The 113,802-nt window shown below is 63.6% G+C and carries 103 protein-coding genes and 1 tRNA gene (1 of these 104 only partly in view); 72 read left to right on the forward strand and 32 right to left on the reverse strand.

What is annotated here, in order from left to right; all coding sequences use genetic code 11:
• Positions 1–156: 156 nt before the first annotated feature.
• Positions 157–1,548, reverse strand: coding sequence for an adenylosuccinate lyase (gene purB, locus HGB41_RS18975; RefSeq protein ID WP_171087382.1), 1,392 nt, complete (start codon positions 1,546–1,548; stop codon positions 157–159).
• A gap of 168 nt (positions 1,549–1,716) precedes the next feature.
• Between purB and HGB41_RS18980 the strand changes: the two genes are divergently transcribed.
• Together HGB41_RS18980 and HGB41_RS18985 are read left to right on the forward strand one after the other, a co-directional pair.
• The gene (locus HGB41_RS18980) at positions 1,717–2,331 is read left to right on the forward strand and encodes a glutathione S-transferase C-terminal domain-containing protein (protein WP_171087385.1); all 615 of its coding nucleotides are present in this window, start codon (positions 1,717–1,719) and stop codon (positions 2,329–2,331) included.
• Positions 2,328–3,266, forward strand: coding sequence for a PfkB family carbohydrate kinase (locus HGB41_RS18985; RefSeq protein ID WP_171087386.1), 939 nt, complete (start codon positions 2,328–2,330; stop codon positions 3,264–3,266). Before HGB41_RS18980 ends, HGB41_RS18985 begins: the two co-directional genes overlap by 4 nt.
• Positions 3,267–3,347: 81 nt before the next feature.
• Here HGB41_RS18985 and bfr read toward each other — a convergent pair whose 3' ends face one another.
• Entirely contained in the window at positions 3,348–3,818 is a 471-nt protein-coding gene (bfr, locus tag HGB41_RS18990; protein ID WP_171087388.1) for a bacterioferritin, read from the reverse strand.
• Between the two features lie 270 nt (positions 3,819–4,088).
• Complete coding sequence (locus HGB41_RS18995; protein WP_171087390.1) at positions 4,089–4,298, reverse strand: (2Fe-2S)-binding protein; 210 nt, start codon at positions 4,296–4,298, stop codon at positions 4,089–4,091.
• A 254-nt stretch (positions 4,299–4,552) separates the two neighbouring features.
• Between HGB41_RS18995 and HGB41_RS19000 the strand changes: the two genes are divergently transcribed.
• From HGB41_RS19000 to HGB41_RS19010, 3 genes are read left to right on the forward strand one after another with little or no spacing between them, the layout of a single operon-like run.
• A complete protein-coding gene (locus HGB41_RS19000; RefSeq protein WP_171087391.1) occupies positions 4,553–4,810 on the forward strand; it encodes a FeoA family protein in 258 nt (85 codons plus the stop codon).
• A 4-nt stretch (positions 4,811–4,814) separates the two neighbouring features.
• A complete protein-coding gene (feoB, locus tag HGB41_RS19005) occupies positions 4,815–6,695 on the forward strand; it encodes a ferrous iron transporter B (RefSeq protein WP_171087392.1) in 1,881 nt (626 codons plus the stop codon).
• A 3-nt stretch (positions 6,696–6,698) separates the two neighbouring features.
• The gene (locus HGB41_RS19010) at positions 6,699–6,962 is read left to right on the forward strand and encodes a DUF6587 family protein (RefSeq protein WP_171087394.1); all 264 of its coding nucleotides are present in this window, start codon (positions 6,699–6,701) and stop codon (positions 6,960–6,962) included.
• Between the two features lie 15 nt (positions 6,963–6,977).
• Here HGB41_RS19010 and HGB41_RS19015 read toward each other — a convergent pair whose 3' ends face one another.
• Positions 6,978–7,373 (reverse strand): COG4315 family predicted lipoprotein, encoded by a 396-nt coding sequence (locus HGB41_RS19015; RefSeq protein ID WP_171087396.1) that lies wholly within the window; start codon positions 7,371–7,373, stop codon positions 6,978–6,980.
• Between the two features lie 41 nt (positions 7,374–7,414).
• Positions 7,415–8,302, reverse strand: coding sequence for a DUF72 domain-containing protein (locus HGB41_RS19020; protein WP_171087399.1), 888 nt, complete (start codon positions 8,300–8,302; stop codon positions 7,415–7,417).
• Positions 8,303–8,397: 95 nt separating this feature from the next.
• On the opposite strand from HGB41_RS19020, the gene HGB41_RS19025 reads away from it, so the two are divergent.
• From HGB41_RS19025 to HGB41_RS19035, 3 genes are all read left to right on the forward strand, one after another.
• Positions 8,398–9,069 carry a glutathione S-transferase gene (locus HGB41_RS19025; protein ID WP_171087402.1) on the forward strand — a complete coding sequence of 224 codons (672 nt, stop codon included), beginning with the start codon at positions 8,398–8,400 and terminating at the stop codon, positions 9,067–9,069.
• A 90-nt stretch (positions 9,070–9,159) separates the two neighbouring features.
• Entirely contained in the window at positions 9,160–9,945 is a 786-nt protein-coding gene (locus HGB41_RS19030) for a 5'-3' exonuclease (RefSeq protein WP_171087403.1), read from the forward strand.
• 20 nt (positions 9,946–9,965) lie between these two features.
• Positions 9,966–10,364 (forward strand): ANTAR domain-containing response regulator, encoded by a 399-nt coding sequence (locus HGB41_RS19035; protein ID WP_171087404.1) that lies wholly within the window; start codon positions 9,966–9,968, stop codon positions 10,362–10,364.
• A 33-nt stretch (positions 10,365–10,397) separates the two neighbouring features.
• Here the strand turns inward: HGB41_RS19035 and HGB41_RS19040 are convergent, their stop codons facing one another.
• Positions 10,398–11,114: a GAF domain-containing protein gene (locus tag HGB41_RS19040; protein WP_171087410.1), complete on the reverse strand. Its 717-nt coding sequence runs from the start codon at positions 11,112–11,114 to the stop codon at positions 10,398–10,400.
• Positions 11,115–11,285: 171 nt separating this feature from the next.
• Between HGB41_RS19040 and HGB41_RS19045 the strand changes: the two genes are divergently transcribed.
• Entirely contained in the window at positions 11,286–13,052 is a 1,767-nt protein-coding gene (locus HGB41_RS19045) for a putative bifunctional diguanylate cyclase/phosphodiesterase (RefSeq protein ID WP_171087412.1), read from the forward strand.
• Positions 13,053–13,237: 185 nt separating this feature from the next.
• On the opposite strand, the gene mnmA is transcribed toward HGB41_RS19045, so the two are convergent.
• Positions 13,238–14,353, reverse strand: coding sequence for a tRNA 2-thiouridine(34) synthase MnmA (gene mnmA / locus HGB41_RS19050; protein WP_171087414.1), 1,116 nt, complete (start codon positions 14,351–14,353; stop codon positions 13,238–13,240).
• A gap of 16 nt (positions 14,354–14,369) precedes the next feature.
• Positions 14,370–14,852, reverse strand: a complete 483-nt coding sequence (locus HGB41_RS19055) for an NUDIX hydrolase (protein WP_171087416.1) — start codon at positions 14,850–14,852, stop codon at positions 14,370–14,372.
• A gap of 250 nt (positions 14,853–15,102) precedes the next feature.
• Between HGB41_RS19055 and HGB41_RS19060 the strand changes: the two genes are divergently transcribed.
• From HGB41_RS19060 to HGB41_RS19075, 4 genes are all read left to right on the forward strand, one after another.
• A complete protein-coding gene (locus HGB41_RS19060) occupies positions 15,103–16,215 on the forward strand; it encodes a Re/Si-specific NAD(P)(+) transhydrogenase subunit alpha (protein WP_171087418.1) in 1,113 nt (370 codons plus the stop codon).
• 29 nt (positions 16,216–16,244) lie between these two features.
• Complete coding sequence (locus HGB41_RS19065; RefSeq protein ID WP_171087419.1) at positions 16,245–16,574, forward strand: NAD(P) transhydrogenase subunit alpha part 2; 330 nt, start codon at positions 16,245–16,247, stop codon at positions 16,572–16,574.
• A complete protein-coding gene (locus tag HGB41_RS19070; protein WP_171087421.1) occupies positions 16,571–18,028 on the forward strand; it encodes an NAD(P)(+) transhydrogenase (Re/Si-specific) subunit beta in 1,458 nt (485 codons plus the stop codon). The genes HGB41_RS19065 and HGB41_RS19070 overlap by 4 nt, the downstream gene beginning before the upstream one ends.
• 168 nt (positions 18,029–18,196) lie before the next feature.
• Positions 18,197–18,421, forward strand: coding sequence for a DUF7661 family protein (locus tag HGB41_RS19075; RefSeq protein WP_171087423.1), 225 nt, complete (start codon positions 18,197–18,199; stop codon positions 18,419–18,421).
• A gap of 270 nt (positions 18,422–18,691) precedes the next feature.
• Here HGB41_RS19075 and HGB41_RS19080 read toward each other — a convergent pair whose 3' ends face one another.
• The 4 genes from HGB41_RS19080 to HGB41_RS19095 are packed head-to-tail and all read right to left on the reverse strand — an operon-like array spanning position 18,692 to position 22,968.
• Entirely contained in the window at positions 18,692–19,837 is a 1,146-nt protein-coding gene (locus HGB41_RS19080; RefSeq protein ID WP_171087425.1) for an FAD-dependent monooxygenase, read from the reverse strand.
• Positions 19,834–21,180: a Xaa-Pro aminopeptidase gene (gene pepP, locus HGB41_RS19085; RefSeq protein WP_171087427.1), complete on the reverse strand. Its 1,347-nt coding sequence runs from the start codon at positions 21,178–21,180 to the stop codon at positions 19,834–19,836. The genes HGB41_RS19080 and pepP overlap by 4 nt, the downstream gene beginning before the upstream one ends.
• Complete coding sequence (gene murU / locus HGB41_RS19090) at positions 21,177–21,899, reverse strand: N-acetylmuramate alpha-1-phosphate uridylyltransferase MurU (RefSeq protein WP_171087429.1); 723 nt, start codon at positions 21,897–21,899, stop codon at positions 21,177–21,179. Before murU ends, pepP begins: the two co-directional genes overlap by 4 nt.
• A 10-nt stretch (positions 21,900–21,909) precedes the next feature.
• Positions 21,910–22,968, reverse strand: coding sequence for an aminoglycoside phosphotransferase family protein (locus HGB41_RS19095; protein ID WP_171087431.1), 1,059 nt, complete (start codon positions 22,966–22,968; stop codon positions 21,910–21,912).
• Positions 22,969–23,064: 96 nt separating this feature from the next.
• On the opposite strand from HGB41_RS19095, the gene HGB41_RS19100 reads away from it, so the two are divergent.
• The 5 genes from HGB41_RS19100 (at position 23,065) to HGB41_RS19120 (ending at position 29,206) form a co-directional block, all read left to right on the forward strand.
• Positions 23,065–25,353, forward strand: coding sequence for an LPS-assembly protein LptD (locus HGB41_RS19100; protein ID WP_171087433.1), 2,289 nt, complete (start codon positions 23,065–23,067; stop codon positions 25,351–25,353).
• A gap of 76 nt (positions 25,354–25,429) precedes the next feature.
• Positions 25,430–26,830 (forward strand): peptidylprolyl isomerase, encoded by a 1,401-nt coding sequence (locus HGB41_RS19105; RefSeq protein ID WP_171087435.1) that lies wholly within the window; start codon positions 25,430–25,432, stop codon positions 26,828–26,830.
• 4 nt (positions 26,831–26,834) lie between these two features.
• A complete protein-coding gene (pdxA, locus tag HGB41_RS19110) occupies positions 26,835–27,896 on the forward strand; it encodes a 4-hydroxythreonine-4-phosphate dehydrogenase PdxA (RefSeq protein WP_171087437.1) in 1,062 nt (353 codons plus the stop codon).
• Between the two features lie 25 nt (positions 27,897–27,921).
• Complete coding sequence (gene rsmA, locus HGB41_RS19115) at positions 27,922–28,689, forward strand: 16S rRNA (adenine(1518)-N(6)/adenine(1519)-N(6))-dimethyltransferase RsmA (RefSeq protein WP_171087439.1); 768 nt, start codon at positions 27,922–27,924, stop codon at positions 28,687–28,689.
• Positions 28,690–29,032: 343 nt separating this feature from the next.
• Positions 29,033–29,206: a hypothetical protein gene (locus HGB41_RS19120; RefSeq protein ID WP_171087441.1), complete on the forward strand. Its 174-nt coding sequence runs from the start codon at positions 29,033–29,035 to the stop codon at positions 29,204–29,206.
• Between the two features lie 186 nt (positions 29,207–29,392).
• Here the strand turns inward: HGB41_RS19120 and HGB41_RS19125 are convergent, their stop codons facing one another.
• Positions 29,393–30,031, reverse strand: coding sequence for a hypothetical protein (locus tag HGB41_RS19125; protein WP_171087443.1), 639 nt, complete (start codon positions 30,029–30,031; stop codon positions 29,393–29,395).
• A 19-nt stretch (positions 30,032–30,050) separates the two neighbouring features.
• Complete coding sequence (locus HGB41_RS19130) at positions 30,051–30,641, reverse strand: hypothetical protein (protein ID WP_171087444.1); 591 nt, start codon at positions 30,639–30,641, stop codon at positions 30,051–30,053.
• A gap of 203 nt (positions 30,642–30,844) precedes the next feature.
• Here HGB41_RS19130 and HGB41_RS19135 point away from each other — a divergent pair, with 203 nt between their 5' ends.
• Positions 30,845–31,558 (forward strand): HAD family hydrolase, encoded by a 714-nt coding sequence (locus tag HGB41_RS19135; RefSeq protein WP_171087447.1) that lies wholly within the window; start codon positions 30,845–30,847, stop codon positions 31,556–31,558.
• Between the two features lie 61 nt (positions 31,559–31,619).
• Positions 31,620–32,636: a heat-inducible transcriptional repressor HrcA gene (gene hrcA / locus HGB41_RS19140; RefSeq protein WP_171087449.1), complete on the forward strand. Its 1,017-nt coding sequence runs from the start codon at positions 31,620–31,622 to the stop codon at positions 32,634–32,636.
• 156 nt (positions 32,637–32,792) lie between these two features.
• On the opposite strand, the gene fur is transcribed toward hrcA, so the two are convergent.
• Positions 32,793–33,221, reverse strand: a complete 429-nt coding sequence (gene fur / locus HGB41_RS19145) for a ferric iron uptake transcriptional regulator (protein WP_171087451.1) — start codon at positions 33,219–33,221, stop codon at positions 32,793–32,795.
• Positions 33,222–33,362: 141 nt separating this feature from the next.
• Here fur and HGB41_RS19150 point away from each other — a divergent pair, with 141 nt between their 5' ends.
• From HGB41_RS19150 to HGB41_RS19260, 23 genes are all read left to right on the forward strand, one after another.
• Complete coding sequence (locus HGB41_RS19150) at positions 33,363–33,908, forward strand: outer membrane protein assembly factor BamE (RefSeq protein ID WP_371868552.1); 546 nt, start codon at positions 33,363–33,365, stop codon at positions 33,906–33,908.
• Positions 33,909–33,920: 12 nt separating this feature from the next.
• Entirely contained in the window at positions 33,921–34,730 is an 810-nt protein-coding gene (dapB, locus tag HGB41_RS19155) for a 4-hydroxy-tetrahydrodipicolinate reductase (protein ID WP_171087453.1), read from the forward strand.
• A gap of 2 nt (positions 34,731–34,732) precedes the next feature.
• Positions 34,733–35,059, forward strand: a complete 327-nt coding sequence (locus tag HGB41_RS19160) for a barstar family protein (RefSeq protein ID WP_171087455.1) — start codon at positions 34,733–34,735, stop codon at positions 35,057–35,059.
• Between the two features lie 269 nt (positions 35,060–35,328).
• A complete protein-coding gene (gene leuS / locus HGB41_RS19165; protein ID WP_171087457.1) occupies positions 35,329–37,971 on the forward strand; it encodes a leucine--tRNA ligase in 2,643 nt (880 codons plus the stop codon).
• 3 nt (positions 37,972–37,974) lie between these two features.
• A complete protein-coding gene (locus tag HGB41_RS19170) occupies positions 37,975–38,481 on the forward strand; it encodes an LPS-assembly lipoprotein LptE (protein ID WP_171087458.1) in 507 nt (168 codons plus the stop codon).
• A gap of 9 nt (positions 38,482–38,490) precedes the next feature.
• Positions 38,491–39,504, forward strand: a complete 1,014-nt coding sequence (gene holA, locus HGB41_RS19175; RefSeq protein WP_171087461.1) for a DNA polymerase III subunit delta — start codon at positions 38,491–38,493, stop codon at positions 39,502–39,504.
• Positions 39,505–39,744: 240 nt separating this feature from the next.
• The gene (locus tag HGB41_RS19180) at positions 39,745–41,010 is read left to right on the forward strand and encodes a glutamate-5-semialdehyde dehydrogenase (RefSeq protein ID WP_171087742.1); all 1,266 of its coding nucleotides are present in this window, start codon (positions 39,745–39,747) and stop codon (positions 41,008–41,010) included.
• A 15-nt stretch (positions 41,011–41,025) separates the two neighbouring features.
• Positions 41,026–42,426, forward strand: a complete 1,401-nt coding sequence (locus tag HGB41_RS19185) for an AAA family ATPase (protein WP_171087463.1) — start codon at positions 41,026–41,028, stop codon at positions 42,424–42,426.
• Positions 42,427–42,430: 4 nt separating this feature from the next.
• A complete protein-coding gene (locus HGB41_RS19190) occupies positions 42,431–43,057 on the forward strand; it encodes a hypothetical protein (protein ID WP_171087465.1) in 627 nt (208 codons plus the stop codon).
• Positions 43,044–43,454, forward strand: a complete 411-nt coding sequence (locus HGB41_RS19195) for a CopD family protein (protein ID WP_171087467.1) — start codon at positions 43,044–43,046, stop codon at positions 43,452–43,454. The genes HGB41_RS19190 and HGB41_RS19195 overlap by 14 nt, the downstream gene beginning before the upstream one ends.
• Before the next feature lie 354 nt (positions 43,455–43,808).
• Positions 43,809–45,020 carry a THUMP domain-containing class I SAM-dependent RNA methyltransferase gene (locus HGB41_RS19200; RefSeq protein ID WP_371868553.1) on the forward strand — a complete coding sequence of 404 codons (1,212 nt, stop codon included), beginning with the start codon at positions 43,809–43,811 and terminating at the stop codon, positions 45,018–45,020.
• 11 nt (positions 45,021–45,031) lie between these two features.
• The gene (locus HGB41_RS19205; protein ID WP_171087469.1) at positions 45,032–46,321 is read left to right on the forward strand and encodes a multidrug effflux MFS transporter; all 1,290 of its coding nucleotides are present in this window, start codon (positions 45,032–45,034) and stop codon (positions 46,319–46,321) included.
• A 327-nt stretch (positions 46,322–46,648) separates the two neighbouring features.
• Complete coding sequence (locus tag HGB41_RS19210) at positions 46,649–48,811, forward strand: HDOD domain-containing protein (protein ID WP_171087471.1); 2,163 nt, start codon at positions 46,649–46,651, stop codon at positions 48,809–48,811.
• A 7-nt stretch (positions 48,812–48,818) separates the two neighbouring features.
• Positions 48,819–51,032: a putative bifunctional diguanylate cyclase/phosphodiesterase gene (locus tag HGB41_RS19215; RefSeq protein WP_229423130.1), complete on the forward strand. Its 2,214-nt coding sequence runs from the start codon at positions 48,819–48,821 to the stop codon at positions 51,030–51,032.
• A gap of 9 nt (positions 51,033–51,041) precedes the next feature.
• Positions 51,042–52,586 (forward strand): SEL1-like repeat protein, encoded by a 1,545-nt coding sequence (locus tag HGB41_RS19220; RefSeq protein WP_171087473.1) that lies wholly within the window; start codon positions 51,042–51,044, stop codon positions 52,584–52,586.
• 182 nt (positions 52,587–52,768) lie between these two features.
• Positions 52,769–55,528, forward strand: coding sequence for a M16 family metallopeptidase (locus HGB41_RS19225; RefSeq protein WP_171087474.1), 2,760 nt, complete (start codon positions 52,769–52,771; stop codon positions 55,526–55,528).
• A gap of 312 nt (positions 55,529–55,840) precedes the next feature.
• On the forward strand, positions 55,841–57,070 hold the full coding sequence (locus HGB41_RS19230) for a putative DNA modification/repair radical SAM protein (protein WP_171087476.1): 1,230 nt from the start codon (positions 55,841–55,843) through the stop codon (positions 57,068–57,070).
• On the forward strand, positions 57,067–58,587 hold the full coding sequence (locus HGB41_RS19235; protein WP_171087479.1) for a UdgX family uracil-DNA binding protein: 1,521 nt from the start codon (positions 57,067–57,069) through the stop codon (positions 58,585–58,587). The genes HGB41_RS19230 and HGB41_RS19235 overlap by 4 nt, the downstream gene beginning before the upstream one ends.
• A gap of 182 nt (positions 58,588–58,769) precedes the next feature.
• Positions 58,770–59,555: a TorF family putative porin gene (locus HGB41_RS19240; protein ID WP_171087481.1), complete on the forward strand. Its 786-nt coding sequence runs from the start codon at positions 58,770–58,772 to the stop codon at positions 59,553–59,555.
• Between the two features lie 13 nt (positions 59,556–59,568).
• Positions 59,569–61,587, forward strand: coding sequence for a methyl-accepting chemotaxis protein (locus tag HGB41_RS19245; RefSeq protein WP_171087483.1), 2,019 nt, complete (start codon positions 59,569–59,571; stop codon positions 61,585–61,587).
• 83 nt (positions 61,588–61,670) lie between these two features.
• The gene (locus HGB41_RS19250) at positions 61,671–62,699 is read left to right on the forward strand and encodes a TraB/GumN family protein (RefSeq protein WP_171087485.1); all 1,029 of its coding nucleotides are present in this window, start codon (positions 61,671–61,673) and stop codon (positions 62,697–62,699) included.
• A 165-nt stretch (positions 62,700–62,864) separates the two neighbouring features.
• Complete coding sequence (locus HGB41_RS23260) at positions 62,865–63,557, forward strand: PEP-CTERM sorting domain-containing protein (RefSeq protein ID WP_229423121.1); 693 nt, start codon at positions 62,865–62,867, stop codon at positions 63,555–63,557.
• A gap of 117 nt (positions 63,558–63,674) precedes the next feature.
• A tRNA-Gly gene (locus HGB41_RS19260) sits at positions 63,675–63,748 on the forward strand.
• On the opposite strand, the gene HGB41_RS19265 is transcribed toward HGB41_RS19260, so the two are convergent.
• Together HGB41_RS19265 and HGB41_RS19270 are read right to left on the reverse strand one after the other, a co-directional pair.
• Positions 63,737–64,198, reverse strand: a complete 462-nt coding sequence (locus HGB41_RS19265; protein ID WP_171087487.1) for a hypothetical protein — start codon at positions 64,196–64,198, stop codon at positions 63,737–63,739. The two genes, HGB41_RS19260 and HGB41_RS19265, sit on opposite strands and share 12 nt — an antisense overlap.
• A 741-nt stretch (positions 64,199–64,939) precedes the next feature.
• On the reverse strand, positions 64,940–66,214 hold the full coding sequence (locus HGB41_RS19270; protein WP_171087488.1) for a sialidase family protein: 1,275 nt from the start codon (positions 66,212–66,214) through the stop codon (positions 64,940–64,942).
• A 357-nt stretch (positions 66,215–66,571) separates the two neighbouring features.
• Between HGB41_RS19270 and HGB41_RS19275 the strand changes: the two genes are divergently transcribed.
• Positions 66,572–67,735 (forward strand): GNAT family N-acetyltransferase, encoded by a 1,164-nt coding sequence (locus HGB41_RS19275; protein ID WP_171087489.1) that lies wholly within the window; start codon positions 66,572–66,574, stop codon positions 67,733–67,735.
• Positions 67,736–67,834: 99 nt separating this feature from the next.
• Here the strand turns inward: HGB41_RS19275 and HGB41_RS19280 are convergent, their stop codons facing one another.
• Positions 67,835–69,277, reverse strand: a complete 1,443-nt coding sequence (locus tag HGB41_RS19280; RefSeq protein WP_212761033.1) for a tyrosinase family protein — start codon at positions 69,275–69,277, stop codon at positions 67,835–67,837.
• 596 nt (positions 69,278–69,873) lie between these two features.
• Between HGB41_RS19280 and HGB41_RS19285 the strand changes: the two genes are divergently transcribed.
• The gene (locus HGB41_RS19285; RefSeq protein WP_171087490.1) at positions 69,874–70,785 is read left to right on the forward strand and encodes an aldo/keto reductase; all 912 of its coding nucleotides are present in this window, start codon (positions 69,874–69,876) and stop codon (positions 70,783–70,785) included.
• Positions 70,782–71,444 carry a DUF6064 family protein gene (locus tag HGB41_RS19290; RefSeq protein WP_171087491.1) on the forward strand — a complete coding sequence of 221 codons (663 nt, stop codon included), beginning with the start codon at positions 70,782–70,784 and terminating at the stop codon, positions 71,442–71,444. The genes HGB41_RS19285 and HGB41_RS19290 overlap by 4 nt, the downstream gene beginning before the upstream one ends.
• On the opposite strand, the gene HGB41_RS19295 is transcribed toward HGB41_RS19290, so the two are convergent.
• On the reverse strand, positions 71,434–72,549 hold the full coding sequence (locus tag HGB41_RS19295) for a succinylglutamate desuccinylase/aspartoacylase family protein (protein ID WP_171087492.1): 1,116 nt from the start codon (positions 72,547–72,549) through the stop codon (positions 71,434–71,436). The genes HGB41_RS19290 and HGB41_RS19295 overlap by 11 nt on opposite strands.
• A gap of 182 nt (positions 72,550–72,731) precedes the next feature.
• Here HGB41_RS19295 and trmB point away from each other — a divergent pair, with 182 nt between their 5' ends.
• Positions 72,732–73,412 (forward strand): tRNA (guanosine(46)-N7)-methyltransferase TrmB, encoded by a 681-nt coding sequence (trmB, locus tag HGB41_RS19300; RefSeq protein ID WP_171087494.1) that lies wholly within the window; start codon positions 72,732–72,734, stop codon positions 73,410–73,412.
• Between the two features lie 165 nt (positions 73,413–73,577).
• Here the strand turns inward: trmB and HGB41_RS19305 are convergent, their stop codons facing one another.
• The 3 genes from HGB41_RS19305 to HGB41_RS19315 form a co-directional block, all read right to left on the reverse strand.
• Positions 73,578–74,879: a sugar MFS transporter gene (locus HGB41_RS19305; RefSeq protein WP_171087496.1), complete on the reverse strand. Its 1,302-nt coding sequence runs from the start codon at positions 74,877–74,879 to the stop codon at positions 73,578–73,580.
• Positions 74,880–75,018: 139 nt separating this feature from the next.
• Positions 75,019–76,842, reverse strand: a complete 1,824-nt coding sequence (recQ, locus tag HGB41_RS19310) for a DNA helicase RecQ (protein ID WP_171087497.1) — start codon at positions 76,840–76,842, stop codon at positions 75,019–75,021.
• Positions 76,843–76,846: 4 nt separating this feature from the next.
• The gene (locus tag HGB41_RS19315; protein WP_171087499.1) at positions 76,847–77,680 is read right to left on the reverse strand and encodes an undecaprenyl-diphosphate phosphatase; all 834 of its coding nucleotides are present in this window, start codon (positions 77,678–77,680) and stop codon (positions 76,847–76,849) included.
• A gap of 229 nt (positions 77,681–77,909) precedes the next feature.
• Here HGB41_RS19315 and HGB41_RS19320 point away from each other — a divergent pair, with 229 nt between their 5' ends.
• Both HGB41_RS19320 and HGB41_RS19325 read left to right on the forward strand, forming a co-directional pair.
• Positions 77,910–78,320, forward strand: a complete 411-nt coding sequence (locus tag HGB41_RS19320; protein WP_171087501.1) for a hypothetical protein — start codon at positions 77,910–77,912, stop codon at positions 78,318–78,320.
• 81 nt (positions 78,321–78,401) lie between these two features.
• Complete coding sequence (locus HGB41_RS19325; RefSeq protein WP_171087504.1) at positions 78,402–78,602, forward strand: hypothetical protein; 201 nt, start codon at positions 78,402–78,404, stop codon at positions 78,600–78,602.
• A gap of 195 nt (positions 78,603–78,797) precedes the next feature.
• On the opposite strand, the gene HGB41_RS19330 is transcribed toward HGB41_RS19325, so the two are convergent.
• The gene (locus HGB41_RS19330; RefSeq protein WP_171087506.1) at positions 78,798–79,085 is read right to left on the reverse strand and encodes a YkgJ family cysteine cluster protein; all 288 of its coding nucleotides are present in this window, start codon (positions 79,083–79,085) and stop codon (positions 78,798–78,800) included.
• Positions 79,086–79,336: 251 nt separating this feature from the next.
• On the opposite strand from HGB41_RS19330, the gene HGB41_RS19335 reads away from it, so the two are divergent.
• The 5 genes from HGB41_RS19335 to glf all read left to right on the forward strand — a co-directional run bounded on the left by HGB41_RS19335 (position 79,337) and on the right by glf (position 83,954).
• The gene (locus HGB41_RS19335) at positions 79,337–79,984 is read left to right on the forward strand and encodes a TetR/AcrR family transcriptional regulator (protein WP_171087508.1); all 648 of its coding nucleotides are present in this window, start codon (positions 79,337–79,339) and stop codon (positions 79,982–79,984) included.
• Between the two features lie 170 nt (positions 79,985–80,154).
• The gene (locus tag HGB41_RS19340; protein ID WP_171087509.1) at positions 80,155–80,808 is read left to right on the forward strand and encodes a protein-L-isoaspartate O-methyltransferase family protein; all 654 of its coding nucleotides are present in this window, start codon (positions 80,155–80,157) and stop codon (positions 80,806–80,808) included.
• Positions 80,809–80,815: 7 nt separating this feature from the next.
• A complete protein-coding gene (locus HGB41_RS19345; protein ID WP_171087511.1) occupies positions 80,816–81,139 on the forward strand; it encodes a rhodanese-like domain-containing protein in 324 nt (107 codons plus the stop codon).
• Positions 81,140–81,178: 39 nt separating this feature from the next.
• Positions 81,179–82,540, forward strand: coding sequence for a TolC family outer membrane protein (locus HGB41_RS19350; RefSeq protein ID WP_171087513.1), 1,362 nt, complete (start codon positions 81,179–81,181; stop codon positions 82,538–82,540).
• A gap of 199 nt (positions 82,541–82,739) precedes the next feature.
• Positions 82,740–83,954, forward strand: a complete 1,215-nt coding sequence (glf, locus tag HGB41_RS19355; RefSeq protein WP_267874213.1) for a UDP-galactopyranose mutase — start codon at positions 82,740–82,742, stop codon at positions 83,952–83,954.
• A 199-nt stretch (positions 83,955–84,153) separates the two neighbouring features.
• Here glf and gloA read toward each other — a convergent pair whose 3' ends face one another.
• Positions 84,154–84,567 carry a lactoylglutathione lyase gene (gene gloA / locus HGB41_RS19360; RefSeq protein ID WP_171087517.1) on the reverse strand — a complete coding sequence of 138 codons (414 nt, stop codon included), beginning with the start codon at positions 84,565–84,567 and terminating at the stop codon, positions 84,154–84,156.
• A gap of 322 nt (positions 84,568–84,889) precedes the next feature.
• Between gloA and HGB41_RS19365 the strand changes: the two genes are divergently transcribed.
• Positions 84,890–85,501, forward strand: a complete 612-nt coding sequence (locus tag HGB41_RS19365) for a PEP-CTERM sorting domain-containing protein (protein WP_171087519.1) — start codon at positions 84,890–84,892, stop codon at positions 85,499–85,501.
• Positions 85,502–85,517: 16 nt separating this feature from the next.
• Here the strand turns inward: HGB41_RS19365 and HGB41_RS19370 are convergent, their stop codons facing one another.
• Together HGB41_RS19370 and HGB41_RS19375 are read right to left on the reverse strand one after the other, a co-directional pair.
• The gene (locus HGB41_RS19370; protein ID WP_171087521.1) at positions 85,518–85,952 is read right to left on the reverse strand and encodes an OsmC family protein; all 435 of its coding nucleotides are present in this window, start codon (positions 85,950–85,952) and stop codon (positions 85,518–85,520) included.
• A gap of 10 nt (positions 85,953–85,962) precedes the next feature.
• Complete coding sequence (locus HGB41_RS19375) at positions 85,963–86,283, reverse strand: hypothetical protein (protein ID WP_171087523.1); 321 nt, start codon at positions 86,281–86,283, stop codon at positions 85,963–85,965.
• Positions 86,284–86,433: 150 nt separating this feature from the next.
• On the opposite strand from HGB41_RS19375, the gene HGB41_RS19380 reads away from it, so the two are divergent.
• The 10 genes from HGB41_RS19380 to HGB41_RS19425 all read left to right on the forward strand — a co-directional run bounded on the left by HGB41_RS19380 (position 86,434) and on the right by HGB41_RS19425 (position 97,798).
• Complete coding sequence (locus HGB41_RS19380) at positions 86,434–87,348, forward strand: DUF3667 domain-containing protein (protein WP_171087525.1); 915 nt, start codon at positions 86,434–86,436, stop codon at positions 87,346–87,348.
• A 153-nt stretch (positions 87,349–87,501) separates the two neighbouring features.
• Entirely contained in the window at positions 87,502–88,404 is a 903-nt protein-coding gene (locus HGB41_RS19385) for an NAD kinase (protein WP_171087526.1), read from the forward strand.
• Between the two features lie 53 nt (positions 88,405–88,457).
• Positions 88,458–90,122 (forward strand): DNA repair protein RecN, encoded by a 1,665-nt coding sequence (gene recN / locus HGB41_RS19390; RefSeq protein WP_171087528.1) that lies wholly within the window; start codon positions 88,458–88,460, stop codon positions 90,120–90,122.
• A gap of 322 nt (positions 90,123–90,444) precedes the next feature.
• Positions 90,445–90,873 (forward strand): organic hydroperoxide resistance protein, encoded by a 429-nt coding sequence (locus HGB41_RS19395; RefSeq protein ID WP_171087530.1) that lies wholly within the window; start codon positions 90,445–90,447, stop codon positions 90,871–90,873.
• A gap of 81 nt (positions 90,874–90,954) precedes the next feature.
• Positions 90,955–92,085, forward strand: coding sequence for a ferrochelatase (gene hemH / locus HGB41_RS19400; RefSeq protein ID WP_171087532.1), 1,131 nt, complete (start codon positions 90,955–90,957; stop codon positions 92,083–92,085).
• 513 nt (positions 92,086–92,598) lie between these two features.
• Positions 92,599–93,195 (forward strand): nucleotide exchange factor GrpE, encoded by a 597-nt coding sequence (gene grpE / locus HGB41_RS19405; protein WP_171087534.1) that lies wholly within the window; start codon positions 92,599–92,601, stop codon positions 93,193–93,195.
• A 120-nt stretch (positions 93,196–93,315) separates the two neighbouring features.
• Positions 93,316–95,262: a molecular chaperone DnaK gene (gene dnaK, locus HGB41_RS19410; RefSeq protein WP_171087537.1), complete on the forward strand. Its 1,947-nt coding sequence runs from the start codon at positions 93,316–93,318 to the stop codon at positions 95,260–95,262.
• A gap of 133 nt (positions 95,263–95,395) precedes the next feature.
• Positions 95,396–96,529 carry a molecular chaperone DnaJ gene (gene dnaJ, locus HGB41_RS19415; RefSeq protein WP_171087539.1) on the forward strand — a complete coding sequence of 378 codons (1,134 nt, stop codon included), beginning with the start codon at positions 95,396–95,398 and terminating at the stop codon, positions 96,527–96,529.
• A 230-nt stretch (positions 96,530–96,759) separates the two neighbouring features.
• A complete protein-coding gene (gene can, locus HGB41_RS19420) occupies positions 96,760–97,452 on the forward strand; it encodes a carbonate dehydratase (protein WP_171087540.1) in 693 nt (230 codons plus the stop codon).
• The gene (locus HGB41_RS19425; RefSeq protein WP_371868554.1) at positions 97,430–97,798 is read left to right on the forward strand and encodes a nucleotide pyrophosphohydrolase; all 369 of its coding nucleotides are present in this window, start codon (positions 97,430–97,432) and stop codon (positions 97,796–97,798) included. Before can ends, HGB41_RS19425 begins: the two co-directional genes overlap by 23 nt.
• A gap of 48 nt (positions 97,799–97,846) precedes the next feature.
• Here the strand turns inward: HGB41_RS19425 and HGB41_RS19430 are convergent, their stop codons facing one another.
• Both HGB41_RS19430 and HGB41_RS19435 read right to left on the reverse strand, forming a co-directional pair.
• Positions 97,847–99,301, reverse strand: a complete 1,455-nt coding sequence (locus tag HGB41_RS19430) for an NAD-dependent succinate-semialdehyde dehydrogenase (protein WP_171087544.1) — start codon at positions 99,299–99,301, stop codon at positions 97,847–97,849.
• Between the two features lie 128 nt (positions 99,302–99,429).
• Complete coding sequence (locus HGB41_RS19435) at positions 99,430–99,978, reverse strand: PEP-CTERM sorting domain-containing protein (protein ID WP_171087546.1); 549 nt, start codon at positions 99,976–99,978, stop codon at positions 99,430–99,432.
• A gap of 455 nt (positions 99,979–100,433) precedes the next feature.
• Here HGB41_RS19435 and HGB41_RS19440 point away from each other — a divergent pair, with 455 nt between their 5' ends.
• From HGB41_RS19440 to HGB41_RS19450, 3 genes are all read left to right on the forward strand, one after another.
• On the forward strand, positions 100,434–101,216 hold the full coding sequence (locus HGB41_RS19440; protein ID WP_171087548.1) for a gamma-glutamyl-gamma-aminobutyrate hydrolase family protein: 783 nt from the start codon (positions 100,434–100,436) through the stop codon (positions 101,214–101,216).
• Positions 101,217–101,367: 151 nt separating this feature from the next.
• Positions 101,368–102,738 carry a glutamine synthetase family protein gene (locus tag HGB41_RS19445; RefSeq protein WP_171087747.1) on the forward strand — a complete coding sequence of 457 codons (1,371 nt, stop codon included), beginning with the start codon at positions 101,368–101,370 and terminating at the stop codon, positions 102,736–102,738.
• 31 nt (positions 102,739–102,769) lie between these two features.
• On the forward strand, positions 102,770–104,218 hold the full coding sequence (locus HGB41_RS19450) for an aspartate aminotransferase family protein (protein WP_171087550.1): 1,449 nt from the start codon (positions 102,770–102,772) through the stop codon (positions 104,216–104,218).
• 157 nt (positions 104,219–104,375) lie between these two features.
• Here HGB41_RS19450 and HGB41_RS19455 read toward each other — a convergent pair whose 3' ends face one another.
• Positions 104,376–105,839 carry a high affinity choline transporter 1 gene (locus tag HGB41_RS19455; protein ID WP_171087552.1) on the reverse strand — a complete coding sequence of 488 codons (1,464 nt, stop codon included), beginning with the start codon at positions 105,837–105,839 and terminating at the stop codon, positions 104,376–104,378.
• Positions 105,840–105,967: 128 nt separating this feature from the next.
• On the opposite strand from HGB41_RS19455, the gene HGB41_RS19460 reads away from it, so the two are divergent.
• Entirely contained in the window at positions 105,968–107,470 is a 1,503-nt protein-coding gene (locus HGB41_RS19460; protein WP_171087554.1) for an aldehyde dehydrogenase, read from the forward strand.
• A gap of 20 nt (positions 107,471–107,490) precedes the next feature.
• Here the strand turns inward: HGB41_RS19460 and HGB41_RS19465 are convergent, their stop codons facing one another.
• Positions 107,491–108,129: a Vat family streptogramin A O-acetyltransferase gene (locus tag HGB41_RS19465; protein WP_171087556.1), complete on the reverse strand. Its 639-nt coding sequence runs from the start codon at positions 108,127–108,129 to the stop codon at positions 107,491–107,493.
• Between the two features lie 221 nt (positions 108,130–108,350).
• On the opposite strand from HGB41_RS19465, the gene HGB41_RS19470 reads away from it, so the two are divergent.
• The gene (locus HGB41_RS19470) at positions 108,351–109,919 is read left to right on the forward strand and encodes a S8 family serine peptidase (protein ID WP_171087558.1); all 1,569 of its coding nucleotides are present in this window, start codon (positions 108,351–108,353) and stop codon (positions 109,917–109,919) included.
• A gap of 75 nt (positions 109,920–109,994) precedes the next feature.
• On the opposite strand, the gene HGB41_RS19475 is transcribed toward HGB41_RS19470, so the two are convergent.
• A complete protein-coding gene (locus tag HGB41_RS19475) occupies positions 109,995–110,744 on the reverse strand; it encodes a LytR/AlgR family response regulator transcription factor (protein ID WP_171087560.1) in 750 nt (249 codons plus the stop codon).
• Positions 110,741–111,817, reverse strand: coding sequence for a sensor histidine kinase (locus HGB41_RS19480; RefSeq protein WP_229423122.1), 1,077 nt, complete (start codon positions 111,815–111,817; stop codon positions 110,741–110,743). Before HGB41_RS19480 ends, HGB41_RS19475 begins: the two co-directional genes overlap by 4 nt.
• 266 nt (positions 111,818–112,083) lie before the next feature.
• Between HGB41_RS19480 and HGB41_RS19485 the strand changes: the two genes are divergently transcribed.
• Together HGB41_RS19485 and HGB41_RS19490 are read left to right on the forward strand one after the other, a co-directional pair.
• Complete coding sequence (locus HGB41_RS19485; RefSeq protein ID WP_171087562.1) at positions 112,084–113,229, forward strand: MFS transporter; 1,146 nt, start codon at positions 112,084–112,086, stop codon at positions 113,227–113,229.
• Between the two features lie 326 nt (positions 113,230–113,555).
• Positions 113,556–113,802 carry the 5' end (the start) of a hypothetical protein gene (locus HGB41_RS19490; RefSeq protein WP_171087564.1) on the forward strand. 290 nt of this gene lie beyond the right edge of the window, so the window shows 247 of its 537 coding nt (coding positions 1–247); the start codon lies at positions 113,556–113,558; the stop codon falls past the right edge of the window.

Consider the following 113,802-nt stretch of genomic DNA (forward strand, 5'->3'; position numbering starts at 1 on the left):
GCCGCCATCATCACGCAGGGCACCACGGCAGCGAAGAAAGCATCCGCTCAAAAGCGAGTGTGACTTTTGGAAAACGGACATTTTAACTTTGCTAAAAGCGGACATTTCTACTTTGCTGTTACACACCCTACGATGTGCGGCTATTCCAGCCTTACCTTAAATGGCTTTCGCCAGTTCCGCAGCCAAGCCGATATAGTTCGCCGGCGTCATCTGCAGCAGCAAGTCCTTCGCCTCCTGCGGAATCGCCAGCTTCCCAATGAACTCCTGCAGCGCGTCACGCGTAATGCCCTTGCCGCGCGTGAGTTCCTTCAGTTGCTCGTACGGGTTCTCGATGCCGTAGCGGCGCATCACGGTCTGCACCGGCTCGGCCAGCACTTCCCAGTTCGCATCCAGGTCGGCTTCCAGGCGCGCCGCGTTCACTTCCAGCTTGTTCAGGCCGCGCAGGCAGCTGTCGTAGGCCAGCAGCGTGTAGCCGAAACCCACGCCGATATTGCGCAGCACCGTCGAATCGGTGAGATCGCGCTGCATGCGCGAGACCGGCAGCTTCTCGGCCATGTGGCGCAGCACCGCATTGGCCAGGCCCAGGTTGCCCTCCGAATTTTCGAAGTCGATCGGGTTGACCTTGTGCGGCATGGTCGACGAACCGATTTCGCCGGCGCGCAGCTTCTGCTTGAAATAGCCCAGCGAGACGTAGGTCCAGATGTCGCGGTTCAGGTCGAGCAGGATGGTGTTGGCGCGCGCGATGGCGTCGAACATCTCGGCCATGTAGTCGTGCGGCTCGATCTGGATGGTGTACGGATTGAACACCAGCCCCAAACGCTGCTCGATCACTTCCTTCGAAAACGCCGCCCAGTCGAAGCCGGGATAGGCCGCTAGGCTCGCATTGTAGTTACCCACTGCGCCGTTCATCTTGCCGAGAATTTCCACGCTTTCGATGCGCTTGATGGCACGCTGCAGGCGCGCGACCACGTTGGCGAATTCCTTGCCGAGGGTCGTCGGGCTGGCGGTCTGGCCGTGGGTGCGAGACAGCATCGGCAGCGATGCATTGGTGTGCGCGATCTCGGTCAGCTTGGCGATGATCGCCTGCAGCGACGGCAGCAGCACGCCATCGCGCGCGGCCTTGAGCATCATGCCATGCGAGGTATTGTTGATGTCTTCCGAGGTGCAGCCGAAGTGGATGAATTCGCTCGCCGCCACCAGTTCCGGCACATCCTTGACCTGCTCCTTGAGCCAGTATTCCACCGCCTTGACGTCGTGGTTGGTGACCGCCTCGATCTCCTTGATGCGGGCGGCCTGGGCATCGCCAAAGCTGGCTGCCATGCGCTCGAGGTGGGCGTTCGCTTCAGGCGAGAACGGCTTGATCTCGGCGAAGCCCGCCTGCGACAGCGCCTGCAGCCATGCGATCTCGACCTTCACGCGGTGGTGCATGAAGCCCGCTTCGGACAGGATCGGGCGCAGCTTGTCGGTTTTCGACGCGTAGCGGCCATCCAGCGGGGACAGGGCCGACAGGGTAGCCGACTGGGCAGATGAGGGGACGGTAAAGGTCATGGCGGGCGGTCCGTGCAAAAACGCGGATTTTACCACCGGCCGCGCCCCGGAGCCGCGCCGCCGGCCCGATCGCGGCCTGCGGATGGGCGCCATGGAAGGCGGCCGGGCACCGTTTCGGCACAACATGGCGATGCTATACTTGCATCTATTCTCCTACCCCGGGCATTTATGAAACTCATCGGTTCAACCACCAGTCCCTATGTGCGCAAGGTCCGCGTCGTGCTGGCGGAGAAGAAGCTCGATTTCAGCTTCGAGCAGGAAAACGTCTGGGTCCCGGAGACCACGATCCAGCAGGTCAACCCGCTCGGCAAGATCCCCTGCCTGGTGATGGAAGACGGCAGCACGCTCTACGATTCGCGCGTGATCGCCGAATACCTCGACACCGTTTCGCCCGTGTGCAAGCTGCTGCCGCCAAGCGGCCGCGAACGCACCGAGGTCAAGGTGTGGGAAGCGCTGGCCGATGGCGTGCTCGATGCCGCCATCCTGGTTTTCCTGGAGCGGCGCGAACGCCCGCCGGAACAGCAGAGCGCCAAGTGGATCGAACGCCAGCTGGGCAAGGTGCATGCCGGCCTGCGCGAGATGTCCGCCCGGCTGGGCGATTCAAGTTACTGCGTGGGCACGCATTACACGCTGGCCGACGTCGCGGCCGGCTGCGCGCTGGGCTGGCTCGCCTTCCGCTTCCCCGACATCGCCTGGCGCACCGACTACCCCAACCTGGCGCGCTTGTCCGATAAACTGTCCGAACGCGCGTCGTTCCGCGACACCGTTCCCTTCGTCGCGTGAGCGCGCCCGCCACCACCGTCGTCTTCGGCGAAGCGCTGGTCGACGATTTCACCACCGAGCAGGTCGTCGGCGGCGCGCCTTTCAACGTGGCGCGCCATCTGGCCGCCTTCATGGCGCCGCAGCTGATGGTCACCCGCATCGGCAACGACAGCCCGGGCCAGGCCGTGCGCGCGGAGTTCGAACGCTTCGCCATGAGCGAGGCCGGGCTGCAGCTCGACGCCATCGAAGAAACCGGCCGCGTTCTGGTCGAGCGTGGCCCGCGTGGCCACCGCTTCACGATCCTGCCCAGCCAGGCTTACGATTTCATCGACCGCGAGCAGGCGCTGGCGGCAGTGCAAAGCGTCGAAGGCAGCGAGCGCGGCATCATCTACTTCGGCACGCTGGCCCAGCGCAACGAGCGTTCGCGCACCACCCTGCATGCGCTGCTCGAGGCGACCGGCGCGCTGCGCTACCTCGACCTGAACCTGCGCGAGGGCCAGTACGACGAACGCTGCGTCACGCGCTCGCTGCAGGCGGCCAACATCGTCAAGGTCAACGAGGAAGAGCTGCAGTCGCTGTTCGGCTGGTATTTCCAGATGGAGGCGGATGCCCCTGCGCTGTCGGCGGAAGAAGTGCACGCCTCCTGCGGCGCGCTGCTGAAGATATTCTCGCTCGACGGCCTGATCGTCACGCTCGGACACCGCGGCTCGGTGTATTTCGGTGCGGACGGCAGCGTGGTCATGAACCGCGATAATCCGGCGCCGCCCTTCGTGATCGACACGGTCGGGGCAGGGGATGCGTTCTCGGCGATTTTCTTGCTGGGGAGGATGCGGGAATGGCCGCTGGAGCTCGCGCTGGCGCGGGCCAACGAGTTCGCGGGCGCGATCTGCGCGGTTCCGGGCGCGGTGCCGCGGGACCTGGGGTTTTATGACCAGTGGATGATGAAGTGGCGCTAGCTAGCTGCTAGCAAACTTGGGCGGAACAATGCCAGTGGCATTGTTCACTCCAAGTTCTTCAGTAGTACCGATACGGTTTGCTTATTCGCCAATCTGGCTCTGCAAATAATTCTGAATCCCCACCTTCACGATCAGGTCGAGCTGGGTCTCCAGCCACTCGATATGCTCTTCGGTGTCCTCGAGGATCATCAGGAACAAATCGCGGGTAACGTAATCGGCCGCCGCTTCGGCAGCCGCGATGCCTTCCTTGACTGTCACATGGGCCGCGCGCTCGAGCTTCAGGTCGCATTCGAGCATTTCCTGGGTCGACTCACCGATCAGCAGCTTGTGCAGCGCCTGCAGGTTCGGCAGGCCGTCGAGCATCAGGATGCGGTCGATCAGCTTGTCGGCATGCTTCATCTCGCCGATCGATTCGTCGTATTCCTTCTTCGCCAGGCGGCTGAAACCCCAGTGGCGGTACATGCGGGCATGCAGGAAGTACTGGTTGATCGCAGTAAGTTCGTTGGTCAGCTGCGCATTGAGCAGACGGAGAACGTTCGGGTCGCCTTTCATGTGGTGCCTTTGCTAATGTTGTATGTGGATGCGCTCCATGATATCAAACAAGCCAGCCAGACATGGGACCAGTTGCGCGTAAAAAGCTGAAAAAAGCCCGGTAGATGCTGGAAAAAGGCCGGAAATCGGCCGGAATAAAAACCGTTCTCACTCCACTTCCAGAATGCTTCTCACTACCTGCAAGGAGGGCAGCCGTCCTGCCGCTCCGGTCTCGCAGGGACGAAAAAAAGCCCCGCTGCATGGCGGGGCCCGGAGGAACAGGTGCTCGACTCAGGCCGCTTGCGGCACGCGGCGAACTTCGGTGATCGTGGTCTTGCTGTCCAGGTGCTCGTTCAGCACTTCGCGCGCATAGCTGACGCAGGTGCCGCACACCGTGCCCACGCCCAGTTCGCGGTACAGCTCGGCCACTGACGAGATGCCGAGGTCGATGGCCTGGCGGATTTCACGGTCGGAGATGTTGTTGCAGACACAGACGATCATCGTTTCGTTTCCTTGGAACTAGCGTGGTAGCTATTTGGTGCTCAGTTGGCGATTTGCTATTTAAATGAGAATCAATCTCATTCGTGTTCTATTCTCTCGAAACTCGGCCGCGTTTGCAACTGATTTTTGTGGGTTCGCTGAGGTATTTAAAAGCTGTGATCAAACCGCAAATAGAAATAATTCGCATTTAGGTTTATGATGCACATAGTTGTCTCATCAGCGCTACATGTTGTACCCATACCTCGGACGCGACCATGACTCTTGCATCTTCCCTCACCACGCTCGACGCCCTCCCGGCCGGCCAGAGCGCCACCGTGATCCACCTGGCGCCGACCAGGCAGGAGGACGGCAGCGACGTCCAGCGCCGCCTGATGGAACTCGGTTTTGTTCCCGGCGAGCGTATCCGCGTGCTCAAGCGCGTCATGGGGGGCCCGCTGGCCGTCAAGGTCGGCGAGTCGACCTTCGCGCTGCGCCGTTTCGAAGCCGCCCTCGTGTCGATCAAGCCGGAATAAACGCATGGGTGTCATGGAACAGCAGGTGGCGTCGCGTACGCCCCTGATCGCGCTGCTCGGCAATCCGAACTGCGGCAAAACTGCGCTCTTCAACCGTCTTACCGGCTCGCGCCAGAAGGTCGCGAACTACGCCGGCGTCACCATCGAACGCAAGGAAGGCAGCTTCACCTCGCCCGCGGGCCGGGCTTTCCGCGTGCTCGACCTGCCGGGCGCCTACAGCCTGAACGCCCAGACCCCGGACGAAGGCATCACGCGCGACGTCGTGGCCGGCCTGCGCGCCGGCGAAGCCCCTCTGGATGCCATCCTGTGCGTGGTCAACGCCACCAACCTGCGCCTGAACCTGCGCCTGGTGCTCGAATTGCGCCGCCTCGGCCTGCCGATGGTGCTGGCCCTGAACATGGTCGATGTCGCCAAAAAGCGCGGCATCGTTATCGATACCGCGACCCTGTCCTCTGCACTTGGCATGCCGGTGGTCGAAACCGTCGCCATCCACGCCGGCGGCGAGCAGGCCTTGCTGGCTGAACTCGACCGCATGCAGTTCGGCGACACCGTCAAGGCCAAGCCGCTGTCGGCGATCGACGAAGTGCCGGTCGAGGAAACCCAGCGCGAAGTGCGCCGCATCCTGGACCTGGCCGTGTCTACCTCCGGCGACAGCGGCAACCTGACCGAGAAGATCGACAACGTGGTGCTGCACCCGGTGTTTGGGCCCGTGATCCTGGCCGCGCTGATGTTCCTGATCTTCCAGGCAGTGTTCAGCTGGGCCGGCATGCCGATGGACCTGATCGAGGCGGGCGTCGGCGGCCTGGGCGAACTGGTCGGCTCCTGGCTGGGCGAGGGGCCGCTGCGCAGCCTGATCGTCGACGGCATCATCGCCGGCGTCGGCAGCGTGCTGGTGTTCCTGCCGCAGATCCTGATCCTGTTCTTCTTCATCCTCCTGCTCGAAGACGTCGGCTACCTGCCGCGCGCGGCTTTCCTGTTAGATCGCATCATGGGCAGCGTGGGCCTGTCCGGCCGCGCCTTCCTGCCGCTGCTGTCGTCCTTCGCCTGCGCGATCCCCGGCGTGATGGCCGCGCGCACGATCCAGAACCCGCGCGACCGCCTGGTGACGATCATGATCGCGCCGCTGATGACCTGCTCGGCGCGCCTGCCGGTGTATGCGCTGCTGATCGCGGCCTTCATCCCGGACCGCACCGTGGCCGGCTCCCTCAACCTGCAGGGCGTGGTGCTGTTCGTGCTGTACATGGCCGGCATCCTGAGTGCGATGGCGGTGGCCTGGTTCATGAAGCGCAGGAGCAGCTATAAACAGCAGGCGCTGATGCTCGAACTGCCGGCCTACCACTGGCCGCAGCCGGGCGCGCTGGCTTCCGGACTGTGGGAGCGTGCCAAGATCTTCCTGAAGCGGGTCGGCACCCTGATCCTGACCATGATGATCCTGCTCTGGCTGCTGTCGAGCTTCCCGGGCGCACCGGAAGGCGCGACCCATCCGGCCATCTACTACAGCGTGGCCGGCATGATCGGCCGCGCGCTGGCCGTGGTGCTGGCCCCGATCGGCTTCGGCTGGGAGATCGCCATCGCCCTGGTGCCGGGCATGGCCGCGCGCGAAGTGGCGGTCGGCGCGCTGGGCACCGTGTATGCGCTGTCGGGCGGCGACGAAGTCGGCAACACCCTCGCGCCGATGATCGCGCAATCGTGGTCGCTGGCCACCGGCCTGTCGCTGCTGGCCTGGTATGTGTATGCGCCGCATTGCCTGCCGACCCTGGCGACCGTGGCGCGCGAGACCGGCAGCCGCCGCTACGCCTGGATCATGGCCGGCTACATGTTCGGCCTGGCCTATGTGGCGGCCTTCATCGTCTACCGCACCACGCTGTACTTCACGGGAGCGTAAGCCATGTGGCAGGAGCTGGTCGTCGGGATCATCGTTGCGCTGGCAGCCCTGTACGCCGGCGCCAAATACCTGCCCGAGAGCTGGCGCCGCGCGCTGGTGCACCGCCTGTCGAAAGGCGGGCGCGAGTCGAAACTGGTGGCCTGGCTGGACACCTCGGCCAGCTGCGGCAGCGGCTGCGGCAGCTGTGGCAGCTGCGAGACGCCCGAGCCGGCCCCCGACACCGAGACGGGCAGGGACCGGGTCATCAAGATCCACGAGCGCCGCTAGCGCGCCCCGAGTTCCTTAGCGCGCGGGGTCGGTAACCACGTGCCAGGCGCCGCCGACACCGTCGCCGGTCTTGTCGCCTTCTTTCTTATCCTTGATGAACGTATACAGCGGCTTGCCCTTGTGGGCGAGCTGCTTGCTGCCGTCTTCGCGCGTGACGACCGACCACGGTTCGGCCAGCGCGGCGCTGCCGGCCGTCACCGGCGGCCAGTTGCGGGCGCAGGTCTCGACGCAGCTGCTCTTGCCGCTGCCGGCGGCATCCTTGTCATAGGTGTAGACGGTCATGCCCGAAGAATTCACCAGGACCCCATGCGCCGATTTCAACGGGGAGCTGGCGGGCGGGGCATCGGCGGCAAGAACGGTGGTGGAAAGTAGCAGGGCGGTAAGAGCGGTACTGACGCGAAGCAATTGCATAACAGCCTCCTGGTCGGTTACTGCATGGGTGGACTACCATTCTATTCCTGCTCGTCCAGTGCGTCGACCGCCGCGATGAGCCGGCGTGCGTCGAAGGGCGCATGCACCTTGATGTCGTTATCGAAGTAGCAGTAGACATCGCGTCCCTGCCTGCGCGGCGGCGCCTTGCCGGAGACCAGGCGCGCGTCGATCGGCTGCCCGCCGCGGCGCCAGGCATGCATGCGCCTGGCCCAGGCATCGATCGACGCGTCTTCGTAGCCGCTGGCATACAGCTCCTTGTCGCCATGCAGGCGGATGTAAACAAAGTCCGCGGTCAGGTCTTCGCACAGCGGCCACTTGCCCGCGGTGTCGGCCACCACCATCGCCACCTTGTACTTGCGCAGCAGGGCGATGAAGGCCGGGTCCATGAAGCTCTCGTGGCGGATTTCCACCGCATGCCGCATCGGGCGCTTGGGTCCCGCATCGAGCGAGACCTTGCCCTCCATGCGGGGCTGATGGAGAAGGGCGCGTTCGAGCGCGGCATTGGTATCCTGCGGCAGGATCGACAGGAAATGCTCGAAACGCTCCGGGTCGAATTTCACCATCGGCGGGAACTGCCACAGGAAGGGACCGAGCTTCTCGCGCAGTTCGAACACGCCCGAGGCCAGCACATTGGCCAGTGGGGCGTCGATCTCCTTGAGCTTGAGCATGTGGGTCAGGAAGCGGTTGCCCTTCACGGCAAACACGAAGCCGGGCGGTGTGGCGGCATACCATGCCGCATAGCTTTCGGGTCGCTGCAGCGAATAGAACGAGCCGTTGATCTCGATGGTCGGCAACTGGTTTGCCGCGTATTCCAGCTCGCGGTGCTGGACCAGCCCCGGTGGATAGAACACGCCGCGCCAGGGCACGTAACGCCAGCCGGAGATGCCGATGTAAGCCGATCCGCTCATGCGCCGACGATACACCGGCTCGCCTGTTGGCAGGCGCACAACCCGGCAGGCTGCGTGATAAGCTGCAGGCCTGTCGAACCTTATCGAAAGTGCCCATGATCGTCGTCCATCACCTGAACAATTCGCGCTCGCAGCGCATCCTGTGGCTGCTCGAAGAGCTTGGGCTGGAATACGAGATCAAGCGCTACCAGCGCGACCCGAAGACCATGCTGGCGCCGGCCGAACTGAAAGCCGTCCACCCGCTCGGCAAGTCGCCGGTGATCACCGATGGCGAGGCCACCGTGGCCGAATCGGGCGCCATCATCGAATACCTGCTGGAGCGCTACGGCAACGGGCGCCTGCTGCCGGCCGCCGGCTCGCCGGAGCGCCTGCGCTACACCTATTTCCTGCACTTCGCCGAAGGCACGGCCATGTCGCCGCTGCTCATGAAACTGGTGTTCGACCGCATCGAAAGCGGCCCGATGCCTTTCTTCGCCAAACCGATCGCGCGCGGCATCGCCCGCAAGGTCAAGGACAGCTTCATCATGCCGAACATCCGCAGCCAGCTCGATTACCTCGAGAGTGAACTGGGCAAATCGCCGTGGTTCGCCGGCAGCGAATTCAGCGCCGCCGACATCCAGATGAGTTTTCCGCTGGAGGCGGCCGCCTCGCGCGGTGGCCTCGGCAGCCAGTACCCGAAGCTGGAGGCTTTCCTGCAGAAGATCCACGCCCGTCCCGCCTATGCCCAGGCGATCGAACGCGGCGGCAAATACGACCTGGTCAAGTAGGCCGGGCATCGGCCCGCTTTCCGAAGCGGGCCGCGGGGTTTATCATGGCGGCGCGCGCACTACCCCGAACCTACCGTCCCCATTCCACCCATGAGCACACAGGGAAAGCTGCTGGCGATCGATGGCCTGAACATCGTCCGCCGCGTCTACGAAGCCAGTCCCGAGCCGGACTCCGACCTGAAGGCCAGCATCGCGCTGCGCCACGCGTTTTCGTCCTTCCGCATCCTGCTCGAGACGCATGCGCCGACCCACGTACTGGCCGCCTTCGACCACGGCGGCACTACCTGGCGCCATGCGCTGTACCCGCGCTACCGCGAGAACCGCGCGCCGATGCCGGGCTACCTGCGCGAGGCACTGCCGGAATTCCACGAGCGCCTGCGCCAGGCCGGGCTGCATGTCCTGATGCTGCCCGAGGTCGAGGCCGACGACGTGATCGCCACCGGCGTGATGCGCTGGCTGCAGGAAGGCCGCGGCGAAGCCATCGTCGCCACCACCGATAAAGACCTGCATGTGCTGGTTGCGCACGGCGCCCTGGTGTGGGACCACTTCAAGAACGAATGGCATGACGACGCCTGGGTGCGCCAGCGCTTTGGCGTGGCGCCGGAACTGCTGCACGACCTGCTGGCGCTGATGGGCGACCCGACCGACGGCGTGCCGGGCGTCTCCAAGATCGGCATGAAGACCGCGGCGCGCCTGCTCAATGCCTACGGCAGCCTGGAAGCGGTGGTGGCCGGCGCCGGCATCCTCAAGACGCCACTGGGCGAAAGGCTGCGCGCCGAGCGTGAGATACTCCAGGTCTCGCGCCAGCTGGTCGAGCTCAAGCGAGATGTGCGCCTGGGCGTGACCTGGAACATGCTGGCCTATGAGTCACACTGAAAGATAAAAGGGAAGATGCGATGCTCAAGGCATTGATCGTGGACGGCAGCGCAATCTCGCGCGGGCTGCTCAATACCGTGCTGACGGACGGCGGCTACGAGGTGGTCGCGCAGACGCATACCGGCCTGCTCGGCTATACGCTGGCAATGAAGCACCGCCCGCAGATCGTCTGCATCGCGCGCGAACAGGTCGAAGACGGCAGCCAGGTGGTCGAGGAATTGCGGGTCCACCTGCCGAAGGCGATGATCTTCATGGTGTCGGGGACCCTCGACGCGCCTGCCATCCAGGGCGCGGCCGCACGCGGCGTGCATGGCTTCGTGGTCAAGCCCTTCAAGGCCGACACCGTGCTCAAGACGATCCGCAATACCGTGATCGCGCTCGTGAAGAAGCAGCAGGGCGCGCCGGGAAATGGAAACTGAGCGGAGTCTGAACGAGGGCTTGCGCGGCGGCCGCTAGGCCCGGCTGCGGCGCGCGATTTCCTCGGACGCGATCGCGGCCAGTTCGTGCAGCGCGCGCAGTTCGCGCTCGCGCAGGCGGCGCGGTTCGCGGTCGAACACGCACAGGGTGCCGAGCTGGCGACCTGCGGCATCGGCCAGCGGCACCCCGGCATAGAAGCGCACATGCGGTTCGCCCGTCACCAGCGGATTGCCGGCAAAGCGTGGATCGTTCGCCGCATCGCCCACCACGAAGCTGCCACCTGCCGCCAGCGCATGGCTGCAAAAGGCCCAGTCGCGTGGCGTTTCGGTCAGGTCGATCCCGACGCGGGCCTTGAACCACTGGCGCTGCGCACCCAGCAGGGTCACGAGCGCGATCGGGCAACCCGTGAGCTGCGCCGCCAGCCGCGCCAGGCGGTCGAAGACTTCCTCGGGCGGCGTGTCCATCAGTCCTGAACCAGCCAGCGCCGCCAGCCGTTCCGCTTCGTCCGGCCGCTCCGGATCCGACGGGCTGCCATAGGGCGTGAATTCCGATGCGCGGGCGCTCCCCCCATCGCCTTGCCGGCTGAGCAAATGCCGTACGCTGCTCAGGCGCACGCGCCGATGGCCGCCGGGCGTTTTCCAGGTGGGCAGGGCGCCGCTCTCCATCCAGAGCTGGGTCGTACTAACCGCGATGCCAAGCAGCTTCGCCGCTGCGCGTGTCGTGAGGATCGGGTCGTCGTTAGGCGTGATCATGGGCGGCATCAATGTGAGTGGAATGATTCTACCTGATTTGCAACATAATTTGACGAAAATGCGTATTTGACCCGCTGTTTGCTGGAGGGTCTGCAGTACGGCACGCCGGGAGCCTGCGTATAATCGTCACTTTCGTCAAATCATTGCACCTTGGTGCGCATCCAGGCCCTCATGAATTCATTGCACGACCCGGAATCACGCGAAGCGAGCCGACTCGATGCCTTGCACCAGCTGGAGCTGCTCGATACCGCGCCCAGCGAAGCCTTCGACCGCATCACCCGCATGGCGGCGCAGCTGTTCCAGCTGCCGATCGCCGCCGTGTCGCTGACCGACGTCGACCGCCAGTGGTTCAAGTCCAAGGTGGGAGTGGAGCACAATGCGATCCCGCGCCTGAAGGCGCCCTGCGCCGCGGTCGCGGAAAGCGGCACCTTGCTGGCCGTGCCCGACCTGCTCGAAGACGCCTGCTTCCGCGACAGCCCGCTGGCCGAAAGCGGCATTCGCTTCTATCTTGGCGCGCCCCTGACGACCAAGGCCGGCCACTGCCTGGGCGCGATGTGCGTGCTTGGGACCGAGCCGCGCGCGGTGACCGAGGCTGAGCGCACCACCCTCACCGATCTGGCCGCGATGGTGATGGCGCAGGTCGAGCTGCAGCATGCGCTGGGACGGATCGATCCGCTCAGCGGCCTGCCTAACCGGAACCAGTTCGCCAGCGACATGCTCGACCTGCGCATCGTGGCGGCCGAGGGCGAGCCCCAGCTGGCTGCGCTGGTGAGCCTGGCCAGCCCGGAGCAGCTCAGCGACGCCATGCGCGTGATGGGCAGCGCCTGGCTCGACGAGGTCGTGCGCACGGCGGTGCCGGCCTTGCGCCGCCTCGCCGGCGAGGGCAAGGTCTACCACGTAGGCACGACCCAGTTCGCTTTCTTCGCGCCGCTCGGAGCGTCCCTGGTGCGCTTCAGCGGCACGCTGCTGGCCTGGCTGGGCGAGCGCGCGCCCAACGGCCAGGCCGGCTTCCTGACCAGCGCCACGGTGGGCCTGGTGCGTTTCGCCGTCGGCCAGGACGCGCCGCTCGACGTGCTGCGCAACCTGCACAGCGCCGCCCACGACGCGCGCGAGTCCGAATCCGGGCTGCGCGTGTATTCGGCCGAGCAGGATGCCCTGTATCGCCGCCGCTTCTGGCTGATCGGTGAACTTGGCCGCGCGCTCGAACGCCCGGACGAACTGCACCTGGCGTTCCAGCCGAAGATGTCATTGAAGGACGGCAGCTGCACCGGCGTCGAAGCCCTGCTGCGCTGGAACCATCCCGAGGCCGGGATGATCCCGCCGGGCGAATTCGTGCCCATCATCGAAAGCACCTCGCTGGCGCGCGCCACCACCGAATGGGTGCTGGAAGCGGCGATGCGCCAGCTCGTCGCCTGGCATGCGGCCGGGGTGGCGTTGCAGGTGGCGGTCAACGTGTCGGCGGTGAACCTGGAAGAACCGGATTTTTGCGAGCGCGTGCTGGAGGGCCTGGCGCGCCATGCGCTGCCGGCGGCCTGCCTGGCGCTGGAGCTGACCGAAAGTGCGCTGATGCGCAAACCGAAGGCGGCGCACGACACCATGGAGCGGCTGGCGCAGGCCGGCGTGAACATCGCCATCGACGATTTCGGCACCGGCTACAGCAGCCTGGCCTACCTGCAGGACATGCCGGCCGACGTGGTCAAGATCGACCAGTCTTTTGTGCGCGGCATGGAGAACGACGAGCGCACGCGGGCGCTGGTGACGACGATGATCAAGCTGTCGCACGACCTCGGCCACCGGGTAGTGGCGGAAGGCGTGGAAACCTCAGGGGTGGCGCAGTTGCTGCGCGAGGCGGGCTGTGACGAGGCGCAGGGGTATTACTATGCGCGGCCGATGGTGCCGGCCTTGTTGGCGGAGTGGCTGGCGCAGTGCGCAGCGTAATCATGTGCGGATACGGTTGTGGCTTTCGTAGCGTGGGCGGCTTGTAACCCGGGCATTTAGCCCGAGTTACCCCGCGCGTTCAACCGGCGCATGAAAACCGGCGCGTCAGTTCGTTAGTGATTTGAACGCGTGGGCGTTCGTAATTCCGGGCATTGCCCGAAATTACCCCGCCCACCCTACGGTAATCAGGTGCTCTTGGCGCCGATGAAACTGGCATCGATGATCCCACCACCCAAACACACGTCGCCGTCATACAGCACGGCCGACTGCCCCGGCGTCACCGCCCACTGCGGCTCCGTGAAATCCAGCGCAAAGCGATCCAGCCCATCAGCCAGCACCGTGCAGGCCACGTCCGCCTGCCGATAGCGCGTCTTGGCCGACAGCGCGCGCGGGGGCGGTGCTTCGCCTGCGATCCAGCTGGCCTGGCCGGCTTCGAGCCTGCCGGACAGCAGCCATGGATGGTCATGCCCCTGCACGATGTAAAGCGTATTGGTCGCGATGTCCTTGCGCGCCACAAACCACGGCTCGCCCGTGCCATCCGCGTTCTTGTGCGACTTCAGGCCGCCGATGCCGATACCCTTGCGCTGGCCGAGCGTGTAGAAGGACAGGCCGATATGCTCGCCCACGACGGTGCCGTCATCGAGCTTCATCGGGCCCGGCTTGTGCGAAAGGTAGCGGTTCAGGAATTCCCGGAACGGACGCTCGCCGATGAAGCAGATGCCGGTCGAATCCTTCTTCTGCGCGTTCGGCAGCTGCAGGCGCTCGGCGATCTTGCGCACCTCGGTCTTCGGGATTTCGCCCAGCGGGAACAGCGATTTCGAGAGCTGCGCCTGGTTCAGGCGGTGCAAGAAGTAGCTCTGGTCCTTGGTGTGGTCGAATGCTTTGAGTAACTCGAAGCGGCCGTCGTTCTCGCGCACGCGCGCATAGTGGCCGGTCGCGATCAGGTCGGCGCCCAGCTTCATCGCATGGTCGAGGAAGGCCTTGAACTTGATCTCGGCGTTGCACAGCACGTCCGGGTTCGGCGTGCGGCCGGCCTGGTATTCGCGCAGGAAGTCGGCGAACACGCGGTCCTTGTACTCGGCCGCGAAATTTACCGCTTCGATGTCGACGCCGACCACGTCGGCCACGCTGGCCGCGTCGATCCAGTCCTGGCGCGTCGAGCAGTATTCCGAATCGTCGTCGTCTTCCCAGTTCTTCATGAACAGGCCGATGACCTCGTAGCCCTGCTCCTTCAGCATCCACGCCGCGACCGAGGAGTCGACGCCGCCCGACATCCCGATGACGACCTTTTTCTTGCTCATCTTGTTTCCGTCTTGATTAGATTCCACCCTCGAACACCGAAGGATGGGTATACAGCAGGGCCAGCGGTATGCGGCGGCCGGCCAGGTAGTCGTCCACGCACTGCAGCACGATCGGGCTGCGGTGCTGTTCGACCGTGGCGGCGATTTCGTCGCGCGTCATCCACAGGGTGCGCAGGATGCCGTCGTCCAGCGGCTGGTTGAATTCTCGGCCCGCGTCGCCGCAGAAGGTGAAGCGCAGGTAGGTGATGTCGGTACCGCGCGACTTCGAATGGTAGCGCGACATGTACATGCCGACCAGGCCGGTCGGGATGAACTCATGCGCGGTTTCTTCCAGTGCTTCGCGCACCACCGCCTGCTCGAGCGACTCGTTCGGATCGAGGTGGCCTGCCGGCTGGTTCAGCTTCACGCCTTCGCTCGTTTCTTCCTCGATCAGGAGAAAACGGCCATCGCGCTCGATGATGGCGGCGACGGTCACGGATGGTTTGAAGATATCGGTCATGCGCGTCCTCGAAAAATGAGCCGACATTTTACCTTGACACAAGCTCCCTCTGCTCAACCATGCTACCTACGGTGCGCTTGCCTGTCGTTAAATGGCCTTGATCTTCTGCAAACATCGGATGGGTCGTCTGGCCGGGGGCCGCCATCTCCGACACAATCGACGATTAGCTTTTTTGGTATTTGTTATTAAGCAATTCTCGTCATTACATGATAGATTGTTGGAAAGAATGGTCCACTGAACGGAGGGATTCATGAGAATTGGCATACCGGCCGAGATACGGCCGGGCGAGACCCGCGTCGCTGCAACTCCCGAAACCGTCAAGAAGCTGGCCGCGCGCCACCAGGTACTGGTGGGGGCGGGGGCCGGCATCAAGGCATCGATACCCGATGCGGCCTATGAAGCCGCCGGGGCCACCATCGTCGACGCAGCCACCGCGCTGGGCGCCGACATGGTGCTCAAGGTGCGTAGCCCGGACAGCGCGGAACGCGCACAGATGCGGGCCGGGACCGTCCTGGTCGGCATGCTCAATCCCTTCGATACCGAGAATCTCGCGGCCATGGCCAGTTCCGGCCTGACCGCCTTCGCGCTGGAAGCCGCGCCGCGCATCTCGCGCGCGCAGTCGATGGACGTGCTGTCCTCGCAAGCCAACATCGCCGGCTACAAGGCCGTGATGCTGGCCGCGAACACCTACGGACGCTTCATGCCGATGCTGATGACCGCGGCCGGCACGGTCAAGGCCGCGCGCGTCCTGATCATGGGCGTTGGCGTGGCGGGCCTGCAGGCGATCGCCACCGCCAAGCGCCTGGGCGCCGTGATCGAAGCGTCCGACGTGCGCCCGCCGGTAAAAGAGCAGGTGGAGTCGCTCGGCGCCAAGTTCATCGACGTGCCCTTCCTGACCGACGAAGAGCGCGAGATCGCCAAAGGATCCGGTGGCTACGCACGTTCGATGCCGGCGGACTGGATGCGGCGCCAGGCCGAACTCGTGCACGAGCGCGCCAAGCTGGCCGACATCATCATCACCACCGCCCTGATCCCGGGCCGCAAGGCGCCGGTCCTGATTGCGGAAGAGACGGTGCAGGCGATGAAGCCCGGTTCGGTGATCGTCGACATGGCGGTCGAGCAGGGCGGCAACTGCCCGCTGACGGAACTGGGCCGCACGGTCATCAAGCACGGCGTGCACATCATCGGCGAGCCGAACCTGGCAGCCCTCGTGGCGGCCGACGCCTCGGCCCTGTATGCGCGCAACGTGCTCGACTTCCTCAAGCTCGTCATCGACAAGGACGACAAATTCATCATCGACCGCGAGGACGAGATCGTGCGGGCCACGCTGGTGTGTGCGGACGGCGCAGTGTTGCGGACCTGAGTTTCAGGGACAGATTCTAGGAGCGAAGCATGGAAATCAGCCACACCATCATCAACCTGATCATCTTCGTGCTGGCCATCTACGTCGGCTACCACGTGGTCTGGAACGTCACCCCCGCGCTGCATACGCCGCTGATGGCGGTGACCAACGCAATCTCGGCGATCATCATCGTCGGCGCCATGCTGGCCGCCGGCCTCACCGAAGGACTCACCGGGCAGGTCGCCGGCACCTTGGCCGTGGCGCTGGCCGCGGTGAACGTCTTCGGCGGCTTCATGGTCACCCGCCGCATGCTGGAGATGTTCAAGAAGAAGGAACCGAAGGCAGTCGCCAAGCCTGCCGCGTCGGGAGAGCAGGCATGAACTTCATCAGCATGAACCTGGTTACGCTGCTCTACCTGGTGGCTTCGGTCTGCTTCATCCAGGCACTCAAGGGCCTGTCTTCGCCATCGACTGCGCGCCTGGGTAACAGCTTTGGCATGGCCGGCATGGCGATCGCCGTGGTCACCACCGTCGCCCTGATCTTCAAGCTGCAGGCCGAACTCGCCACCGGCCGCGGCATGGGCTTCCCGCTGGTGATCCTGGGCGTGGTGGTCGGCGGCGCGATCGGCGCGGTCGCGGCCAAGAAGGTCGAAATGACCAAGATGCCGGAACTGGTCGCGGCCATGCACTCGCTGATCGGCCTGGCGGCGGTGTGCATCGCCATTGCCGCGGTGTCCGAACCCTGGGCCTTCAACATCGCCACCCGCAGCACCCCACTGCCGTTCGGGAACCGGCTCGAGCTGTTCATCGGTACTTTTGTCGGTGCGGTGACTTTCTCCGGTTCGGTGATCGCCTTCGGCAAGCTGTCGGGCAAATACAAATTCCGCCTGTTCCAGGGCGCGCCGGTGCGCTTCGCGGGCCAGCACATCCTCAACCTGGTGCTGGCGGTCGCGCTCGTCGCGCTGGGCCTGATGTTCTGCTTCGCCGACGGCGTGGAGCCGGCCTGGACCCCGTTCATCATCATGGCGGCTCTAGCCTTCATCCTCGGCGTGCTGATCATCATCCCGATCGGCGGCGCCGACATGCCGGTGGTGGTGTCGATGCTGAACTCCTACTCAGGCTGGGCGGCCGCCGGCATCGGCTTCTCGCTGAATAACTCGATGCTGATCATCGCCGGCTCGCTGGTCGGCTCGAGCGGCGCGATCCTCTCGTACATCATGTGCAAGGCGATGAACCGTTCCTTCTTCAATGTGCTGCTGGGCGGATTCGGCGGCGAAGCGGTGGTGGACGACGGCGGAACCAAAGAGCAGAAGCCGGTGAAATCCGGCTCGGCCGACGACGCCGCCTTCATCCTGCAGAACGCCGAGTCGGTGATCATCGTCCCGGGCTATGGCCTGGCGGTGGCCCGCGCCCAGCACTCGGTCAAGGAACTGGTCGACAAGCTGACCGCGCACGGCGTGCAAGTGCGCTACGCGATCCACCCGGTGGCGGGCCGCATGCCCGGCCACATGAACGTGCTGCTGGCCGAAGCCGAGGTGCCCTACGACCAGGTGGTCGAGATGGAAGACATCAACGGCGAATTCGGCCAGACCGACGTGGTGCTGGTGCTGGGCGCGAACGACGTGGTGAACCCCGCGGCAAAAGACCCGAAATCGGCCATCGCCGGCATGCCGATCCTCGAGGCGTACAAGGCGAAAAGCATCATCGTCAACAAGCGCTCGATGGCCTCCGGCTACGCCGGCCTCGACAACGAGCTGTTCTACCAGCCAAACACGATGATGGTCTTCGGCGACGCCAAGAAGGTCATCGAATCCATGGTGAAAGCCGTCGAATAAGGCTTTTTGAACTGCTAATTAGGGTCAGAGTTAAATTATTTACCAATTGATTCGCCGATCTGTCGGCCGGCCACGAAACATGGCACGCCATCAGCTGATCGAAGGTTCTTGGCAAATAATTCGACTCTGACCCTATTTATTTTGGCTTGATGCTGGCTGAGGGAAACGATGAACGAGCTGCGTTTCAACGTGTTTGGCAAAGTGGTCGCCGTCACCGGTATATCAGGAGCATGGCAAGCGTTCTATCCCGGAACCAATGGCACCCGCAGGCCAGCCGACTTCATCATCCCCGCCGACATTCCCGAGGATGGCCTGGCCGAATACCTCGCCGACCTGTTCCACGAAGACGCCACACCCCAGCGCCCCACCGTCCTCCGCCTGAACTCTAACTAGGGTCAGAGTCGAATTATTTGCCAATTGATCTGCCGATCCATCGTGAGGCCAACAAACATGGCGTTGGGTCAGTTGATCGTAGGTTCTTGGCGAATAATTCGACTCTGACCCTAATTATTTGGTGCGCCGTTGGTGGCACACAAAATTAGGGTCAGAGTCGAATTATTGAGTACGGTCTTCAGATCAATTGGTGGAGGCTAATGTAAATAACCACGAGCCAGATGATCGCAGGATCTTGGCAAACAATTCAACTCTGACCCTAATTAGGGGTTAGCGGCGGCCGAACATCATCAGGTCGGCGAGCAGGAGGCGGGCGGGTTTGACGATGTCGAGGGCGGCGAGGGAGAGGCCGAGCAGGGGTTGCAGCGGGCCGGTGCCGGTGAAGGCGCGGGCCATCGTGTCGGTCAGGCTGATCGTCAGGCGGCGGTCGGGGTGGCGCTGGTCCATGAAAGCCGTGATCGCATCGGGGCCGGCGCCGCGGGCGAGCTGGCGTGCCAGCACTGCGGCGTCGCGCAGGCCGAGGTTCAGGCCCTGGCCGGCCACCGGATGCAGGGTCTGGGCGGCGTTGCCGATGGCGACCGTGCGCGCGCTGGCGCGGGCTTCGGCGTTCAGGCCGAGGGGGAAGGCGACGCGCGCAGAAGTCGCGGTGAAGCGGCCGAGGCGGCCACCGAAAGCCTCGCCGAGCTGGGCGAGGAAGCCGGCATCGTCGAGCAGCTGGATGTCCGTCGCACGCCCGGGGCGCATGCACCACACCAGCGCATAGCCGTGGCCGTCGCCGCCATCCTGCGGCAGCAGCGCCAGCGGACCTTCGTCGGTGAAGCGCTCGAAGGCGCGGTATTCAATAGGGTCGCTCACGCTGACGCGCGCAATGAGCGCGGTCTGTTCGTAGTCGCGCTGCTGCGCCTTGCTTTCCTGCTGGCCGAACACGCCGCCCTCGGCTTGCACCGCCACCTGTGCAGCCACCGAACGGCCGTCATCCAGGCGCAGTACCACACCGCTCGCCTCTTCGTCGAGTGCTTCCACGCGCGCCGGGCGCAACGTCGTCACGCCGGCACGCTGGCAGGCGCGCGCGAGCGCGTCCACCACGTCGCCGTAGCGCGCCACATAGCCCAGCGCGGGCAGCTTGTGCTCGGCGCGGTCGATCAGGCTGCGACCCAGCTGGCCGCGGCGCGAGACGTGGATCTCGTGGATCGGCGTGGCCGGCAGCGGCCAGGCGCGCACTTCTTCGAGCAGCTGCACGCTGCCCCAGGACAGCGCGATCGAACGCGGGTCGGTGATGGCCTGGCCCAGCGATTTGCCGTCGATCAGGGCGATCCGGTTGCCCGCCACGCCACGCCGGACCTGGAAGGCGGCCAGCGCCAGGCCCACCGGGCCGGCGCCGCAAATCGCTACATCGACATCGATCCGTTCGTTCATGGGTGCTCCCGCATCAGCGCTTCAATCTCGGCCACCGTTTTCGGCGCCGAACCGGACAGCACGCGGCAGCCGCCATCGGTCACGATCACATCGTCCTCGATCCGGATGCCGATGTTCCAGAACTGCTCCGGCACGCCTTCCGCCGGACGCACGTAGATGCCCGGTTCCACCGTCAGCGCCATCCCCGCGAGCAAAGGGCGCGAGGGCCGTGTGCCCAAGGTCACGTCGCGGTAGGGACCGACATCGTGTACGTCCATGCCCAGCCAGTGGCCGGTGCCGTGCATGTAGAACTGCTGGTAGGCCTTGTCGGCAATCGCATCGTCCGCCGAGCCGTATTTCGCCTTGTCGAGAAGGCCCAGGTCGAGCATGCCGGCCGTGAGCACCTGCACCGCCGCCTCATGGACGTCGCTGTAAGGCCGGCCGGGGACGATGGCCGCCAGCGCCGCATGCTGCGCCTGCAGCACCAGCTCGTACAAGGCCTTCTGCGGCGCACTGAAGCGCCCATCCACCGGCCAGGTACGGGTGATGTCCGATGCATAGCCGTCGAATTCGCAGCCGGCATCGACCAGCACCAGCTCACCCTCGCGGCACTGCCGGTTATTCTGGTTGTAGTGCAGGACGCAGGCGTTGACACCCGAAGCGACGATCGGGGTATAGGCCGGGAACTGGGCGCCGTGGCGCCGGAATTCGTGCAGCAGCTCGGCCTCGATTTCGTATTCGAACCTGCCTGCGCGGGTAAAGCGCATCGCCCGCGCATGCGCGCCGCCGGCAATGCTTGCTGCGCGCGCCATCAGGGCGATCTCGCCCTCGTCCTTCAGCAAGCGCATTTCGTCGAGGATGCCCAGCAGGTGGTGGAGGGTGGCGGGCGCCGTGATGCCGCTGCGGCCTTGCGCGCGCACCGCCTGCAGCCAGCTGCTCACTTGCGCGTCGAGCGCGGCGCTGTGGCCCAGTGCGTAGTAGAGCGCCGGCGCATTCGCCAGCAGCTTGCCCATCTGCGCATCGAGATCGTCGATGGGATGCGCCCCGTCGAAACCAAACTCCGTGCGCGCCGCCTCGGGACCATGGCGGTAGCCGTCCCAGATCTCGCGCTCGGGATTTTTCTCCCTGCAGAACAGCACCGAACGCGCAGGCGTCTCGCCGCTGGCAGCGACCAGCACCAGCGCGCTTTCGGGTTCGGCAAAACCGCTCAGGTAATAGAAATAGCTGTCGTGCCGGTAGGGATACTCGCTGTCGCCATTGCGCACGATTTCCGGCGCAGTGGCCAGCACTGCGACTGCGCCCGGCTGCATGCGTTCCAGCAGCCGCGCGCGACGCTCCGCGTACCGAAGGGCGCCGCCCGTCATGAGCCTGTTTTCAGCGACCCCAGCGGCGCGTTCAGTTCTTCCAGCTGGCCGGCGGTGCCGACATTGACCCACAGGCCGTTGTACAGCTCCCCGCCCACGCGGCCCTGGTCGATGAACTTGCGCATCAGGGGGCCGAACTTGACGAAGTCGCCCGCGGTGATCCCCTCGAACATCTCGGGACGGTAGACGCCGATGCCGGCGAAATTCCACTTTTCCGGCCCGTCGTTCCGGAGCGTGTACATGTCGAGCGCGAAGTCGCCCTGCGGGTTATGCCACGGGTTCGGCGTCAGCCACAGCCAGGCGATGTCGCGCTGGTCGACCGGGATCGGCACGCCCACCATGTCCTTGTCCTTCAGGACGTCGAGTACCTGCGAGAAGTCGAAATAAGGCGCGTAGATATCGCCCGACACCGCCAGGAAGGGTTCGTCGCCCAGCAGGTGCAGGGCATTCACGATGCCGCCCGCGGTTTCCAGCGGGGCCGGCTCGTGCGAATACTGGATGCGCGCGCCGTACTTGCTGCCGTCGCCCAGCTCTTCCTCGATCATGTGGCCGAGGTGCGAGTGGTTGATGACGATGTCGGTGATCCCGGCACGCACGAGATTGAGCACGTGGTAGGTGATCATCGGGCGCCCGCGGACCTTCAGCAGGGGCTTGGGGCAGGCGTCCGTCAGCGGCCGCATGCGCTCGCCGCGGCCGGCGGCGAAAATCATGGCTTTCATGGGCGCTCCGTCAGAAGGTGTAGCCGACCGCCGGCGCCTTGTCCTCGAGCACGTCGAGGAGGCGGATCAGGGGCTTGAGTTCGGTGTAGCGATTGGCGGTCTTGCGCACGTAATCCATCACGGTCGGCAGGTCGCCCATGTAGATTGGCTTGCTGTCGCGGTAGTTCAGGCGGCAGAAGATGCCGAGGATTTTCAGGTGGCGCTGCAGGGCCATGAATTCGAAGTCGCGGTAGAAGGCGTCGATGTCCGGATTGACCGGCAGGCCCGCCAGCTTGGCGCTCTGCCAGTAGCGCACCACCCAGTCCAGCACCATGTCTTCGTCCCACTGGATGTAGGCGTCGCGCAGGAGCGAGGCCAGGTCGTAGGTGACCGGGCCGTAGACGGCGTCCTGGAAATCCAGCACGCCCGGATTGCCGTGCTCGAGCCACATCAGGTTACGCGAATGGAAATCGCGATGCATGTAGACCTGCTGCTGCGCCAGTACGTTGGCGGTGATCGCCTCGAATACCTTGTCGAGCTGCGCCTGCTGCTTTTCGTCGAGGGTCAGGTTCAGGTGGCGCCCGATGTACCACTCCGGGAACAGGTTCATCTCGCGCAGCACGAAGGCGCGGTCGAATTCCGGCAGCTTGCCCGGCTGGCTGGCCAGCTGGAATTTCAGCAGCGCGTCGACGGCGCTTGAGTACATGAAGGGCGCGTTATCGACGGTCAGGCGCTGCAGGTAGGTGGTCACGCCGAGGTCGGACAGCAGCAGGTAGCCGCTCTCGACCTTCTGCGCGACGATCGCCGGCACCGTGACGCCGGCTTCCATCAAGAGGTTCTGCACGTGCAGGAAGGCCGGCACGTTCTCGCGCTCGGGCGGTGCATCCATGGCAACCAGGGTCGCGCCCAGCTTGTCCTGCATGGCCGGCACGACGTCGTAGCGGAAGTAGCGGCGGAAGCTGGCATCCGAAGACGCCGGGCGGCCGGTTCCGACTTCCACCAGGCCGGTCGAGGCCAGCCATTCGGTCAGCCCTTGCAGGCGCGCGTCTTTGTCGGCGGAAGTGGAGGAATTTTGATACAAAGAAGACATGAAGCGGCCTGGTGAATCCGGTTGGTTGAGGTAATTCCCATATAATAAGGGATTCATCTCAAAAATACCGCCCTTTATGGCGCACCACGATCTTCCATGAGCTGGTTTACGGCCCACCCATTTCCCCCACGGCAGGTACTCGCGCTGTACGCACTGGCTGCAGCAGCATCCGCGCCCGTGCACGCGCAGACTGTACCGCCCGCACCACAGCCAGCCACTTCACCTGCCGCTGCTACTGCCGCCAGTGAACAGGACCTGCCCATCACGATCAGCGCCGAGGAAATCAACGGGCGGCCCGACCGCCAGCTGAACCTCGAACGCAATGTCGAACTGACACGCGGCCAGACCCGCCTGACGGCCGACACCGCGTGCTACATGCGCGTGGAGGACGAGGTCACGGCCGCCGGCAACGTCAACATGTGGCGCTTCGGCGACCGCTACAAGGGCGACGAGCTGCAGCTCAACCTCGAGACCGGGAAGGGCTATGTGCTGCGCCCCGAGTACCGTTTGCAGTTGAATAACGCCCAAGGCCATGCCTCGCGTATCGACTTCCTCGGCGAGAACGTGGCGCTGGTGCGCGACGGTACCTACAGCACCTGCGAAGGTCCCGACCCCGACTGGTATTTAAAGTCGAGCACCCTGCGCCTGGACAGCGGCCGCGACGTCGGCCTGGCCGGCAAGACCGTCATCTATTTCAAGGATGTGCCGATCATCGGCACCCCGGCCCTGTCGTTCTCGCTGTCGGGCGCGCGCCGCTCCGGCTGGCTCGCGCCCACGGTGGGCTTCGGCTCCAAGGGCAAGGCCGAGATCATGGTGCCGTACTACTTCAACATCGCACCGAACCGCGACCTGACGGTTTATCCGCGCATGATGTTCGACCGCGGCCTGCAGCTCGGCGCCACCGGCCGCTACCTCGGCGTGACCGAGCGCGGCGCCTACCAGGGCGAGACCCATCTTGAGGGCTTGCGCCACGACCGCGAGACCGGCGAAGACCGCTGGCGCGTCGACTCGATCCATACGCAAAGCCTGGCGCCCGGCTGGTCCTACGGCTGGAATTTGCACGGTGCGTCCGATGACGAATACCCGAGCGACTTCTCGCGCACGGTGGCGGTCAGCGCCGAGCGCCAGCTGCTGCGCGAAGTGCGCACCGACTACAGCGGCCAGTACTGGAGCCTGACCGCGCGCGCCCAGAACTACCAGGTGCTGCAAGACCCGGCCGCGGCCACCGATCCGCGCCTGGCGGTGCCGCGCCCCTACGACCGCCTCCCGCAGGTCAACTTCCACGCCGGCCGCTACGACGTGGCGGGCTTCGACTGGGCAGTGGATGCCGAAGCGGTGCGTTTCTGGCATCCGGATTTCGTGCGCGGCAACCGCGCCGTGGTGGTCGGCCAGGTCAGCTACCCGTGGGTGCGCCCCGGCTACTTCATCACGCCGAAATTCATCGCCCACGCCAGCAAGTACGACCTGGACCGCGCCAACTACACCGGCGAGCGCAAGCTCTCGCGCTACCTGAACACCTTCTCGCTCGACAGCGGTATGGTGTTCGAGCGCGACACCACGCTATTCGGCCGCGCCATCACCCAGACGCTCGAGCCGCGTTTGTTCTACGTGCGCACCCCGTACAAGAACCAGGACGCGTTCCCGCTGTTCGATACGGGCCGCGCCGGCTTCAATTATGCGCAGCTGTTCAGCGAAAACCGCTTCGTCGGGCCCGACCGCGTGTCCGACGCCAACCAGCTGACCGCAGCCCTGGTGTCGCGCTACATCCAGCCGGACGGCGCCGAGCGCCTGCGCATGGCCTTTGGCCAGCGCATCTATTTCGAGGAGCCGCGCGTGCGCCTGCCGGGCGAGCCGCTGCACCAGAGCCGCTCGGACGTGCTGCTGGCAGCCTCCGGCCGCATCTCGGAGACCTGGAGCTTCGATAGCGGCGTACAATATGACGCGGCCGGCAGCAGTTTGTACAGCTCGAACCTGAGCATGCAGTGGCAGCCAGCCCGGATGAAGGTCCTGAACGCCGAGTACCGCTACCAGCGCGATGGCTTCCGCAACGTCGATTTTTCGGCGCAGTGGCCGATCACTTCGCGCTGGTATGGTGTCGGGCGCGTGAGCTATGCGCTGCGGTCGTACGGCGTGGGGGGCGCTTCGCCGGTCGGGAAGGGCAAGCTGCTCGAGAGTCTCATCGGTCTCGAGTACAAGGCCGATTGCTGGGTGTTCCGGATGGGTGGCCAGCGTTTCGTGACGGCGGCCCAGACCACCTCGACCTCGGCCTTCTTCCAGCTCGAGCTCAACGGCCTGTCGCGCCTTGGCCTGGGCAACGCGCTCGAGACTTTCAGCAAGAGCGTCCCGGGTTATACGCAGTTGAACACCAATGTGGGACGTCCTTAAGGACGTCTTAACCGGCAGTCGCTACACTGCTGCCGGATTACTTGAATATTTATTCACCTGAATGAGTGCTTTCCAGATGACGCGTTCCACCGGTTTTCACCAAGTTAAGCTTGCAACCGCGCTGCTGTGCGCACTGGCCGCAGGCCAGGTATTGGCCCAGGCCGCTGCGCCGGCCGCTGCCGCACCAGCCGCCCCAGCCAAGCAGGGCAGCGGCTTCCTGCCGCCGGCATCAAGCAGCACCAAGGTGATCGATTCGATCCATGTCGTGGTCAACGACGAGGTGATCACCAAGAACGAGGTGCGCAACCGCGCCGTCCAGACCGCGCAGAACCTGAAATCGCGTAACGTGCAGCTGCCGGACCAGGCCACCCTGGAACGCCAGGTGGTCGAGGCGATGATCGTCGAGCGCGCGCAGATCCAGATGGCCAAGGAAATGGGTGTACGCGTCGACGACCGCACCCTCGACGCCACCATCGGCCGCATCGCCGAAGGCCAGAAGATGTCGGTGCAGGAGATGCGCAACCAGATGGAGAAAGAGGGCCTGCCGTATGCGCAGTTCCGCGACGACATCCGCAACGAGATCATGATGACCCGCCTGCGCGAGCACGAGGTCGACGCCAAGATCCAGGTGTCCGAAGCCGAGATCGACACCTACCTGGCCGCCTCGAAAGCCGCCGCGGCCGAGAAGGTCGAGATGAATTTGTCGCAGATCCTGGTCGCCGTGCCCGAGAACGCCTCGCCCGAGCAGATCGCGGCTAGGCGCGCGCGCGCCGAGGAAGTGGCGCGCCAGCTGCGCACCGGCGCCGATTTCAGCAAGATGGCCGCCACCTATTCCGAAGCGCCGGATGCCCTCAAGGGCGGCGAAATCGGCTGGCGCGACCCGGACCGCCTGCCGCCGGTCTTCGCGACCGAACTGCGCAAGCTGCAGCCGGGCCAGGTCACCTCGATCATCAAGACCAACGTAGGCTTCCACATCCTGAAGATGGCGGAAAAGCGCAGCGTTGCCGATGCGGCGGGCGACAAGAACGTGATCCAGACGACCCGCGTCAGTCACATCCTCATGAAGCCGACGCCGACCATGACGGTCGCCGAGGTCAAGCGCAAGCTGCTCGAACTGAAGGAAAAAGTCGACAACAAGGCGTCCACCTTCGAAGACCTGGCGCGCCAGTACAGCCAGGAACCTGCCAGCGCGGCCAAGGGCGGCGACCTGGGCTGGCTGGCGCCGGGCGATGCCGGTCCCGAGTTCGACCAGGCCCTCACCAGCCTGAAGCCGGGCGAGATGTCCGACGTCATCGAGTCGCCTTTCGGTTACCACCTGCTGCGCGTGGTCGAGCGCAAGGCTGAAGACGTGAGCCAGTCGAAGGAGCGCGGCGTGGCACGCCAGGTCCTGCGCGAGCGCAAGATGCAGGAAGCGATGGAAGACTGGATGCGCCAGGTGCGCGACCGCGCCTACGTCGAGTTCCGCGAGGAGCAGTAATCCCATGGCCATGCCGGAGCTGAGCCGGCCGACGCATCGCCCAAGCTTGGCGATCACGGTCGGCGAGCCGGCCGGCATCGGCCCTGAAATCTCGATCCGCGCGGCCTGGGCGCTGCGCGAATCCGCCAACTGCGTGCTGGTGGGCGACGCCGCCTTCCTGGCGCTCACCGCCAGCCTGATCGATCCGGAGATTCGCCTGGCCGCGCTGTCGATCCAGGCGCTGCGCAACGGCGGCCTGCCGCAGTTCGGCAAGGACCGGCTGGCCGTCATCGACGTGCCGCTCGCGGCCCACGTGGTGCCCGGCACGCTCGACCCCGAAAACGGCCGCGCCGTGCTGGCTACCCTGGATCTCGCGATCGAGGGCGCCCTGTGCGGCTGGTTCGAAGGCATCGTGACCGCACCCCTCCAGAAAAGCACGATCAACGACGCCGGCGTGGCCTTCTCGGGCCATACCGAATACCTGGCCGAGAAAACCAATACGCCGAAGGTCGTGATGATGCTGGCCGGGCAGCCGGCCGGCGACCAGGCCTACCTGCGGGTGGCGCTGGCCACCACCCACCTGCCGCTCAAGGACGTTCCCGCCGCGCTGACGCGTGAGAACCTGGCGCAGACCATCGACATCATCGAGCGCGACCTGAAATCGAAATTCGGCATCGCCGCGCCGCGCATCCTGGTCACCGGCCTGAACCCGCACGCGGGCGAGAACGGCTACCTGGGGCGCGAAGAGATCGAGGTCATCACGCCGGTGCTGGAAGCGGCACGGGCACGCGGCATCGATGCACGCGGCCCGTACCCGGCCGACACGCTGTTCCAGCCGAAGTACCTGGCGGACGCCGACTGCGTGCTGGCGATGTACCACGACCAGGGCCTGCCGACCCTCAAGCACGCGACCTTCGGGCGCGGCATCAATGTCACGCTCGGCCTGCCGCTGGTACGCACTTCGGTCGACCACGGCACCGCACTGGACCTCGCTGCGCAAGGCCTCGGGCTGGCCGACTGCGGCAGCATGATCGAGGCGATCCGCGCCGCCATGGACATGGCTGCGGCGCGCCGCCAGTCCAAATAATAAGTAGACAAGCAAGAAAGCACACATGAAACACGTAGCACGCAAGCGCTTCGGCCAGAACTTCCTGACCGACAAAATGGTCCTGAGCGACATCATCGACACCATCGCGCCGCAGCGCGGCGAGACCATGGTCGAGATCGGCCCGGGGCTGGCCGCCATGACGGCGCTGCTGCTCAAGCAGCTCGACCAGATGCACGTTGTCGAGCTCGACCGCGACCTGGTGGCGCGCCTCGAAAAAGCCTACCCGCGCGAGAAGCTCACCGTGCACTCGGGCGACGCCCTGAAATTCGATTTCGGTTCGATCCCGGTGCCGGAAGGGCAGCGCCTTCGCATCGTCGGCAACCTGCCGTACAACATCTCGAGTCCGCTGCTGTTCCACCTGGCCGAGTTCGCACCGCTGGTTGAAGACCAGCACTTCATGCTGCAAAAGGAAGTGGTCGAGCGCATGGTGGCCGAGCCGGGCACCAAGGCCTATGGCCGCCTGTCGGTGATGCTGCAGTGGCGCTACGACATGAGCCTGATGTTCATCGTCCCGCCAACCGCCTTCGACCCGCCGCCGCGGGTGGATTCGGCGATCGTGCGCATGGTTCCGAAACGCGAGATGCTCAAGTGCGACGGCGCCACGCTGGAAAAAGTGGTCGCCAAGGCCTTCTCGCAGCGCCGCAAGGTGATCCGCAACTGTGTTGCGGGCATGTTCACCGAGGCCCAGCTGGTCGAGGCCGGCATCGATCCGGGCACCCGTCCGGAGGCGGTGGGGCTGGAGCAGTATGTGGCGCTGGCTAATTTGCTGTAAGGCTCCGGTTCAACTCATCGGGGCCCTTGTAGGGTGGTCGGCTTCGCCGACCGCGCGTTCAAATTACGTCAATGAACACGCTCCGTGGCTCTTCCACATTCGTTGAACGCGCGGGCATTCGTCATGCCGGGCATTGCCCGACCTGACCCTGCCCGCCCTACGGTCTACTGCAGCGCACAATCCCCGAACATCGCGCATTTCCGCCCCTTCAAGCGCCCATTCCTGCAGTCCGTCGCACCCCGCTGGAGCCAAACACCCCCATTGGCTAAAGTGCATCCATCGACAGCCACTTTACCCAAGAGCGGCTAGCCACTCACCCAGTGAACACCGAAGGAGCACGACAATGAACACCCTCAAGCACATGGAAGCCATTTTCCTCGCCACCCTCGTCCTGGCCGGCGTCAGCGGCTACGCAACGGCAGCCACGACCCGTGCGGCCGAGGCGTATAACGCCCAGGTGTCGGTCGGTGCCTCGCAGGTGGCAGTGGTGAAGGTCAGTGCAAAACGCGGCGCCTGAGAAGTAAAGTTCGACGCAGAGCCGGCACCCTGCCCGGCGAGCGGGCAAAAAAAAAGCCCGCGGTGAGGCGGGCTGAAATCCAATTCTTTTTGAGGAGAGTTGGAGGAGACAGGAGTTAGTATGCTGCGTTACAGCATATTAGTCCAATTCTCCTTTCGAATACGCGACATGCGTTTCGTGAATACCTCAGCGCGGCACGCAGGTAACGTCGATATTGGTCACCGCAGCGTCGCCCATCGTGCCAGTCGGGTTCGACACGGTGCAGAAACGGCCAACCGGCTGGGTCACGATGGTCACGCCGTAGGTCACGCCGAACTCCACTTTCAGGGGCATGATGTATTCGAAAGCGGCGCCGGTGGCCTCGGCCGTCGGCACGATCGATCCGCCGCTGCTGCCGTTGGTCAGCTGCAGGCCGGTGTTGGCCGCAGTCAGGCCGATGATCTTGCCGCCGATGTTATAGGCGTTGACCACACACACGAAGCGCGCATTAATCTGGGTCAGTTCGCCACCCGTGCCGGAGACGCTGCGCGGGAATTGCGGGTTGACGCCGCAAGTCTGGTGTGCCGGATCCTTCTTGATGGAGATATTGAAGGCATCGCCATATTCAAGCCGGTTCGCGAAGGTGAATTCCACCGGGTCAGCAGCCTTTGCCGGGGGCGCCACCGCCAAGTCGCTGCCATTGGTGGTCAGCACCAGGCCCGGGTAGACCACGCCTTCGACTACGCCCTTGATGGAATAATCGTTGTCGTCGCCACCACCACCGCAAGAGGCGAGGCTCAGTGCCAGTGCCAGCGCGCCGGCCGGACGAATCAGGGAAAACTTCATTGAGTCAGCTCCAGGAGAATTAGGTACGGTTGACGCAGGTGACGGCCACGTTGGCGATGTCGTTCGCGCCCGTCACGCCGCTGCCGTTGGCAACCGTGCAGGTCTGGTTGTCGGGCTGGGTCAGGATGGCGACGCCGTAGGGCGCGTCTTCATTCACGCGGGCCATGGCGAAGGTGGTGGCGCCCGCTGCGACCGGGACGCGGTCCGCACCATTGACCAGCACCAAGTTGTTGCCCGTCAGGCCGGAGACCGTTCCGGTCAGCGCATGGGTCTTGATGGTGCAGACGATGGCCACCGTGGTGATGGTGAACGCGACCTTCCCGGTATTGCGGAATGCCTCGCATTTCTCGGTATTGCTCGGCTTGCCCTTGACCGTGACGTTGTAGTCGGAATCGGTTTCCAACAGCTGGCTGAAGAAGAAGGTTCCCGAACCGGTCGCCGTCGGCGCGACCGTCAGGTCGGAGCCGCCATTGTTCTGCAGGACCAGGCCCGGCTTGGTTACGCCGGAAAACGACCCGCCCAGGCCCAGGTCGCCATCGCTGCCGCCACAAGCGGACAGCGCCAGCGCGCACGCCAGCGCAGCACCGGCACGCAGGTAGGAACTCTTCATAATTTCTCCAAAAATCAACACTGGTGGAATGCACAACCGCGCACGAAGCGGCGCGGCGGATAGATAATCGCCCAACATTTTAGTCCATTTGGCAAGCTGCTGGACGGTTTGCCTTTGTATCGGGGTGTAACCGACGGGCCCGCATTGATTTCTACTTCCGGGCTCGCTATGCTTGGCTGAACGTTTACGGAGCAGACCCCACCATGATCCCCCAGCGCCGCCCCTGGCCCAAAGCCGTCTTGTTCGACCTCGACGACACCCTGTGGCCGATCGCGCCCGTCATCATCGAGGCCGAGCAGGTGTTGTTTGCCTGGTTGCGCGAGCATGCGCCGCTGGTTGCGCAGCAGTTCACGATCGACACCCTGCGCCATGCGCGCCTCGAGTTACTTGCGCGCAAGCCCGAATTCCAGCTCGACCTGGGCGCCTTGCGCCGCGCCGGCCTGATCGCGGCCTTCGAGCAGGCCGGCGAAGATGCCGCCAAGGTCGAGCAGGCGATGACCGAATTCTTCGCCGCCCGCAACGCCGTGATCCCTTACGACGACGTGCTGCCCGGCCTGCTGCGCCTGAAGGGGAGGGTGCGGATTGCCTCGGTCACCAACGGCAATGCCGATTTGCAGACCATCGGCCTGGCGCGCCATTTCGCGGTGTCGGTGGCGGCGCCCAGCTTCGGCGTGGCCAAGCCGGATCCGGCCATCTTCCTGGAAGCCTGCCGCCAGCTCGGCGTCGCGCCGCAGGAGGCGGTGTACGTGGGCGACGACCTGGTGCTGGACGTGCAGGGCGCCCAGCGCGCCGGCCTGCGCGCGGTCTGGATGAACCGCACCGCCAAGGAGAACCGGCAGGCCGGCGAGATCCAGCCGGATGCCGAGGTGCACAGCCTGGACGGGCTGGTCGACTGGCTCAAGCGCACGCACGGATAACTGGCGCAGCGCGCGCCGGAGCGTGCATAATAGTAGCGTACCCTCCCGTCCCTCCTGGAATATGCAACTCGAACCCCGCGCCCAGACCCTGCTCAAAGCCCTCGTCGAGCGATACATCGCCGACGGCCAGCCGGTCGGATCGCGCGCGCTGTCGAAGATTTCCGGTCTCGACGTCTCGCCCGCCACGATCCGCAACATCATGGCCGACCTCGAAGAGATGGGCTATGTGTCCAGTCCCCATACCTCGGCCGGCCGCATCCCGACCCCGCGCGGCTACCGGCTGTTCGTCGACACCCTGCTGACGGTGCAGCACCTCGACGAGCACGCGATGGAATCGCACCAGATGCGCCTGCCGCTGCAGCAGCCGCAAAAACTCATCGCGAACGCGGCGCAGATGCTGTCCTCGCTGTCGCAGTTCGCCGGCGTGGTGCAGAGCCCGCGGCGCGAGTCGGTATTCCAGCAGATCGAGTTCCTCCGTTTGTCGGAGAAACGGATCCTGCTGGTCATCGTCGACCCGCGCGGCGACGTGCAGAACCGCCTGCTGCTGACCGACGCCGACTACACGCCGACGCAGCTCATCCAGTCGGCCAACTACCTGAACCAGAATTTCGCCGGCCTCACCTTCGACGAGGTGCGCCGCCGCCTGAGCGGCGAACTGCGCCAGCTGAGCGACGACATGGGCCGCCTGATGGCGGTGGCGGTGGAAACCGGCAGCGCAGCCATGGCCGAAGGCGACGACATGGTGATTTCCGGCGAGCGTAATTTGCTGTCGGTGTCCGATTTGTCGTCGAACATGAGCTCGCTACGCCAGATGTTCGACATGTTCGAGCAGAAGACCGGCCTGATGCAGCTGCTCGACGTGTCGAGCAAGGCGGGCGGGGTGCAGATCTTCATCGGCGGCGAATCGAAACTAGTGCCGATGGATGAAATGAGCGTGGTGACCGCGCCGTACGAAGTCAACGGCCGCATCGTCGGCACCCTGGGCGTGATCGGGCCGACCCGCATGGCGTACGAGCGGGTGATTCCGATTGTGGATATTACGGCGAAGCTGCTGTCGAATGCGTTGAGCCACTCGTGAGCAGAAGTCTCGTCATTGTAGGGTGGGCGGATTCCGCCCACGCGGTGATAGTTAGGGCATGAATAATCGCGCGGGCAGAATCACCCTGGTTTGACCGCGTGGGCGGGAGGACCCGCCCACCCTACGATTAGCCAGGCAACTCGTCAGCAACCGGGATCACCCCTTGCGCGGGCAAGCCACCTTGATACAGTTCCCATAAATCGCCAGCGAATGCTCCGCGATCTTGTACCCGCGTTCCGCTGCGATCTTGTGCTGGCGCGACTCGATCTCTTCGTCGTAGAACTCCTCGACATGGCCGCAATCCAGGCACACCAGGTGGTCGTGGTGCGAGCCTGCGTTGAGCTCGTAGATGGCCTTGCCGGTTTCGAAGTGGTTGCGGTTCAGCAGGCCGGCCTGCTCGAACTGGGTCAGCACGCGGTAGACGGTGGCCAGGCCCACGTCCATATTTTCCGCTAGCAGGATCTTGTAGACATCTTCCGCCGTCAGGTGCCGAACGGAGCTGTTCTGGAAGATTTCCAGGATTTTCAGGCGTGGCAGGGTTGCCTTCAGGCCGCTGGCCTTCAGGTCGGTGGGGTTGTTGCTCATGTTTGTTGCTCGCATATTGGCGGAGTGCTTTATGATATAGCGTTTTGGAGCTCCCGCTCAAACGTTTTGAGGTTACCTATGCGCGTCAAACCAGCCGTTCTCCGTCGATTCCCAGCCCGGGCAGCCCTTGCGGCCGGCCTTGTGTGCACGCTGATGCTGTCCGGCTGCGCCGCCTGGCGCAACCAGACGCGTCCCGCGCCGCCGGTGAGCACGGACACGGCGGCGATTGCCGCCGACGCACAGAAATCCGCTGCCGCGGCCAACGCCGGCGCCCAGACGGTGCAAGCCACCAAGCTGCAGAAATTCATGTGGATCTTTTCGCCTTACCGCCCGGACATCCAGCAGGGTAACTTCGTCTCGCAAGAGATGCTGGTCCAGCTGAAGGAAGGCCAGACCAAGGAGCAGGTGCGCTTCATCCTCGGCTCGCCGCTGCTGACCGACATGTTCCACGCCGACCGCTGGGACTTCCCGTTCTACCTCGCGCGCGGCAACGGCGAGCTGACTACCAGCCGCGTCTCCATCTTTTTCAAGGAAGACAAGGTCGCGCGCTTTGAAGGCGGCAACCTGCCGACCGAACGCGAGTACATCGACCGCATCGCCGGCCCGGCCAAGGTCAGCACCAAGGCCAAGCAGGAAACCCGTCCGGTCGAACCGGTCAAGGTCGGCGGCGCCCCGGTCATCCAGTAACGAGGCCAAAGCATGACGCAATTGAAGATCGCCGTCGCCGGCGCCAGTGGCCGCATGGGCCGCATGCTGGTCGACGCCATCCAGGCCGCGCCCGATGCCACGTTGGCCGGCGCGCTGGACGTCGCCGGTTCGGCGTCGATTGGCCTCGATGCCGGCGCTTTTGCCGGCCAGGTCACGGGTGTGATGATCCAGTCCGACCTGGCGGCCGCGCTGACGGATGCCGACGTGCTGATCGACTTCACCCGTCCCGAAGGCACGCTGCGCCACCTCGAGTACTGCGCCGCCAACAATGTGCAGATGGTGATCGGCACCACCGGTTTCGACGATGCCGGCAAGGCCGCGATCCGCGCCGCTGGCGAGAAGGTCGGCGTGGTGTTCGCCCCGAACATGAGCGTGGGGGTGAACGTGACCCTCAAGCTGCTGGAGATGGCGGCGAAGAGCTTCAACGAAGGCTATGACATCGAGATCGTCGAAGCGCACCACCGCCACAAGGTGGATGCGCCGAGCGGCACTGCGCTGAAGATGGGCGAAGTGATCGCCGACGCGATCGGGCGCGACCTCAAGCAATGCGCCGTGTACGGACGCGAAGGCGTGACCGGCGAACGTGACCCGTCCACCATCGGTTTTGCCACCGTGCGCGGCGGCGACGTCGTTGGCGACCATACCGTGATGTTCCTCGGGACCGGCGAACGCATCGAGATCAGCCACAAATCCAGCAGCCGCGTCACCTACGCCCGCGGCGCCCTGCGCGCGGCCCGCTTCCTGGCGAACAAGCCGCACGGCCTGTTCGGCATGGACGACGTGCTCGGCTTGAGGAGCTGATCATGGCAACCGTTGAACTCAATGGCTCGGCCATCGTCGACGAGGCTTCCTTCCACGTGGAGAGCCGGCGCGCGTTCGGCTTCCCTGAGTCCTACGCCGACAGCATCGACGCCTGGGTAGATTGCATGAGCTACCTGCGCGACGACGAGAACATGACCAAGTTCACGCTCAAGCAGAACGAAGTGCTCGAGATCGTGATCACGGATGCCGACAAGATGAAGGCCGCGGTTCCCGACCTGTTCGAGGAGATCGCCTTCTGCATCGGCGGGATCAACGAGCGCTATGAGGATTACGGCGACGAGCCGGCGCTGGAGCTGGTGCTGCGCTGATTTTTAGTCGCCGTTGGCCCGGAGCTCGTCCCTAAAGCCTTGGCCGAATAGCGAAGCCCTTTTTACCCCATACCCTCAAGACCGTCATCCTGGCCTTCGCCGGGATGACGGTTTTTCGTTTTGCGGTTCTGATGGCGCTGCATGCCTCGACACTGCAATGCCGCGACACCTCCTCGGGCGTGCCCTTCCATGCCCCCACCTTTCGCCGCAGTGCAAAATGAACCAGTATAATGTTCTGCTCCACTCCCTTTTTCCGTCCGCAGATCACCATGCAAGAAAAATATAGTCCAGCCGAAGTCGAACAGGCCGCCCAGGCCTACTGGAAGTCGATCGAGGCCTATAAAGCCGTCGAACACGACCCGCGTTTCCCAAAAGGCAAGTATTACGCCTGCTCGATGCTGCCTTACCCATCGGGCAAGCTGCACATGGGCCACGTGCGCAACTATACGATCAACGACGTGATGTACCGCTACCTGCGGATGAACGGCTACAACGTGCTGATGCCGATGGGCTGGGACGCCTTCGGCATGCCGGCCGAGAATGCGGCGATGGCGAACAACGTGCCGCCGGCCGAGTGGACCTATTCGAACATCGCCCACATGCGCGGGCAGATGGAATCGATGGGCCTGGCCATCGACTGGTCGCGCGAGATGACCGCCTGCAAGCCGGAATACTACAAGTGGAACCAGTGGATGTTCCTCAAGATGCTGGAAAAAGGGATCATCTACCAGAAGACCGGCACCGTGAACTGGGACCCGGTCGACCAGACCGTGCTGGCCAACGAGCAGGTGGTCGATGGCCGCGGCTGGCGTTCGGGCGCGCCGATCGAAAAGCGCGAGATCCCGATGTACTACGTGCGCATCACCGACTACGCGGACGAGCTGCTCGACCACGTCGACAACAAGCTGCCGGGATGGCCCGAGCGCGTGCGCACCATGCAGGCCAACTGGATCGGTAAATCCACCGGCGTGCGCTTCGCCTTCCCGCACGAGGTCAAGGACGACAAGGGTGAGTTGATCAACGAGGGCAAGCTGTACGTCTTCACCACCCGCGCCGATACCATCATGGGCGTGACCTTCTGCGCCGTGGCGCCGGAACACGCGCTGGCCCAGCATGCCGCCCGCGACAACCCCGAGCTGCAAGCCTTCATCGCCGAGTGCAAGATGGGTTCCGTGATCGAAGCCGACATGGCGACGATGGAGAAGAAGGGCATGCCGACCGGCCTGTTCGTCACCCACCCAATCACGCAAGAGCAGGTCCCGGTCTGGGTCGGCAACTACGTCCTGATCACCTATGGCGACGGCGCCGTGATGGGCGTGCCGGGCCACGACGAGCGCGATTTCGGTTTCGCGCAAAAATATAACCTGCCGATCAAGCAGGTGGTGGCTGTCGAAGGCCAGGAATTCTCGCTGGACGCTTGGGCCGAGTGGTATGGCGACAAGGAAAACGGCCGCACCATCAATTCGGGCAAGTACGACGGCCTCGATTACATCGCCGCGGTCAATGCCGTGGCGGGCGACCTGGCCGGGCAAAACCTGGGCGACAAGAAGGTCACCTTCCGCCTGCGCGACTGGGGCATCTCGCGCCAGCGCTACTGGGGCACCCCGATCCCGATGATCCACTGCGGCGAATGCGGCTCGGTGCCGGTTCCCGAAAAAGACCTGCCGGTCGTGCTGCCGGAACACCTGGTCCCGGACGGCACCGGCAACCCGCTGAACAAGGACGAAGCCTTCCTGAAGTGCGACTGCCCGACATGCGGCAAACCGGCACGCCGCGAGACCGACACGATGGACACCTTCATCGATTCGTCCTGGTACTACATGCGCTATACCTCGCCGGGTTCGAACGAGGCGATGGTCGACGCCCGCAACGATTACTGGATGCCGATGGACCAGTACATCGGCGGCATCGAGCACGCCGTCATGCACCTGCTGTACGCCCGCTTCTGGACCAAGGTGATGCGCGACTTCGGCCTGGTGAAGTTCGACGAGCCGTTCGTGAACCTGCTCACCCAGGGCATGGTGCTCAACGAGACCTACTACCGCGAAGAGGCGTCCGGCAAGAAGACCTGGTACAACCCGCTTGAGGTCGAGCTGACCTTCGACGATAAGGGCCGTCCGCAGAATGCGGTGCTCAAGTCGGACGGACAGCCAGTGAATATCGGCGGCACCGAAAAGATGTCGAAATCGAAGAACAATGGCATCGACCCGCAGGCCCAGATCGAGCAATACGGCGCCGACACCGCGCGCCTGTTCACGATGTTCGCCTCGCCGCCGGAACAGACCCTGGAGTGGTCGAACAGCGGCGTCGAAGGCGCCAGCCGCTTCCTGCGCCGCGTGTGGGCCTTCGGCTACGCACAGCGCGAGCGCATCGCTAGCGCGCTGGCAGGCCAGAAGCAAGGTTCGCTGGACGACGCCCAGAAGACCCTGCGCCGCGAAGTGCACAAGGTGCTGCAGCAGGCCGACTATGACCTGAAACGCATCCAGTACAACACGGTGGTCTCGGCCTGCATGAAGATGCTCAACACGCTGGAATCAAGCAAGCTGGCCGAGGGTGTGGCGTCGGATGCGGTGATCGCCGAAGGCTTTTCGATCTTCCTGCGTTTGCTGAACCCGGTCGCACCGCACATCACGCACGCACTGTGGCAGGAGCTGGGCTATGCCGCCGTCTACGGCGACATCCTCAACGTGCAGTGGCCCGAAGTCGACCCTGCCGCGCTGGAGCAGTCGGAAATCGAGATGATGATCCAGGTGAACGGCAAGCTGCGCGGCTCGGTCAAGGTGGCCAAGGATGCCGACAAGGCGAGCATCGAAGCGGCTGCGCTGGCGGAAGAAGCGGTGCAGAAGTTCATCGAAGGCACGCCGAAGAAGGTCATCGTCGTGCCGGGCAAACTCGTCAACATCGTGGTGTAAGCGATGAAGACCATTGTGATGCGTGCACTCATTGCGCTGCTGGCCGCTGCAACTCTCGCAGGTTGCGGCTTCCAGCTGCGCGGCTCGAACGGCCAGTACAACATGCCGTTCCAGAGCATCTACCTGGCCTTCGCCGAATCCTCGCCGCTCGGTACGGAGCTCAAGCGCAACCTGCGCGCGGGCGACAGCGTGCGCATCGAGAACGATGCCTCGAAGGCGGAAGCGCTGTTCGACGTGCTGGGCGAATCGCGCGGCAAGGCCATCCTGTCGCTGAACAGCCTGGGCCGGGTACGCGAATACTCGCTGAGCTATACGCTGGTGTTCCGCGTGCGCGACGCCAATAACAAGGTGCTGCTGGCCCCGACCGAGATCACCCTGCGCCGCAATATCGCCTTCGACGAATCGCAGGTGCTGGCCAAGGAATCGGAAGAAGCGCTGCTGTACCGCGACATGCAGGCCGACCTGGTGCAGCAGATCCTGCGCCGCCTGGCCGCGATCAAGCCGGTGTGAAGGTGACTCATGCAGCTGCGGCCTGAGGCCCTCGAGGGCCACCTGGCCAAGGGCCTGGCGCCCTTGTACGTGATCACCAGCGACGAACACCTGCTGGCACTGGAAGCGGCCGACCGTATCCGCCGTACCGCGCGCACGCAGGGCTATACCGAACGCGACGTGCTCACGGTGGAGCGCACCTTCAAATGGGGCGAGCTGCTGGCCGCGAACCAGGCGATGTCGCTGTTCGGCGACAAGAAGCTGATCGAACTGCGCATCCCGACCGGCAAACCCGGCAAGGACGGCGGCGCCGCGCTGCAGGCATACGCCAAGGACCTGAGTCCCGACAATCTCACCCTCATCACCCTGCCCAAGCTGGACTGGCAGACCGCCAAGGCGGCCTGGGTGACGGCGCTGCAGCAGGCCGCGGTCTATATCGAGATCCCGACCATCGAACGCCCCGCATTGCCCAACTGGATAGGCGTGCGCCTGGCCAGCCAGGGCCAGAGCGCCGACCGCCAGGCGCTGGATTTCATTGCCGACCGCGTCGAGGGCAACCTGCTGGCGGCGCACCAGGAGATCCAGAAGCTCGGCCTGCTGCACGAGCCGGGCAAGCTGACCTTCGAGCAGGTGATGGATGCGGTGCTGAACGTGGCGCGCTACGACGTGTTCAAGCTGTCGGAGGCGATGCTGCTGGGCGACCCGGCGCGGCTGGCGCGCATGCTCGACGGGTTAAAGGGCGAGGGCGAGGCGCTGCCACTGGTTTTGTGGGCCGTCAGTGAAGAAATCCGCACGCTGCTAAAATTGAAATCCGGGATGCAGCAGGGCCGCCCGCTGGGCGCGCTGCTCAAGGAACACCGGATCTGGGGCCCGCGCGAACGCATGATGGAGCCGGCGGTGCGCCGCGTGACGATCGCCACGCTGGAAGCGGCCTTGCAGGAGGCGGCGCAGGTGGACCGCATGGTCAAGGGCTTGCGCGCCAAGGCGTTTGCGGGGGATGCGTGGGATGCGATGCTCCAATTAGCGTTGAGGGTGGCGCGGTAACGGAATAACCGTTAGCCCGTAGGGTGGGCGTAATTCCGGGCATTGCCCGAAATTACCTGCCCACGCGTTCAACTACACGGTGAATAGATGCGCGTCGGCCATTCCCGCACTGGCTGAACGCGCGGGCGGGGGACCCGCCCACCCTACGAACTGTTATTTGCACGCGCGGGCGTTTGTCATTCGGGCCATTGGCCCAAATGACCCCGCCCACCCTACGAACACCGTAAAACGGGCTACATGATGAATATCACCGAACACATGCACTCCCTGGGCCGCAACGCCCGCGCCGCATCGCGTGCCATGGCCAGGGCCGACGGCGCCACGCGCAACCGCGCACTGCTCTTGATCGCCGACGCCATCGAACGTGACGCGGACCTGCTGCGCGCCGCCAACGGGCTGGATATGGAAGCTGCACGGGCGGGTGGACTCGAACCCGCACTGCTCGACCGCCTGGCGCTGTCGGACGCCGCGATCGACACCATGGTCGCAGGCCTGCGCCAGATCGTCGGCTTGCCCGACCCGGTCGGCGAAATCACCAACATGAAATCGCGCCCGAGCGGCATCCAGGTGGGCCAGATGCGCGTGCCGCTGGGCGTGATCGGCATCATCTACGAAGCGCGCCCGAACGTGACGGTGGACGCGGCCGGCCTGTGCATCAAGAGCGGCAATGCGGCCATCCTGCGCGGCGGCTCGGAAGCCATCCATTGCAACCGCGCGCTCGCGAAACTGGTGAGCGAAGGCCTGAGTGGCGCCGGCCTGCCGCTCGACGCCGTGCAGGTGGTCGACACCACCGACCGCGCCGCCGTTGGCGCCCTGATCACGATGCCGCAGTACGTGGACGTGATCGTCCCGCGCGGCGGCAAAGGCCTGATCGCGCGCCTGATGGATGAAGCCACGGTCCCGATGATCAAGCACCTGGACGGCATCTGCCACGTCTACATCGACGGCAAGGCCGACATCGCCAAGGCGCTACCGGTTGCGTTCAACGCCAAATGCCACCGCTACGGCACCTGCAACACGATGGAGACGCTGCTGGTGGCGCGTTCGGTTGCCCCCACCGTGCTGCCGCAGCTGGCGGAGCTGTACAAGACCAAAGAGGTCGAGCTGCGGGCGGACGCGGAAGCGCATGCGATCCTGGCGGGTTATCCCTGGCTGGTGCATGCGACGGAGCAGGACTGGAGCACCGAATACCTGGCGCCGATCCTTGCCATCCGCATCGTGGAAGGCCTGGACGCTGCGATCGACCACATCAACACCTGGTCGTCGAAGCACACCGAGGCCATCATCACCGAAGACTACAGCGCTGCGCTGCGCTTCCTGCGCGAAGTCGATTCCGCCTCGGTGATGGTGAACGCCTCTACGCGCTTTGCCGACGGATTCGAATACGGACTGGGCGCCGAAATCGGGATCTCGAACGACAAGCTGCATGCGCGTGGACCAGTCGGACTAGAAGGTTTAACATCATTAAAATATGTCGTTTTCGGTCACGGTGAAGTTCGTACCTAAGTACGGAGAGAGCAAATGCTTACTAGATTAAAAGTTCGCGGGTTCAAAAGTTTGGAAGATATTGAGGTCCGTTTTGGCCCTTTTACCTGCGTCGCCGGCGTTAACGGCGTTGGGAAGTCAAACCTTTTTGACGCGATTATGTTTCTTCGTGATCTCGCCGACACGTCAATTATCGATGCTGCAACCCGTATCCGTAATAGCGATCGGCGTAGAATTAATCTTTCGGCATTATTTACACGAACTGCAAGTGTCCAAGCGACCTTAATGGAATTTGAAGTAGATTTTCTGGTTGGTGATAAGGTTGTTGATGACTTCGGGCGTGAAGGGAAGCCAAAGGTGACCTATCTTCAGTATAAGCTTGGATTGAGGTATGTTCCCGCGTCAGGAGCTAGGCCGGAAGGAATTGAGCTTGCGCATGAGTCACTCGATTTTGTTCCCAAGGGTGATGCAAAGCGCCAACTCGGTTTTCCTGTATCGCAGGAGTTTTTTGAGTCAATTTATCAAGGGTCAAGCCGAAGCGATTTCATCTATATCGATAAAGAAAACTCTTTAATTGCAAAAGTTCGACAGGATGGAGGGTCCTCTGGTCAGCCGATTAGCATCCCGATAGAGCGGGCAGAGCGAACAATTTTAAGTAATATTAATACGATTGATCGCCCTACTGCGTTGGCAGCTCGCCGAGAAATGCAGTCATGGATCAATTTGCAATTAGAATCAAGCTCACTGCGGAAGCCCGATGATTTCTCTGCAATTGGTAGAGTTTCGCCAACCGGCGAGCATCTTCCGGCAACATTGCATCGCTTGAAAAAATTCGATGCGGTCGCAGCGCAACTAGCGAATTTGCTGCCAGATATTAAAAGCTTAGACGTTGATATCGACGAGCGGCGAGAGCTGAAAACGTTGTATCTGGAGACCGTCAGTGGAATCCGGCATGAGGCACGAGCACTGTCGGACGGAACCCTTCGTTTTTTAGCACTTGCAATTATTGGTGCTGATCCTGAAGCGGGTGGCGTTATTTGTTTAGAGGAGCCGGAGAATGGGATACATCCCGCACGAATCCCCGCGATTGTTTCTCTATTAGATGATATGGCTGTTGATCCTCAATATGCTATCGGACCGGATAATCCTCTGCGCCAGATTATTATAAATACGCATTCGCCATTGGTTATTCAAAAGCTGCAGACCCAGAGCATAATTGTTTCACAGGCTTACAAAAGTGACGGCGCGTCTCTTTCTTTGTTTTGCCCTATTCTTGGTACTTGGAGAACCAAGGCAAATTTCCAAGAAGAAGAAGCATCGGTTACATTTGGGGCATTGCTCGACTACCTGGGGCCAGCAGAGGAAGATGAAGACGTTACACCTGGGAAGGAAAGCGTGGGCCAATTATTCCATCAGTTAGAAATAGATTGTCGCTAGGTCGATGAGTATTTTTCGTTATACGCTTTTAGCAGATGGAACGTCTGATGAGGTATTGATGCCGATTTTGAGTTGGCTAATCGGACAACATTTTCCTGCTGTGCGTTCAGTCGGAGCTTTTGCTAAGAATTTTGGGAAGGTCGGGAATGATCTTGACTCTCGTATCCGCGCAGCGTTGCAGAACTTTCCTTGCGATTTATTGATTGTTCATCGGGACGCGGAAACGATGTCACATGAGCAGCGTATTGCGGAAGTGGATGTAGTGATGCGTGGATTTAGCGTCAAATATGCTCCCCTTATACCTGTTCGGATGACTGAAGCTTGGCTTCTCGCGGATGAACAAGCAATTCGTTTTGCCGCAGGCAACGCAGGTGGAAATCATCGGCTTGATATACCGCGCCGTGACAAGTGGGAATCATTGCCTGATCCAAAACTAACTTTGTTGACTGCACTTAAAACGGCAAGTGGCAAGACAGGTCGTGCGTTAGATAAATTTAATCCTCAAAAAGCGCGTCATCTTATAACTCCGAGATCTGGTTCGTTTGAATCGCTGAGAGGGCTTAAGGCGTTTGACGCGTTTGAAGCAAATTTGGTTGCTCAGTTAAATGCGATTGCATATGCTCTGGATTAAAGCCTTCCACATCCTCTTCGTCGTCTCGTGGTTTTCGGGGCTGTTCTACCTGCCGCGTATTTTCGTCAACCTGGCCCAGGAAACCAACCCTGCGGTGATCGAGCGCCTGCTGGGCATGGCGCGGCGGCTGTACCGGTTCACGACGATACTGGCGGTGCCGGCGGTGCTGCTGGGCCTCTGGCTATGGCTGGGCTACGGCTTCAGCGGCGGCTGGCTGCACGCGAAACTGGCGCTGGTCCTCGTGACGATCGGCTACCATCACGCCTGCGGGTCGCTGCTGCGCAAATTCGAGGCGGGGCAGAACAAGCGCAGCCACAAGTGGTTCAGGTATTTCAATGAAATGCCGGTGCTGGTGTTGCTGGCGATCGTGATTTTGGTGGTGGTGAAGCCGTTTTGACTGGCACGGCTGTGATTAGCACCGCTGTGATTAGTACCACTGCACTTTGATCCGTCATTCCCGCCACTGGCGGAACTGACTCCCGGCGAAGGCGGGAATAATGCCACTGGCATTATTCCCTTCAAGTTCGTTGGTCCGCCACGAACGTCAAATTAGGTTCCGGCCTTCGCCGGAAGTCGGAGGCGCCAGTGGCGCGTACGACGGTTTTTCGGATAACGGTAAAAACAGCTGCGAGCGACGGTTTTGGGATAGCGGTGTAAAAACGTAGTAAGCGACGGCCCCACGGTTATCGACGCAAGCAAGCCGATAACGCGTAACTCAACAGATTTTTTCAACGGACAAAGGGTACCCCTCATGGCCTCATATTTTTGCCCATGCCCGCGTGGCATGGAAGCGGCGCTGGCCGAAGAACTGGGTGAAATCGCCCAGCAAAGCACTACCCTGAAGGTGCACAACCAGGTGCCGGGCGGCGTGCACTGCTCCGGCTCCATGACCGACGCCTACCGCGTCAACCTGCATTCGCGCATTGCCTCGCGCGTGCTGATGCGCATGGGCCAGCGCAGCTACACCACCGAAAACGACATCTACGACCTGGTGCTCGAGCAGCCCTGGGAAGACTGGTTTGGCGTCGACCACACCATCCGGGTGGACGTCACGGCCGTCAAGTCGCCGCTGCGCAGCCTCGAATTCACCACGTTGAAGATCAAGGACGCCATCTGCGACCGCTTCCGCGATCAGTTCAACAAGCGCCCGTCGGTCGACACGCGCGAGCCGGATATGCGCATCGTCGGCTTCCTCGACCAGCGCAACTTCATCATCTACCTCGACACCTCGGGCGAAGCGCTGTTCAAGCGCGGCTGGCGCGAAGAGACCGGTGATGCGCCGCTGCGCGAGAACCTGGCGGCCGGCATGCTGCGCGTGGCCGGCTGGAAGCCTGGCGTGCCGCTGTTCGACCCGATGTGCGGCTCCGGCACCATCCTGATCGAAGCGGCCCAGATGGTGCAGGGCATCCCGGCCGGCGCGCGCCGCCGCTTCGCGTTCGAGAAATTCGCCGGTTTTGAGCGCGAAGCCTGGGCTGCCATGAAGGCCGAGATCAAGCCGAACCCGCTGCCAAGCGAGCCGACCATCTTCGGCTCCGACATTTCGGGCGACATGGTCGAGATGGCGCGCCACAACCTGAAGATCGCCGGCATCATGTTCGATGTCCCGCTCAAGCAGATCGAGGCGCAGCACGTGTCGCCGCCAACCGAGCAAGCTGGCATCCTGCTGACCAACCCGCCTTACGGCGAGCGGATCGGCGTGCGCGGCGATGCCAGCATGGCGCCGGACGAGATGGCCGTGTCCTTCTATTCCGCCCTGGGCACCACGCTCAAGCAGCGCTTCGCCGGCTGGACGGTATTCTTGTTCACCGCCGACCTGAGCCTGCCGAAACTGCTGCGCCTGAAAGAAGCGCGCAAGACCCCGTTCTTCAACGGCGCGCTGGAATGCCGCCTGTTCCGCTTCGACATGGTCGAGGGCTTCAACCGCCGCGAGGGGGCCAAACCCGCGATGCCGAAGCCGGAATAACAAGAGACCCCATGCTGCCGCCGAACGAACCGGACCACTTGCCGAAGGACCCGGTTGTCCCGGTCCCGCTGCCACCGCCGGTCAAGATCGCGATGCTGTCGGCGGGCGGCCTGGCCACGCTGCTGGCCGGGCTGTCGATGCTCGGGCCGTTCTCGATCGATGCCTATTTGCCGGCTTTCCCGCAGATCCGCGCCAACCTGGGCGCGTCGGCGATCGAGGTGCAGCAAACGCTTACCGCCTACATGCTGGCCTTTGCCGGCATGGTGCTCTGGCACGGCGCGCTGTCCGATGCCTTCGGGCGCCGCAACGTGATCCTGGTGGCGCTGGTCGTGTTCGCGATCGGCACCTTCGGCTGCGCCTCCGCGCATTCGGTGCATTCGCTGTGGGTGTTCCGCATCATGCAGGGCGTGTCGGCAGGGGCGGGCGTAGTGGTGGGCCGCGCCATCATCCGCGATTTGTATTCCGATGCGGCGGCGGCGCGCCTGCTGTCGATGGTCACGATGATCTTCTCGATCGCGCCGGCCATCGCGCCGGTGCTGGGCGGCTGGATCGTCACCTTCTTCGACTGGCGCGCGATCTTCCTGGCGCTGTGCGTGTACACCGTGGTCCTCGGATGGTTCTCGTGGAAGCACCTGCCCGAGACGGTGCCGATGGAAAAGCGCCAGCCCTTCAACCCGCGCTTCCTGGCCGAAAGCTACGGCGCCATCTTTGGCTCCTTCCTGTTCCACATGAAGGCGGGCGTGGTGGCGATGAATTTCGCCGGCCTGTTCCTGTACATCGCGGCGGCGCCCGTCATGCTGCCCGAGCACCTGGGCCTGGGACCGTCGGAATTCGCGTGGCTGTTCGTGCCGACCGTGAGCGGGATCTTTTTGGGCGCGCTGGCGGCCAACCGCATGGCGGGCAAGCTGACTTTCGCGCGCCAGATCCGGGTCGGCTTCTTCTTCATGCTGGGCGCGATCGCCTTCAACGTGAGCTATCACGCCTTCCTGCCGCCGGCGCTGCCCTGGAGCGTGCTGCATATGTTCTTCTTCACCTTCGGCAGCTCGATCATTGCGCCCGGCGCCACGCTGCTTGCGCTCGACCTGTTCCCGCATATCCGCGGCACCGTGGCTTCCTGCCAGTCCTTCGTGACGACGCTGATGGGCGCCATCGTGGCCGGCCTGGTGGCGCCGGCCCTCTCGCACTCGGTGTTTTCGCTGGCACTGGGCCAGGCTGGCTTCGCCCTGGTGGCGCTGGCCTTCTGGGTCACGGCACGGCGCTACCGGCGCAATTTGGCGCGTACGGGACGCCAAGTTCCGTAATTTTGCAAAAAAGCCCGGCTCTGTTCACAGGGGCGGGCTTTTTTTCGACCATGAAATAAAATTTCATAAAGTCATGCATATATGAAATACTATTTCACCTTTCCAGCCATGATTCGTTGCTGACCTACTATTAGAGCGGCATCTCGGCAACACTTTTTACAGAAAGTATTGTTCCCGATCAGAAATGTCTATATGCTAAGACAAGTTTTTCGTGCCCAGAATAAAGCACGAAACATTGTTCTGTTTGCTAGATGACAAAGCAAGACCATGTGGCCTCCCGTCCGGGACGCCCCGGACAACCCTCGACAAGCGGCCACGTTTGAGACCATGCAACAATCGGATCAGGATATCCGCAATCGCCTGTTGATTGCCCGTCTGCCGGCCATGCCGCAGATCCTCGTGCGTCTCATCGAACACCTGCAGGCCGACGATCTCGGCATGCCGGAACTGGCGGCCCTGATTTCAAAGGATGCCGGCATGACCGGCAAGCTGCTGGCCGTCGCCAACAGCTCGGCCTACCAGCGCCCGCATCGCAACGTCAACCTCGAGCAGTCGCTGGTCGCCCTCGGCACCGACATGATCAAGACCCTGGTCATCAGCGATTCGGTGTTTCAGACCTTTAATAATTTCCCGCATTCCAGCAGCACCGACCTGCGTGCGTTCTGGAAGAATTCGCTCAGCGGCGCCGTGATCGCCCGCGATATCGCGCGCATCGTCGAGTACCCGCATGCCGAAGAAGCCTACCTGGCCGGCCTGCTGCACAATGTCGGCCGCCTGGCGCTGCTGGCCACCGCGCCGAAAGAATACGCATTCAACTTCAATGCGCGCGATGACGAAGACCTGTGCGCGGTCGAGCAGCGCACGCTCCAGATCACCCACGCCGAAGCCGGCGCCTGGCTGATCGAGCGCTGGCAGCTCGATTCCTTCCTGGCCGACGCGGTGCTGTACCACCACGAGCCGAGCGACCGCCTGGAATCGGCCCACCCCTTGATCCGCATCGTGCGCCTGGCCCACGTGCTGTCGAGCCATTCGGACGACGAGGCAGCCGTGCGTGACGCCGCCGGCCTGTGCGGCATCGACGCCGAGCAGGTTGGCCAGTTACTCGCCGGCGCCGCGCGCCAGATAGAAAAGGCCGCGGCCTACCTCGGCATCGACCTGGCAGGCGCCGACGACATCCCGGCGCCCACGGCCTATGCCCCGCCCGCGCTCGACCCGGTGCAGCAGCGCCTGTCCGAAGAAGTGCGCAACATGGTGCTGGTGTCCGAAGTCGGCCAGAGCTTCGCGCGCCAGCAGGGCGAAAGCGGCTTGCTGGAAGCGATGACGCGCTCGGCGCGCATCCTGTTCGACTTCGGCAATGCCGTGGTCTTGCTCGAGAACCCGACCGGTCATGCCCTGGTTGGTGCGCCCACCCAGGGCAGCCAGCGCATCGCCGAATTCGCGGTGCCGCTGGCCAAGGGCGGCGCGATCGCCAAGAGCGCGCTGGAGCGCCGCCCCGCCTTCGTGCAGCGCGAAGGCGAAGAACTCGGCCTGGCCGAAGAACAGCTGCTGCGCATGCTCGGCACCGACAGCCTGGTCTGCGTGCCTTTGGTGGCCGGCGCGCGCTGCCTCGGTGTGCTGATTGGCGGCGTCGACGCCTGGCAGCTGCCGCATTGCCAGCGGCGCGAACGCTTCATGCAGTCGTTCGGCGTGCAGGCTGCCACCGCGCTGGAAACCATGCTGTCCGAACGCGGCCACGCGCGCCGCCAGCTGGCCCATGTCGCCGATGAATACCGCGAAGCTTCGCGCCGCGTGGTGCACGAAGTGAACAACCCGCTGGCGATCATCAAGAATTACCTGAGCGTGTTGGATAGCAAGCTGGCGCGCCAGGAACCAGTGGGCGGCGAGATGTCGATCCTGAATGAAGAGATCGACCGCGTCGGCCAGCTGGTCCAGAGCCTCGCCGACCTCAAGCCGACCGAAGCGGGCCCGCGCCCGACCGACGTCGCCAAGGTGGTGGACGAGGTGCAGCGCCTGTTCCGCAGCACCGGTTTCGTCCCCAGCTCGGTCGATATCGCAGTGGTCATGCCCGACGACGCCACCCGCATCGAAGGCGATGCCGATGTGCTCAAGCAGATCCTGGTGAACCTCGTGAAGAACGCCATTGAAGCGCTCGGCACTACCGGCGGGCGCATCGAGATCCTCAACCGCGGCCACGTCAACCGCGAGCGCCAGATGTACCTCGAACTGGTCGTCAGCGACAACGGCCCCGGCCTGTCGCGCGAAGTATTGGCCCACCTGTTCTCGCCGGTGAAGAGCACCAAGGACGGCGCCCACCACGGCCTCGGCCTGTCGATCGTGCACAGCCTGGTAAAGAAGCTGGGCGGCCATATCGCCTGCCGCAGCGGCCGCACCGGCACCGCCTTTGAAATCCTCCTGCCGGCATGGTCCGGCGCCGGCACGGGCACTGGCAACAGCGTCGCGCTGCCGGCCCGCGCCCTCGGCTCCGCATAAGGTCATGATGAACGCGCACAACGCCATGTTCGCCGGCGAACCCGCACCGTTTTCCGCTACCCTGGAGACCGACAGCCAGCCACGCCTGCTGCTGGTCGACGATGAACCGCGCCTGCTCTCGTCGCTGTACGAGCTGCTCCAGGGCCGCGGCTTCCAGCTGACTACCGCATCCTCGGGCAGCGAGGCCCTGGCCCACCTGTCGCGCCTGCGTTTCGACCTGGTCCTGCTCGACCTGCGCCTGCCGGACATCGGCGGCCACGAGATCATGGACTTCATCAACCAGAAGGGCATCGACGCGGACGTCATCGTGATGAGCGGCGAAGTCGGCATCGACGCGGCCATCGGCGCCCTCAAGCGCGGCGCCTACGATTACCTGCGCAAGCCCTACGCGCGCGAAGAGCTGCTGGCCACCGTCGCCAACGCGCTCAAGGGCCGCCGCCTGGCGCTCGAGAACGAGCGCATGGCCAATCAGCTCGAAAACTCCGAGAAGATGTACCGCTACCTGGTGGATTCGTCGCCGGACATCATCTACACGCTGAACCACGAAGGCCGCTTCACTTTCGTGAACGACCGCGCCTACCAGCTGCTCGGCTATTCGCGTGACGAACTGCTCGGCAAGCATTATTCGACCCTGGTGCACGAAGAAGACCTGGAGCGCGCGCGCTACGTGTTCAACGAGCGCCGCGTCGACGATCGCGCGTCGCGCAACGTCGAGCTGCGCCTGAAATGCCGCGGCGGGAACAGCAACGACCGCACCTTCAACACCACCCTGATGACGATTTCGCTCAATGCGATCGGCATGCACGTGCCCGACCAGGAAGTGAAGAAGCTCGAGTTCTTCGGCACGTATGGCGTGGCGCGCGACATCACCGACCGAAAGCGCGCCGAAGAAGTCATCTCGTACCAGGCCTACCACGACATCCTGACCGACCTGCCGAACCGCATCCTGTTCAAGGACCGCCTCGGGCTGGCCGTGATCCAGGCCAAGCGCAAGCAGACCGAGCTCGCGGTGATGTTCATCGACCTGGACCGCTTCAAGCTGGTGAACGACACGTTAGGGCACGTCAAGGGCGACGAGCTGCTGCAGCAGGCCGCCACCCGCCTGAAGGATTGCCTGCGCAAGGGCGATACGCTGGCGCGCCAGGGCGGCGACGAATTCACCATCGTGCTCCCCGAGTTGCGCGACCGCGACGACGCGCGCATGGTCGCCGACAAGTTCCTGGAAACGCTGCAGCGTCCCTTCGACCTGGATGGCCACGAAGTGCACATCTCGGCCTCGATCGGCATCGCGATCTACCCGACCGACGGCGAATCGATCGACGAGCTGCTGCGCCACGCCGACATCGCGATGTACCAGGTGAAAGCGCTCGGCAAGAACGGCCACAGCTTCTATCACACGTCGATGCTGGACGTCTCGCACCAGAAGATCGCGCTGGAACAGGCGCTGCGCCGCGCGCTCGAGCAGGACGAGCTGGAGATGTATTACCAGCCGCAGATCGATGCGCTGACCGGCCGCATCGTCGGCGCCGAGGCGCTGATGCGCTGGAACCACCCGACCCGCGGCGTGCTGTCGGCCGGCGAATTCCTGCCCTTCGCCGAAGAGAACGGCCTGATGCTGCCGATCTCGGACTGGATGATCGGCGCGCTGTGCCGCGACATGCTGCAGTGGAATTCGTCCGGCAACGACCACGTGCGCCTGTCGCTGAACCTGTCGCCGCAATACCTCGACCGCGGCGACTTCTTCGAGAAGATGCGCAACGCCCTGGTGCGCTATGCGATTGCGCCGTCCCAGATCGAAGTCGAGATCACCGAGAACATCTGCATCCGCAACCCGCAGTATGCGATCGAGCAGCTCCATAAACTGTGCCAGCTCGGCGTGTCGGTGGCGATCGACGATTTCGGCACCGGCTATTCGTCGCTGTCCTACCTGCACCGTTTCCCGATCCATACCGTCAAGATCGACCAGTCCTTCGTGAAGGAAATCCACGAAGAGGGCGGGCACTACCCGGTCATCCTGGCGATCATCTCGATCGCACGCGGCCTCGGGCTGAACCTGATCGCGGAAGGCGTCGAGACCGAAGAGCAGGCGCGCTACCTGCGCGCCAACGGCTGCATGACGATGCAGGGCTATTTGTACTACCGCCCGATCCCGCTGGGCGAATTCATGAAGGCGCTGCGCACCCAGCCGACGCTGTTCGGCCTGCGCGCCATCCAGGCGTAAGCCGCCGCCATGCTCGACATTCCCGCCCAGCCCAGCGACCAGGAAGGCCGCCACACGGCAGAATTCCTGCGCGTCAAAGGACTGGCCGAGCGCGGCGCCCCGACCGCCCAGCACAGCCTGGGCTTCATGTATGCCAGCGGCCAGGGCGTGCCGCAGAACTTCGAACTGGCCGTGGCCTGGTACCGCATGGCGGCCAGCGCCGGCCTGGAGCTGGCGCAGTACAACCTCGGCGTGATGTTCCAGAAGGGCCAGGGCGTGGCGCAGGATTACGGCCAGGCCGCCTACTGGTACCGCCGCGCCGCCGAACAGGGCTACGCGCCGGCGCAATACAACCTGGGCTGGCTGTATGCCAAGGGCCAGGGCGTGCCGAACGACGTGCAGCAAGCCTTGCAGTGGTTCAGCCAGGCCGCCGACCAGGGAGAGCCAGGCGCCCAGCACAACCTCGGCATGATGTACGAGACCGGCAAGGGCGTACCGCAGGATTTCGACGCCGCTGCCATGTGGTACCGCCGCGCCGCCGAGCAGGGCTACGCGCGCTCGCAGTTCAGCCTCGCGCTGCGCAGCAGCGGCGATGCCGCCGTCGAATGGTTCCGCAAGGCCGCCGAGCAGGGCTATGCGCCGGCCCAGTTCAACCTCGGGCTGCGCTACGACAAGGGCCAGGACGTCGACCAGGACAGCAGCCGCGCGCTGCTCTGGTACGGCCGCGCCGCCGAGCAGGGCCACACAAGCTCGCAGTTCAACCTCGCCCTGATTTACGACAGTGGCCACGGCCTGCCGCGCAACGAAGCGCTGGCCCTGGCCTGGTACCGCCGCGCGGCCGAACAGGGCCACGCCGGCGCCCAGGACAACCTGGGCGTGCGCTATGAGCATGGGCAGGGCGTCGACTGCGACCCGGCGCAAGCCGCCCACTGGTACCGCAAGGCGGCCGAGCAGGGCATGCCCTCGGCCCAGTACCACCTCGCCCAGCTGTACGATGCAGGCACCGGCGTACCGAACGACCCGGAACAGGCAGTGCTCTGGTACCGCAAGGCCGCCGAGCAGGGCCACTTGCGTGCTCAGTTCGACCTCGGCCTGCGCTATGAAGGCGGGGTCGGCGTGGCGCGCGACGAAGCACAGGCGCTGGAATGGTACCGCCGCGCCGCGCACCAGGATTACGCCCCGGCCCAGTACATGGTCGGCTCACTGCTCGACCGCTCCGACCACGGCAACCCGATCGAAGCGACCGACTGGTTCCACAAAGCGGCCGACCAGGGCCACGCGCTGGCCCAGTTCGAGCTGGGCCTGCGCCACGACTGCGGCAAGGGCATCGAGCGCGATTACGAAGCCGCGCATTTCTGGTACCTGTGCGCCGCGCGCCAGGGCCATGCACGCGCCCAGTTCAACCTCGGCGTGATGTATTCGGCCGGGCAGGGCGTGCAGCGCGACCTGGTCGAAGCGTATGGCTGGCTGCAGCGCGCCGGGGGGGCGGGCGTGGGGGCGGCAGCAGGTTATTTGAAGAAGATTGCGGTGCGCATGGAGCCGCAGTTGTTGGCGCAGGCGCAGGGGTTCGTGTAATTTCTTGGCTGCTCAGCCGGGATTTGAACGCGCGGGCAGGAGACCTGCCCACCCTACGTATGCATGCAGTTTCGCTAGTGCCGGCGGACCGATTATTGTAGGGTGGTCGGCTATGCCGACCGCGCGTTCAACCAGCACATGCGCGGACGGCCATCACTACAATAACCCGCCCCGAGACGCCCATGAAAAAACTCGTCCTCCCGCTGCTGCTCGGCGTATCCGCCTTCGCAGCCCTGCCTTCGCAAGCCGCCACACCAACCGCCAAGCCAACTACCTTCGACCGCAAGGCCTACAGCATCGACCATAAAAAGTTCGTGCTCCCCAATGGCCTGACCCTGCTGGTCCACACCGATAAAAGCGTGCCGGTGGTCGGCGTGAACATGTGGTACCACGTCGGTTCGCGCAACGAGAAGCGCGGCAAGACCGGCTTCGCGCACCTGTTCGAGCACTTCTTCTTCAACGGCTCCGAGAACTACCCGCACGGCTTCCGCGAGGCGATGGACGACCTGGGCGCGAACAACCGCAACGGCACCACGAATACCGACCGCACCAACTTCTTCGAAGACGTGCCGGTGTCGGCGCTGGAGCGCACCCTGTTCCTCGAGTCGGACCGCATGGGCTTCCTCGGCAACTACATCTCGAAAGAGATGCTCGAGCGCGAGCGCGGCGTGGTGCAGAACGAGAAGCGCCAGGGCGAGAACCAGCCCTACGGGCGCGTGCGCCTGGAGGTCTCGGCCAAGATGTACCCGTACTCGCACCCGTATTCGTGGTCGACCATCGGCAGCATGGAAGACCTGCAGGCCGCTTCGTTGGACGACATCAAGGAGTGGTACCGCACCTATTATGGCCCGAACAACGCGGTGATCTCGCTGGCCGGCGACATCACGCCGGAGCGCGCCTATGAACTGGTGAACAAATACTTCGGCGCGATCCCGCCAGGTCCGCCGCTGCCGCGCACCGAAAAGTGGATCCCGCAACTCGACCGCAACATCCGCGACGAGATGGAAGACCACGTGCCGCAGGTGCGCATCTACCGCAGCTGGCATGTCTCGTCCTGGCGTGATGCCGACACCCAGCGCCTGAATTTGCTGGCCGCCGTGCTGGCCGGCTCGAAGAGCGCGCGCCTCGACAAGCGCCTCGTATACGAGAAGGGCCTGGCCACCAACGTCTCCGCGTACGTGAACGACGCGGAGCTGGGCGGCACCTTCAACCTCATCGCCACCGTCAAGCCGGGCGCCGATGCGTCGGAAGTGGAGCGCGAGATGGACCGCGTGCTGGCCGACCTGCTCGACAAGGGACCGACGGCGGCCGAACTACAGCGCGTGAAAACCCGCGAGCTGGCCGACTTCTCGCGCAGCCTGGAGCGCGTGGGCGGCTTTGGCGGCCGTTCCGACGTGCTGGCCGAAAGCATGACCTATGGCGGCAAGCCGGACGCCTACCTCGACCGCCTCGAACTGTTCGCCACCAGCACGCCGGCGGACGTGAAGCTTGCTGCCAACCGCTGGCTGCGCGCCCACCACTACACGATGACGGTGGCGCCAATGCCGAAGCTGGCAGCCGTCAAGTCGACGCTCGACCGCAAGAAGCTGCCTTCACTCGGCGACGCGCCGGACGTGAGCTTCCCGGCCCTGCAGCGCGCGCAACTGAAGAACGGCCTGAAGGTCGTGCTGCTCGAGCGTCATTCGGCGCCGATCGTCAACGTCGCGCTGGCGGTCGATGCTGGTGCTGCATCCGACACCACGGCCAGGGCCGGCGCCGCCTCGCTAGCGCTCGACCTGTTAGATAAGGGCAGCAAGACCCGCGACGCTTTTGCCCTGAACGATGCGCTGGAAAACCTGGGCGCGCGCCTGTCCACCGCCACCACGCAAGACCTGTCGCTGGTGCGCCTGCAGGGAACCAGCGCCAACCTGGCGTCGTCCCTGAACCTGATGGCCGACGCCGCGCTGGCCCCAGCCTTCCCGCAAGACCAGTTCACGCTGTCGAAGGGCCGCCGCATCGCCCAGATCGGCCAGGAAAAGGCCAATCCGAACAGCCTGGCCCTGCGCCTGGTGCCGGGTGTGCTGTATGGCCAGGAACACGCCTATGGCAAGCCGGCCAGCGGCTTCGAAGGCAGCGTGCAGGGCATCACGCGCGACGACCTCGCCGCATGGCATGCGGCCTGGTTCAAGCCGGGCAGCGCCACCATCGTCGTCACCGGCGACACCACCATGGCCAGGCTGCTGCCCGCGCTGGAAGCGAGCTTCGGCCGCTGGCAGGGAGGCAGCGCGCCGGCCAAGAAGATGGCCACCGTGCCGGCCACCGCGGGCAAGCGCCTGATCCTGGTCGACAAACCCGACGCGCCGCAATCGACCATCGTCGCCACCCACGTTTCGCTGGCCTATGGCCAGCCGGAAGACCTGGCGATGGAACCGGTGATGGCCAACTTCGGTGGCATTGCCACCTCGCGCCTGAACCGCAACCTGCGCCTGGACAAGCACTGGAGCTACGGCACCAGCGCGCGCCTGTCGGAAGTACGCGGCCAGCGCCCTTTCATCGTGGTCGCGCCGGTGCAGACCGACAAGACGATCGAAGCGATGAAGGAAGTGCAGAAGGAACTGCGCGGCGTGGCGGGCGAGCGTCCGCTCGTCGGGACGGAGTATGAGTCGATCATGCGTAACATGACTGCGCGCCTGCCGGGCCGCTTCGCGACACTCGACGCGCTCGAGTCGGCGGCGCTGTCGACCGTCAACCAGGGCCTGGCGGACGATTACTGGAACCGTTATGCCTTGAGCGTGCGCGCGCTCACGCCGGCGCAGCTGGGCGGGGCATCAGGCAAGTTCATCAAGCCGGACGAGGTGGTGTGGATGGTGATTGGCGACCTGCGCAAGATCGAGGCGGGGGTGCGTTCGCTGGGGTGGGGCGAGGTGAGCGTGGTGGATGTGGACGGAAAGCCGTTGCGCTGATTGCTCTTGTTTTGTGGAAAACCCGGTTCTTGAACCGGGTTTTTTATGCACTAGTGGCTGCGCTACGGAATTGGGTCCCGGCCTTCGCCGGGACGACGGTTTTAAGGGAGCGGGCCAGGTGGTAACGCTAACTCAATTCGCTATTCTCGAAACCGTCGTTCCGGCGAAGGCCGGAACCCGAGTTGGATGCGTACCATGTAAGTCACCTTGCACCACCATTGAACCGCCCCTGGCGCGCAGTTTTGACCTCAGTGACACTGTCCCTGCGCACGCGATAGTATACTGTATGCCCATACAGTCCGATCGCTCACGATGGAACTCAACGACAAGCTGGAAATCCTGGCCGACGCTGCGAAATACGACGCGTCCTGCGCCAGCAGTGGCGCGCCGAAGCGTGGTTCCGAGGGCAAGGATGGCCTGGGCGCCACCACCGGCATGGGGATCTGCCACAGCTATACGCCGGATGGCCGCTGCGTCTCGCTGCTCAAGATCCTGCTGACCAATTTCTGCGTCTACGACTGCCAGTACTGCATCAACCGCCGCAGCTCGAACGTGCCGCGCGCCCGCTTCTCGGTGGACGAAGTAGTCAAGCTCACGCACGATTTCTACATCCGCAACTACATCGACGGCCTGTTCCTGAGCTCGGGCATCATCCAGTCGTCCGACTACACGATGGAGCAGCTGGTGGCCGTGGCGCGCCAGCTGCGCGAAGTGCACAACTTCCGTGGCTACATCCACCTCAAGACCATTCCCGATGCGGACCCGCTGCTGATCGCCGAGGCGGGACGCTGGGCCGACCGCCTGTCGGTCAACATCGAGCTGCCGACCCACGACAGCGTGACCCGCCTGGCGCCGGAAAAGAACGTCCACACGATCAAGCTGGCGATGGGTTCGATCCGCCGCAAGCTCGACGAAAAGGCCGAGGAACCGAAGGCGCCCGCCTTCGCGCCGGCCGGCCAGAGCACGCAGATGATCGTCGGCGCCGACGCCAGCGACGACCAGACCATCCTGAACACGGCCGAAACCCTCTACGGCAGCTACAAGCTCAAGCGCGTGTACTACTCGGCCTTCAGCCCGATCCCGCAAAGCCCGAAAAGCGTGCCGCTGGCGCCGCCGCCGCTGCTGCGCGAGCACCGCCTGTACCAGGCCGACTTTTTGTTGCGCGGCTACGGCTTCACCGTGGGCGAACTGATGCCGGAAGCGGGCAACCTGGCGCTCGACGTCGACCCCAAGCTGGCCTGGGCGCTAACCAACCGCGAGCACTTCCCGATGGACCTGAACCGCGCCGACGAAACCATGATCGCGCGCGTGCCCGGCATCGGCCTGCGCAACGCCAAACGCATCATCGACCTGCGCCGCATCCGCCGCGTGCGCTGGGAAGACCTGTCGCGCCTGCGCTGCAGCATGAAGAAGCTGTCGCCCTTCATCATCACGGCCGACTACAAGCCGGTGCAGGGTGCCGCCAGCTCCCATATCCTGCGGCGCCACCTGGCCGATGCGCCCGAGCAGATGAATTTGTGGCCGGAGCTGCAGGCAGCATGAACGAGCCGGCCGCCGTCACGGCCGCCGCCAATGGCCAGCTGCTGCAGGTGAACAGCTTCGGCGAGTGGCGCACGGCCGCGCGCGAGCTGCTGCGGGCTGGTGTGCCGCCCGAAGCGGTCACCTGGGGCACGCTTGATTCGAACGGCAGCGGCGATTTGTTTTCGGGTGCGCCGGCCCCTGGCGGGCAAACGCATAGTCAGGCCATTCCAACACAACAAGCGCAGCCGCCGAAACAAGCCGCAACCGTCGTGCCCCGCTCTTTGCTCGATATGCTCCAAAAAGCCGCCGGCTTCCGCGCCCCCGACCGCTGGGCTTTTTTATATCGGGTGCTGTGGCGCTGGCAGCAGGGCGAGCACGACGTGCAGTCGCCGGCCGATCCGGACGGGTCGCGCCTGCACGGCATGGCCAAGGCGGTGCGCCGCGAGGAGCACGACATGCATGCCTATATCCGGTTCCGCGAGCGTCCGATCGAAGCCGGCGCGCCGCGCTTCGTGGCCTGGTTCGAACCGGCCCACGACGTGCTGCCGCAGGTGGCCGAACACTTCGTGGCGCGCATGGGCAAGACCAGCTGGATGATCGCCACGCCCGAAGCCAGCGTGCTGTGGGACGGCGCCACGCTGCACAATACCGGTCCCCTGATGTCGAGCGCGGCCGACCTGGATGACGCCGGCGAGGCGCTCTGGCTTACCTATTACCGCAGCATCTTCAACCCGGCCCGCGTCAATGCCCAGCTGATGCAAAGCCATATCCCGTCGCGCTTCTGGAAGAACCTGCCCGAGGGCGCGATCGTGCCGTCGATGGTGAGCCAGGCCGAACTCGGCGCGCGCAAGATCGGCCAGGTGGATACCGTCGGCCGCAAGAGCGGCGCCACCATCCCGATCACGGCCGAGAAGGCGCAGCCGGACCGCGAGCAGCCCTCGAAGCTCGACGAATGCCGGCGCTGCGAGCTGTGGCAGTACGCGACCCAAGCCGTTCCCGGCGAAGGCCCAAGGGGTTCCAAAGGCGGCGCCCCGATCATGGTCGTGGGCGAGCAGCCCGGCGACCAGGAAGACCTGGCCGGCAAACCTTTCGTCGGCCCGGCCGGCAAGCTGCTCGACCGCGTGTTTGCGCAGGCCGAAGTCGACCGCAAGAGCATTTACCTCACCAACGCCGTCAAGCATTTCAAGTGGGAGCCCAAGGGCAAGCGCCGCATCCACAAGACCCCGGCCCAGCGCGAGGTCGAGGCCTGCCATTACTGGCTCGAGAAAGAACTGGACGCAGTCAGGCCGAAGGTCATCGTCGCCATGGGCTCCACCGCACTCAAGTCGGTGCTGGGTAGAAGCACGGTCACGCTCAAGGACACGCTCGGCAAATCGGTACGCCACGAAGGGCGCTGGGTGGTGACGATTTATCACCCGTCCTACGTGCTGCGCGTGCCCGACGAAGCGGCCAGGCAGGAGGCGTTTTCGATCATGGTCAAGGGCCTGAAGCTGGCGCATGAATTGCTGGAGCAGCCTGACGTCCCTGGCCCGGACTGAATCCACGCCGCGCAGCTAAGTGTTGCGCCAAGGACGCATGATGTGAAATATCTCGTTATCGAACGAGTCACAATTCCGTCAATACTCACTTTCATCTCGTAGAATTTCCGTACGGCATTAATTGCCATCGGGCGGGAGGCCTTGCACCTGCCGTCGCCTCCGCCGACTTTCACGAGACAACCATGACCGCTCTTTCCCGGCTCTTGCCGGTTTCCCTCTTGGTGCTGGCCATGCCAGCCGCCCACGCCGACGCCACTCCAACTGCGTCCCGGCCCGCCGCGCTGGCCCTCACGTCCACGGCCACCATCGCTTCGCAATACGTTTCGCGCGGCATCCGCCAGAGCTGGGGCCGCCCCGCGCTGCAGGCAGGCGTCGATGCAGTGCACGCCAGTGGCTGGTCGGCTGGCACCTGGGTGTCGACCGTCAGCGACCGCTTTATCGAAGGCGGCCGCGTCGAGTGGGACCTGTACGGCGGCTACACCGGCACGCTGGGACAGGTAGGCGTCAGCCTTTTGGCCGTGCATTACCGCTACCCGGGCGCCAGCCTCGCCGGCGTGAAGTACGACTACACCGAACTGGTGCCGGGCCTGAGCTATGGCGCCTTTTATGCCAAATACGCCCGCACCGTCTCGCGCGACTTCTTCGGCATCACCAACGCGCGCGGCACCGGCTACCTGGACATCGGCGCCAACCAGGACCTCGGCGGCGGCTATACCCTCAACCTGCACGCGGGGGACGGCCGTGTCGCAGGCCGCGGCAACGACATCTGGGACTGGCGCGACATCAAGGCCGGCGCCACCAAGTCGTTCGAAGGCGGCTGGAGCGTCGCTGCCGCGTACACCCGCGCATGGGGCGCCACCGATGCCTATGACCGCTACACCACCGGCATGCTGCGTGCCGGCGGCGCCCTTGCCACTTCCAATCCTGCCAAGGGCACGCTTGCCGTGAGCCTGGCGCGCACTTTCTGATACCGAGACGACCATGACCAACCAGACGCAGTCCCGCCGCTCGCGTGGCGTATCCCTTTCGCTGACCGCCAAGATCTGCGCCACCGCTACTACCCTGGTGGTGCTCAGCATGGGCGTCACTTCGACCTTCATTGCCATCAAGAGCAGCGCCAACGCGGAAGCCGCCGCTTTCGAGCAGGCCCACACTGCGGCACGTGAAGCCGCGACCGCGCTGGAAAGCCGGATTGGCGCCAACCTGGCTGCTGTCAGCAGCATGTCGGGTGTGATGGGCGCGACCCGTGCCTCGGCGCTGCCCCTGCAGCGCGACCAGGTCAACGACATGGTCTGGAATGCGCTGCGCAGCAACGCCGACGTGATCGGCATGTCGGTCGCCTTCGAGCCGGAAGCGCTCGACGGCAAGGATGCTGAATACGCAGGCAAGGGGCCTCACTACGATGCGACCGGCCGCCATATGCCCTACTTCACCCGGGGCGCCGACGGCAACCCGAAGATCGAGCCGATCGTCTTCCTGCCCACAGCAGGCGCCAACGACTGGTACGACGTGCCGAAGGCTACCGGCCGCGTCCACTTCACCGAACCCTACCAGTACCCGATCGACGGCAAGAACGTCCTGATCGCCTCACTGGCGGCGCCGGTCAAGGTCGATGGCAAGGTCATCGGCGTGACCACGGCCGATTTCCCGCTGACCAAGCTGTCGGCGATCCTGGCCGGCATGAAGTTCATGGAAGGCGGTTCGCTGGCGCTGGTGTCGAACGGCGGCCTGTATGCCAGCCATCCGGTCGCCGAGCGCAATGGCAAGAAGGCGGACGACCTGCCGGCCGCCGCGCTCGACGCCGTCAAGAGCGGCAAGGCCTACCAGTATGTCGACGCCAAAGGCATGGTTCACATGCTGCAGCCGGTGCGCCTGCATGCGGATATCGCGCCGTGGGCGATCGCGCTGGCCTTCCCGGAAAGCGTGGCGACTGCGTCCTCGCGTGAACTGGCCGGCTATGCGGCAATCGTCTCGATCATCTGCGCCATCGTCGCGGCCTTCGTGATGGTGTCGGTCCTGCGCCGCCTGACCCGCCCGCTGCGCAAACTGAGCGCGACGATGACCGACCTCTCCAGCGGCAACGCTGACCTGAGCGCACGCCTCGACGCGCGCGGCAAGGATGAACTGGCGCAGATCGCGGCAGGCTTCAACGGCTTCGTCGCCAAGATCCAGGACGTGCTGGCCCGTGTCAGCACCAGCTCGGACGCAGTCGCCGTGGCATCGAGCGAAATCCGCCAGGGTAATGCCGACCTGTCGGTGCGCACCGAGCAGCAGGCCAGTGCGCTGGAAGAAACCGCGGCCTCGATGGAAGAGCTGAACGGCACGGTCAGGCAGAACGCAGACAATGCGCGCCAGGCCAACCAGCTGGCCGAATCGGCCAGCGCGATCGCCGTGCGCGGTGGCGACGTGGTCGCCCAGGTGGTAAGCACGATGGCCTCGATCAGCGATTCGTCGAAGAAGGTCGTCGACATCATCGGTGTCATCGACGGCATCGCCTTCCAGACCAATATCCTGGCGCTGAACGCCGCCGTCGAAGCGGCGCGCGCCGGTGAGCAGGGCCGCGGCTTCGCGGTCGTCGCCACCGAGGTGCGCAACCTGGCACAGCGCAGCGCCGCCGCCGCCAAGGAAATCAAGACCCTGATCGGCGCGTCGGTCGAGAAGGTCGGCGTGGGCAGCGAACTGGTGGCAGAGGCCGGCAAGACCATGGGCGACGTGGTGGCCAGCGTGCGCCGCGTCAGCGACATCGTCGCCGAGATCAGCGCCGCCAGCGCAGAGCAGAGCACCGGCATCGGCCAGGTCAACCAGGCCATCGTGCAAATGGACGGCGTGACCCAGCAGAACGCGGCGCTGGTGGAAGAAGCGGCAGCGGCGGCGGAAAGCCTGCAGCAGCAGGCGGCCACCCTGGTGGCGCTGGTGGGCGAGTTCAAGCTCGAGGGTGCTACGCGCCCGCAGCCAGCCACGCGTGCAGCCCCGGCGCGCCTGGCCATGCAGGCGGCATGAAATGACCCGGCGTCGCCGGGTTTAAGGATCGGCTCATATTGCAGAGCTAAGCTTGACGGACAACCAACAACAAGGATGTCCCGATGCTGAAATTCGCACTCCTCCCGGCGCTGTGCCTGGCCTTCGTAGCAGCGCCGTCCTGGGGCCAGTCGGCCGACCCGGCGGCGCCCCAGCCTGCGGTCTCCACCGAGGCCCCGGCAGAGGCAACGGCCGCGCCGGAACAGATCCTGGTGGTCGGCCAGAAGCCCGGCCCCGGCATGTGGAAGGTGTCGAAGGACGACCACGTGCTGTGGATCTTCGGGACTTATTCGCCACTGCCGGTCAAGATGGACTGGCGCTCGCATGAGGTCGAAGCCGTCATCGGGCGCTCGCAGGAATACCTGGCGCCGCCGATGGGCAAGGTCGACATCGGTTACCTGCAGGGCTTGATGGCGCTGCCCCTGCTCATCGGCATCAACGACAATCCCGACGGCGCCACCCTGCGCGACGTGCTCCCGGCCGACGTCTACGCGCGCTGGCTGCCGCTCAAGGAAAAATACCTGCCAAAAAATAAGGAGCGCGAGCGGCCGATCTTCGTGGCCAATCAATTATTCAGCGCCGCCATGAAGCAGGCCGGCCTCACCACCAGCACCGATGTGCGCAAGCAGGTCGAGAAGATCGTCGACGCCAGGAAGCTCACCGTCACGAAAACCGTGCTCTCGCTGCCGATTGAGAACGCGCGCCGCGTCATCAAGGACTTCAAGAAGTCGCCGCTCGACGATGCGGCCTGCTTCGCCGCCACATTGAGCCGCCTGGAGACCGATATCGAGGCGATGCGCCTGCGCGCCAACGCCTGGGCCAAGGGCGACATCGACGGTATCCGCAAGCTGGACTTCGTGGACCAGCAGGAAAGCTGCACCAACGTCATCATGAACAGCGCCGCCGTGCGTGACAACCCCACCTTCCAGGGCGCCGAACCGCGCCTGCGCGCCATGTGGCTCGCCAATGCGGAGGCAGCGCTGGCACGGAACGCCTCGACGTTCGCCGTGCTCGCAATGAAAGATGTGCTCAATCCAAAGGGCTACCTAGCAATGCTGGCGGCCAAAGGCTATAAAGTCGAGCAGCCAGAATAGAATTCCACTGTCGAAGATTCTTACAATCAATTTCCTAGTGAAAATAAATAAATCATAACTAATTGATTTTAATGAAAGTTTGACGAATGCGAATTGTTGGCTTGAAAATTGCTTATGTTAGGTAACGTACTCAATAGTCGTTGCCTAACCAAAAAAGGGATTTTCATGTTCACCGCATCGCGCCTGCTCGCCGCACTCGTCCTGACCTCCGCATCGTTCGCTGCCATCGCCGCGCCGGTCACCCCGACCTATACGACGTTCTCGAACCTTGCCGGCGCCACCTACGGCGGCAAGGGCATCCCGACCGACCCGTCGGCGATCACCACCTACGGTTCGCTGACCCTCGGCATGGCCGCCACCCAGCGCCTGGTCGGCCCCAACCTGGGCCATGACGGCGCCGGCACCTATTTCGCGAATACCGGCAGCACACCGGGCATGCCGCCGCGCGCGACCTGGAACTTCAATTACTACATCAACGACAGTGCGCAAAACCTGGCCAGCAACGGCTTGACCTACGCCCTGCTGTATGACTTCGATGCCGGCGTCGGCACCGATTCGTCGCAGATGGGCATGTGGAACCTGACCCCGTTCGTCGGGGGCACGACCCATGAGAACTCGCAGAACCTGTCGTTCAGCTTCCTGTCGGCGACTCTGCCAGGCATCATCACCCCGCCAGCCGGCGCCTTCGATCCACTGGCAGCGGGCCAGTACAGCTTCGCCCTGATCGCCCTGCGCGATGGCGTCGAAGTAGCGCGCAGCGCCATCAACGTCCAGGTGCCTGAACCAGGCCCGCTGGCACTGCTGGGCCTTGGCATGGCCGGCCTGCTGGCGGCACGCCGCCGCAAGCAAGCGAAGTAATTTTTCCGGCTTGAGATGGAACAACGCCCGGTGCGCTGCATCGGGCGTTTTGTTTTCCATTGGCCACATTAGGAATTTGTCAAAGAAACCCGAACACGCGTAGAATGCTGGAGCACCGCGGGTGTAGCTCAATGGTAGAGCAGAAGCTTCCCAAGCTTACGACGAGGGTTCGATTCCCTTCACCCGCTCCAGTGAAAGACGACAGAAATCCGTTTTTCCTCGCCCCACACAATCCATATCGCTCCACAAAGCTTCACAGCAAGACATTGCAGCCCGAGCCGAAGCTGGACTCTAAGGGCGAGCAGGTGAAACTGCTGTCGAGCTGCTCCCACCACGCAATGTCGCCGGTCCCGTAAGTGCAGACCAGCCCCTTCGGCTCCCCGGCGAAAACCCGTGCTGCACATCGAATCCTCCTTCACATCCTTGCGCAGGCCCTGCAGTTCTGTCCGGCAGTTGAATTCACCGAGATAGGCAGATGCACCCTGCAGCCATGCCTTCGGCACCATCCCTATTCCCTGGTGGCGATAGGGCACCTCAGCAAGGACGGTGTCTTCCGACGGATAGAACTTCGGGCACTCGACCGGTTTGTCCGTGCGCGTGCGGAGCCAGGGCAAGCAAAAAAATAGAATCGGAAGCCTCATGCTTTCACCACGACATAGAATTCGTTGGCAATGTCAGCTGGCGCAATGCCATACCGATTGGCCTCTTCGGGGCTGTAGGCGCGCTTGTCGCGCCGCGGTACCGGCGCCCCAACCCACTGGTCCATTACCTCGATGCTCGTTACCTTGCCGGATACGCCTCGCCGCAACCGATTAACAGTGCCGCGTGGTAGCGATGCCTGTTGGGGAATCGGCCCCTGCCTTGACTGTCGATGACGAAGTTCGCGATGACGGAGCCTGGATTCAGGTAGTGAAGGTCGACCACGCGCGGACCGGGTCGCCTAAACCCCGTCTAGCCCACCGACGTTGTTTCCTTGGGCAGGGCTACGCATTCGCCGTCACCGAAAGGCGGGTGCCCTTCCAGCTCTTCCACGTCCCTGCTATAGATAAAGTCGCCCATGACCCCCTCCTCAATGTGATGGACCATTGTTGGGTTGTCGGATTTGGGACAAGTTGGCAGCTGTCAACAGGCAGCTTCTTGCAGATCAAGTACGGGTGGCGGTGTGCCGGCTCGGCCAGCACGCGCACGACGAGGGCAATGCCGGCGGCTTGCGATATCGGGAAGCGCGCCGCTGCCCGAGCGACTTAGAGATATTGGTGGCGAGTGACTACTCGACTGCTGAAGAGGGATGGGAGTGGCGCGCCGGTCGGCGCAGACTGGTTTCAAATGAGTCCGTCTCGGAATCGTTCGTTTCGTTTTGAGAGACGTTTTCCCTGCTCAATTCATCGCGAACGTCCCCGCATCAACCATACACGGCTACCATGACCCGGCGTCAGGCTGCTGTTCACGATCGCTACCGTTCCGTCGCGATGCAAGGCGAGTTTCTGCCCCAAGATGCCCTGCTGGCTGCCATTGCGACCACCTCCGCCCGGTACGCTGTGCGGGATGAGCCCATGGGGGCTAAAGCCGGCGCCAGCCGTCGCTGACTGCCACAAGCCCTTGCGCGACGCTGGCTCCCACAGGACGCGTGGGTGCGCATCGTCGCCGCAGGCGAGATGCACTGCTGCCGCTCCTTCATCGTGCGATTGGGTAGTTGGCGTGCCGAAGCGCAGGCCAAGAGGGTCGGCGCGGACGTAGCGAACCCGGGCGGGGCTGTTCCCACGCTGTTCCAGATACGCGAGGTGCAGGGCGCCCTTATGGTCTACGACAAGGCGCGGCATGTCTGCGCGGTCCTGGTCGGCGCCGACCAGGACCGGTGCCGCGAATGTGCCGCCCCCATCGCTGGAGAGGCTTACCCGGATATCGGCATCGTGGTCTTCGCCAACCGCCCAGGCAAGGTAGAGGCGACCGGCAGGACCAATGGCCAGCGACGGCCCACGCGCCGGTAGCTTCACGTCGCCCGCAATCAGCTGCGGCCTTGAGAAGCTGCGGCCGCCGTCGCGCGAGCGCGCCAGCCACAACATGCCGTCATATTCGGTCCATGCCGCATACACGCTGCCATCCGGACCAGCCGCGAGATCCAGGCTGCCGTTCGACCAGGTGTCGCGGTCGAGGCGCCCCTTGCCGTCGCCGCCGCGCGATGTCGACAGGTTGCGCGGCTGGGAGAAGGTTCTTCCCCCATCGGTCGAATGTGCGAACAGAACGTCGCCGCCGTGCGACCCGCCCGAGAAGATGATCTCCTGCCACAGCACGTACAGCGTGTCCGGTCCACCGGCGACGATGCGCGGCAGCCAGGAAAACGTGGCCGGGTTGCGCGAGACGTTAACCACCGCGCCGCGTGGCCGGCCATCGGCGTCTAGCACTTTCAGAAACACGTCCTTGCGCCGCTGGTCTACCCAGGCAACGGCCAGCCTGCCGTCGGGCAGGAAGGCGGCGGTGCCGTCGTCGACGTAATCGTAGTGCGAGTCGTTCTGCCGCCACGGCCCTTTGGCGCCGCCGCCGCTGGCGATCTCCACGACTGGGAGCCAGGTCATGCCATCCGCAACCCGCGCAGACTGGGCGGGAATGCAGGCCAGCACGGCCGCGACAAGGAGTGAGCTGGCAGGATGGATGCGCATGAGCCTCCCTGGTCTGTACGCCGCCGCAGGCTGCACCGCGCCCGGCGCCGGCACGGTATGCTGGCATCCTATCCTCCACGCCGGTCGAGGAGCGCCCGCGTGCATCACGGCTCCCGCTTGCGCCGCCATGCCCTGGTTTCGCTAGCGGTCCTGGAGCGCCCGGCCATGCCCCGCCGAGCTCGGCCATACCATACGCCTCCCGTTTGCGCATAGTTCTCCGTCACCTGAAAGACTGACGAGCATGCCGCCCCTGCTGTCTATTCGCGGTAGAACAAGCAAGCGATTGACATTACGCAAAGGGACAGTTAGCTGCACTCTTAGTATCGACGAACAGATAGGCGATAAGAGAGGTCTGCAATGAGGCAACATCTTTTCACTCGTCCTGAAAAAAAGTACAACACATTCGCTGACCTGAAGGGAGCAGGGGGATTCGATGAGAATTATTTGCACGAATCTTTCTATAAAGAGCATATACCAGAATTCGTCGCCGCTGCATTAGAGCGACTGTATGGAAACATCTACTGCACGCTGGGACGGATATCGGCTTACGAATCGCTCGAGGGGATCAGCACCTATGTCTCGCAACGCCAATCAGTGATCGAGGCTATTATCCTTTTTCGTGATGAGGGACAGATCATTTCCATTGTCAACCAGCAGATTACTCTTCCCGCAAACGCGATTTCCTCTTTCTGCGAATCGGTTTTTTCCCGATATAAAAACGCGAAGGTTGTTCGGTTCTACGCGATAGATACGCATTTGACTTGTTTTTCACGTTTTTTTCAGCAAACTGTAGCCCTGCAAGAGAATGTAATCAATCTACCATCGGAAAAATCGATATATCTCAGCAGTATCAGGCCGCAATTCAGGAAGCAAATCCTGATCTCGGGCCAGAATATCAAAGCCGATCATCCGACTTTTCAAATGCATCTCGGCTCGCAAGACGCGATCAAAGCCGAAACCGTCCAGGCTGTACTCAAGCTTGCGCAAAAACGCATGCTTGCAAAGGGCAAGACCGACTATACGGGAAAGATCAACACGGTCGCACTCGTCAAGTTAATGAAAAGCCATGGTCATATTGCTTTTGCGACGATTAATGGGAATGTTTGCGGTGGTGCGATGTGGCTCAGTGTGGGGAAGCGTCACTTCCACCAGATCGCCGCGCATGATCCAGAGTATGACCGCTATATGCTTGGAAATCAGCTATGGATGACCGCGATCTTGCGTTGTCTTGATTTGGGCGGCAAAGAATGCTGGCTCATGGGAGGGGCAGATGCGCATAAGGCGAGATTTCGGGCCGAAAAACGGACATTTCACAGCATTATTATTTACCGTTCCAAGCTTTGTGCATTTTTCAGTTTGCAGATATTTGTTCCATGCTGGAGCACTCAACAGGCAGCCCGACTCCAGGCCGCCGCCATCTTGATCGCGCACAGGCCCGACCGGGCAGGACGTTTGGTGGCGCAAGCCATCGCCGTAATTCGCAGCCTGCGCGCGACGATGCGCGAGCGGCACACTCGGTGACCCGCCGTTCTTTCAAGAGGCGGTAGCTGGCGCACCCCATGTTCGCGCCAGCGCTTTCTGGTGGCCAGGCACTGTATCGTAGCTGCGGCCGTTTCACGTTTACTGCGGATTGGTCTCCTCTGTCGACAGTTCAAGATGCGCCTCTCCTATACCGATCACTGCTCCAGCAGGATTATTGTCGCCGTCGACTCGTACAAACGATACCGACACCATACCGACTCGAAGCAAGGACGCATTCGGCAAAATACCGCGCAAGGAATATCGCAGTCGGGCGGCGCCATGCCCATGGTGCACTGCGCTACGAATCTGGAAGGCGCCCAGCGTCCCAAGAAGCAGTGATGTCGGCCTGCTCGCGCCTGCTTCCGGCGACGGCATGTTCAGGTAGACCTGGTAGAAGTAACCGCCGTTTTTCCCATTTTCCGCTAATTCCACCTGATCAAGCACAAGGTGTGCCGATTTGTATTTGGTTGTCCCACCACGCAACGACATGGCTTTACCGCGCCCGATCTCCTGTAGGGCTGTCCAATGCTCCGGGTTCACGGGCAGTTGCGCGCTGATCGATCTGCGGTCCAAACTGAGATGGAGTGCTCCTCCAAGCGAGAATGTTGCCGCGCTGGTTGGCCTCGGTCCGCTGATCTTGAACGATCCGGTTGGTGGCAGAGAGCGCGGTAACTGGTCCGGTCCGGCTTGCACACGCAAGGCCCTGGCATTTGTCACCTGGGCCAGGGGAATGGATGCCGGCATGGCTTCGTTCTGATAATAGTATTGCAGGATTGTTCTCGTATCATAGGTCGACACGCGTGGCAGGGTCAGCGTATTCGTATACGTGTGAACTCCCGACCAATATGGCTTGGTTTTTGCAGGCATTTTTCGTCCAGCCGCGGCAGTGATCCAAGCGACCCACAAACGGTCGACATTTGCGTGGTGGAGCCAAAAAATAGGATCTACTGGAGAATTCATTGTCGACATGATGTTTCCGATGATGTCATGAACTGGATTGTGCGGCTGGTTTTCCAAAATCGGTTCGAACGCATTGGCCGCGCCACGCTGGAAATTCGTTACCGTCGGGGAAAACGGCGCTAATGTCAACGCCTGGCGAACGTTGACATTGAGTCGGTTGACGTACAAGGGGTTTGTGCTATTGGGGTCCGTGAACTCGGCAGGTATCGTAGCGTAGGTATAATAGTCCCAATAAGGGAGTATGAGGTTGCTGTCTCCGGAGACGATACGCAGTTGCCTCTCGAAATGGTACAGGTAGCCACGATGCCATGCTAAAAAATAGGGGACGCCGTGCGGACAACGGTTAATGTGAATATTGGTCCAGTACGCCCAGCTATTCGGATTGCTCGCGTTAGGATTTGCTTTCATCAAGCGAATTGCATTTAGTAATGAATCATACTGGGGTGTAATTTTGAATTGCTGCCATTCCATGCGTTTCCTGAGTGCAATTTGGGCAAACAAGCTGCCCGGAATCGCGGATAGGGCCACTGCAAGAGCCGAATGTTCAAGAAAGTGTCTCCTGTCGATTTTTTGCTGAATCATGGTGCTCTCCCTGTCAATAAGCATGCTGCCATTCGGCAAGTCGCATTGCTGTACATGGAAAGCCACGCTGTTTGCCGTTGAGTCTTACAAGTTGCGGTTTGAGAAGTATCAACGATATGCCCTTAAAATCTAGGTGGCTTTACAAATATCAAGTGAAACGTATATTTGACTTTGGCTGGCAAGATGATCAGCTAACATATTATCGATCAGCTAAACGGTGAAAAACCAAACATTCCGCCACAGGTAAGGAATTTGTGTCGGTATGTTTCCCGACCGCCGACTCCGGTAGAGCACCGATGTGCTGGTTTATCAATAGATTTGTGTATGCCTACCGGCTATTACACCGATATATCTTTGCGCGCTTAAAAAGTGGGGGTTTGAGAAAACGCAAACAACTGCTATGCGAGCTGAGCGCGCGAGTAGACGTCGAAGCTTGTTTTTCCATGCAGTCCAGCACGGCCGCGACAAGGAGCGAACAGGCAGGGCGGATGCACATAAGGTTCTCTGGCCTGGTGCGCCAGCTACAAGCTGCGCCGCGCCCGGCGCCGGCGCGGTATGCTGGCATCCTACCGCCGCCTTCAGCAAGGAACGCCCGCATGCATCTCGACTCCAGGTCCCGCCGCCGTGTCCTGGCCTCGCTGGCGGCCTTGCCGTTGCTGGCCAATGCCCAGGCGCGCCCTGCGTTGCTGACCCGCGCCATTCCCTCGTCCGGCGAATTGCTGCCGGTGGTCGGCCTCGGCAGCTGGATCACCTTCAACGTCGGCCGCGATCCGGCGGCGCGTGCCGACTGCCTTGACGTGATGCGCCAGTTTTTTGCCAATGGCGGGCGGCTCATCGATTCCTCTCCCATGTACGGCTCGGCCCAGGACGTGATCGGCGAAGCGGTGAGCAGGCTCAAGCCGGCGCAGCTGTTCTCGGCGGACAAGGTGTGGATCGGTTCAAGCGAGCAGGGCCCCGCGCAGGTGGAGGCCTCGCGCAAGTTGTGGCGGGCGCCGCGCTTCGACCTGCTGCAGGTGCATAACCTGCTGGCCTGGGAGGCGCACCTGCCGCTGCTGCTGCGGATGAAGCGGGAAGGGCGGCTGCGCTATGTCGGCATCACTACCTCGGAAGGCCGGCGCCATGCCGACATCCTGAAAATCATGGGCAGCCAGCCGGTCGATTTCGTGCAGGTCTCGTACAACGTGCTCGATCGCGAGGTCGAGCAGCGCATCCTGCCGCTGGCGCGCGAGCGCCGCATCGGCGTGATCGTGAACCGGCCGTTCCGGCAGGGCGAGCTCACGCAGGCTCTGGCGGGCAAGCGCCTGCCCGGCTGGGCGGCGGACATCGGCTGCACCAGCTGGGCGCAGGTGCTGCTCAAGTTTATCGTCGCGCATCCGGCCGTGACCTGCGCGATTCCGGCCACCTCGAGCGTCGCCCACGTGCGCGAGAACATGCTGGCCGCACGCGGGCCGCTGCCGGACGAGGCACTGCGCCGGCGCATTGTCCAGGATGTCGAAAGGCTGGCATGAGCGAGTGGTGGAGCTATTCGCTGTCGGATTTTTTGATGTTCTCGGCGCGGACCTACTTTCGCCAGTTCGAACTGCTCAACCGCGCCCTGTGGCCGCTGCACTTGCTGGCGTTCGGTGCAGGGATGCTGCTCATCGGCTGCATGCTGCGGCCGCGCAAGCGCGCATCGTTCACCGCGTTCGGGGTGCTGGCTATTTGCTGGGCGTGGGTCGCCTGGGCCTATCACGCCGGGCGCTATGCCGACATCAACACCGGTGCGCCGTATTTTGCGATCGGCTTCGGCGTGCAGGCGGTCCTGCTGGCATGGCTGGCGGTGCGGCGGCCGGCGCCGGCCGAGGGCGACATCGGCCGGCGGGCGCCTGTCGCCATCATGGCCCTGGCGCTGTTTGGCTATCCCTTGCTCGCGCCCCTGAATGGTGCCAGCTTATGGCAGGCCGAGGTGTTCGCGATTGCCCCTGACCCGACCGTGGCCGCGACCTTCGCTGCGCTGCTGTTCTGGCGCGCGCCATGGCCGCTGTGGATCATCCCATTGCTGTGGAGTGCCGCGAGCGGCGCAACCTTGAAGGAACTGCATGCGCCGCAGCCCTGGCTGCTGCCCGCAAGCGCCATCCTTGCCGTGGCGCTGGCCACCTTAGGCGCGCGAAAAAAACTCAGTCGCTGAGCAGGCTGCCCGAGCGGAAGGATTCCTCGCCGGCGATCTTACAGATGTGCATCCCGCGCAGCAGGTGGCGGTGCGCAGTGCTGGCGAACAGCAGGCCGGCATGGCTGCTTGACACCGTCGTCACCTTGCCGCTCACCGGGTTGACGACATCCGCGATCGGCTCGTTCGCTTCGACCCGGTCGCCCAGCTTCTTGTGGAACACCAGCACGCCGGCATGCGGCGCGTGCAGCGGCTCGACCGCATCGAGCGGGGTCGGGCCGCACAGGGCGTCGGGCAGGGGGCGCAGCGGCATGTCGATCACGCCCTGCAGCGCCAGGTATTGCAGGATCGCGGCGGCGTCCTGGCCGGCATAGTCGTAGGTCACGTCGTGCTCCCCGCGCAGCTCGACCGTGACGGCCACGCAGGCGGGCGGGATGGCCGCCTCGGTGAAATGGTCGGCCAGGTCCCACCACAGGCGGCTGCAGGCTTCATCGAAGGCTTCGCCGCCCGAGGCTTTCGCCACCAGCAGCACCCGCGACTCCATCAACGCCGCCAGCGGCAGCACCGCATCGACCAGCGGCGTGCCGGTGTACATGTGCAGCACCGCTTCGTTATCGCAGTGCAGGTCGAGCACGATGTCGGCGTCGATCGCCATCGACAGCAGGGTTTTCTTGAGGGTGCCGGCGTTGTCGGCCGGCTGCCATTCGTCCACGCCGCGCCTGGCTTCTGCGCGGATCAGCGCGACGTTGGCGGCCGCGTCCTGCCCCAGCCTGCCCTCGAGCGAAGTCTTGAGCCCATCCGCGGCGTGGTGGTAGGCGCGGTTGAAATTGGTGCCGGTCGAGAGGTCGTAGCGGCCGAAAGGCGCGCCGTGCAGCACCTGCGACAGCCCGAGCGGATTGGCCGCCGGCACCAGGATCACTTCGCCCTTGATGCGTCCCTCGGCATCGAGCCGTTCCAGGTGCTGGCGCAGCAAGTGCGCGACCAGCATCGCCGGCACCTCGTCGGCATGGATCGCCGCCTGGATGTACACCTTCTTGCCGGCGCCGGCCTTGCCGTAATGATGGGAAGTCAGGTGCAGGGTCGCGACGTTGTCATCGAGGGCGATCGGGTGTTTCGTCGAATGCATGGCAGGGGCTCCGGCGGGGCGGCGAGGGATAAACCACGATTATGCAGGATAGCGCCCGGGACCATCCGCACGCTGCCGGGCGCTGGCTAGGGAAGGCGGCTAGGCTATAATGACAGCCGTTTTTCCTCACTCTCACGCTCCCCATGTCCTCTGATACGCCCACCAACGGCCCGGCGCGGCCCATGCTTTACGATCCTACCGAACACCGCATCCGCAGCTTCGTCACGCGTGCCGGGCGGCTGTCGACCGCGCAGGCACGGGCGCTGGATGAACTCGGCCCGAAATTCCTGATCGAGTACAAGAAGGAAGCGCTCGACATGGAAGCGGCCTTCGGGCGCAAGGCGCCGGTGGTGCTGGAGATCGGCTTCGGCATGGGCGACACGACGGCGCACATCGCGCGCCTGATGCCGGAGAAGGATTTCATCGGCGTCGAGGTGCACACGCCGGGCGTGGGCAGCCTGCTCAAGCAGATCGGCGAGCAGGGCATCGAGAACCTGCGCCTGGTCCAGCACGACGTGGTCGAGGTGCTGGCCAACATGATCCCGGACGGCTCGCTGCACGGCGTGCACGTGTTCTTCCCGGACCCGTGGCACAAGGCGCGCCACAACAAGCGCCGCCTGATCCAGCCGCCGTTCGTGAAGGTGTTATGCGACAAGCTGGCGGCGGGCGGCTACCTGCACTGCGCGACCGACTGGGAAGACTATGCGGTACAGATGCTGGAGGTGCTGGGCGCCGAGCCGGCGCTGCAGAATACGGCGGAGGGGTATGCGCCGCAGCCGGCCTACCGGCCGCTGACCAAGTTCGAGAACCGTGGGCTCAAGCTGGGGCATGGGGTGTGGGATCTTGTATTCACCAAGAAGTAAGGAGTTTTTGTAGGGTGGGCAGGTCTCCTGCCCGCGCGTTCAAATCACGGTACTGCTGACGGCGCGGCTGTTCTTGTGCTTGTTGAACGCGTGGGCAGAATCTGCCCACCCTACGAAGCCCGACATGCATGCGCCACAGATGCACGCATTCACATGCCAAAGCCGTCAGGCCTCGCCGTGCGGCTTCCTCGCATACAGCCCAAAATACAAGATCACCGCGTAGCACACCGCCGGCACGGCCAGTGCCAGCTTCAGCCCCGCCGCATCCGCGGCAAAGCCCATCAGCAGCGGCACGACCGCACCGCCCACGATCGCCACGCAGATCACGCCCGAACCTTCCGCCGCGCGCTTGCCCAGGCCTTCGCAGGCCAGCGAGAAGATGGTCGGGAACATGATCGAGTTGAACAGGCCGATGGCCAGCAGCGACCAGCCGGACAGCGCGCCGGTCGTATTGCTTGAGACCAGCAGCAGCAGGATCGTCATGCCGGCCGCGCAGGCCAGCACTTTCCCCGGCGAGAACATGCGCAGCAGGGCGGCGCCGATGAAGCGGCCGACCATGGCGCCGCCCCAGTACAGCGGCACGTGCTTGCCGGCCGCCTCGGCGCCCAGGCCCAGTACGTCGGCTTCCATCAGGTAGTTGACGATGATCGAGCCGATCGCCACCTCGGCGCCGACATAGAGAAAAATGCACAGCGCGCCGCGTGCGAAGCGCGGCTGCCGGAGCAGGTCGAAGGCGCCCAGGATGTTTTCCGACGGCGCCGGCGTCTCCACCAGCTTGCGGCGGTTCAGCCACACGGCGCCGGCGAGGATCACCAGCGCGATCGCCAGGCCGATATAGGTGTGGACCACAACGCGGGTTTCTTCCTCGCGGAAGGCGTCGAGCGCCGCGCCGCTGAGCGTCGTCGGGTCGATCGTCGCCAGCGAACCGAGGATCAGGATCGCGCCCACGTACGGAAACACGGTGGTGCCCAGCGAATTGAAGGCCTGGGCGAAGGTGAGGCGGCTGTGCGCCGTCTGCGGTTTGCCCAGCATCGAGATCAGCGGATTGGCCACCACCTGCACGATGGTGATGCCGGCCGCCAGCACGAACAGCGCCAGCAGGAAGGTGGCGAACACGCCCGAGGACGAGGCCGGGATGAACAGCAGGCAGCCGACCGCCATCGTGACCAGGCCGGTGACGGCGGTGCGCATGTAGCCGATGCGCTGCACGATGGCGGCCGCCGGGATCGACACCACGAAATAGGCGGCGAAGAAGGCCGACTGCACCAGCATCGCCTGCGCGTAGCTGAGGGTGAACAGGTCTTTCAGCTTGGGGATGATGACGTCGTTCAGGCTGGTGATACCGCCGAAGACGAAGAACAGCGCGAACACGAAGGTCTGCAGGCTGGCGGCGTTGTCGGGAATCGTGCTGCCTGCGCCATCGGCTGCGGGCGAGGCGGTGGTGCTGGTGGGAGTCGGGATGGCCATGTGAGTGTCGGTGGGTTGAACATTGGAGCGTCTGGCAAAACCATCAGGGCAAGGCGCATCGTCGAAGACAGTACGCTGGTACGGCGAGACGATGCAACGCCGCCAATGAGGGTTTTTCAGGCGCTCCCAACCTAGGACACTACATCATCTCATTGATGATTGCGACGATTTCATCGCCATACGACACCAGCTTCTTCTCGCCCACGCCGGAGACGCCGCGCAGCGCCTCTAACGAGGCCGGCTTGCCCTTGGCGATCTCGCGCAGGGTCGCATCCTGGAACACCACATAGGCCGGCACGCCGTGTTCGCGGGCGGTACCCATGCGCCAGGTACGCAGGCGCTCGAAGATCGCCTGCTCGGAGCGCGACAGTTCCAGTTCCTCGTAGCTGCCGGCGGCGCGCGAGGACGGGCGCTTGGCCTTGACCGGTTTCTGGTACTGGCGCAGCTGCACCTTCTGCTCGCCCTTGAGCACGGGACGCGCGGCGTCGGTCAGCTTGAGCGAGCTGTAGGCGTCGTGGTCGACCGTCACGAAGCCGAGCGCGATGGCCTGGCGGGCGATGGCGCGCCATTCCTGTTCGGAGCGGTCGGCGCCGACGCCGAACACGGTGAGTTTGTCGTGGTGCCACTGGCTGATGCGTTCGGTCTGGGCGCCGCGCAGGACGTCGATCACGTGGCCGGCGGCGAAGCGCTGGTCGACCCGGTAGACGGTGGAGAGCAGCTTTTGCATCGGCACCGTGCCGTCGACCTGCACCGGCGGGATCAGGCAGGTGTCGCAATTGCCGCAAGGGCCGGAGCGCTCGCCGAAATAGTCGAGCAGGCGCATGCGCCGGCAACTGAGGGTCTCGCACAGGCCGAGCATGGCGTCGAGCTTCATCGACAGCACGCGCTTGAAGGTCTCGTCGGCGTCGGATTCGTCGATCATCCGGCGCTGCAGCACCACGTCCTGGAGGCCGTAGGCCATCCAGGCGCTGGCGGGGGCGCCGTCGCGGCCGGCGCGGCCGGTCTCCTGGTAGTAACCTTCCAGGCTTTTGGGCAGATCGAGGTGACAGACGTAGCGCACGTCCGGCTTGTCGATGCCCATGCCGAAGGCGATGGTGGCGACCATCGTGATGTTGTCTTCGCGCAGGAAGCGCGACTGGTTCGCGGCGCGCACGCTGTATTCCATGCCGGCGTGGTAGGGCAGGGCGCGGATGCCGTTCTGGTTCAGGAACTCGGCGGTTTCCTCGACTTTTTTTCGCGACAGGCAGTAGACGATGCCGGAATCCTGCGCATGTTCGCTGGTGATGAAGTCGAGCAGCTGCTTGCGGCCGGTGGTCTTCTCGACGATCGAATAGCGGATGTTGGGACGGTCGAAGGACGAGACGAACTTGCGCGCGTCATCGAGCTGCAGGCGGTGCGCGATTTCGTCGCGGGTCTGCTGGTCGGCGGTCGCGGTGAGTGCGATGCGCGGGATGCCCGGATAGCGCTCGTGCAGGACCGACAGGCGGATGTACTCCGGCCGGAAGTCGTGGCCCCATTGCGACACGCAGTGCGCTTCGTCGATGGCGAACAGCGAGATGCGCGAGGCGTCGAACAGCTCCAGGCAGCGCTGGGTCAGCAGGCGCTCGGGCGCCACGTAGACCAGGTCGATCTCGCCACTGCGCACCAGGCGTTCGATGCGCAGCGTCTCTTCGAATGTCTGAGTCGAGTTTAAAAAGGCGGCGCGCACGCCGACTTCTTCCAGCGCATCGACCTGGTCCTGCATCAGCGCGATCAGTGGCGAGACGACCACGCCCACCCCGTCGCGCAGCAGCGCCGGGATCTGGTAGCACAGCGACTTGCCGCCGCCGGTGGGCATCAGGACGAGGGCGTCGCCGCCGCCGGCGACGTGCTCGACGATCTCCCCCTGCTGCCCGCGGAAGGCGGGATAGCCGAAGACGGTCTCGAGGACGTGCAGCGCGCGCGCTTGAAGCTCGGAAGTCATGCGTTTATTCTGCCCACACCACCAAACCGAAGTGTGCGGTCACGAGTACGAGAATACCGAACACAATACGGTACCAGGCGAAGATCGTGAAGTCGTGCGTGCTGATGTAGCGCAGGAGCCAGCGCACACACAGGAAGGCCGAAGCGAACGCGGCCAGGCCGCCCAGCAGGAACATCGGCAGGTCGGCCATCGACAGCAGGTGGCGCTCCTTGAGCACCGAATACACGGTGGCCGACAGCAGGGTCGGGATCGCCAGGAAGAACGAGAATTCGGTGGCTGCCTTGCGCGACAGGCCGAACAGCATGCCGCCAATAATGGTCGCGCCGGAACGGCTGGTGCCGGGAATCAGTGCAAAGGCCTGGGCAATTCCCACCTTCAACGCGTCGCCGTAGCCCATGTCGTCCACGCTCTCGACCCGCGCCGCCTGGTCTTTGCCCGTGTGGCGGCGTTCCACCCACAGGATGAGCAGGCCGCCGACGATGAAGGCAGTGGCCACCGGTACCGGTGTAAACAGTTTCGCCGTGATCATCTCGCTGAACAGCAAGCCGAGCATGGCCGCCGGGATGAAGGCGATGACCAGCTTGATCACGAACTTCTGCTGTTTCGGGTCCGAGCCCAGGCCGGACAGGACGGTTGCAATGCGCCGGCGGTATTCCCAGATCACGGCCAGCATGGCGCCGGCCTGGATGGCAATCTGGAAGACCTTGACCTTTTCGCCGGTGAAATTGAGCAGGCTGCCCGCCAGGATCAGGTGTCCGGTGGACGAGATCGGCAGGAACTCGGTAAAGCCCTCGACCAGGCCCATGATAATCGCCTTGATAGCGAGAAGAATATCCATGAATGCGTAACAGTCAGTGTGGGTGAATGCGGGTGTTGGGATGGACCGTGGAGATACGGCGGGGTCGAAGCTTACCATGCGCACAGGCAGCGCCGGAGTGTTCCCGGCTTGCTGTTGTGCCTGGCGCAAGATTGTACCGCGCGCGCGTTGCCGCCGGGTTACAACAGACGTCGCGGCAACGAAATTGTTTCGTGCGCCGCCGCCAAAAACGCGTGCTACACTCGTCCGCATGAGCCTTTTAGTTGTCCTCATCCTTGCTGTCCTTGCCTGGGCAGCATTCAACGGTTGGCAGAAACCCAACTACTTGCGTTACCGTCCCTACCAGGGCCGGGCCTGGCGCAGCACGTTCCCAGGCGCCTCGCGCAAGGACATCCGCGATTTCCTGTCGCTCTTCATATCCGCGTTCTCTTTCCGCGACAGCGAACGCCTGCATTTCCGTCCGGATGACGAAGTGCTCGGCATCTACCGCGCCGTGAACCCCACCCGCTGGCTGCCCGACGCGACCGAAATCGAGACGCTGGCCAAGGCGCTGCGCGACAAATACGGCCTGATGCTCGACGATATCTGGCACGAAGGCCTGACCTTGGGCGGGTTGTTCCAGCGCGTGCAGCAGGCGCGCGGGAAGCTGGCGGCGGCCTGAGCGCACAGGCTGCCGAAAGTTACCCCTGTTGGGTTACTTTTTGTTCTTGTGTTTATGCTAGGCCAGCACTATCTGCTTGGCATGCTCAAACAGAAACTGAACTGGAAACGGCCGCTGTTCTTCCTCCTGCTGCCGATCTTTCTCGTGATGGTGTTTCTTGGGTTTCCCCTGCCGGTCGCGCCGCCACCTGCCATCAAGGCGGCGCAGGAGCAGACTGTCGTCGTGAAAAAGAAGAAGAAAAAGCATTCAGGGCTGGTGATGCCGGATACCGATCATTCGTAGGGTGGGCGGCTCCACCCGTCCTCAGGATGTCTTGACGGCGCTTGCGCCGCCCGCGCGTTCAAAACACGGTGCTACAGCCCGTACGATTATTCACATTCCTACGATCACCGCGTGGGCGCACAGCAGGCCACTGGCCTGCTGTGCCCTGCCCACCCTACGGTTCTCACTGGATTGACTGACCGGGGGGGCGGACCTTCAACACGAAGGCGCAGTCGCCCGTTCCAGTTCATCCAGCCAGCGAATCGCCTGCTCGCGGCTGCTGCCACACATCTCCAGCGAAGGCTGCAACCCACCACAAAACGCCGGCCGCTCCGGTTTGCCGAAAATGCGGCAGCGGTTGTCATCAGCCAATTGAATGCAACGCACACCGGCCGGCTTCCCATCGGGCATGCCGGGGATCGGGCTGGTGATCGATGGCGCGGTGCAGCAGGCGCCGCAGTGGTCGCGGCATTGCACGGGAGATGGGGCAAGCAGGGCGGTCATGGAAGGCAGGAGTATACCCCCGCCAACGCCCAAAGCGGGCGCGTCGCCGTGCGTTTTCCCGCTAGCTTGTGGCTAACGCACATCGCATAGCGCAGGAGAGCCATCCATGGTCCAGGCACTGCCTGAAATACATTGTAAAGACGCGTCAATACCTGTTTATATGGACAGTTTCGATATCACAACGGTTGCTTGACTGAGTGACAAGCCCCGACTATATTCGATAGCTCTTCAGTTGGTTTCTAGGCAGTAACATGGAATGCTCAATCGACAGCAAGCCGCGCTGGGAGCGCCGCAAGGATGCCCGGCCCCAGGAGCTCCTGGCTGCCGCCATTGACCTGTTCGTCGAACGTGGTTTCGCTGCCACGCGTCTGGAAGACGTGGCCCGCCGTGCCGGGGTGTCAAAGGGCACGCTGTACCTGTACTACACCAACAAGGAAGAGCTGTTCAAGGCGGTCGTGCGCGAGAGCATTGTCCCGTTTATCGGCGAGGCCGAGATGTCGGTCGCCGAATTCGAAGGCCATAGCGCCGACCTGCTGCGCCACGTCATGCTGAGCTGGTGGAGCCGCATCGGCCAGAGCAAGGCTTCCGGCATCAGCAAGCTGATCCTGGCCGAGGCCGGCAATTTCCCCGAGCTGGCCAAGTTCTACCAGGAAGAGGTGACCCGGCGTGGAACCCGCATGATATCGAGCATGCTCGAGCGTGGCGTCAGCCGCGGCGAGTTCCGCAACGTCGATATCCCGCAGCTGACCCAGGTGCTGATTGCGCCGATGATGATGCTCAATACCTGGAAACATTGTGCGGTGGCGCCCTGCGACGCCCATGAGCTGCAACCCCTCGCTTTCATCGACGCCTTCCTCGACATGGCCCTGCATGGCCTGCTTCCGCGCACGGCGCCCTAGCGCCAAAGCTTGCCATTTACGCCAAGCGACCGTTTTTTTGGCGTTCAACCCCTCTAAACTGCAGACTGTCGCAATTTCCCCTGTCTTGGGGAGCCCATCGCTAAGATGTGCGTCCTGAGGCCGTTCAACGATAAAATATCGGATTAATTATTTTTCCACCGAGAACTCAGATGAATATCGAACAAGCCCGCTTCAACATGATCGAACAGCAGATCCGCCCGTGGAACGTGCTTGACCAGGACGTGCTCGACCTGCTGCACGTCGTCAAGCGCGAAGCGTTCGTGCCGGTCGCCTACCAGAACCTGGCCTTCGCGGACGTCGAAATCCCGCTGCCGGGCGGCGAGGCGATGTTTAACCCGAAGGTCGAAGCGCGCATCGCGCAGGAGATCGCGGTCAAGAAGCACGAAAACGTCCTGGAAATCGGCGCCGGTTCGGGCTATATGGCGGCACTGCTGGCGCACAAGGCGCGCCACGTGACCACCGTCGAGATCCTGCCGGAAACCAAGGCCCTGGCCGAGCAAAACCTGGCCCGTGCCGGCGTCACCAACGTGAGCGTCGAGCTGGGCGATGGCGCCCAGGGCTGGGCCAAGGGCGCGCCCTTTGATGTGATCGTGGTGTCGGGCGGCCTGCCGGTGCTGCCGGAAGCGCTGCTGCAGCAGGTAAAAGTGGGTGGCCGCCTGGCGGTGATCCTGGGCGATGCGCCGGCGATGAGCTTCAACATCATCACCCGCGTATCGGAAACGGCCTACGACACGGTCAAGCTGTTCGAGACCAATGTCAAGACGCTGACGGGCGCGCAAACGCCGTCGCGCTTCCAGTTCTGAGGACGCGATGCAGCACGTGAGCGCACCCGAACTGGCCGCACGGCTGGCCGACCCGGCGCAGGAGCAGCCGCTGCTGCTGGACGTGCGCGAGAACTGGGAATTCTCCACCTGCCATATCGCAGGTTCGACCCAGATCCCGATGCACCTGATCCCGATCCGGGTTGGCGAACTCGATGACGACCGCGAGATCGTCTGCATTTGCCACCATGGAGCGCGCAGCATGCAGGTGGCTGCCTTCCTGGAGCGTAACGGGTTCAGCAACGTAACGAATTTGACGGGCGGGGTACACGCCTGGGCCGTACAGGTCGATCCTTCGATGCCGAAGTATTGACCTGCATCCTAACTTTTGATGACTCCTGTGGAGATTGCAATGCAGAAACCCCTTATTGCCGTGCTGGTTGCCAGCGCCTTCTTTTCGCTCAATGCAGGCGCGGCTGACTTGATCCAGGTGTACCAGCAGGCACTGGCCAACGACGCGACGTTTGCGAGCGCACGCGCGTCGGCAGCCGCCGGCCGGGAACGGATCGCACAGGGGCGTGCAGGCCTGCTGCCGACGGTAGGCCTCACCGGCAGCAGCATCAAGAACGACGCCGACAACTCGCCGTGGAACGAGGGGCAGTTCGTCAACAATCCGATCACCGGCACCCCGACCCTGGTGGCCGGCTCCGGCTCGAACGTGCGCACCACCGAGTACACGCTGGCGCTGACCCAGCCGCTGTTCCGCTGGGCCGCATGGCAGACCTACCAGCAGAGCAAGCTGCAGCAGGCAGTGGCCGAGGCCCAGTTCGCCCAGGCCCAGCAAGACCTGATCACCCGCGTGGCGCAAGCCTATTTCGACGTGCTGGCAGCCCAGGACAAGCTGGAATCGACCCGCGCCCAGAAGACCGCGGTGACCGAGCAGCTGGCATCGGCCAAGCGCAATTTCGAGGTCGGCACCCAGACCATCACCGATACCCACGAAGCGCAGGCGGCATATGACCTGGTGATTGCCCAGGAATTCGCGGCAGTGAACGACCTGGACAACAAGAACAATGCGCTGCAGGCCATCATCGGCACCTCCCCAGCCATGCTGGCGCCGCTGAAGACCGGCATCACCTTGGCAGCGCCATCGCCGGCCTCGCCGGATCCATGGGTGAGCTCGGCCGAGACCCAGAACTATGGCGTGACCGTCTCGCAGCTGCAGGTGGAACTGGCTCGCCGCGAAATCTCGCGCAACCGCGCCGGCCATTATCCGACCCTCGACCTGGTAGCGGCCTCGACCCGCCGCGACGTCGGCGGCCAGATCACCGGCTCCGGCGTGGCCAAGAACAACGGCATCGGCGTGCAGTTCGCCGTCCCGATCTTCAACGGCTTCGGCGTGACCAGCCGCGTGCGTGAATCGATCGCGCTGGAAGACAAGGCGCGCAACGACCTGGAGGCTACCCGCCGCCAGGCAGCCCTGCAGGCGCGCCAGGCTTATCTTGGCGTGAACAGCGGCATGGCCCAGGTCAAGGCGCTGGAAGCGGCGGAAGTGTCGAGCCAGTCGGCGCTGGAATCGAACAAGCTCGGTTACCAGGTTGGCGTGCGCATCAATATCGACGTGCTGAACGCGCAGCGCCAGCTGTATTCGACCCGCACCGACCTGTCGCGTGCACGCTACGACACCATCCTGAACGGCCTGCGCCTGAAGGCTGCTTCGGGCTCGCTGCGCGAGGCGGACCTGGCGGCGGTGAACAACCTGCTCGCCAAATAAGCTTCCTGTGCAGGCCAGCCCTGCGCCGTTGAATGTGAAAAGCCCGGACCGGAAATGGTCCGGGCTTTTTGTTTTGGAGATGAGCTAAGTGCTTGATTTCAAGAATAAATAGTTGGCGCACGACAAGTAACGATGTCGGGGATTTTTTCGGGAAGCTGATAAACTGACAACGTTAAGCACTCCGCACATCACAGGCCAGCTGAGCCCGCCTCATGCTCGTGCCCGGAGTCAGGAATTCACCTCCCCAAAGGAAAAACACATGCAAAAGAATATCGCGATTGTCGGCGCCGGTTTTTCCGGGGCCGTCATTGCCCGCGAGCTGGCGCAAGCCGGCTACAAGGTCGAGATTTTTGAATCGCGTCCCCATATCGCCGGTAACTGCCACTCCGAACGCGACGCCGAGACCGGCGTCATGGTGCACATCTACGGTCCGCACATTTTCCACACCGACATCGAGCGCGTCTGGGAATACGTGAACCGCTACAGCCGCTTCATGCCTTACGTGAACCGGGTCAAGGCGATCACCAACAACAGCGTCTACACGCTGCCGATCAACCTGCTGACGATCAACCAGTTCTTCGGCAAGACCTTCCGCCCGGCCGAAGCCCAGGCATTCCTGGCCTCGCTCGGCGACAAGACGATCGAGAACCCGGTTACTTTTGAGGACCAGGCGCTGCGTTTTGTCGGCCGCGAACTGTACGAAGCCTTCTTCAAGACCTATACCGTCAAGCAGTGGGGCATGCAGCCGACCGAGCTGCCGGCCAGCATCCTGAAGCGCCTGCCGGTGCGCTTCAATTACGACGACAACTACTTCAATCACAAATACCAGGGCATGCCGGAAGACGGCTACACCTCGCTGGTCGAGAAGATCCTCGACGTGCCGGGCGTGACCGTGCACCTGAACACCCGCTTCGACCCGGCCCAGAAAGACGAGTACGCGCACGTGTTCTACAGCGGCCCGATCGACGCCTGGTTCAACCACGCCGAAGGCCGCCTGCCATACCGCACGCTCGACTTCGAAGTCTTCCGCGATACCGGCGACTACCAGGGCAACGCGGTGATCAACTACTGCGACAACGCACAGCCCTACACCCGCATTACCGAGCACAAGCACTTCTCGCCGTGGGAACAGCACGAGAAGACGCTGCTGTACAAGGAATTCAGCCGCCAGTGCGAAGAGAAGGACATCCCGTACTACCCGATCCGCCAGGCGCGCGACAAGGTGCAGCTCGAGCGTTACGTGAAGGTGGCGAACGAGGAGCCGAACGTGACCTTCGTGGGGCGCCTGGGTACCTACCGTTACCTGGATATGGACGTGACCATCAACGAGGCGCTGTCGACGGCCGATAAATTCCTGGCGTGCGCCAAGGGGAATGAGCGGATGCCGGCGTTTGTGATTGATCCGCTGGCCTGATGTTCGTAGGGTGGGCGGGAGTGATTCAAGCCACTGGCTTGAATCACTCCCGCCCGCGCGTTCAAACCGAATATGAACAAATGGAGCGGTAATTCATACGGTGGTTGAACGCGCGGGCGGCGAAGCCGCCCACCCTACAATTGAAACGGGCGGCAGGCTTGATAGCCATGCCGCCCGTTTTGTATTTCGCGCTGCCGGCTTAGCTGCTCAAACCGCCACCCGCTGCATGGTCCTTGCGCTCGATCAGCTCGACCTTATAACCATCCGGATCGGTAATGAAAGCAATCACGGTAGAGCCGCCCTTGACCGGCCCCGGCTCGCGCGTGATGTTGCCGCCCGCGGCGCGCACGCCGTCGCAGGTGGCATGGATGTCGTCGGCCGAGATGGCGATGTGGCCGTAGGCCGAGCCCATCTCGTAGCTCTCGACGCCGTAGTTATAGGTCAGTTCGAGTTCGGCGTGGTCCGGGTTGCTGCCGTAGCCGAGGAAGGCCAGGGTGTATTTGTATTCCGGGTTGTCGCTGGTGCGCAGCAGTTTCATGCCTAGCACGTTTGTGTAGAAGTCGATGGAACGCTGCAGGTTGCCGACGCGGAGCATGGTGTGCAGGATGCGCATGGGTGTCTTTCTGGTAAATCGAAAGCAGTCATTTTATGCCCTTGACGAGATTCTTGCCGGGGACACAATCCGTTTCCCGTATCGGCAAGTGAAGCAGGAGCTGATGCCGAGCTCGTTAGCTTCTATGATGTCACATCGACATGCCGGAAAATTTTACATTCATTCTGGGGTGAGGCAACCAAGAAGGTGCAAGCAATTGATTTCATAGCAGATCTAACATCGGGTACGGTTTATGCGTCGGGTTCAAATCACCCCCTGCAGCTCATAGTTTCGGCGCGCGGCAGGATTTTCAATGCAGACCGCAACCACGAGGAGTATTGCAATGAGCCTTTTCCGTACGCTGATGCTGGCCCTGCTGAGCTTGCTGACTGTTGGGCTTGGACAAGTTCCAGCACATGCTTCAGTGATCGTTGCACAACTGATCGACTCGAATCCCGGAATACGTGGCCTGACCTATATCGACGGCATATTGACTCAGGACGAGCTGCTTGGCGAGGAAGTCTACGCCGGCAGGTTTACCGGCTTCATCCTGCGAGATCCCGGCCTGCTAGTAGAAGATGTCGGGCAACGAATCAATATCTTCGATTCCGGAGGCGAGAATTTGATCGCTACCCTGGCGTATGGCGGCAATGTGGGCACCAATTTCGTCAACACCATGTATTTCTCCGATTCCGATAACGACGAGCTAACGCCTGTGGTATTTCCTACCCTGTCCCTGATCGCAAATGGGAGCATTCAGACTGTACTGGAACTCACCTCGGACACTGGCGATCAATATATTTTTCAGTACCAATATATTCCAGCCACCATTCCAGAACCATCGACGATCGCCCTCCTTTCCATCGCCACCGGTGCGTTGGGGCTAATGCGTCGGCAACGTCGTCAGCAGACCCCGGCACCGCGCAGCGATATCGCAGGAGCGTCGGAGGCCTGACAGGCAAGCAGCAGGCTTACCCGTTTTCGAGCTTGGCGTTGAGCGTGATCGTCGCGTTCAACAGCTTCGACACTGGGCAGTTTTCCTTGGCGGTGGTGGCGGCCTTGTCGAAAGCTTCCTGGCTGGCGCCAGGGATCCTGGCTACCAGGTCGAGGTGCACGGCCGTGATCGAGAAGCCGCCTTCGACCTTTTCCATGGACACGGTGGCCGTGGTGCGCAGTTCGTCGGCAGTCAGGCCTGCCTGGCCGAGCTGGCCCGACAGCGCCATCGTGAAGCAGCCCGCGTGGGCGGCGCCGATCAGTTCTTCGGGGTTGGTGCCCGGGCCGTCTTCGAAGCGGGTGTTGAAGCCGTATTGCGAATCCTTGAGCACGCCGCTGGCGGTCGAGACCGCGCCCTTGCCGTCTTTCAGGCCGCCGCTCCAGACGGCGCTGCCCTTGCGTTTGATGGTCATGGTGGTTTCCTTACAGGTTGTTCTTGTCGGTGGGTGCGTCGTCGGAGTCGTGGCGGCGCATCGAGCGGTGGTTGTCGGGCAGGGGGTTGGCCTGGCCGGTCGCGCCCGCCTTGGGGTCGACGGCCTGGTCCAGGCCCTGGCCATTGGTGCCGTAGCAGTCGGTATTCTGCAGGCCTTGGGCGAGGTCTTCCGCGGCCTGCTTCATGACGCCGCGTGGGGCCTGGTCTTGCGCGTCCGGGGTCTCGTCGCGCTCGTGAGGCTGGCGCTTGACGCCGTCGTTTTCAATCGGTGCCTTCGTGTTGACGAAGCGGTCTTTGGTTTCGGTAACCATGTGAATCTCCTTCTGTTGCAGTTGACTGAATCCTAACCGTCCACTGCCAATGGAGTCGCGCGCTTGGATGGCGCGGCAAGCGGCTTGTGTAAATGCGTGATGCTTTTTTGCAATTGTCCCGCTAACATGGCAACTCAGACGACTTCCCGGATGAGCACCTTGACCACCGACGCCATCGACTACCGGCAGCATGCCGGCACCTGCAAGAATTGCGGCGCCACCACCAGCGGCAATTTCTGCCAGGCCTGCGGCCAGGCCACCCACCTGCACGTGCCGAGCGCGCGCGAATTCCTGCATGAATTCCTGTCGCATTACGTGGCGCTCGAAGGCAAGCTGTGGCGCTCGCTGAAGCTGCTGCTGTTCAAGCCGGGCTTCCTGACCCGCGAATACATCGAAGGCCGGCGCGTGCGCTATGTCGAGCCGCTGCGCCTCTACCTGAGTTTCAGCATCATCTTCTTTTTCCTCGTCAAGCTCAGTGGCGTGGAGATCATCGAGAACGAGACCGATGCCCCGCCTGATGCGCGGCCGGCGGTGAGCGCGCCGGCTGCTGCCATGGCGGGACGGGAAGTGGCAAGGCAGCCGCAGGACTTTACCGAATTCGAACGCGATGTCGTGCGCGAGCTGGGCACCGTCAGCCCGCGGCTGGGCAAGGGCGCAGAGAAATTCCTCGGGCTGCCGGGCGAGCAGAAGAGCGCGGCGGCGAAAAGCGCCTTCTTCAGCTACGCCCCGTATGCGATCTTCCTCTTGATGCCTATCTTCGCGCTCTACCTGAAGCTGCTCTATCTCGGCTCGGGGCGGCGCTACGGCGAGCATTTCCTGTTCGCCCTGCACAGCAATGCCTTTGCCTTCTTCATGCTGAGCCTGTTCGTGGTGGCGAACGGGTGGGATTTCGTGCGCTTCCTGCTGTTGCTCTGGCTGGTTGCTTACCTGCCCACGGCGATGCGGCGGGTGTACGGCGGCGGCCGCTTGGTGACTGCGCTGCGCTGGATCACCCTGGTGGCCCTGCATTTGCTGAGCCTGGTGGCAGCTGTCGCGGTGGCGGTCGGCCTGGTCCTGGTCAATTAAATATACTGCCCTGCTGTTGCCGACTTGCCGGTTGCGCGCCGTCCCCGCTATACTGTTTATTTGTACAGTCATTCCGGGCGCGCGTAGCCGATCCTTCTATCGCAGCCGCTAATCGGTTAATCTCCATCCTCCTGCCCCAACCGCCCGAGACCCATGCCCGTGACGTCCCAACCGCAACAAATCATCGCGCTCGTGGTGCGGCAAAATACTCCCGGCATCGAAGAGCCGGTGGGGCGCCTGACCGAATTCCTGGCCGCGTCCGGCTACCGGGTCGTGTACGAAACCGACACCGCGGCGCACCTGGGAACCGACGGCATCGAGTCCATGACAGTCGCCGAGATCGGCGAGCAGGCCAGTTACGCGGTGGTCATGGGCGGCGACGGCACCATGCTCGGCATCGCGCGCCAGCTCGCCCAATACGACATTCCGCTCATCGGCATCAACTCCGGCCGCCTGGGTTTCATTACCGACATCCCGATCGACCGCATGGTCCCGGCCCTGGGCGAAATCCTGCAGGGCCAGGCCAAGACCGAGGAGCGCACTCTGCTGGAAGCGCGTGTGGTGCGCGAGGGCCAGCAGATCTTCTGCGCGGTCGCGTTCAACGACGTCGTGGTGGCGCGCGGCGCCGGCGCCGGCATGGTCGAGCTCAAGCTCACCGTGGATGGCGAATTCATGTACAACCAGCGCGCGGACGGCCTGATCGTCTCGACGCCCACCGGCTCGACTGCCTATGCGCTGTCGGCCGGCGGCCCGCTGCTGCATCCGCGCGTGCAGGGCATCGTGCTGGTGCCGATCGCGCCGCATGCGCTGTCGAACCGGCCGATCGTGGTGCCGGAATCGAGCGAGATCGTGGTCGAACTCGTGGCAGGGCGCGACATCAGCGTGAATTTCGACATGCAGACCTTTACCAGCGCGCAGCTGGGCGACCACATCGTCATCTCGCGTTCGCCGCACACGATCACCTTCCTGCACCCGCGCGACTGGAGCTATTACCATACGCTGCGCGAAAAGCTGCACTGGAACGAATACCCGACCAACGAAGGCAAGCTCACGTAAGGCCACAGGCCACGTCATGCACCAACAAGCCACGACAGGAGACCCGATTTTTCATGCTGCGCACACTTACCATCCGTGACTTCGTCATTGTCGACGCCATCGAGCTCGAGTTCGCGAACGGTTTCTCGGTGTTCACCGGCGAGACCGGCGCCGGCAAGTCGATTCTGATCGATGCGCTGCAACTGGCGCTGGGCGGGCGCGGCGACGCAAGCATGGTGCGCGAAGGCGCGGCCAAGGCCGACATCACCGCCGAATTCGCGCTCACGCCGGCGGCAACGGAGTGGCTCGAGCAGCACGAGTTCGGCATCGAAGAGGGCGGGGCGCTGCTGCGCCGCGTGATCGACAACGCGGGCCGCTCGAAAGCCTATATCAACGGCATCAGCGCCACCGCCGCGCAGCTGCGCGAGCTGGGCGACATGCTGGTCGATATCCACGGCCAGCACGCGCACCAGTCGCTGCTCAAGTCGGACGCGCAGCGCGCGCTGCTCGACAACCAGATCGCGGTGCGCGACCCGGCCGCTGCTGCGGACATGCAGGAAGTCAGCGCCACCTACAAGACCTGGCGCGCGCTGGTGCGCCAGCGCGAGGAGTTCGAAAACGACGCGCGCAACGTGCTGCTGGAGCGCGAGCGCCTGGAGTGGCAGGTGGGTGAGCTCGACAAGCTGGCCCCGAAGGCGGGCGAGTGGACCGAGATCACCAACGAGCACAGCCGCCTGTCACATGCGGCCAGCCTGCTGGAAGGCGCGCAGGAAGCGCTGCTCGCCATTTCCGAAGCCGACCAGCCGATCCTGTCGCAGCTATCCTCGCTCAACGCCAAGCTGGGCAAGCTGGTGGATGTCGATAGCGGGCTGCAGCCGGTGCTCGACTGCATGGAGCCAGCCCGCATCCAGCTGCAGGAAGCCGTGTACGCGCTGAACAACTACATCGACAAGGTCGAGCTCGACCCGGCCCGCCTGCGTGAAGTCGACGCCCGCATGGAAGCCCTGCACGGCGCCGCTCGCCGCTACCACGTGACGCCCGAGGAGCTGCACGAAGAACACGCTACCCTGGCTGCACGCCTGCGCCAGCTGGCCGACGCCAGCGACATGGACGGCCTGCGCAAGCAGGAAGAGAAAGCCAAGGCGGCCTATATGACGGCGGCCGCGCGCCTGTCGAAACGGCGCGCGCAGGCGGCCGTTGAACTGGGCAAGGGCGTCACTAGCGCGATGCAGGAACTGAGCATGACCGGCGGCAGCTTCGCCGTCGCCCTGAATGCCGGCGAGCCGGGCGTACACGGGGTCGAGCAGGTCGAATTCCTGGTGGCCGGCCACGCGGGAGTGGCGCCACGGCCGCTGGCCAAGGTGGCTTCGGGTGGCGAACTGGCGCGCATCTCGCTGGCGATCGCCGTGATCACGGCGCATGCCACCACCACGCCGACGCTGATCTTCGATGAGGTGGATACCGGCATTGGCGGCGGCGTCGCCGAGGTGGTGGGGCGCCTGCTCAAGCGTTTGGGGCAGCAGCGCCAGGTGCTGTGCGTGACCCACCTGCCGCAGGTGGCCAGCCAGGCCAACCAGCACTTCCAGGTGGCGAAGGGAACGACGGGCGAGGGGCGTACCGTGTCGCGCATCGACGTGCTGGATAACCGCTCGCGCGTGGAAGAGGTGGCGCGCATGCTGGGCGGGATCGAGATTACGGAGACGACGCGCAAGCATGCAAGGGAGTTGCTGGCGTCGTGAATTCCGCCGCACAACGTCGTGAACTCTGTCGCACATTGTCATGAACTCTGCCGCACAACGTCGTGAACTCTGCCGCACATTGTCATGAACTCGGCCGCACAACGTCATTAACTCTGCCGCACATTGTCATCAATTCTGCCGCACATCGTAGGGTGGGCAAGTTTCTTGCCCACGCGTTCAACCAGCGCGTGAATAATCGCGTCGCCGCACTGCAAGCGTGATTTGAACGCGTGGGCAGGAACCTGCCCACCCTACGGGCCAACTTGATTCGCGATTCTGTGGCAAAGTCATGGCTCGTCCACCACCACTGAAGGGAGTTCGAATGAGTATCGATAAAGTGCTGTACCGCGCCCAGGCGACGTCGCAGGGCGGCCGCGAGGGGACCTCGAAAAGTTCCGATGGTGTACTTGATCTGAAGCTGAGCACGCCGAAGGAACTCGGCGGCGGTGGTGGTCCGGGTTCCAATCCCGAGCAGCTGTTTGCGGCCGGCTATTCGGCCTGCTTCCTCGGTGCGCTGAAGTTCGTGGCCGGCCAGCAGAAGATGACCTTGCCGCCGGACCTGACCGTCAAGGGCGACGTCGGCATCGGCCCGATCCCGACCGGCTTCGGCATCGAAGTCGACCTGACCATCCACGGCCCCGGCATGGATCCGGCCCAGCTCAAGGAACTGGTCGACAAGGCCCACATCGTCTGCCCGTATTCGAATGCCACCCGCAACAACATCGACGTGCGCCTGAACACGACCACCTGACCCGCTGTTGTCCGCCGTACACATGTGCGGCGGCAGGACGCCACTTTATAATAGCGGGCGTCCGTCCAACCTTCCCCGCCCATGCCATCCAGAAAAGAACCGCCCTTCACCCACGGCACCGTGTCCGCGAACGCCATCGTGCTGGTCAACCTCGGCACGCCCGATGCACCGACCCGCAAGGCCGTGCGCCGCTACCTGAAGGAGTTCCTTTCCGACCCGCGCGTGGTGGAGATCCCGGCCAGGGTCTGGTGGTTCATCCTGCACCTATTCATCCTGCCTTTCCGCTCCGGCAAGTCGGCCGCCAAATACCGCACGATCTGGACCCGCGACGGCTCGCCGCTGAAGCTGCATACCGAAAATCAGGCGGCGCTGCTCGACAAGATGCTGCACGAGCGCGGCCATGAAGCCGTGAAGGTGGTGATGGCGATGCGCTACGGCTCGCCTTCGCTGCCCGAGGTGCTCGATCGCCTGAAGGCAGAGCATTGCGAGCGGATCGTGGTTTTGCCCGCCTATCCGCAATATTCCGGCACCACCACCGCCTCGGTCTGGGATGCCGTTTATGCCTATTTTGGCAAGATCCGCAACATCCCCGAACTGCGCCTGGTCAAGCACTACCATGACCACGAAGGCTATATCGAGGCGCTGCGCGAGAGTGTGGAATCCTATTGGGAGGCCCACGGCCGCGGCCAGAAGCTGGTGATGAGTTTCCACGGCATCCCCAAGCGCACGCTGCTGCTGGGCGACCCGTATTTCTGCGAATGCCAGAAGACCGCGCGCCTGCTGGCGGCCGCGCTGGGCATGGGGGCGGACGAATACATCGTCACTTTCCAGTCCCGCTTCGGCAAGGCCGAATGGCTCCAGCCCTACACCGCCCCGACCGTGCAACAGCTGGCGCGCGAGGGTTTGGAGCGGATCGACGTGATCTGCCCGGGTTTCACCAGCGACTGCCTGGAAACCCTGGAGGAAATCAATATGGAAGTGCGGCACGATTTCGAGGCTGCGGGCGGCAAGGAATTTCACTACATCCCCTGCCTGAACGAATCGCCGGCCTGGATCACCGGGTTGGCCGAGATCGCCGAACAGCACCTGATCGGCTGGCCGACCATCCTCACGCCCGCCCAGCGCGCGGCCCAGCGCCGTGACGCCCAGGTCGGCGCCCAGCATGCAGCCCAGCTTGGTGCTGAAGCTGGTGTTGCCGACATGTTAAAATAGTTGCTTGCCCGTAGGGTGGGCGTAATTCCGGGCACTGCCCGGAATTACGCTCACGCGGTGATACGTTGCGGCGAGATCATCCGGCACGAAAGCGGAGCCGTCATCGATCACCGCGTGGGCGGCACACATGGCGCGAGCGAATCGCATCACCGAGTGGAGCCGCCCACCCTACGAAAAGCGCTCAGGGCGTCGCGCCGATTCCCACGTAGCACAGCCACACCAGCACCGCGAGGGTGTACAGGACGACGGCGCCGCTGATCAGTTGTAATCTCATGAAGTCTGCTCCCAGGTCTCTGCGGCCCCCATGCCGCACCCTTTGAGGAAGAGTAAGACTTTTAACTGGGAAATGATTCAGGGAAACCGTAAATCTTGTAACAAATAATTTCCGAATTTTCATCATGGGATCTCTGCAATCCCCTTGAAAATGTAGGAGATCACCCCATCTGCGGGCCTGTGTGTCAGGCAGGATACGTTACCAATTAAGCCAAGTCCTTGATTCTAGGAGTTTTTTCGATGCAAGACCAAGAAAACCAAGAGGTGTCCCAGCAATCGCCGCTTGATGCCGCCATTGCTGATGCAGCTACCGAGGCCGCACAGGCCGGCGCCGGCCAGGCGGGTGTCCCGCCAAGCACGGCCGAGATGTCGGGCCAGTCCGACCTGGAAGCGCAATTGAGCGCCACCGAAGCCAAGCTGGCCGAAATGCACGATGCTTTCATGCGCGCCAAGGCTGACGCGGAGAACATCCGCCGCCGCGCCCAGGAAGACGTGACCAAGGCCCATAAATTCGCCATCGAAAGCTTTGCCGAGGCCATGGTGCCGGTGCGCGACAGCCTGGAAATGGCGCTGAAAGTCGAGACGCAAACCGTCGACGCCATCCGCGAAGGCGTGGAAATGACGCTCAAGCAACTGAGCGCCGCCTTCGAAAAGAACCGCGTGCTGGAAGTCATGCCGCAAGCGGGCGAGAAGCTCGACCCGAACAAGCACCAGGCCGTTGCCGTGGTGCCGTCCGAGCAGGAGGCCAATACCGTGGTCACCGTGCTGCAAAAGGGATACATGATCGCCGACCGCCTGTTGCGTCCGGCAATCGTGACGGCCGCCGCGCCGAAGTAAGTGGAAGTGACGCTGCGGCGCGCTCGTCAGGGTTTCAATCAGTATCCCCTTGAAAGCACGCAGTTTTTCCCAATATTGAATCCATCCGAAACTAAGCGTTTTATATAAAAGGAACACATCATGGGCAGAATTATCGGTATTGACCTGGGAACCACCAACTCCTGCGTCGCGATCATGGAAAACGGCCAGCCAAAGGTCATCGAGAACGCCGAAGGCGCGCGTACGACCCCGTCGATCATCGCCTATCAGGAAGACGGCGAGATCCTCGTCGGTGCGCCGGCTAAACGCCAGGCCGTTACCAATCCAAAAAATACCCTGTTCGCCGTGAAGCGCCTCATCGGCCGCAAGTACGACGAAAAGGAAGTCCAGAAGGACATCGGCCTGATGCCGTACCAGATCGTCAAGGCCGAGAACGGCGACGCCTGGATCGGCGTGCGCGACAAGAAGCTCGCGGCACAGCAGGTGTCGGCTGAAATCCTGCGCAAGATGAAGAAGACCGCCGAAGACTACCTCGGCGAAGAAGTCACCGAAGCGGTCATCACCGTGCCGGCCTACTTCAACGACTCGCAGCGCCAGGCAACCAAGGACGCCGGCCGTATCGCGGGCCTGGACGTCAAGCGCATCATCAACGAGCCGACCGCGGCCGCGCTGGCCTTCGGCCTGGACAAGACCGAAAAGGGCGACCGCAAGATCGCCGTGTATGACCTCGGCGGCGGCACCTTCGACGTCTCGATCATCGAGATCGCGGACGTGGACGGCGAGAAGCAGTTCGAAGTGCTGTCGACCAACGGCGACACCTTCCTGGGCGGCGAAGACTTCGACCAGCGCATCATCGACTACATCATCGACGAGTTCAAGAAGATCAACGGCCTGGACCTGTCGAAAGACGCGATCGCCCTGCAGCGCATCAAGGCTTCGGCCGAGCGCGCCAAGATCGAACTGTCGTCGTCGCAGCAGACCGAAATCAACGAGCCGTACATCGCCATGGCGAACGGCGCGCCGGTCCACCTGAACCTGAAGATGACCCGCGCCAAGCTGGAATCGCTGGTCGAGGAATTGATCTCGAAGACCATCGAGCCATGCCGCACCGCCATCAAGGATGCCGGCGTCAAGGTCACTGACATCGACGACATCATCCTGGTCGGCGGCATGACCCGCATGCCGAAGGTACTGGAAAAGGTCAAGGAGTTCTTCGGCAAGGAACCACGCCGCGACGTCAATCCGGACGAAGCCGTCGCTGTCGGCGCCGCCATCCAGGGCTCGGTCCTGTCGGGCGAGCGCAAGGACTTGCTGCTGCTGGACGTCACGCCACTGTCGCTGGGTATCGAAACCCTGGGCGGCGTGATGACCAAGATGATCCACAAGAACACCACGATCCCGACCAAGTTCTCGCAGGTGTTCTCGACTGCCGACGACAACCAGCCGGCCGTGACCATCAAGGTATTCCAGGGCGAGCGTGAAATCGCATCGGGCAACAAGGGCCTGGGCGAATTCAACCTCGAGGGCATCCCGCCGGCGCCACGCGGCACCCCACAGGTCGAAGTGACCTTCGACATCGACGCCAACGGCATCCTGCACGTCGGCGCGAAAGACAAGGCCACCGGCAAGGAAAACAAGATCACCATCAAGGCGAACTCGGGCCTGACCGAAGACGAGATCCAGAAGATGGTGAAGGATGCCGAGCTGAACGCGGAAGAAGACAAGAAGGTCAAGGAACTGGCCGAGTCCCGCAACCAGGGCGACGCGCTGGTGCACTCGACCAAGAAGTCCCTGACCGAATACGGCGATAAGCTGGAAGCCGGCGAGAAGGAAGCGATCGAAGCGGCGATCACCGACCTGGAAGGCGCGATCAAGAGCGGCGACAAGTCGGACATCGATGCCAAGACCGCAGCCCTGTCGAGCGCAGCGCAGAAGCTGGGCGAGAAGATGTATGCCGACATGCAGGCCCAGCAGGCAGGTGCTGCCGGCGCGGCAGGCGGCCAGCCGGGCGGCCAGGGTGGCGAGCAGCAGCCACAGCAGGACGACGTGGTCGACGCCGACTTCAAGGAAGTGAAAGACGCGAAGTAATCCCGGCCGGGGCAAGTCGTTCGACTTGCCCCGATCCGAGGGAACCGCCGAGCCGCTGCGACCACATGGTTCCCCGGCTCGGTTTTTTTGCATAGATCGTTGTATCAGTACATAACAAAGCAAGGTGCCGCCTATGGCAAAGCGTGATTTTTACGAGATCCTGGGGGTCGCGAAGAATGCGTCGGAAGACGACATCAAGAAGTCGTATCGCAAGCTCGCGATGAAGTACCACCCCGACCGCAATCCCGACAACAAGGAAGCGGAAGAGAAGTTCAAGGAAGTAAAAGAAGCCTACGAGATGCTGACCAATCCGGAAAAGCGCGAAGCGTATGACCGTTATGGTCACGCCGGCGTGGATCCGAACATGGGCGGCGGCGGAGGCGGCGGTGGCTTCGGGGCCGGCGGTTTCGGCGACCTGGGCGACATCTTCGGCGACATCTTCGGCGGCGGCCGTGGCCGCGGCGGCAGCAGCGGACCGCAGGTTTACCGCGGCGCCGACCTGCGCTACAACCTCGAGATCACGCTCGAGCAGGCGGCCAACGGCTACGAGACCACGATCCGCGTGCCGAGCTGGGACAAGTGCGACACCTGCCACGGCAGCGGCGCCAAGCCGGGCACCCAGCCGGTCACCTGCACCACCTGCGCCGGCCACGGCCAGGTGCGCATGCAGCAGGGCTTCTTCAGCATCCAGCAGACCTGCCCGAAATGCCACGGCAACGGCAAGATCATCCCGGATCCTTGCGCGGCCTGCGGTGGCGCCGGACGCATCAAGCGCAACAAGACGCTGGAAGTGAAGATCCCGGCCGGCATCGACAACGGCATGCGTATCCGCTCGACCGGCAACGGCGAGCCGGGCACGAATGGCGGGCCGTCGGGCGACCTGTATGTGGAGATCCACATCAAGCCGCACGCCGTGTTCCAGCGCGAAGGCGACGACCTGCACTGCGAGATGCCGATCTCGTTCAGCAAGGCTGCCATTGGCGGCGAGATCGAGGTGCCGACCCTGACCGGCAAGGTGTCGTTCACGGTGCCCGAAGGCACCCAGACCGGCAAGACCTTCCGCCTGAAAGGCAAGGGCATCAAGGGCGTGCGTTCGGGCTACGTGGGCGATTTGTTCTGCCACGTGGTGGTCGAGACCCCGGTCAAGCTGACCGACAAGCAGAAAGACCTGCTGCGCGAGTTCGAGCGCTCGACCAACGAGGGCGGCGCCAAGCACAGCCCGCAGAGCAAGGGCTGGATGGACAAGGTCAAGGACTTCTTCGAGTAAGGAGTTGTCACGAACCGTCGGCGGCGCGAGCCCCCGGCGGTTTTTTTCGTAGGGTGGGCGGCTTCGCCGCCCACGCGGTCAAACCACGGTGATTCTGCCTGCGTGGCGCTTCATATCCAACTATCACCGCGTGGGCGTTCGTAACCCAGGCCACTGGCCTGAGTTACCCCGCCCACCCTACAACTGCCCGGCATTGACACGCTCGGGACACATCGACACAGGGAGAAAAATTGGAAAATAAAACAGGGGTGACTGCGGAAGACCTTTTCGCACGCAACCGCACATGGGCTGCCTCGATGGTGGCCGAAGACCCGAACTTCTTCAAGGACCTGGCAGCGCAGCAGGCGCCTGAATACCTGTGGATCGGCTGCTCCGACAGCCGCGTGCCGGCCAACGAACTGCTGGGCATGGCGCCGGGCGAACTGTTCGTGCACAGGAACATCGCCAACGTGGTCGTGCACTCCGACCTGAACTGCCTCTCCGTGCTGCAGTTCGCGATCGACGTGCTGAAGGTGAAGCACGTGATCATCTGCGGCCACTACGGCTGTTCGGGTGTGCATGCGGCGCTGACCGGCCAGCGCGTCGGCCTGGCCGACAACTGGCTGGGCCACGTGCGCGACGTGCGCGAAAAGCACGGCAAATACCTCGGCAACGTGGTCGGCCGCGCCGCGACCAACCGCCTGGTGGAACTGAACGTGGCCGAGCAGGTGATCAACGTGGCGCAGACGACGGTGGTGCGCGACGCCTGGGAACGCGGCCAGCCGCTGACCATCCACAGCTGGGTCTACGGCGTGCACGACGGCCTGCTGCGCGACCTCGGCATCACCATTGGCAGCCAGGACGAAATCGCGCCCAAGCTCGAGCGCGTGCTCAATGGTTACCTGGACGGGGGACAAGTACGTGACGAACGGCGCGGACAGTGATTTAACCCAGCTGCGCGACATCGTCCGCGCATTCGTGGACGAGCGCGACTGGGACCAGTTCCATACGCCGAAGAACCTGGCCTCGGCCTTGACGGTGGAGGCGGCCGAGCTGCTGGAGCATTTCCAGTGGCTGCAGCATGGGCGCGTCGACGAACTGGGCGCGGACAAGCTGGTGGAAGTGCGGCACGAGATGGCCGACGTGCTGGTCTACCTGGTGCGTTTGGCCGACAAGCTCGACGTCGACCTGTTCGGGGCGGTGGAGGAGAAGATGGTGCTCAACCGCGAGAAGTACCCGGCGGAGCAGGTGCGCGGGGATGCGCGGAAGTATTATGAGTACAAGAAGTAAGACAGGCCAGGGCCGGCCCCGCCGAACAGGCGCGGCCGGCCCCAGGCGTCAGATCCCGCCCATGCAGATGTATTTCACCACCAGGTAGTCGTCCATGCCGTAGGTCGAGCCTTCGCGCCCCAGGCCCGACTGCTTGACGCCGCCGAACGGCGCCACCTCGGTCGAGATCAGGCCGGTGTTCACGCCCACCATGCCGGTCTCGATGGCCTCGGCCACGCGCCACACGCGCCCGATGTCGCGCGCGTAGAAATACGAGGCCAGTCCGAACTCGGTGGCATTCGCCAGGTTGACCACTTCTTCCTCGGTTTTAAAGCGGAACAGCGGCGCCAGCGGGCCGAAGGTTTCCTCGGTGGCCACCAGCATGTCGGAGGTGACTTCGGTCAGCACGGTGGGCTGGAAGAAGCTGTGCCCGAGCTCATGGCGCTTGCCTCCGGCCAGCAGCCTGGCGCCCTTGCCAATGGCATCCTCGATGTGCTGCTCGACCTTGCGCACCGCTTTTTCTTCAATCAGCGGGCCCTGGTTGACGCCCTCGTCGGCGCCATTGCCCACCTTGAGCTTGCCCACCGCCGCCACCAGCTTGCGCGCGAATTCGTCGTAGACGCCTTCCTGCACGTAGATGCGGTTGGCGCACACGCAGGTCTGGCCGGCGTTGCGGTATTTCGAGGCGATCGCGCCCTCGACCGCGGCGTCGATATCGGCGTCGTCGAACACGATGAAGGAGGCATTGCCGCCCAGTTCGAGCGAGACCTTCTTGATGGTGGGCGCGCACTGCTCCATCAGCAGGCGTCCCACCGCGGTCGAGCCGGTGAAGCTGAGTTTGCGCACGATGGGGTTGCCGGTCATCTCGCTGCCAATCGCCTTGGCGTCGCCCGGCACCACGCTGAACACGCCTTTCGGTACGCCCGCGCGTTCGGCCAGCACGGCCAGCGCCAGCGCCGAGAAGGGCGTCAGCTCGGAGGGTTTCAGCACGATCGGGCAGCCCGCAGCCAGCGCCGGCGCGACCTTGCGGGTGATCATCGCGGACGGGAAGTTCCACGGCGTGATCGCAGCGCACACGCCGACCGGTTCCTTGGTGACGACGATGCGGCGGTCGCCCCAAGGCGAGGCCAGGGTCTCGCCGGAAATGCGTTTGGCTTCCTCGCCGAACCACTCGAAGAACGAAGCGGCGTACGCGACTTCGCCTTTCGATTCGGCCAGCGGCTTGCCCTGTTCAAGCGTCATCAAGAGCGCCAGGTCGTCGGCGTTTTCCAGCATCAGGTCATGCCACCGCCGCAGGATCGCGGCGCGCTCCTTGGCGCTCTTCTTGCGCCAGGCCGGCCAGGCGGCATTCGCGGCTTCGATCGCACGGCGGGTTTCAAGCGCGCCCGTGTGCGGCACCAAGCCCAACGTCTCGCCGGTGGCGGGATTGGTTACGGCGACGGTTGCGCCGTCGTCGGCATCGCACCACGCGCCATCGATATAGGCGTGCTGGCGCAGCAAGGAAGGGTCTTTCAGGTTCGGCATGATGTCCTTTGCATGGGCTGCAATTTGCAAAGCGACATAGTAGACCTTTTTGCCACGGTCCGCCGGGGTAGCGGCTGCGACGCCGTTGCTGGAAGCGGCGCCGCAGCCGCAGCGCAAGCAGCCGCGCGTCAGGTGCGGCGGCGGCGCGCCGCGACCAGTCCCACCAGGCCGGCACCCAGGGTGAGCAGCGTGGCCGGTTCAGGCACCTCACCAGGGCGGGTGATGTCGGCCGTCAGGACCGAATAATCGAACATGACATCCTGCGGCGAGGTGCAGATGCCCAGGAACCGGCGGTCGCAGCCGACCCGCAGCGAGACCGACAGCAGGCCGTCATCGAGGATCGAAGTCGCCAGGTCGAAGGAGTAGGTCTGGCCAAGCAGGGACACGTTCGAACGCGTCTCGCCCGGTCCGCCATCGAAGCGGAACGTCACCGTTTCGGCATGGGTGCGCAGCAGGTCGGTGATGTCATACAGCTTGATGGCGAGCGACACCGAATTGATGATGGGGCCGGGAAGGCCATCGTCGCGCATGTCGTGCGTGTAAGTGAGCGAATTGTACGAGTTGACGTTGATGTCCCAGAACGGGTCGTAGGTATCGGTGATGATCTCGGCAGACGCTGCGCCGCATATGCCGAAGGCCAGTACTGCTGTGCCAAGAATCCGTTTCAGTGCGTTCATGTTCTCTCCCAGTTTGGTTGTCGATTGCTTCCTCTTCGGCAGCGGGAAGTTAATGGCTACATAGCAAGAGCCGTGCCTGTGAAAAAACATGCAGAAATTCAATTACTTGGCGGATGGAGGGGTGATCCGTCCGGCATAAGGTGTCAAATCCGGCGACACCTTCAAAAGTAATACCGGGTCATTTCTCATTATTCGGGATGAAATAAAATTTCAAGAGCCAGGTGATTCTGAAAGGAAATTTCGCACGTGCTGATGGCTTACCGTGTTGGCATGATTGTCGAGTTACCGTTAAGCTTTTGTTATGGAACCCCATTTCTCAGGAAGCTAGGCAGGAGGCAGTGCGGGGTTCGCGCTGTGTTTGATCTGGCGCATCGTTAGTGCAATTTTTGCCCACTCGCGCCCGGACCAGAATGCTCGTATCATGGTCTCGTGCGCTTACACACAAGGTAGAGACCATGCGCCCCATCGTGATCGTCCCCGCATGCACGCGTGATTTTGGCGAACACCCGTATCACGCCGCCCAGTACAAGTATGTCGACGCCGTCGTCCTCGGCGCCGACTGCGTGCCCATGATCCTGCCTTCGCTCGGCGAATCGCTCGACCTGGAAACGGTGCTCGACCTGTGCGACGGCATCATGCTCACCGGGTCGGCCTCGAACGTCCACCCCAGCTACTATTCCGAAGAAGTGCTCGACCCGTCGCTGCCGCAAGACCCGGCGCGCGACCAGACCACGCTGCCCTTGATCCGCGAGGCGGTCAGGCGCGGCATCCCGATCATCGCGATCTGCCGCGGCTTCCAGGAAATGAACGTGGCCCTGGGGGGTAACCTGCACCAGGCGGTGCAGGCAGTGAGCGGCAAGTTCGACCACCGCGAGAACCCCGAACTCGGAATGGACGAGCAATACGGCGATGCCCACAACGTCACCATCATGCCCGGCGGCTGCCTCGAGCGCATGCTGGGCGTGCCCGAGATCCCGGTCAATTCGCTGCACGGCCAGGGCGTCAATGAACTCGGGCCCGGCCTGCGCGTCGAGGCAGTTGCCGAAGACGGCCTGGTCGAAGCCTTCTCGGTCGAAACCGCGCCCGGCTTCACCTTGGCGCTGCAGTGGCATCCCGAGTGGCGCATCCAGCACAACCCGTACTCGATGAAAATGTTCGGCGCCTTTGGCCAGGCCTGCCGCGACTACCAGGCCAAGTGCCACGCCGAGCGCCAGGCCGCGGAACGGAACCAGACATGAGCAAATGCACGACACCGACGGTGCGCCCATGGGCAACCAGCGCCGTCCCCTAGCTTCCCTGCCTGAAGCACCCAGCGCGCCCGACAGCGGCGCCGACACGCGCGTGATCCACCCGTTCACGCGCGACCCCCACACAGACAGAGAGGCAATCATGGCAATCCGCGACAAGTTTTCTTATACCGACATGGAGGAGTGGCTCAACGCCAAGCGTGTCACCGAAATCGAATGCCTGGTCCCCGACTTGACCGGTGTCGCCCGTGGAAAAATCCTCCCTCGGGTGAAATTCACCGAAGACCGCGGCATGCGCATCCCCGAAGTGGTGCTCGGCATGACCGTGACCGGCAACACGCCCGAGCGTGACGACTCCTATAACAGCGCCATCGCCGTCACCGACCGCGACATGATTTTAAAGGCCGATCCGACCACCATCACCATGGTGCCGTGGGCGGTCGACCCGACCGCGCAAGTCATCCACGACTGCTATTTCGCCGACGGCACCCTGGTCGATTTCGCGCCGCGCAGCGTATTGCGCCGCGTGCTCAAGCTGTATGCGGAGCGCGGCTGGAAGCCGGTGGTTGCGCCCGAGCTGGAGTTCTACCTGACGGCCAAGAACATCGATCCGAATTTGCCGCTGGCCCCGCCGGTCGGCCGCAGCGGCCGCGCCGAGACCAGCCGCCAGGTCTACAGCATCGATGCGGTGAACGAGTTCGACCCGCTGTTCGAGGACATCTACGACTACTGCGAGCTGATGAACCTCGACGTCGACACGCTCATCCACGAGATCGGCGCCGGCCAGATGGAAATCAACTTCCTGCACGGCGATCCGCTGGGGCTGGCCGACAAGGTCTTCTACTTCAAGCGCACCCTGCGCGAGGCCGCGCTGAAGCACGAGATGTACGCCACCTTCATGGCCAAGCCGATGGCCGACGAGCCGGGATCGGCGATGCACGTGCACCAGAGCGTGGTCGATGCCGAGACCGGACGCAATATCTTCAGCAACGAAGACGGCAGCGCCTCGCCTGCCTTCAGCCACTACATCGGCGGCCTGCAGCGCTACATGCCGTCGGCGATGGCGATCGTCGCACCCTACGTGAACTCCTACCGCCGCATCGTGCGCCACACGGCGGCGCCGATCAACCTGCAGTGGGGCATGGACAACCGCACGGTCGGCTTCCGGGTGCCGGTTTCGGGCGCCCAGGACCGCCGCGTGGAAAACCGCGTGATCGGCGCCGACGCCAATCCCTACCTGGCGCTGGCCGTGACGCTGGCCTGCGGCTACCTCGGCATGACCGAGGCGATCGACCCGAGCCCGATGGTGGAAGGCAGCGCCTACGACATGCCGGTCGAGCTGCCGGGCGGGCTGTCCGAGGCAATTACGCAACTACGGCGCGAAGCCCGCCTGCGCGACATCCTTGGCGAACGCTTCATCGACGTGTACTCTGCAGTAAAGGATCTCGAGCACCAGGAATTCATGCGCGTCATCAGCCCGTGGGAGCGCGAACACCTCCTGCTGCACGTCTGATCCGTGCAGGTCCACACGATGGGAGGCAATCATGACGACCAATCCACCGCAGGCCGGCGTGCCTGGCATCCTGCCGGAGGGGGCCGGGCCGCAGGGGCTTGATACCAAGTTCCTGCAGCAGCTCGACAGCGCGCATTACCTGCATCCGTTCACCGACCACGCCGCGCTGCGCGAACACGGCGCCCGCGTGATCGTGCGCGGCGACGGCATCTACCTGTGGGATTCCGAGGGTAATAAAATCATCGACGGCATGGCCGGCCTGTGGTGCGTAAACGCAGGCTACGGCCGCACCAGCATCGCCGACGCCGTCCACGCCCAGATGCTGCAGCTGCCCTTCTATAACAGCTTCTTCAACACCACCAACGTGCCGGCGGTGCAGCTGGCGGCGCTGCTGGCCGACATCTCTCCGCCGCAGTTCCAGCACGTCTTCTATACCAACAGCGGCTCGGAGGCCAACGACACCATCGTGCGCATGGTGCGGCGCTACTGGCAACTGGCCGGGCAACCCGGGCGCCAGGCCATCATCAGCCGCCGCAACGCCTACCACGGCAGCACCATGGCGGGAGCCTCGCTCGGTGGCATGGCAGGCATGCACGCGCAGGGCGGGCTGCCGATCCCCGGCATCCATCACATCGGCCAGCCGAGCTACGCGGAAGGCGGGCGTGGCATGAGCGAAGCCGAGTTCGGTCTGGAAGCTGCCGGCTGGCTGGAAGCGAGCATCCTCGCACTCGGGCCGGAAAACGTCGCCGCCTTCATCGGCGAGCCGGTGCAGGGCGCGGGCGGCGTCATCATCCCGCCTTCCACCTACTGGCCCGAGATCCAGCGCATCTGCGACAAGTACGACATCCTGCTGGTTTCCGACGAAGTGATTTGCGGCTTCGGGCGCCTGGGCACCTGGTTCGGCTGCGAACTGATGGGCTTCCAGCCCGACCTGATTGCCTTTGCCAAAGGCGTCACTTCCGGCTATGTGCCGCTGGGCGGGGTGCTGGTGGGTGGGCGCGTAGCGCACCTCTTGACAGAGAAGGGCGGGGACTTCAACCACGGCTTCACGTATTCGGGCCATCCGTCCGCCTGTGCGGCGGCGCTGGAAAATATCCGCATCCTGGAAACCGAGCAGCTGGTCGAGCGCGTGGCGCTGGCGACCGGGCCGCACCTGAAGGCCTGCTTCGCTTCGCTCGTGTCGCATCCGCTGGTGGGGCATGCGGAAACCTGCGGCCTGACGGCGGGCCTGAACCTGGTGCGGCGCAACGGCGAAACGGTGCACGACTGCGAGCCGTTCGCATCGACGCATGTGGTGGGGATGCTGTGCCGGAAGCACATGTTCGACAACGGCGTGATCATGCGCGCGGTCGGCGACCGGATGATCGTGGCGCCGCCGCTGTCGATTACGGTGGGGCAGATCGACGAGATGGTGGAGCGGATTCGGTATTGCCTGGATTTGACGCTGGAAGAAGTGACGCAGCGCGGTTGGATGGATTAAGCGAGCCGGCCTGCGTACACAGGTTGAACGCGTGGGCAAGGTACTTCAGGCCAGTGGCCTGAAGTACGAATTGCCCACCCTACGAATTGCGGCAACTCGTAGGGTGGGCAGATTCTGCCCACGCGTTCAAATCACATTGGAATAAACGGCGCCGCCGTTAAACCGCATCCGTCACGATATGCTTCGCCGGCTCCCCACCATTTTTAAACACCTGCGGCGCCAGCGACCCGATAAACATCCCGGCAAACGCCGCCACCAGCCCGGCCAGCTGCCCCGGGAAATGCTCGCCCCAGCTCGTCACCTGCGGGAAGAACAGCAGCCACACGACAATTCCCGCCCCGATCGACAGGATCGCGCCCTGGGTAGTCGCGCGCTTCCAGTACAGCCCCATCACCAGCGGCACGAAGGCGCCCACGAGCGTCACCTGGTAGGCGCTCGATACCAGCTCATAAATCGAGGTGCCTTCCATCGCGATCGCATACAGCAGCACCATCGCCGCGAAGATCACGATCGTGATGCGCATGGCCAGCAGCTTCTGCTTGTCGGCCATGCCGGGGCGCAGGTTCAGCAGGATGTTCTCGACGAAGCTGGTCGATGGCGCCAGCAGCGTGGCCGACGAGGTGCTCTTGATGGCCGACAGCAGGGCGCCGAAGAACAGGATCTGCATCACCAGCGGCATCTTGGTCATGATGAAGGTCGGCAGCAGGCGCTGGTAGTCGTTCCTGGCGATGTCCATGGCGGAATCGCCCATCACCACCACGGCCGCGGCCACGATGAACATCGGCACGAAGGCGAACAGGATGTAGCTGGCGCCGCCGATCACCGCGCCGGTGCGGGCGGTCGGGGCGTCCTTGGCCGACATCACGCGCTGGAACACGTCCTGCTGCGGGATGGAACCGAACATCATGGTGACGGCCGCGCCGATGAAGAACATGATGTCGGTGAAGCTCGGCTCGGGCAGCAGGCGCCACAAGTCGGCCTGCTGCGCCATCGCCAGCACATTGCCGGCGCCGCCGGCGAGATCCGCCGCGAAGATGGCGATGATGCTCATGCCCACCACCAGCACGATCATCTGGATGAAGTCGGTGATCGCCACCGCCAGAAAGCCGCCCACCACTACGTAGATCAGCACTGCCATCGTTCCGACGAACATGCCCATCGCGTGCGACATCGCCCCATTGGTCAGCACCGTAAACACCAGGCCCAGCGCGGTGATCTGCGCCGCCACCCAGCCCAGGTAGCTCAGGATGATCGCCACCGAGCAGAAAATCTCGATGCCCTTGCCATAGCGCTCGCGGTAATAGTCGCCGATGGTCAGCAGGTTGAGTTTGTACAGCTTCGCCGCGAAGAACAGGCCCACCAGGATCAGGCACATGCCGGCCCCGAACGGGTCTTCGACCACGGCATTCAGGCCACCCTGCACGAACTTGGCCGGGATGCCCATCACGGTCTCCGCGCCGAACCAGGTGGCGAAGGTGGTCGTGATCACCATGATCAAAGGCAGGCTGCGGCCCGCCACGGCGAAGTCGCTGGTATTCTTGATCCGCGTGCCCGCCCACACACCGATGCCCAGCGTGCCGATCAGATAGAGGGCGACGAAAACGATCAAAGTGGTGTTCATGCGGTGGATGCTCCGGCAGGAAAATTAACGGGCGGAAAATCCGCGATTATAAAGGCAGAATCTGGCGGCCGGATCAAGTTTGCTAGGTTTTGGCCATCGAGTGTTGCTCATTAGAGAAGGGATTCGCCATGTCGGACACCCGCAGCCCCACCCCATCCTGGCACGAGCGCGCCGAAAAGCTCGCCATCGACGGCCGTGCCTTCATCGACGGCTTTCGCGTCGAAGCCCGACGCGGTGCGCGCTTCGACTGCATCTCTCCGGTCGACGGCCGCAAGCTGGCCGAGGTCGCGCGCTGCGATGAGGCCGACGCCGATGCCGCCGTTACAGCCAGCCGCGCGGCTTTCGAGGACCGGCGCTGGGCCGGCATGGCGCCCGCCAAACGCAAGCGCATCCTGATCCGCTTCGCGGACTTGATGCTGCAGAACCGCGACGAGCTGGCGCTGCTGGAAACCCTCGACATGGGCAAACCGATCCGCTACAGCCTGGCCGTGGACGTGCAGCAGGCGCAGAACTGCATCCGCTGGTACGGCGAGGCGGTCGACAAGATCTACGACCAGGTCGCGCCGACGGCGGACGACAGCCTGGCCCTGATCACGCGCGAGCCGGTCGGCGTGGTGGCAGCGGTCGTGCCATGGAATTACCCGATGCTGATGGCCGCATGGAAGATCGCCCCGGCGCTCGCGGCCGGCAACAGCGTCATCCTCAAGCCGTCCGAGAAGGCGCCGCTCAGCGCCCTGCGGCTGGCGGAGCTGGCGCTGGAGGCAGGCGTGCCGCCCGGCGTGTTCAACGTGCTGCCCGGTTACGGCAACGAAGTCGGCAGCGCGCTGGCGCTGCACATGGATGTCGACTGCATCGGCTTCACCGGCTCCACGCGCGTGGGCAAGCAGATCCTGCAGATGGCCGGCCAGTCGAATTTAAAGCGAGCCTGGACGGAGTTGGGCGGCAAGTCGGCCAATATCGTCTGCGCCGATTGCCCGGACCTCGACGCCGCCGTGGAAAGCGCGATCGGCTCGATCTATTTCAACCAGGGCGAAAGCTGCAATGCGCCTTCGCGCCTGTTCGTGGAAGCCTCGATCAAGGATGCCTTTTTAGAAAAAGCGCTGGCGCTGATGCCGCGCTACGCGCCGGGCGACCCGCTCGACGCGGCAACCGTGATGGGGGCCATCGTCGACCCGATCCAGATGAAGACGGTGCTCGGCTATATCGAAGAGGGCAAGGCGGGTGGCGCGCGCCTGCTCGCGGGCGGCAATGCGGTGCGGCAGGACAGCGGCGGCCTGTTCATCGAGCCGACCCTGTTCGACGGCGTCGAGGCCGATATGCGTATCGCGCGCGAAGAGATCTTCGGGCCGGTGCTGTCGGTGCTGTCGTTCACCGACCTCGATGAAGCGGTGCGGCAGGCGAATGCCACGCCCTATGGCCTGGCCGCCGGGGTGTGGACGGCGGACATGAGCCGTGCAATCCGTGCCTCGCGCGCCCTGCGTGCCGGCACCGTGCACGTCAACCAGTACGACAACGACGACATCACCGTGCCCTTCGGCGGCTATAAACAGTCGGGCAATGGGCGTGACAAGTCGCTGCATGCCTTCGACAAGTACACGGAGCTGAAGACGACCTGGATCCGGATCGGGTGAACGCCTTTTCGGGTGCTGCCTCAGTCTCGTGCGGCGCTTTCGAGCGCCGCGATGTCGCCCCCGCGAATCAGGTCGAGGTGCCGGGTGATCCAGTCGAGCGGGCGGTCCCACCAGGCCAGCGCCACCAGCCGGCGCGCGTGGTCGGGGTCGAAACGCGGGCGTACGACTTTAACCGGGTTCCCGCCGACGATGGCGTAGGCCGGCACGTCGCTCGTGACAACTGAGCGCGCTGCGATGATGGCGCCGTCGCCGATACTCACACCAGGCATGACCAGCGCATCGAAGCCGATCCAGACGTCGTTGCCGATGACCGTATCGCCCTTGTAGGGCAGCTCGCCCTCGGTCGGCCGCGCGCCCTCCCATCCGTTCCCGAAAATGAAGAACGGATAGGTCGAGATCCCGTCCATCTGGTGGTTGGCGCCATTCATGATGAACTTCACGCCGCGCGCGATCGCGCAGAATTTGCCGATGCGCAGGCGGTCGCCGATAAAGGGGAAATGGTAGAGGACGTTGTTTTCGAAGTTCTGGGCGCCGTCCGGATCGTCGTAGTAGGTGAAGTCACCGACCTCGATGTTCGGGCGCGTGATCAGGTTCTTCAGGAAGCAGACCTGCGGGAAGCCTGGCATCGGAAACGGGGCGTCGGGGTCGGGATGGGGCATTGGATCGATGCGGTGTGCAGCGCGTTTTTGTTAGAAATTTCCGTGAGAAAAGAATAATAAACTGCTGAGTCTGTTTTCGTTCACATAAATGATGACTTATTTACTTGCCTTGACGCTTTCGAAATACACTGCTTGATCACATGTGCATACATGTGACCGGAGACAACACCGGCGCAGCCTCAAGCCTCGGCGTCATCATCAGTATCCAACGGAGAAGACACATGATCAGCAAAGAAACGCGCGCATCGAAGCCCCTCACCACTTGCTTGGCCGCCCTTGTCGCCGCCGGCGTATTCGGTAGCGTGCAGGCTGCCCCGCCCTCGACAATGCGCGTGATCGTTGCGTTCAAGCCTGGCGCTGCCGCCAGCGTCAAATCCGCTGTCGGCGCCGCCAAGGGCGCCGTCAAGCACGAGATCTTCGGCATGAATGCCATGGCGATCGAAGTGCCCGCCGTTGCCCTGAAAGGCCTCGAGAACAACCCGAACGTGCAGTACATCGAAGAAGACGTGGTGCGCCGTCCTTTCGCCCTGACCAGTCCCTCGACAGGTACGCCTTATATTGCGGGCCAGTTGGTCCCCTACGGCATCAAGCTAGTCCAGGCTGACCAGCTGCCGGACAGCGCCGCCGCCAACCGCAAGGTCTGCATCATCGACTCCGGCTACGACCGTGCCCATGAAGACCTGTCGGGTAACGACGTGACCGGCGAATACGATGCGGGCACCGGCTGGTGGTACACCGACGAAAACCACCACGGCACCCATGTGGCCGGCACCATCGCCGCGATCAACAACAGCGGCACCGGCGTGGTCGGCGTCAACGCCAACAAACAGCTCAAGCTGCACATCGTCAAGGTGTTCGGCAAGGACGGCTGGGCCTATTCCTCGACCCTGGCCTCGGCCGCCAACAAATGCGGGGCGGCAGGCGCGAACGTGATCAGCATGTCGCTGGGCGGGGATCGCAGGAGCCAGACCGAGCAGGTCGCCTTCGACAAGCTGTATGCCAAGGGCGTCTTGAGCGTCGCGGCAGCCGGTAACGACGGCAATCGCGCCGTGTCGTATCCGGCCAATTATCACAGCGTGATGTCGATTGGCGCCCTGGACGAGAACAAGCAGTGGGCGAGCTTCTCGCAGTACAACAACAAGGTCGAGCTGTCGGCGCCTGGCGTCAGCGTGCTGTCCACGGTGCCGATGAATAGTGGCATCGAGGCCGCGTTGACGGTGGGCGATGTTCCCTTTGCCGCCGCGACGATGGAAGGTTCCCCTGTCAAGACGGCCACCGCGCCGCTGGCCGACTTCGGGCTCGGCGACAAGACGGATCCCCTTGTCAAGGGCAAGGTCTGCCTGATCCAGCGCGGCAGTATCGACTTCGCGACCAAGGTGTCGAACTGCCAGACCAGCGGCGGCGTCGGGGCGGTGGTATACAACAACGTGGCAGGCGCGTTCGGCGGCACGCTGGGCACTACCGTGACCACCATTCCATCGGTCACGGTATCGCAAGCCGATGGCAGTGCCATGCAGACGCAGCGGCTCGGCCAGAGCGCGACGGTGAGCGTGAAGGCAAGCAGCTACGCCTACTATGACGGCACCTCGATGGCGACCCCCCATGTGTCGGCCGTCGCCGCCCTGGTGTGGAGCTACTTCCCAGGCTGCACCGCCGCGCAGCTGCGTACCTCGCTGAACAACAGCGCACTGGATCTCGGCCCCGCGGGACGTGATACCCAGTACGGCTATGGTCTGGTACAGGCGAAAGCTGCCTACGACCGCATCAAGTCTCTGGATTGCGGCAAGTAATTCCTGATACTCCCGAAAAGGGCGCTTCGGCGTCCTTTTTTTTCGGCGTCGCGCGGTGCTCACCGCGTGGGCGCATCACACTGCCATGTCGCGCAGGATGCGCGACGCATCCCGGTTCGCTCCCAGCACCGTCCCGTCGCGCATGTGGATTTGAAGTTGCGACTGGTCGTCGGCGCGCATCGACTCGACGAAATCGAGATTCACCAGCGCCGAGCGGTGGATGCGCACGAAGCGCGCCGGGTCGAGCTGGGCTTCGAGTTCCGAAATGCCGATGCGGACCAGGAAGTGCTGCCCGCGCGCCGCGATCACGGTGTATTTCGAATCGGCCTTCATGTATTCGATATCGCCGGCGGCGAGCGGGAAGATGCGGCCGCGGTCGCGCACGAGGATGCGTTCCAGCCGCGCCGGGGCAGCCATCGGGCTGCTCGCCTGTACCAGCGCGCCTTCGAGCGACGCCCGTTCGTGGCCGGGACCTTCGAGCAGCCGCGCCACCGCAGAAGCAAAACGCGCCTGCGTAAATGGCTTGAGCAGGTAGTCCACCGCATTCAGTTCGAAGGCCGTCACCGCGTATTGGTCGTAGGCCGTGGTGAACACGATCTGTGGCAGGTAGTCGAGCCGGCGCAGCACTTCCAGCCCGGTCATCTCGGGCATCTGGATGTCCATGAACACGACGTCCGGTCGCAGGCGCCCGATTCTCTCCAGGGCACTCGCCCCATCGGACGCTTCGCCCACGAGGCGCAGGGACTGGTGCGCATAGATGGCGTCGCGCAGCACGTCGCGCGCCAGCGGCTCGTCCTCGGCGAAGAAGGCGGTCTTGGTCGTCATGCGTAGCTCTCCTGGCGTGCGGCGGGAATGGTGACGGCGACACTGAAACCCGCGCCCGGGGCGCACTGTACCCGCAGCGCGGCGCGGCTGCCGTAGTCGAGCTGCAGGCGCCGTTCGACGGTGCGCAGGCCGAGACCATTCGAGGCCGCGACGGCAGTCGGGTCGGCCCCGGGGCCGGTGTCGCGTACCGTCATGGTCAGCGCGCCGCTTGTCGCATCGCGCCGGGTGCGGATCTGCAGGATGCCGGGACGGCTGTGCGGGTTGAACGCATGCTTGATGCTGTTCTCGACCAGCGGCTGCAGCGACAGCGCGGGCAGCGGATGGTCGCCCGCATCTTCGTCGAGGTCCCATTCGACGTGCAGGCGCTCGCCCAGGCGCAGCTGCTCCAGCTCAAGGTAGTCGCGCACGAAACCGAGTTCCGCGTCGAGGGTCACGCGGTCGCTGCCGCTGCGCTCGGTGTCGAGCACATAGCGCAGCATGTCCGAGAACTGGAACAGCGCCGTTTCCGCCGCGGCCGGGTTGCGCTGGGTGAGCGCGATGATCGAGTGCAGGGTGTTGAACAGGAAGTGCGGATTGAGCTTGTTGCGCAGCGCGCTCAGCTCCGAGGCGACGAGCAATGTACGCGCCTGCTGCGCGGCCAGCGCCTGCTGCTGCGCGGCCATGCCGGCACGAACCGTGTGGAAGATCCCCGCCACCAGCGCATAACTCATCAGGCTGTACATGAAGGGCCAGGCATGCCATTGGATCGAGCGCGTGACGGCTCCCAGCATCGCCAGGGTCAGCAGGTGGGAGCCGACGGCGAAGCAGAGCGCCGCGCAGGCGTGGATGCCGACCAGGGCGAAGCCCCGCACCGCGCGCGCTTCCAGCCGGCCGGTGAGTGGCCACACCAGCGCCAGCAGGGCGGCGGCGGGAATCGTGCTGTAGACGCCCTGCAGCAGGTCGAGCCAGCGCACTCCCCCGTCCAGCGTGTCGGCCTGCAGCACGAAGCCGACGATGACGCCATACAGGCTCCAGCCGGCGATGTAGGCGCGCCACATGAGCGGAACGCGTGCGAAGAAGGTGGTCGGTTTCATGGGGCTAGTATGGCGCGGCAGCCTGCACCTGCGTCAGGCCGTGCGACGGATTGCGGGAACACGACGTGGATTGCGGATGCCGTGGAATCAAGTGCAGCCGAGTGTAGCAATTTCAGGGTGGGCCGCCTATCCCTACCTGCCCTGCATGACAGGGTCTCGTCCACGCCCGACACCGATTGCAAGTTGGCGCCCCTTTGCGTAAAGTCGTGCAGACTCGACAGCACAGAAGCCCCGTTGCGACTGCTTACCCGCCGCAAAGACCCGCCATGACCCAGATTCCAGCATCTCTTTCGCCCGCACGCTGGGCCATCTCCACCGTCTTCCTGCTCAATGGCGCCGGCATCGGCCTGTGGGCCGCGCACGTGCCGGTGGTGCAGGCACGCACCGGCATCGACACTGCAACCCTGAGCATGGTCCTGCTCACCATCGCGGCCGGCGCCCTGCTGGCGATGCCGCTGATGGGCGGCTTCACCGCGCGCTGGGGAACGCGCCGCATGACGCTGCTGGCCGGCTTCGCCTTTGCGGCGACGCTGGCCGTGGTGATGGGCGTAAGCGACCTGCGCCTGCTGTTCCTGGTCGCCTTTGCCTTCGGCGTCAGCAACGGCGCTTTGGACGTGGCCATGAACGCTAACGCCAGCGAGGTCGAAACCGCGCGCGGCGTGCCGACCATGTCGTCCTTCCACGGTTTCTTCAGCCTCGGCGGCCTGCTGGGCGCGGCGCTGGGCGGCGTGATGATCAGCCAGGGCTGGGGTGACGGGCAGGGCGCGTTCGCCATGGCCATCATGACTGCGATCGCGCTGGTGTTCGCAGCACCCCGTGTGATGGCCTTCACCCCGACCCATGAAGCCGGCAGCCATTTCCAGCTGCCCCGCGGTGCGGCCCTGAGCCTCGGCCTGCTGGCGCTGCTGTGCTTTGCGGTGGAGGGCGCGCTGGTCGACTGGAGCGCGCTGCTGATGCAGGAGCGTACCGCGGCCGCACCGGCGACGGCGGCGCTGGCTTATTCGGCCTTCTCGATCGCGATGGCAGCCTGCCGCTTCGCGGGCGATCGCCTGATCCTGCGCTTCGGCGCCATGCGCGTGATGGTGCTGGGCGGGCTGGCGATGTTCGCGGGCCTGGCGACTGCGGTGCTGAGCACGCACTTCCTGCTGTCGGCGGCGGGCTTTGCGCTGATCGGGATTGGGGCGGCCAACGTGGTGCCGCTGTTGTTTGGTGCCGCATCGCGCATTCCGGGCATGAGTGCGGGTGCTGGCGTGGCTGCGGTGGCGACGCTGGGCTATGGCGGACTGCTGCTGGCGCCGCCGGTGCTGGGGTATATCGCGGCGCAGGCCAGCATCATGGTGGCGCTGGGGGCACTGTCGCTGTCGGGGCTGGTCATTGCACTCAGTGCGGGGATTATCAAGCGGCAGGCTTGATCTCCACAATTTTTTTGACTGGTTTCCAAGACAGGATGCTTTGTACACTGAGCCTTGGCAAGGTCTGCAATCGGGTTCAATTGCGGACGTTGACGGCAACATCACTGAGGGACCTACGATGAAGAGAAATATACGTAAAAAGGAAAGCAAAGGTCCCATGCCGCCCTTCAGTAAGTTGCCGATTTGCCTTGCAATCGGATGTGGCATTGGCCTTGCTTTCGGAAGCCTGGCCCTTGGGGTTGGTATCGGTGTTGCTATCGGAATAACGCTCGATGCATTTCTTCGTAACCGGATAGTGGGCAAAGATAAGGCGGTAGAGGACGACTGTGCCAAAGAATGACCCCACCGCTGACCGCTTCGGGTCGGTTGCGGAAGTGCGCACGACATGCGTGCCCATTACCGGCCTGTCTGGCCATGACGATAAAGGGAGAATGATGCATATTGAGGAAATTCGTTTTGACGAGGTGTTCGACGTCCAAGCCCTCCGAGGTGACTTCAGCTTCTCGACGCGAGGACGGCCCAGCTATGGCGTCAATCTTGGAAATAACATCATTCCGAGTCCGGGCGCGACCT

Source organism: Telluria aromaticivorans (assembly GCF_013003915.1).
In the GTDB taxonomy this organism is placed as follows: domain Bacteria; phylum Pseudomonadota; class Gammaproteobacteria; order Burkholderiales; family Burkholderiaceae_D; genus Telluria; species Telluria aromaticivorans.

Excerpts from the sequence above, each read along its gene's own strand:
- purB (WP_171087382.1), bottom strand. The coding sequence starts at position 1,548 with ATGACCTTTACCGTCCCCTCATCTGCCCAGTCGGCTACCCTGTCGGCC.
- HGB41_RS18980 (WP_171087385.1), top strand. The coding sequence starts at position 1,717 with ATGAAACTCATCGGTTCAACCACCAGTCCCTATGTGCGCAAGGTCCGC.
- bfr (WP_171087388.1), bottom strand. The coding sequence starts at position 3,818 with ATGAAAGGCGACCCGAACGTTCTCCGTCTGCTCAATGCGCAGCTGACC.
- HGB41_RS18995 (WP_171087390.1), bottom strand. The coding sequence starts at position 4,298 with ATGATCGTCTGTGTCTGCAACAACATCTCCGACCGTGAAATCCGCCAG.
- HGB41_RS19000 (WP_171087391.1), top strand. The coding sequence starts at position 4,553 with ATGACTCTTGCATCTTCCCTCACCACGCTCGACGCCCTCCCGGCCGGC.
- feoB (WP_171087392.1), top strand. The coding sequence starts at position 4,815 with ATGGGTGTCATGGAACAGCAGGTGGCGTCGCGTACGCCCCTGATCGCG.
- HGB41_RS19010 (WP_171087394.1), top strand. The coding sequence starts at position 6,699 with ATGTGGCAGGAGCTGGTCGTCGGGATCATCGTTGCGCTGGCAGCCCTG.
- HGB41_RS19015 (WP_171087396.1), bottom strand. The coding sequence starts at position 7,373 with ATGCAATTGCTTCGCGTCAGTACCGCTCTTACCGCCCTGCTACTTTCC.
- HGB41_RS19020 (WP_171087399.1), bottom strand. The coding sequence starts at position 8,302 with ATGAGCGGATCGGCTTACATCGGCATCTCCGGCTGGCGTTACGTGCCC.
- HGB41_RS19025 (WP_171087402.1), top strand. The coding sequence starts at position 8,398 with ATGATCGTCGTCCATCACCTGAACAATTCGCGCTCGCAGCGCATCCTG.
- HGB41_RS19030 (WP_171087403.1), top strand. The coding sequence starts at position 9,160 with ATGAGCACACAGGGAAAGCTGCTGGCGATCGATGGCCTGAACATCGTC.
- HGB41_RS19035 (WP_171087404.1), top strand. The coding sequence starts at position 9,966 with ATGCTCAAGGCATTGATCGTGGACGGCAGCGCAATCTCGCGCGGGCTG.
- HGB41_RS19040 (WP_171087410.1), bottom strand. The coding sequence starts at position 11,114 with ATGATCACGCCTAACGACGACCCGATCCTCACGACACGCGCAGCGGCG.
- HGB41_RS19045 (WP_171087412.1), top strand. The coding sequence starts at position 11,286 with ATGAATTCATTGCACGACCCGGAATCACGCGAAGCGAGCCGACTCGAT.
- mnmA (WP_171087414.1), bottom strand. The coding sequence starts at position 14,353 with ATGAGCAAGAAAAAGGTCGTCATCGGGATGTCGGGCGGCGTCGACTCC.
- HGB41_RS19055 (WP_171087416.1), bottom strand. The coding sequence starts at position 14,852 with ATGACCGATATCTTCAAACCATCCGTGACCGTCGCCGCCATCATCGAG.
- HGB41_RS19060 (WP_171087418.1), top strand. The coding sequence starts at position 15,103 with ATGAGAATTGGCATACCGGCCGAGATACGGCCGGGCGAGACCCGCGTC.
- HGB41_RS19065 (WP_171087419.1), top strand. The coding sequence starts at position 16,245 with ATGGAAATCAGCCACACCATCATCAACCTGATCATCTTCGTGCTGGCC.
- HGB41_RS19070 (WP_171087421.1), top strand. The coding sequence starts at position 16,571 with ATGAACTTCATCAGCATGAACCTGGTTACGCTGCTCTACCTGGTGGCT.
- HGB41_RS19075 (WP_171087423.1), top strand. The coding sequence starts at position 18,197 with ATGAACGAGCTGCGTTTCAACGTGTTTGGCAAAGTGGTCGCCGTCACC.
- HGB41_RS19080 (WP_171087425.1), bottom strand. The coding sequence starts at position 19,837 with ATGAACGAACGGATCGATGTCGATGTAGCGATTTGCGGCGCCGGCCCG.
- pepP (WP_171087427.1), bottom strand. The coding sequence starts at position 21,180 with ATGACGGGCGGCGCCCTTCGGTACGCGGAGCGTCGCGCGCGGCTGCTG.
- murU (WP_171087429.1), bottom strand. The coding sequence starts at position 21,899 with ATGAAAGCCATGATTTTCGCCGCCGGCCGCGGCGAGCGCATGCGGCCG.
- HGB41_RS19095 (WP_171087431.1), bottom strand. The coding sequence starts at position 22,968 with ATGTCTTCTTTGTATCAAAATTCCTCCACTTCCGCCGACAAAGACGCG.
- HGB41_RS19100 (WP_171087433.1), top strand. The coding sequence starts at position 23,065 with ATGAGCTGGTTTACGGCCCACCCATTTCCCCCACGGCAGGTACTCGCG.
- HGB41_RS19105 (WP_171087435.1), top strand. The coding sequence starts at position 25,430 with ATGACGCGTTCCACCGGTTTTCACCAAGTTAAGCTTGCAACCGCGCTG.
- pdxA (WP_171087437.1), top strand. The coding sequence starts at position 26,835 with ATGGCCATGCCGGAGCTGAGCCGGCCGACGCATCGCCCAAGCTTGGCG.
- rsmA (WP_171087439.1), top strand. The coding sequence starts at position 27,922 with ATGAAACACGTAGCACGCAAGCGCTTCGGCCAGAACTTCCTGACCGAC.
- HGB41_RS19120 (WP_171087441.1), top strand. The coding sequence starts at position 29,033 with ATGAACACCCTCAAGCACATGGAAGCCATTTTCCTCGCCACCCTCGTC.
- HGB41_RS19125 (WP_171087443.1), bottom strand. The coding sequence starts at position 30,031 with ATGAAGTTTTCCCTGATTCGTCCGGCCGGCGCGCTGGCACTGGCACTG.
- HGB41_RS19130 (WP_171087444.1), bottom strand. The coding sequence starts at position 30,641 with ATGAAGAGTTCCTACCTGCGTGCCGGTGCTGCGCTGGCGTGCGCGCTG.
- HGB41_RS19135 (WP_171087447.1), top strand. The coding sequence starts at position 30,845 with ATGATCCCCCAGCGCCGCCCCTGGCCCAAAGCCGTCTTGTTCGACCTC.
- hrcA (WP_171087449.1), top strand. The coding sequence starts at position 31,620 with ATGCAACTCGAACCCCGCGCCCAGACCCTGCTCAAAGCCCTCGTCGAG.
- fur (WP_171087451.1), bottom strand. The coding sequence starts at position 33,221 with ATGAGCAACAACCCCACCGACCTGAAGGCCAGCGGCCTGAAGGCAACC.
- dapB (WP_171087453.1), top strand. The coding sequence starts at position 33,921 with ATGACGCAATTGAAGATCGCCGTCGCCGGCGCCAGTGGCCGCATGGGC.
- HGB41_RS19160 (WP_171087455.1), top strand. The coding sequence starts at position 34,733 with ATGGCAACCGTTGAACTCAATGGCTCGGCCATCGTCGACGAGGCTTCC.
- leuS (WP_171087457.1), top strand. The coding sequence starts at position 35,329 with ATGCAAGAAAAATATAGTCCAGCCGAAGTCGAACAGGCCGCCCAGGCC.
- HGB41_RS19170 (WP_171087458.1), top strand. The coding sequence starts at position 37,975 with ATGAAGACCATTGTGATGCGTGCACTCATTGCGCTGCTGGCCGCTGCA.
- holA (WP_171087461.1), top strand. The coding sequence starts at position 38,491 with ATGCAGCTGCGGCCTGAGGCCCTCGAGGGCCACCTGGCCAAGGGCCTG.
- HGB41_RS19180 (WP_171087742.1), top strand. The coding sequence starts at position 39,745 with ATGAATATCACCGAACACATGCACTCCCTGGGCCGCAACGCCCGCGCC.
- HGB41_RS19185 (WP_171087463.1), top strand. The coding sequence starts at position 41,026 with ATGCTTACTAGATTAAAAGTTCGCGGGTTCAAAAGTTTGGAAGATATT.
- HGB41_RS19190 (WP_171087465.1), top strand. The coding sequence starts at position 42,431 with ATGAGTATTTTTCGTTATACGCTTTTAGCAGATGGAACGTCTGATGAG.
- HGB41_RS19195 (WP_171087467.1), top strand. The coding sequence starts at position 43,044 with ATGCTCTGGATTAAAGCCTTCCACATCCTCTTCGTCGTCTCGTGGTTT.
- HGB41_RS19200 (WP_371868553.1), top strand. The coding sequence starts at position 43,809 with ATGGCCTCATATTTTTGCCCATGCCCGCGTGGCATGGAAGCGGCGCTG.
- HGB41_RS19205 (WP_171087469.1), top strand. The coding sequence starts at position 45,032 with ATGCTGCCGCCGAACGAACCGGACCACTTGCCGAAGGACCCGGTTGTC.
- HGB41_RS19210 (WP_171087471.1), top strand. The coding sequence starts at position 46,649 with ATGCAACAATCGGATCAGGATATCCGCAATCGCCTGTTGATTGCCCGT.
- HGB41_RS19215 (WP_229423130.1), top strand. The coding sequence starts at position 48,819 with ATGAACGCGCACAACGCCATGTTCGCCGGCGAACCCGCACCGTTTTCC.
- HGB41_RS19220 (WP_171087473.1), top strand. The coding sequence starts at position 51,042 with ATGCTCGACATTCCCGCCCAGCCCAGCGACCAGGAAGGCCGCCACACG.
- HGB41_RS19225 (WP_171087474.1), top strand. The coding sequence starts at position 52,769 with ATGAAAAAACTCGTCCTCCCGCTGCTGCTCGGCGTATCCGCCTTCGCA.
- HGB41_RS19230 (WP_171087476.1), top strand. The coding sequence starts at position 55,841 with ATGGAACTCAACGACAAGCTGGAAATCCTGGCCGACGCTGCGAAATAC.
- HGB41_RS19235 (WP_171087479.1), top strand. The coding sequence starts at position 57,067 with ATGAACGAGCCGGCCGCCGTCACGGCCGCCGCCAATGGCCAGCTGCTG.
- HGB41_RS19240 (WP_171087481.1), top strand. The coding sequence starts at position 58,770 with ATGACCGCTCTTTCCCGGCTCTTGCCGGTTTCCCTCTTGGTGCTGGCC.
- HGB41_RS19245 (WP_171087483.1), top strand. The coding sequence starts at position 59,569 with ATGACCAACCAGACGCAGTCCCGCCGCTCGCGTGGCGTATCCCTTTCG.
- HGB41_RS19250 (WP_171087485.1), top strand. The coding sequence starts at position 61,671 with ATGCTGAAATTCGCACTCCTCCCGGCGCTGTGCCTGGCCTTCGTAGCA.
- HGB41_RS23260 (WP_229423121.1), top strand. The coding sequence starts at position 62,865 with ATGTTCACCGCATCGCGCCTGCTCGCCGCACTCGTCCTGACCTCCGCA.
- HGB41_RS19265 (WP_171087487.1), bottom strand. The coding sequence starts at position 64,198 with ATGAGGCTTCCGATTCTATTTTTTTGCTTGCCCTGGCTCCGCACGCGC.
- HGB41_RS19270 (WP_171087488.1), bottom strand. The coding sequence starts at position 66,214 with ATGCGCATCCATCCTGCCAGCTCACTCCTTGTCGCGGCCGTGCTGGCC.
- HGB41_RS19275 (WP_171087489.1), top strand. The coding sequence starts at position 66,572 with ATGAGGCAACATCTTTTCACTCGTCCTGAAAAAAAGTACAACACATTC.
- HGB41_RS19280 (WP_212761033.1), bottom strand. The coding sequence starts at position 69,277 with ATGATTCAGCAAAAAATCGACAGGAGACACTTTCTTGAACATTCGGCT.
- HGB41_RS19285 (WP_171087490.1), top strand. The coding sequence starts at position 69,874 with ATGCATCTCGACTCCAGGTCCCGCCGCCGTGTCCTGGCCTCGCTGGCG.
- HGB41_RS19290 (WP_171087491.1), top strand. The coding sequence starts at position 70,782 with ATGAGCGAGTGGTGGAGCTATTCGCTGTCGGATTTTTTGATGTTCTCG.
- HGB41_RS19295 (WP_171087492.1), bottom strand. The coding sequence starts at position 72,549 with ATGCATTCGACGAAACACCCGATCGCCCTCGATGACAACGTCGCGACC.
- trmB (WP_171087494.1), top strand. The coding sequence starts at position 72,732 with ATGCTTTACGATCCTACCGAACACCGCATCCGCAGCTTCGTCACGCGT.
- HGB41_RS19305 (WP_171087496.1), bottom strand. The coding sequence starts at position 74,879 with ATGGCCATCCCGACTCCCACCAGCACCACCGCCTCGCCCGCAGCCGAT.
- recQ (WP_171087497.1), bottom strand. The coding sequence starts at position 76,842 with ATGACTTCCGAGCTTCAAGCGCGCGCGCTGCACGTCCTCGAGACCGTC.
- HGB41_RS19315 (WP_171087499.1), bottom strand. The coding sequence starts at position 77,680 with ATGGATATTCTTCTCGCTATCAAGGCGATTATCATGGGCCTGGTCGAG.
- HGB41_RS19320 (WP_171087501.1), top strand. The coding sequence starts at position 77,910 with ATGAGCCTTTTAGTTGTCCTCATCCTTGCTGTCCTTGCCTGGGCAGCA.
- HGB41_RS19325 (WP_171087504.1), top strand. The coding sequence starts at position 78,402 with ATGCTCAAACAGAAACTGAACTGGAAACGGCCGCTGTTCTTCCTCCTG.
- HGB41_RS19330 (WP_171087506.1), bottom strand. The coding sequence starts at position 79,085 with ATGACCGCCCTGCTTGCCCCATCTCCCGTGCAATGCCGCGACCACTGC.
- HGB41_RS19335 (WP_171087508.1), top strand. The coding sequence starts at position 79,337 with ATGGAATGCTCAATCGACAGCAAGCCGCGCTGGGAGCGCCGCAAGGAT.
- HGB41_RS19340 (WP_171087509.1), top strand. The coding sequence starts at position 80,155 with ATGAATATCGAACAAGCCCGCTTCAACATGATCGAACAGCAGATCCGC.
- HGB41_RS19345 (WP_171087511.1), top strand. The coding sequence starts at position 80,816 with ATGCAGCACGTGAGCGCACCCGAACTGGCCGCACGGCTGGCCGACCCG.
- HGB41_RS19350 (WP_171087513.1), top strand. The coding sequence starts at position 81,179 with ATGCAGAAACCCCTTATTGCCGTGCTGGTTGCCAGCGCCTTCTTTTCG.
- gloA (WP_171087517.1), bottom strand. The coding sequence starts at position 84,567 with ATGCGCATCCTGCACACCATGCTCCGCGTCGGCAACCTGCAGCGTTCC.
- HGB41_RS19365 (WP_171087519.1), top strand. The coding sequence starts at position 84,890 with ATGAGCCTTTTCCGTACGCTGATGCTGGCCCTGCTGAGCTTGCTGACT.
- HGB41_RS19370 (WP_171087521.1), bottom strand. The coding sequence starts at position 85,952 with ATGACCATCAAACGCAAGGGCAGCGCCGTCTGGAGCGGCGGCCTGAAA.
- HGB41_RS19375 (WP_171087523.1), bottom strand. The coding sequence starts at position 86,283 with ATGGTTACCGAAACCAAAGACCGCTTCGTCAACACGAAGGCACCGATT.
- HGB41_RS19380 (WP_171087525.1), top strand. The coding sequence starts at position 86,434 with ATGAGCACCTTGACCACCGACGCCATCGACTACCGGCAGCATGCCGGC.
- HGB41_RS19385 (WP_171087526.1), top strand. The coding sequence starts at position 87,502 with ATGCCCGTGACGTCCCAACCGCAACAAATCATCGCGCTCGTGGTGCGG.
- recN (WP_171087528.1), top strand. The coding sequence starts at position 88,458 with ATGCTGCGCACACTTACCATCCGTGACTTCGTCATTGTCGACGCCATC.
- HGB41_RS19395 (WP_171087530.1), top strand. The coding sequence starts at position 90,445 with ATGAGTATCGATAAAGTGCTGTACCGCGCCCAGGCGACGTCGCAGGGC.
- hemH (WP_171087532.1), top strand. The coding sequence starts at position 90,955 with ATGCCATCCAGAAAAGAACCGCCCTTCACCCACGGCACCGTGTCCGCG.
- grpE (WP_171087534.1), top strand. The coding sequence starts at position 92,599 with ATGCAAGACCAAGAAAACCAAGAGGTGTCCCAGCAATCGCCGCTTGAT.
- dnaK (WP_171087537.1), top strand. The coding sequence starts at position 93,316 with ATGGGCAGAATTATCGGTATTGACCTGGGAACCACCAACTCCTGCGTC.
- dnaJ (WP_171087539.1), top strand. The coding sequence starts at position 95,396 with ATGGCAAAGCGTGATTTTTACGAGATCCTGGGGGTCGCGAAGAATGCG.
- HGB41_RS19430 (WP_171087544.1), bottom strand. The coding sequence starts at position 99,301 with ATGCCGAACCTGAAAGACCCTTCCTTGCTGCGCCAGCACGCCTATATC.
- HGB41_RS19435 (WP_171087546.1), bottom strand. The coding sequence starts at position 99,978 with ATGAACGCACTGAAACGGATTCTTGGCACAGCAGTACTGGCCTTCGGC.
- HGB41_RS19440 (WP_171087548.1), top strand. The coding sequence starts at position 100,434 with ATGCGCCCCATCGTGATCGTCCCCGCATGCACGCGTGATTTTGGCGAA.
- HGB41_RS19445 (WP_171087747.1), top strand. The coding sequence starts at position 101,368 with ATGGCAATCCGCGACAAGTTTTCTTATACCGACATGGAGGAGTGGCTC.
- HGB41_RS19450 (WP_171087550.1), top strand. The coding sequence starts at position 102,770 with ATGACGACCAATCCACCGCAGGCCGGCGTGCCTGGCATCCTGCCGGAG.
- HGB41_RS19455 (WP_171087552.1), bottom strand. The coding sequence starts at position 105,839 with ATGAACACCACTTTGATCGTTTTCGTCGCCCTCTATCTGATCGGCACG.
- HGB41_RS19460 (WP_171087554.1), top strand. The coding sequence starts at position 105,968 with ATGTCGGACACCCGCAGCCCCACCCCATCCTGGCACGAGCGCGCCGAA.
- HGB41_RS19465 (WP_171087556.1), bottom strand. The coding sequence starts at position 108,129 with ATGCCCCATCCCGACCCCGACGCCCCGTTTCCGATGCCAGGCTTCCCG.
- HGB41_RS19470 (WP_171087558.1), top strand. The coding sequence starts at position 108,351 with ATGATCAGCAAAGAAACGCGCGCATCGAAGCCCCTCACCACTTGCTTG.
- HGB41_RS19475 (WP_171087560.1), bottom strand. The coding sequence starts at position 110,744 with ATGACGACCAAGACCGCCTTCTTCGCCGAGGACGAGCCGCTGGCGCGC.
- HGB41_RS19480 (WP_229423122.1), bottom strand. The coding sequence starts at position 111,817 with ATGAAACCGACCACCTTCTTCGCACGCGTTCCGCTCATGTGGCGCGCC.
- HGB41_RS19485 (WP_171087562.1), top strand. The coding sequence starts at position 112,084 with ATGACCCAGATTCCAGCATCTCTTTCGCCCGCACGCTGGGCCATCTCC.